The organism is Pararhizobium sp. DWP1-1-3 (genome assembly GCF_049896125.1).
GTDB lineage: Bacteria > Pseudomonadota > Alphaproteobacteria > Rhizobiales > Rhizobiaceae > Pararhizobium.
The window spans coordinates 1-115343 of record NZ_JAFCTR010000010.1 but is presented as its reverse complement, the minus strand read 5'-3'; the positions used below and the strand labels follow the sequence as shown (position 1 = coordinate 115343).

The window sequence follows — 115343 nt, the reverse complement described above, 5'->3', positions numbered from 1 at the left end:
CCGAACTTTTGATCGACAATCATGTCCGTGTCGTCAGCGTCAACGTTTCGCCCATTCAACTCAAGACGCCGGGTTTCGCCACATCTGTCGCGGCGATCCTTGGAGATACCGGCGTTGCCGGCGGCAGGCTTGCCTTTGAGATCACCGAAGGTCTCGAAATGGAGATGAACTCCGACATCCTGCGCTGCATCAGTGATTTGAAGATGCTGGGAATCCGTATCTGGCTTGACGATTTCGGAACTGGTTTTGCCGGTCTTTCCTGGCTTCGTCTCATTGATTTCGACACCGTCAAGATCGACCGCTCGTTTCTGCACGACAGCAGCACCCCGAGGGGTAAAGCCATGCTGCAGGATATTATCGGCCTGGTCCGCAATCGCGGTCACAAAATTCTGGTTGAGGGCGTCGAGACGGACGAGCAGTTGGAGCTCATGCGTGAATTTCGCATCGATCAGGTCCAAGGCTTTCACGTCGGCCGGCCGGCTCCTCCAGAGGATTTTCGTTCCCCTCCCCCGATCGACGATCAAGCCCCGCGTTTGCGCAGACCAGCATAGACAAAACGTTGCGGCCACCAGTTCGCCAAGAGGCCTGCCCTACCCGGCTTTCCGGGCTCCAAGGGCATTTGCGCGCATCAGCGCCATCAACATCGGCCCCAGCGAGAACTCGCCCTTTTCGGCTTTGCGGGTCAGATCCCGAAGGTAACCGCCGGCGGAATTGATCTGCCCACCCCGCTCCAGAATGCATGCCATCACCGCGGCGGCATTTTCAGGCCCGAGAATTTCGCAAGCCTGCTGATAAGCGCTCGGGCTGACGCCGAGCATCGATCGAACCACCACAGCGGCGCCCATCAGATCGCGCCAGCTGGAAACGCCGCCGCCCGGCCCATACATGATGATTTCCGGGCATGCCGACAGCACCATGTTCAGCGGGAACGCCTTCATCGGTTGCCGTCTCGCTTTGGGCTCGCTCACGGAATTTCCCCCCTGCTGTTTTTCTTTTGCAGGTTCAGATTCAGATGTAGAGTCGGATTTTGAATTCTGTATATGCCGCTCGTTTTGTAAGGCATTGCCGCTTAGTTTTTGTCTATTAATCTGTATTTCCAGCTGCTTGGTAACTTCTTCCCGCAATGCTTCGATCTCGCCCAGTGCTACGGTGAGCTCCAACGCTCCCGGCTTGCGTGGCAGTGCCCCCATCAGGGCGCTATAATGCACGTGAGTGGTCATCCAGTCGCCGGGGATGCCCTCGTCCAGAGCGGTCTCGATCAGTTTCGATACGTCACGGCTGCAGATGGTCAATCGCTCTCGCAGCCGCTGGATATGCAGCCGCTCGGCAATGACCTCGTCTGCCAGACGCTCAATGTCGTGTGCGCGGGCCAAAAGTGGCGCCAGGGAAAAGCCGAATGCTTCGTCGATCGTTCCTGCCCTGTCACGGCGCGCGTAACGCTTGCCGTTGGCACTGTCCTTGCGTGACAGAAGGCCAGCCTCGACAAGGCCCGACAAATGCCTGCGCAGCGTTTGCTCGGCCATCCCATGGGCACGCAGTGAAAGCTGCGCATTGGACGGAAACACGACCAGGCCGTTATCCGTTGACAGCTCATTTTTCGGGTAAAAGCTCAAAAGAGCATTCATGACGGCCAACGCGCGGTCCGTCACACCTAGGCGCGGCCTTGCCTCACACAAAGCGCGATAGAGTTTCCACTTGTCGACCGACTTTTCCGGCTCGATTTCCTGAGCCAAAACTTGATTTGCCACCATGGCAAGCGTCATAGGCCGCCGCCCAAAGGGCGTCGTCACACTTTCAATCTGCATTTTCTTCACCTTGTAACAGGCAAAAGAAATCTGCTCACCAAAACGATGCCAAAGACTCTTGACTATGATTCGTGAAAATGTGATTCTCTAGCTGCTAAACTTCAGAGAAGGGCTTCCACGACGGAAACGTTTGGGGGGCCTTTTTCTTTTGCGGTTCAGTCTCCTGTTCCTGTTGTCTCTTTCGATCGCACGAAATCTTCGTAGAGAGCGGATAGCTGACTTTCGACATAAGCGCCGAATTCGGGCTCAACTGTTTTGTCGAAGGCGAGCTTCAATGTGTCGCCCGTCTCGGATATTCTCACGGCCTTTCGCTGAGCGCCGCCATTCCAGAATGCACTTCGCGCCTTGTCCCTGCTCTCCCGTAGCCGGTCGTAGACTGCCTGGAAGCGGGCATCTGATGTCAGGCTGCCAAAGCCAGGCATCAGAATGGCCTCGAGAGCTTTTGATTTCCGGCTATCGTCTTCAATCAGATCAGCAAGCTCGGCCCAGCGCGTTCGGCCAAAGCCGGGGGCAGCGCCGATCGCTTCGATCAGTTCAGACGGAAGACGGTTCACCAGGGCGATCATGCGCGAAAGAGCAGCCTTATCGACGCCCAATGCCGACATGATGATATCGCGGCTAAAATTCCGCTCTTCCAGGCGTGATGCGAAGAAGGACCGCTCGATAAAGGTCAGGTCGGTGCGCGCATTGTTTTCCTGCCCCTGGCTGACGACAAGCTGTTCGTCCGTCAGATCGCGGATAACGGCGCGAATGGGGCCGCCAATTTTTTTTATGGCGGCCAGACGGCGGTGCCCGTAAGCAACCTGAAAGCGCCCTTCCCTCTCGGGATGCGGACGAACAAGAATAGGGACTTGTTGGCCGTGTTCGCGAATCTGCGATACGAGCAGTTCCTGATCCTCAGAGCTTACTCCGAGCCGATCGACGACAAACGAACTGTCCACCGCTGCGGTATCGAGCTCGACAATCGCCTGCCCCTGCGCAAGTTGCTTTTCCAAGGCATCGACGCGCTGTGCTTTTTCGTGAACACCGCCGAGCGACTGGGATATCGCGCCAACGGGACTGGCACGTTTCAGCGGCTTTTCAAAACCGGCGAGCGGGCGCGAATTCGCAAACGGCGGTTCATTCTCCACCTGCGGGCTCATATCGGATTCAATCAAACTGAAAACGTTCTTACGGGCCATGAACTACTTCCTTCCCCATGTCCGCTTGATGAGATCCTCTATCTCCGTATTCACGGCAGTGAGCGATTCAAGCGCACGATCATAGGTGCCTCTGGTGAATTGGTTTCTGTCCACCTCATAAAGTGTTTGCTTGGTGAGCCCAGCATCCGAAATAGCCGTTGACTTGACCATCGAATTTTCCAGGACACGGTTTCCAAAAATGGAGCGCATGAAGCCTGACATCTGCGATTGCGGCCCGTCATTTGGCTCGTACCGCGTCACGAGATACCGCATCCAGTCGTAGTCCATCGAACCACCGGCTTCTTCGACAACCGACAAGAGATCACCGGTCATATGCAGGAACTGGCTCATCGACATGACATCCAGCATCTGGGGGTGCACCGTGATAAGGACGGCCGTCGCCGCGCAAAGTGCCGAAAGCGTCAGGAAACCCAATTGCGGCGGGCAGTCGATCACCACGATGTCGTAGGCGCTTTCGATCTCCGCCAGGCATTCTCCGATGCGGGCAAAGAACATCGAATCCGTTTTATGCCTGCCCGCAAGAGCCTTGGGCGTTTCGTGCTCGAACTCCATCAACTCCAGGTTTCCCGGAATGATATGGAGATTGGGCGTATAGGTGGCGCGAACGATGTCGGTGACATCCCGCTTGGCAGCATCGTAACGGATAGCGCCGTAGAGCGTCTCATTCTCTCCGACGTCAAATTCAGGTTGATGACCAAACAGCGCGGACAGTGATGCCTGCGGATCAAGGTCAATCGCCAGAACCCGATAGCCGCGCAGAGCAAGGAATTGTGCAAGATGTGCCGATGTTGTGGTTTTGCCTGAACCGCCTTTGAAGTTCATCACGGAGATGACCTGAAGCTTTTCACCGTCGCGGCGATGGCGGACATATTTGCGAGGCCCCTTCCCCCCTTCATCAAGAAGGTGGCGAAGATTTTCGATATCCTGAACCGAATACTGGCGGCGACCGTTTGCCAGCGGTTCGGGTCCATGCCCATCGGCGACGATCTGCCTGAGATAGCCCTGATGGATACCGATGAAATCGGCGGCTTCCGCAGGCGTGAATTGACGAATGCTCTTTTGAGCCGTGGGGGGAAAGGTCCGCTGCTGGTGCGCCTGCAACTGACGCGACAATTCCTCCGCATCAGACGAGATCAGAGAGCGCAGGCTCTCACCATTCTTATTGCCTGCGATGTTCAACATATTGGCCCCGACTCAATCCGCGCTTATTTTTTAATTAGCGCATAAAATGCGCTGATCTCATTAGGCCCGATTCTATCCGGCGTGGCAAAGTCTTTTTCGTTAACAAAAGATTAACCGAAAGCACGGCGACTCGGGGCATTTTTGTTGTACATGTACAACTCGCCATCGCGCGATAGGCCGCAAGGCCGTTCCGGAGGTTTCCCACGAAATATAATATGGCCCGCATTCCTCCCTTTTTGCCACCTGCCATTCTGCAATTCGGGATCGCCTTGAGTTTGAACTTTGTTTTGGATGACCGTAAGACACGGCTTAGCGCATCCCTGCTGGCTTCTGATTGAAGCGATAGGCAGAGAATTCATTGAGTAGGTCACGACGACTTGGCGCGGAAAAATGCAAAACAAACCGCGTTGTACACGTACAACTTTTGCACGGGGCGAAAGAGCCCCGCTCCTGATTGCCATGTAAGTTGCAGTGGGGACCGCACCGAGCGCCTGCCTCCACTTGAGCGCTGACAAATGAAGGGGATTCGCCGCGCTTGACGGCCGGCCATTTGCAATCGGCATCGCAACTGCGCCCGGCCCTGATTGTAAGGATTAGGCTTGTCGTTGGCATGGCTCCCAATTCATCTACAGCCGTTACGGCCGACGGTGGTATCCGTGCTCGCATGGCGGCGTCCGTTCGCTCCCGTTGCATAGCGACGCCTCGCAACGACAATTTCGGGCAATGGAGGGCGCGATGATCCCGCTCCTTATCGGTCTGCAGTCAAGCAACGAGCCATATTTTTGCGCGCTGAGCCTGCCAACAATTGCGTAAGACTGGCGCTCTGGCAGAGAAAGCTCATGAGAGACTTTGGATGTGGGAGTAGGCGGCTACCGCTTGGGGCGCATCATCCACAGCTCACAGGTCCCTGCTCCACCGCCAGTTCGCGAGACGAGAAACAACGGTCACCGCTGTCTCATTGCAGTGAGAAGATTCCAAAACCATGTTTGCAAGGACATCCACCTCATCGGAGTTGATGCTTCAATCCTCCAGTGGCGCAGAATCGCTCAGAGGCCGGCAGCCTTCGTCAGATTGACTCTGAATCTGTCACGGCGGCGTTGATACTTGCGCGTCATCTCCGCCGACGTATGGCCGAGTTGCTTTTGCACGTAACGCTCGTCTACCTCCGCCGAAGAGGCGAGGCCGGCGCGCAACGAGTGGCCGGAGAATTTTAGCGCCCGCTCGCCCTCGGTGAGATCCCCGCGCACGCCGGCAGCAAGTGCTGCCCGTTTGACCAGGCGGGCGACTTCCTGATCGTTCAGACGGTCGGCGCCCACGGCTTTGCCTTGACCCGTCACTCGCCGGAACAATGGGCCGTGCGCGATCCGGGCCAGCCTCAGCCATGTATCGAGCGCAGCGACAGGGCAGGTGGCGTCCGACGAACCACGGCCGATCTCAACCTCGCGCCAGCCGGTTTTTCCCCGCAGGGTGACGATCAGGCCCTTGTCCAATAACTCGATCCACCCCCGACCATCCTCCGTCTGGTCCTTCTTGACATCCAGCCCTACAATCTCGGAGCGGCGAAGCCCGCCGGCAAAACCGATCAGCAGCATCGCCCGGTCACGCAACCCGCGTAGCGTTCCGCGGTCGAGCGTCTCAAGCATGGCTATGATGTCTTCCGGCATAACCGCTTCTTTCTGCACCGGCGGCCGGGCGTGACTGTTGCGGATGCCTGCCATAACCGTCGCAATGTGCCGGTCCCTGCGATCAAGCGGCTGACCGCGCTGTGCGTAATTCCAGGTGAGGGAGGAAAGACGGCGTTCGATCGTCGAAACGGAGTTAGGCTTTCTGTCTGCACCAACGGCACCGGACGCGCAGGCGGTGACGTATAGCCCGACAATCTGCGGCTCAGGTGGGAGGGTGGAAAGAGATTGGCGCCGGCACCAGGCAGCAAAATGCTTCCAGTCGCTCGCATAGGCACGCCGCGTATTGGCGGAGCTGGCGGCCTCGACATAACCGCGGGCACGATCGGCAAGACCATCGAGGTGGGCAGGAAGAGTGGTGGACCGGTCGACAGAGGCCGCGTCAGAGACCGCGGGAAGAGGGACAGGAGAACCAGCCTCAGGAGGGATAGTTTGGCTTTTGTCACCCGTCATATCAGCACCTTCAACACCTTCAACACCTTCAACACCATCAAGCGAGATCCCACGGATTGATGACAGCTATGCCGACGCCGGTAAAGTCAGCGCTGTTGCGCGTAACGACAATGAGGTCATGGACAATCGCAGTGGCTGCGATCAGCCCGTCCATATCACCGCCGGGGCAAAGAGCAGCAAGCCGTCCCCATTCCACGGCCACCTTATCCGTGACCGGGAGTATCTGCCCGGCGTGGTCATGCCGGAGCTTACGCAACCATTCGGCAAGATCGGTCGCGGCTCTTCGATCCGTCGTCTGCTTTTGTGCAATCCCGCGCGTGATTTCCCCAAGTGTGACGACGCTCAGATAGATGGCGGCAGGGTCCTGCGCGCGCAGCCAGGTGACCGCTTCCGCTACGCCGCGTGTTGCTTCGCATACAAGGCTGGTATCGACGAGATACATCAGGATGCCAAACCACGGCTGGGCGACCGTTCGCGGGCCGAAATATAATCGGCAAACAAATCATCGCACGGCGGCGCGGCAAGAAGATCGTCGACGAGCGTCGGCCGGCCGGCCTTAAGGGCATCATATTCTTTCGCCGACAGCACGATTGCAGTCCGCTTGCCCCGCAAAGTCACAACCTGCGGGCCCTCAAACTCGGCTTTCTGAATAACCTTTGAAAACTTGTTCTTCGCATCTTGTAGCTGCCATTCCATATTCCGCTCCAATCTAGCCTGTCTAGCTATTTATACCGCGTCAAGGTCTTGGACAAGGCCCGTTTAGGATGACGGCAGCCACGTACCGTGGGCAACCGTAAGGGGGAGGGGCGGAGCATGTTTACGATATGGCAACTCTTGGCTGGTGATACTACATCAGGCTAACAGTAGATTTATACGCAGCAGCGGAAGCGGCAAGACGAAATAAGCGATAATGCAACATTATCGGTCGTTTTTAGACAGTGGCACGCGGTGCTTTTTCACGGCTATTTAGTCATAAAAGCGCACGCAAGAATATTCGTCGTAGCTATAGATTACCACCTGTAGCTCAGCCTCCCTCGCGCGCACCACCACGGACGGCACGCTAGTCCGTCCGCCGCCGGGCCTCCAGGTCACGAGCCAGCTTCTCATCCAGCACGCCTGATGCGTCGGTGATCATTGTTGGCGAAAAGTGCCTGCGGAATTTTTCCAAAACCGAAAATGCCGGCGTATAGAGCGGCCCGAGCGGCTGGCTCGTCGTTACATAGGTGAGGCTCGCCTCTCCCGCCGCTTCTTTTTCCAGCCGCCGCCGGTGGATAATCGAGGGGACGGCAAGACGCAGGCTGTTGGCGAGCAGATGTGCCATCTGCCGGCTCGAAAGCGAGCGGCGATAGTTCATGTAGAAGCCGAGGCAGTGATAGAAGATACGCGAGCGATGGCCATCGAGCCGCGCCAATTGCCGCGCGAAGACAGCGGCATCATCGACGCCGTCGAGCGGCTTGGTCATCAGCGTAAAGCCATCCATGTCACGCAGCTTGGCCGATGGCAGGAAACGGCTGTCTGCAAGGCTTTCGTGAAACAACGGAGTGCCCAGCAGCGGGATTGCAAGGCTGAGGAAGGCGGGCAGCGGGATTGTCCGCTCGCCGGTGATGAAGTCGAGTTCGGCACGCATCGCCTCAAGGGTCTGTGTCGATGGATCGAACATCAGCCCGTATTGGAACGCGATGCCGGCCTTCAAACTGTTGCGGATCGCGTCAAGCTGCGGCACGACGAGATTCTGCTTCTTCTGATATCGCTTCAGCTGGGCTTCGCTGAGCGACTCGACGCCGCTGAAAATGCCGAGGCATCCGGCTTCCCGAACAAGCTCCAGATTGCGCGGATCCTTGAAGAAATCGCCGGTGACGAGGGCAATCCAGCCGAGAAACAGGCCCTGCCGCCAGAGCGACCGGACAAGCTCCAGCTTGGCGAGGAAGACGTCCCGGCTGTTGCCGTAGAAATTGTTGTCGATGAAAAGGATGTATTTGTTGGGACGAGCGCCGCGTATCTGGGCCTCGATATAGGAGAGATCATAGGTGTGGTAGTGCCGCCTCTCGCCGGTCAGCGCGCAGAAGCTGCATTTGAAATTGCAGTAGCGGCTGGTTTCGACATAATTGACCGGGCCTCCCCAGTTGACCAGATCGAGCCGCGGCAACAGCATCTCCGAAGCCGCAGACTCCCCGAACACGGCGCGGGCAACATCCTGCATCTGCTCCACGTCGCCATCGCAGACATAGTCGAAACATTCAGCGCTTGAGACCGGCAGATTGCGCGCCGCAGGGCCGCCCACCACCACGACGCAACCTGGAGATTTGGTACGGACATAGGCCGTCAGATGGCGCATGCGATCGAAGGCGGCGGTGACGCCGGTCAGCACCAGCATGTCCTGTTCGCAGAAGGCGGCCTCGTCGATCAGCGGCCCGCTTTGGAATTCGCTGTAGATCCGGACGTCGACCCTCTCCCTGTTGAAGGCTCCCGCCAGGAACACATGCCCCATGCCCTGCGGAATGAAATCGGGGCGGCCACGCGGGTTTCGGGTTTCGTCGAAATGGGCAAGAACGATCAGAACGCGCGGACGCCGAAGCCCATTCATTGCCAGCCTCGCTGGCGCAAGGTCGGTGCCGCCGGCGGCGGTGCGCGAAAATCCACGCCGCCATTGTCGATGCGAATGACATCACCCCACGGCGCTGCTGTGCCGGCGAGCAGCTCTTCGAACTGGCGCCGGTGTGCGGCATCTGCGGGTCCGGCGGGATGCTGTAGGGCAGCCGCCGCCATGGCCGGTGCTGCAAGCCGTACCGCCTCGTCAAAGGCTTCGCTGGCCGCCCGTTCGGCGCGGCGGGTCTGACCCAGCCGGCCCCGCAGCGTCGCCTCGGCCAGAAGCGCCGCCGGACGGCCGACCGGATAGACGCGGGCAAAGCGCCAAAGTTTGGCAAGGACCGAGCTGGCCGCCATCAGCTTGTCGTCGCCCTGCTCGATCGCCACATCGAACAGCCGCACCAAAGCCGGCAGAGTGCGCGTCTTCATCGCCGGATTGAGATCGGCGCACCATTGCATGCCTCTGTCGAACCAGGATCTTGCCGCCTCTCTCGCGTCGTGGCCGTGCGCCTGCTCGGCAAGGAAGGAGGCACCCTCGACGCAATGCACGAGTTCAAGGCCACCGGCCCGGTCCGTGATGATCAGGCCAAGCTCGTCGAGCATCGGGGCCATCGCCTCCCGATCGCCAAGCGCTGCATGCCCGCGGATGCCGCCAAGCAGGCCACATCCGAGAACCTGGATATCGCCTCGCCGACGGCCCTCGTCGCAGATGCGCGTGACCAGCAGCTCCCAGGGGGCGATGCCGTTGAAGGCCGGGGTCAGCAGCCATGGACCGCAGATTGTCTCCAGGCCGACGGCGAGTTCGCACCAGCGGCGCAGATCACCCACCGCCGCGGCATGCCCGAGGCCCGCCTCGAATTCATCCTTCGCTTCATTCCAGCTGCCAATGCTCGTCTGGTAGAGCCCCGCAAGCAGATGAACCCGTACCCGCGTCCCCGGACGATCGACGCGATCGGACAAGGCACTGGCGATCCGGCTGTAATGGGCGGCCTGCCGGCGGAGCGGAATGACCCCGCAGATCGCTCCGAGGCTGGCATAGTTGACCGCCATTGTAGGCGAGACCAGGGTATTGCGCTCGGCAAGGTTGGTTGCCCGCAGCGTCGCGTGCACCAGCCGCAGCTTCTCGCTGGTGAAATAATAGATCCGGGTCAGATCCTCGTGGGCTTTGGCCGCCAGAAGGAAGGGATCGGATTGCGATTGCGCGATCTCCCTTTTCAGCACCCATGTCGCATCCCTGTGCCGCAACCGCCGCCATACCTGTTCGCCGACGTCGAGGACCAGATGCAGCGCCAGGCTGGCAAACGATCCCGGCAACGGAACCCCCGAAAGGCGAAGGCCTTCCTCATAGGCTTGGCGCGCCGGAACCGCCCTGCCAAGATTGAGGCTGGCTTCGCCGAGCAGAAAGCAGGCCGCCGCCCGTCTCGCCGGGTTGATCTCGATCGCCAGCTCCTTCGCCGTGCGGAAGAAGCGGTTGATCAGCTCCACGACGACCTCGTTGTCGAATTGCCGCAGCCGCAACTCGGCGACGCGATCGAGATAGTTGAACGACAGCGCCGCCTCTTCAGCCCGCTCCCAATGACTGAGAATGAGAGGCAGGTTCTCAGCATTGTCGGGCTGCCGGCTCTCCTCCATCGTCCGGGCGATCGCCCGGTGCGCCTCGCGGCGCTGTTCAGCCAGCATACTGTCGTAGATCGCCTTGCGAATGATGGCGTGGCTGAAGACAAAATGATCCGGCCGATCCGCCGCCGGCTTGATAAGATGCGCGTTCTGCAGCCGGGAAAGGCACTCGCCAATGTTCGGATCCGTCTGCTGGATCGGCGGCAGCGCGGCAAGATCAGCGGCAGCGAAGGTCGACCCCAACGCGCTGGCCAGTTTCAGCAGCACCTGTTGATCCGGGGGCAGCCTGTCGGTCCGGCTGAGAACCGTGACCTTGGCGATGCTGAGCAATGCGCTTTCGCTCGGCCGGTTGCCGCTGATCGGCGTTGCCGCTGCGGAACCGCCGCTCATGGCGCCACGCTCGCTGATCATCCGGCAGATTTCGCCGATCAGGAAGGGGTTGCCCGCCGATTGAGCATAGACCATTTCATCGAAGCCGCCGGAAGGTGAATCGGACCGCATGAATGAGCGTACGAGATCCGTCGTGTCCTCGAAACCAAGCGGCATCAGATCAAGCGATTGCAATGCGAATTCCTGCAATCCCGCCCACCGCTGGAGATCCCCTGCCGTCTCGGCATTGCGCGTGGAGACGATGATAGGGATGGGCACCGCTCCGGAAATCAGCCGCCCCAGCAAGAGGCCGGACACTTCATCCAGCCAATGAACATCCTCGAGCACGATCAGGCCGACCGGCTGCGTCATACCGGTCAAGAGCTTGTACAGCAGTTTGCGCAGGTTGTGCGACCTCCCGTCACCGGACATCGCCTGCATCTCCGCCGTTTCCGGCAGCGTCAGATCCATGGCATCGTTGAGAAGCGGCGCCAGGGGTGCCAGGTCCGGGCGGCTATCGAAGAAGCGATGAACTTTTTCGGTGGCTTCGAGGCCACGTAGATCGCCCAACCCGATCAGCTCTCGAATGATCGCCCGCCAGGCGAAATAGGGCGCTGCGCGCTCGATATCGTCGGCGCCGCCGACCAGAACCCGCAACCCCCGGTCCCGGCACCGTTCGACGAATGTCCGCAGCAAAGCCGATTTTCCGATACCCGGATCGCCGCGGATGACGAGAACGCCTGCCTTTTCGCTGCCGCTCTCATCGACGTAACGCGTCAGGACATCGAGCTCAGACACCCGGTTTACCAGCGCCGGAGCGCCGGCGCTGACTACGCCCCCTTGCGCGGAAAGTGGCACGAAGGCGGCGACACCGCCGCGAACGCCCGGCACGGACAGCGACCAGGGACCCGCGAACGTCACATGGCCCGCCGTTTCATGGGCCGTTGCACTGTCGACGAGGATGCGCCCAGCCGCAACGCTTGCCAGCCGCGCCGCCGTGTTCGCTGCTTCGCCCACCACCGTGTAGTCGGAGCGATGCGCAGCGCCCAGCGCGCCGCAGAAGGTTTCTCCGGTGGCAATCCCGACCGAAAGGCCATGGCCCGCGCCGTCAAGCTCGCTCGAAAACCGCAGTGCCGCAAGAACGGCACGTCGGGCATTGTCGGTATGGGTTCCACCGGGAAGTCCGAAAACCGCAACGACCTCGAGCCCACTTGAATGCAGCAGAGTGTGCAGGACTTCGCCACCCGCATTGGTGACGATGGAGATCGAGAGGGCGACAAGTTCATTCAGCCGGTCGAGATCGGTATCCAGTTCGTGGCCGGGGATATGGGCAAACATCGCGGTGACGGAGCGCAGATCCGCAAGCCATTCCGACAGCGGCGAGAGCAAGCGGTCGCGCAGCGCTTTCGGCAGATAGATGCCAAGGTTTTTGGAGACGGCAGGCACTTTGACCTTGCGGCTTTCAACCATGGGATAAGGCTCGATCCCTTCGAAACGTATGGTTCCCTCTCGCCCAGGCTGCCCCGTTGCGCGCCGGATGACCAGCCGCCACGCATCGCTCGATAGGAGGATCTCTCCTGCATCGCTCAGTTGGCCGCAATGATCGACCTGGGAAAAACAGTCGCCGCTGACGACCAGCCAGCGTTGACTTGCGCTTGGCATCAGATGAAGCAGCGCGATATCGCCTGCCCCAACTGCCGTGCGTAGCTGGATGGCGCCTTCCGGCATGGTGGGGACTTCGAACCGCTCGCGGATGCGCACCGCGCAATCGCAGCTGCGCCACGTCGCCTGCGCGATCTCGTCTGCCGAAAGCGCCCGCCAGCCGGCCAGCAGACTATCGCCTCCGAAATTGAAGACTGTACCACCGGATGCCTCGATATGGTTGACCAACTGGCTCATGAAGCCGTTCAGAAGCTGACTGATCCGTTCGGCCCCCTTGGCACGATCACCTTCGGACAGTTTGGCAGTCAATTTGGTAGAACCTGAGATGTCTACGAGAAGTAATGATCCGAGAAATTCTTCGCGTATGGGGCAGGCAATTTCCGTCGCTGCCAAAGAGGACCATTGAACCAAGGCCCCCGGCAGATAACGTTGGATTTCGTACTTGCCGGCACTGATAACCACGCAGACAATCCCCTTATATTTTACAGTAACATGCCTGCGATCCGACCGGAAGCTGCATCGATTGCGCCGTCTGCTCATGAGCACCACAAGTAAAAACCGGTTCCCTTCAATTCGTCTGCGGGTTATTGTTGAGCCGTTGCAGGCAAAGGGAGCGGCAACGACAGGGGCAGATATGGACAGCGATTGGACCGGCACCACCGCCGCTATCGCCCGCCGGGATGTCTTGCGGCTCGGCGCCTGGGGCGCAATGTTGGGCATTCTTTCCGGGTGTGACATCACGCTTCCCAAACCCGGCGCCTGTCAACTCAGCCACCCGATCATCGATGTCCATTGTCACTTCTTCAATGCCGCCGACGTCCCGGTCGAGGGGCTCGTCCGTTACGTGGCGCTGAGGGAGACCAAGCCGGAGTTTACGCTGGCTCGCAGCGACGAGGAATATAAGCGCCGCCTTGACGCTTTCGTGGTTTTCATGGTCGTGGCACTCGGTGACCTGGCGCCGACGGCCAGGAGCGAGCTTGCCATTCTGGAAAAGCGGGCGACGCGGCCATCGGGTGAGACCATCAAGCGCCGCCGGGAGGAGCAGTTGCGAAAGGCATTCGAGACGCTGGCCGAACTCTCGCGCGGAGACCGGTCAGCCAACGAATTTTCGCTGCGCACGGTAACCGGCGCTCCTGATTATCAGGGGCTTTTGGACGAGTTTGCCGCCGATGCCGACCTGCCCGCAACCTTTCAGCGCAATGCCCGATCGATGACGCAGGTCGATACCAATGCTCTGGCGGCCGCTGCGCGCAGCCAGGGCAAGTTCAGCACCTATTTTTCGTTCGTCAGTCTCATGCAGGAATACCGGGAGGAACTGGCCCGCAATTATATTCGCATATTCGCGTCCAAATGCCAGATGTCACTGATCACGCCGAGCATTCTGGATTTCGAAAAATCGATCGGCGGCAAGGTTTCGTCGCAGCGCGAACAGGTCGATGTCATGGAAGAAGTCCAGCGCGTGATCACCAAATCGACCGGCATTCACATGCACAGCTTTGTCGGCTTCGATCCGCACCGCGAGGCGGAACAGCCGGACTCCGCCATGCGCAATGTCAGATATGCCATCCTGGAAAAAGGCTTCATCGGCGTCAAACTCTATCCGCCCATGGGCTTCAAGGCCTGGGGAAACGGCGGAAAGGTCGATGCGGCACTGGCGCGGCTCTACAATTGGTGCCGGAACAACGACGTTCCGATCATGGCGCATGCCGAAAACAGCATTGGAGCAGCCTGCGGCTATGGCAACCTTGCCAGCCCGAAATACTGGAAGCGGCTTCTTGATACCAACAAATACAACGACCTGCGTATCAACCTCGCTCATTTCGGTGCCTTCGACGAGGTCCTGCGGCCGGGACATCCGACGGGCGTCATGGTCTCCTGCAACGACGACAAGTTCGACGGCGCGCCCAGCTGGGAGGAGATCATCGGCGAAACGTTCGATCACGGACGACGCCCGCACTTGTTTGCCGACCTGAGCTATCTCAGCGAACTCGTCAGTAGTGACGACACCAAGCTTCAGGGAGATATTCGCAGCCTGTTGAGCGATTGGCTCGCAAAATACGATCCCAACGCCACCCAACTGATGTTCGGCACGGACTGGTCGATGATGGCGCTGGAAAAGAATTATAACAGCTATGTCAGCAAGATCACCGGCGAGTTGACCCTGGCAAATGTCAGCGCGCAGCACCAGCAGAATATTCTCTGGAGAAATGCCTCCCGCTATCTCGGCCTTGGCCGCCCCGGAAAAACCCGCAAACGGCTTTTCGAGTATTGCCACAAACACGATATGGATACGGACTGGCTTGCAAATTTCGACTTGGCCTGACACACCGCAAACCGGGTTCCAGCCAGTGCGCCAACCGGTTTTTACACCGCCGTAAAATCGTCAGCCGAAATCGGCGTTCCGCAGCCAGCATTGGCAAATCAACAGGACGCTGCGCCTGGACTTGAGGAAATGCGCCGAGCTCGATCTGATGGTGAAGGTGCACACCGGCGACGGTCCGGATTCGATCCCGACGGAGTTCTATCCGATCAACCGCGAGTGACCCGGAAAGGAGCGAGCGTTTCAAATGGCCGTCCTTTTCAACTGAGCCTACGTTTCCGTGCTTCTTCTTCAAGGAGGGCTGCTGCATCAAGCGCTAGCGGTCGCCTTTGCGGCGGAGATAGTCCAGATGGATCGGAAATTGGAATCGGTCAGGCGTGACGGCATCAGAACACCGGTCGTGTTCATTTCGTCCTGGCTCACCTCTCCATCTCCGTCATGATCCATCCGCTCGCTATAATAGACCGCCGGTTGCCCTGTATCGTCTAGCGCCATACCGGGTTTCAGAATCTCGTTGAATTTTTTAAACTCGTCGGCATTCAGCTTGCCGTCGCCGTCCTTGTCAAACTTTGCAAAGGCGTTGTTCAAAATTGTCCCGGGCGGGTTGGAATTATCAATCGACGTCACGATCGCAGTCCCTCAGGTGTGTGTTGTTGCGGTGCCCCGCTCGCTGCCTGCCGCCCCGAAGGTCGGGCACGGGTTTCAGAGAACAAAGCCGCCATCGATGGTCAGGCTTGTACCTGTCATATAACCAGCTTCTGCACTCGTCAGGTATGCAGCGAGAGCTGCGATCTCCGTGGGCTGTCCCACACGCCTCAAGGGGATCATATCCTTCAACGCCGACACCATATCGGCCGTCATGTCGGTTTCCGTGGGGCCGGGCTGGATATTGTTGACGGTGATGCGCCGCGGCGCGAGATCGAGCGCGATCCCCTTGGTCATCGCGGCGACCGCAGCCTTGGTCATGGCATAAACTGTACCGGCTGCAGATCCGGTTCTCGCTGCGGTGTTGCTTCCGATTGTGATAATACGACCACCATCCTTCATCTGCCGGCTAGCTGACTGGATTGCCAGGTAGACACCACGCACGTTAATGCCAAGCGACAGATCAAGGTCTTCAACCGGGAAATCGGTAATCGACCCCATCTTGAGAACACCAGCATTGACGACGGCCACATCGAGGGTGCCGTATGTCGAGACGGTCATCTCGACAGCGGCGCGGATGTCGACCGGATCGGCACTGTTCGCCCGGATTGCGATCGCAGACCCCCCGTGGCTTGAATGTTGGCCACGACATCTGCGGCCCTATCCGGGCGCGAAACATAGGTCAAGGCCACCTGAAAACCATCGGCTGCCAAGCGTTGCGCAATCGCGGCGCCAATGCCCCGCGAACCTCCGAACACCAGGGCTGCTCGGCTGTGATCTTTCCTATCCATTGTGGTCTCCATCAGGGAATGAGCAGAAGTTTGCCTGTAGTCCGGCGGCTTTCCATATCGTCATGAGCCTTGGCGGCTTCGCTGAGGGGGTAGGTGCCGCCGATGTTGACCTTCAAATCGCCACTCTCAATCCAGTCGAACAGTTGTTGGCTGTGGGCGCACAGCAGCTCGGTCGTATGGATGTGATCGAAGAAGGTGGCGTAGCCAATCTTGATGCTTTTCGGCAGGCTCATGATGTCAAGCGGTCCCGGTCCGCCAAGTACTGGCCCGAACCAGCAAAACGTACCGGAGCGACGAAGAGACTTGAGTGAGCCGTCGAAGGTTGTAGGGCCTGAGCCGTCATAAACGACATTCACGCCTATCTCGTCGGTCAGTCGGAGAACCTCGTCTGCAAAATTCCCGTCGCGATCGACAATGACGTGGTCCGCACCGGCTTCACGCGCGATCGCGATCTTTGCTTCGGAAGAGACACGGCCGATGACCGTGCCACCGCGTAGTTTGATGATCTGCGTGAGAAGCAGGCCAACACCGCCGGCAGCGGCATGGACAAGCGCTATATCGCCCGGTTGTACGGGGTAGAAATCGGTCGCAAAATGACTGGCAGTGAGGCCCTGCATCATTACCGCCGCAGCCGTCCGGTCATCGATGCCGTCGGGTATTTTCACAAGTGCGTCCGCGCGCACTGACACCTGTTCGGCATAGCTGCCGGGTTCATAAACCCAGGCGACGCGATCGCCAGGCGCGATTGTGTCGACGCCCTCGCCGACAGCGATCACGCGGCCTGCCCCTTCCACGCCGAGGACCTTTGGGTTTGGTATCGTCGTCCACGCCATACCCTGTCTCACGCCGATATCCATGAAATTTACACCTGCGGCAGCGGGCTCCACGATTACTCGTCCTGGTGTAACTGAGGGCACATTACGATCGACCACTGCCAATTGGGTTGAAGATCCAATTCCGTTCATGACGACTGCCTTCATGATCATTCCTTTCTTGACTGCTTATTCCAGAATTGAGCAAAAATTTTTGCGGTCAGGTTAAAGCGCGAAGCGCCATCATACCCAGTGATTTGAGATGGGGACGATCGGCGCCGCCCCGCCCCGCAATGCGGATCGCTGCGACATTTGCAAAGAGGAAGTCTGCTGCGTCTGCGACTGACAGAGAGTGATCGATATCACCGGCGGCTTGCGCTTCCGCGATCCGCGAAATCGCTGCCTGCTTCAGCCGGCGGTCGGCGACCTGTTGCAATGCTGAGAGTTCCGGACGGCTCTGACCGAACTCGCAGATTGATCCGATACCAAGGCAACTCTGCTCAGCGGTCTCGACGACGCGGTCCAGCATGGCTCGAATGCCATCCATCGCGTCTTCTCGACTCCTTAGGGCTGCTAGATGCGCGTTCGTCTCTGAAGCGGCGTAGTGCTCGACCGCCGAGCGATAAAGCTGCCATTTATCTCCGAACGTATCGTAGAGGCTTTGGCGACCAATCTTCATAGCGTCAACGAGCATTGCCGTCGAGGTGCCCTCAAAGCCATGTTCACGAAAAACACCGATTGCGGCATCAACGGCTGCTTCTTTGTCAAACTCTTTTGTTCTTGCCATAAGGCCGATATATGAATTCTAGACTGAACAGTCAAGATTGGAGCAGGAAAATTCAAATCTGTACAAAATCCGCTCGCTAAGTATAAATAAACGTTCTATCGCAAGCGGTTGGGAGAGTGATGCCTTCATCAATGACGTGTCGCTCGTTCACATCCTTTCAAGGCGAGAGACGCGCACATAGGCTGCGTTGCTGAATTGCGATGAGATCCAACTTGTGGCACTACTCCGCCACGCCGCGTAGTGCACGGATGATTTCCTCAGCGAACATCGTGGCGGCGAGGCCGTGGTTGCGCTTTTCACGCTGTACGAGCGAGAGGACGTTCTTGCCGATCGTTCGGTCCCGAATCTGCACGTAGGTCAGGACGCCATTGCGTTGTTCTTCCGCGACATCGAACCTGCTGAGAAATGCTATGCCATCACTGGCTGATGCCAGGGACTTCATCGCCTCGATCGAATTCGCTAGGAAGGCCGGCTCTACCGAGATGCCCGCCTCGGCAAAAGCATTGGCGACAATACCATGGATCAGCATCGGCTTGTCAGCAAAGATTAACGGGTATGGCTGGCAGGCAGACAATGGAATGGACTCCTGTCCTGCGAGTGGATGCTCTGGTGATACCACCGCGCCAAGCCGCGTGTCCATTTTCCAAAGTGTTTCCAGTTGCGGGACAGACGGAAGATTGAAAGCGAGGCCGAGATCTGCCTTTCCGTCCAGTAGGGTCTGCACGATATCGTGCACGAACATCACCCGGATCGTGATTTTAAGTCTCGGGTGACGCGTGGCGAAATGCGCTGCAGTCTTCGGCACGATGCCGCCGGCCAGCCCGCCCATCGTGGCGATAATGATCTCCGCTTTGGAGGGTCTTCATGTCGCGGATGTCGGCCTCTACCTGACTGAATTCCTTGATTGTACGGCGGACATGGGCAACAAGAATTTCCCCAGCCGGTGTCAATCGCAGTCCACGCGGCAGGCGCTCAAATAAGGGTTCGCCGATCGCCTCCTCCAATTGAAGGATGTGCTTGTTGATTGCAGACGGTGCTACATTAAGCCGCTCACCTGCTGCCCGGATCGAACCGCAGCGTGCGACTTCGTCGATGTAGCGCAGGACCCGTGAATGCAGCATGGGTGATTTCCACCGTTCTCAAAAAGCGTACGAACTGCGCGGAAAATACTGCTTTTCGGAAGCAGTGCAATCCTTTCTTATCCTCCACGGAACCTGCGGAACATGCCTGGCGCTTGCTAGGAATGCCGCTGGATAGAGTGGAGGAAAGACTTGAACACATTGGAAGCTGCACATTACGACAAGGTGCGTGCGATATTCGATATCCTTGAAGGTCGAGGCGAGGCGGACCTTCTTCTAAAGAACCTGAACATTCTCGATGTTCATGGAGAGACCGTCTATCACGGCTCAATCCTTGTCTATGACAAGCGCATCATCGCGCTCAATCCTGACGAGGACATACTGAAGGTCAAGGAAGTCTTCGACGGTCAGGGTCTATACGCGATACCAGGTTTGATCGACGCCCATATCCACTTTGAATCCCAGCTGGCGCATCCAACGGCTCTTGCAGAAGCCATGGTGCCCTGTGGAACGACGACCATATTTGCCGAGTGCCTGGACCTCCTGAGTGCGGCTGGCGAGGAGGGTGCGAAGGCGGCCGAAAAATTATTTCAGGACTATGATCAGCTTCCTTATCGGCTCTACGCCTTCGCGCCAGGCAAGAAGACATCCGCTGCAGTCACCAAGGCGGTTCTGGACATGGAGCCCGTCATTGGGCTCGGCGAGTTTGAGCACTTCACCTACAGCTCCGGCAGCGACGACGACTTCCGTAAGGCGTCCTGGGTGCGCGCCAAGGGCGGCTTCATGAACGGCCATTGGGGTGTTACTGCACTCTCGGACATGATGCTGAACTACCTGCCGGCCATTGGTGTTTCCAACAATCACGATGTCTGGAACGAAAATGATATCGAAAAAAGCATCCGTTACGGTTTCCCGACCCATATCAAATTCGGGGTCGGCTCGAGCGAGGTGATCAAGGTGCTTCTGAGCGCTATTGTCGACCGCAAATGGCCGACCGATAACTTCATGCTCTGCACCGACAACATCTCCATCGAGCGCCTGCTGACCATGGGTCACATGGATTGGATCATCTCTCTTTGCGTCGAGATGGGCATCAACCCTATCCATGCGATCAAGATGGCGACGTATAACACGGCGCGGTCCTTCCATATGGAAGACCAGCTCGGCTCGCTCACCCCGGGCCGTTTCGCCGATATCGTTCTGACGGACAGCCTTTCGAAGATCAATCCGCTCTATGTGTTCAAGGATGGCGAGTTGGTCGCGAAAGACCGCATGCTCCTGAAGAATGCCGAGATCAATTATTCCGGCATGTGCAAGCAGGGTGTACTGGGGCTCAATGACCTGACCCCGGAGCAACTGGACCTCGCGCCGCTGGAGATCTCCGCAGATGGCACACAAGCAAAGGTTCTCCTCTTCGACGTCTACGGCCGCGGTCACGCCAGGTTTTACCAGGAGGTCTGGGTATCGCTGAAGGACGGAAAGGTCGTGGCAGAGCTGGACGGTGTGAAACTCAGCCGTATGTCGGTCGTCCAACGCTATGCCGACGGCAAGCGCCATGTGGTCAACGGCCTGTTCAAGGGGGTGCATGTCGATCGCGGTGCGGTCGCCACCTTCTGGCCGGCGCCGAAGCCTTACTTCGTTGTTGTCGGCCAAGACAGCGCGGAAATGTGCCATTGCCTTGAGCGGGTGGACAGTTTCGCTGGTGCTTGCGTCGTTACGGAAAACAAGACGGACAAGGCGGTCTTGCCACTCGACATCTATGGCGTCATGGCAAACATGAACGTATCCGAGCTGACATCCTTGACCGCCGCTATCGATGCCGCGCTTGAGGCACTCGGCAATCACAACAAGGGAGAGCCGGTCGTAAACAAGCTGCTCAGCCTGTTCATCTCGCTGCATCGGTTCCGTTTCATGGTCTGATGGCGGCGGGAACGATATCGCCGGCAGGTGCGGGGAGCACCTGCCGGAAGAGGAGCAAGTCTTGAATTAAAACAGCCGGCTTATGCCGGTGAAATGATTGCAGGAAAACTTGCATAAAAATGAGGGGGGACAATGAATGGCACATAATGCGGCAGAGGCCGAAATCGTCGATACGGGCAGTCTGGTCCGGCGATGGATCATGTACGTGATCGGTATTTACATCCTGACCTTCGGTGTCAGTCTGGCGATCCGCGCCGGTATCGGCATATCACCCCAGAGTAGTATGACGCGGACGATGACCCTGGTTTATGCGCCGCTGAGTCAGGGCACCTACAATTTTATCCTTGAACTGATCATGCTTTTCCTGACCTATCTGGTCTTGCCCAAGGATTTCAAGCTCAAGAACTTCGCATCGCTGATCCCGGCATTCGTCCTGGCGGCTTGCCTTGATCTGAACTTGAAGCTCACCGAGTTCATCCAGCTCGACGTCTACCATTGGAAAGTTCTGCTCCTTGTCGTCGGCGACGCAGCACTCGCCTTCGGCCTGTTCCTCATGATCCGTGCCAATCTTGTGCTGATGCCGATCGACATGTTCGTCAACACGATCTTCAAGCGAACCGGTTGGAAATGGGGCAACATCAAAACCGGATTCGACTGCACGCTGCTGGTCACGTCGGCCTTGATTGGCTTGGCTTTCCTCGGCGAGATCAAGTTCATCCGTGAGGGCACGATCCTCAATGCGATCCTGGTCGGCCAATACATCAGGCTCTATTTCTTCCTGTTCAAGAAAATCAAGGCACGGAAAGTGATGCCGAGAACGGAAGGCCTGGAATTCCCGGTCAAGTAGGGGCCTGGACCAAAGAGCAAAGAGGGCCGGCGAGTTTCGCCGGTCCTCTTATTGGCTGGCGAAAATGATGTAGTAGACAGTGGCGACCGGACCAACAAGAGAATCCATCAGGGCTCAGGGATCGATTCACACCGACATCCGGTGCTGAATAGAGGCGCGTTAACTTCGTCCGTCAACTTCGTTGGCGGACTCGCATGCGCCACACCTATCGGCAACGCGTCGATCATCTAAGCGCGGTGGGATACAGCGACAGCTATCTATATCGTATCAAGGCGATAGGTGTGTTCGGCCAAGCCCGCGATCTACCTCGCTGGGGCTATCAGCTCTGGCAGATATCGCGTCAACTTGGAATAATGTGATACGCTTGACTGACAATGTCCGTTAACTGCCAAGCGAACGCCCGAGAAGCGCGCGTGGCATTACAAGACGCTACGCGGCTCTCGCAAATGCGATGATCGCACTCCGGCGAATATGCGGAGCCGAACAGAGCGCGGGCATCGCAATGCTATAGCAGAGGAGTGTTTTCGATAGACAACCAAACGCAATCACCATTGGAGGACGAGAGCCGACAACTTGAGGATAGCGTATCAGTCGCCATTGTCCTTTTGGCCGCCGGTGAGGCTAGCCGCATGGGCAAAGGGAAAGCGCATAAGCTTCTCGCGGAATTTGACTGCGTTCCGCTCGTTCGCCGTGCCGCGTTGGCTGCGCTAGGCGCTGATGCAGTCACGGTCGTTGTTGTCACTGGACATCGCCGCGCCGAGATCGAATCTGCACTCTCCGGCCTTGCCGTGATATCAGTCGAAAATTATAATTACGCATCGGGCATGGCAAGCTCGCTGATCGTTGGCTTCGAAGCCGCAAGCGTGAACACTCCGCAAGGCGTACTCGTCATGCTAGCCGACATGCCGTGGGTAACGACTGCGGACCTTGACGCGCTGATTGCCGCATTTCGGTCCTCATTGGGTCAGGCGGTGGTGCGCGCTGTTTCAAACGGCAAAGGTGGAAATCCGGTCATCCTGCCACGTTCGTTAGCCGATGCGGTGTTACGCCTTGTTGGCGATGTCGGCGCGCGGCACATCGTTGAGATGTCGGGACTGCCTGTGATCGAAGTCGATATCGGAGACGCAGCACATATGGATGTTGATACCCCTCAAGATGTGATCGAGGCTGGCGGTGTCTTACGGGCATAAAGACCCTTGCCTACGGTGAAAATGCGGAGCTCTTGAGACCAAGGTGTAGGATTCTCAGCAGTCAAAATTTGTAGTGACTGCCCCATACAGGACAACTCGGCGATTTTGATTGGCCCGACTGCCATCACGGCAACTCGGTCCGCTTTAAGCCAACCTGCGATACAAGCTCTCAATCGCGAAAAGAAAACGCGGCGCTGTCGGCAGCCCATGCCACAAACGCCACCTTCAGTCGTTCTGCTGCGGGCGAGAGGCTGTGATGGCGCCGCTGCAGTAGCGAAACGTCGCGCATAACGAGGGGATCGACGAGGTCGATGGTCTTTACCTGTACCGCCGATGCCAGCTGGCTTGAGTTTTCCGGTAGGACAGCGACGCCCATACCGGCGGAAATCATGCTGATGGCGGTGGTCGAGAACCGAACTTCGTATTTCGGCCGGAAATTCGGTACGACGCGGATGAGATTGTGCTCGACAAGGTTGCGCAGGGGGTTCGTGGCGGCAAGAACGATTAGGTTCTCGTCCTTCAGCTCTGCCCAGCTTACTGACCGTCGCTTGGCAAACCGGTGATCTTCCCGGCAGATGAGCATCAGCTTGTCTCGCAGCAGCGGGGTCGCGGCGATTTCCGGATCGTCCTCCGACAGGGTGCCCACGGCGATATCGACCTCGTTTCGCTTGAGTGCCGGGGTGATCGCCTCTTCGGGCATGTCGCGGATGTTCACGGATATTTCGGGATACATGCGCAGGAACCGCGCGATAATGGGCGGCACAATCGTAGCGGCAAGGACGATCGCAGCGGCGATGGTCACCTGGCCCCGCTTGAGTGAGGCGTTGTCTCTGATGTCGCCGACTGCCAGTTCGAGATCCTTCAAAATCTTGCGGGCCTGCGGCAGAAATTCCTGCCCGACGTGCGTCAGGCACACCATTCTCGTATGGCGGTCGAAAAGACGCGCACCGATCTCTGCTTCCAGATCCCGGATCAGGATGCTGACCGCCGACTGCGTCAGATGCAGGCCGTTGGCTGCAAGGTTGAATTGACCGAGCTCGGCCACTGCGATGAAGGCCCGCAGTTGCCGCAGGGTAATATTCATGGATGCGCCATCCCTCCGTCGAACACGTCGCCTGCGTGCCCACCAACAAATGCTGCCGCAGGCGCTCCTGTCTAGCCCGCAAGAGCGGGTTGTTCGAAATGGTCCACTATCTTTCCCGCCATAAGCAGCCCCAGTTCGTCGAGGCGGCTGCGGTCGGGCGGCAATTCGCCGAGGATCTCTCCGTGGAACATTACGAGAATCCGGTCGCAAAGCGCGAAGAGCTCTTCCAATTCCGTCGAGATCAGCAGGATGGCGCGGCCGCTGTCGCGCTGCTTCAGCATCTCCTCCATGACGAATTCCATAGCGCCAATGTCGATGCCGCGCGCGAGTTGGTTCACGAGGATGAAATCGGGGTTGCGCGCCAGTTCGCGGGCGACCACCAGCTTCTGCTGGTTGCCGCCGGAAAGGTCGCCAATCCGCTGGTTCTCGTCGCGGGATTTGACGCGGAAACGCTTGATGAGGTCGCGGGTGTGTTCGCCGATCGCACCCCGGATGAGCATGCCGCGGGCGGCAAAGGGCGGTTGGTTGTAGCGCTGGAGAATGGTGTTTTCGCTGAGTGAAAGCGACATGACGATGCCGTGCTTGTGGCGGTCTTCCGGAATGTGGGAAAAACCGCTGGCATTGATGCGGGAGGGCTCCAGCCCGGTGATGTCTTTGCCGTTCAACATGACGCTGCCGGCATCGACCGGCAACAGGCCGGAGAGCGCCAGCGACAGTTCTGTCTGACCGTTGCCGGAAACGCCGGCGATTCCGACGATCTCGCCGGCGTACACATCGAGACTGACGCCGCGCACGGCGGTAAGCCCAGTCTCGCTGCGGCAGGTGAGGTTCTCCACTGACAGCACGAGTTTGCCGGGGGCGGCGGGGCGGCGGGGAAGCTCCATGCCGACGTCTCGCCCGACCATCATACGCGCAAGCGCCCGCGCATCCGTCTCGGCGACGTTGACGGTGTGCACAACGCGCCCGTCACGCATGACGCTGATACGGTTGCTGACGCGCATCACCTCGTCGAGCTTGTGCGAGATGAAGACGACCGTCTTTCCGTCCTTGACGAGATCGCCCATCAGCGCGAGCAGCCGGTCCGTTTCCTGGGGCGTAAGCACGGCTGTCGGTTCGTCGAGGATCAGGAGGTCGATGCCGTGAAATAGGACCTTAAGGATTTCGACGCGCTGTTGCTCGCCGACTGACAGCTCCTTTACAAGCGAGCCCGGACTTACGTCCAGCGCATAGCGGTCGCTGAGTTCGCGGATCTTCGCATGGACCTTGTCCATGTCGTTGATGACCTTGAGGGCCGATCCCTGGCCGAGGATATAGTTCTCCGCGACGGTGAGGTTGGGCACGAGCATGAAGTGCTGGTGCACCATGCCGATGCGCTGGCGGATCGCCTCGCGCGGGCTGTTGAAGCGCACGGACTGGCCTTTATACACGATCTCGCCCTCATCGGGCCGCACCATTCCGCAGATCATGCTCATCAGCACGCTCTTGCCGGCGCCGTTCTCGCCGAGCAGCGCGTGGATCTCGCCCTCCTCGATTTCCAGCGACACGCCGTCGCTGGCGATGATCGAGCCGAAGCGCTTGCGGATATTGTCTATGCGCAGGAAGGGTTTGGGGGACATTTTCATCACCTCATGTCGTAGGGTTGGCCGAGCTTGCTCGGCGCTGCGCCCTTGCCACGGACCACGACGAGCGTGACGATCGTCATGATGTAGGGAAGCGCCTGCAGGACCTGGTAGGGCACGACGATGGACGCCTGGGCCTGGAGCATGAGCTGCAGGGCATAGAAGAGACCGAAGAGCAGCGAGACGAAGAAGGCCCCGACCGGCGACCAGCGGGCAAAGACAACCACGGCAAGCGCAATGAAGCCGCGCCCGGAGGTGATGCCCTCGACGAACTGGTTGGAATGGCCGAGCGTCAGGAACGCGCCGCCGAGCCCCGCAAGCCCGGTTCCGACCATTACAGCGGCGTAGCGGTAGCCGGCGACGTTTCGGCCGGCTACGTCGACGGCCTTGGGATGCTCGCCGACAGCGCGCAGAGTAAGGCCGAAGGAAGTGCGGTAGAGGATGAGCGTCGCGAGGATCGCGACGAGGACCGTCGAGTAGACGACAAGGTTCTGGCGGAAGAAGGCTTCGCCGAGGAAGGGGAGGTCGCTGAGCCAGGGGATGTGGATGGGCTGTGCGATCTCGATGCCCCTGCCGGTAGAGACATAGTAGGTGCGGAACAGGAAAGCCGTCAGGCCCATGCCGAGCAGGTTGAGTGCCGCGCCCACCACGATCTGGTCCGCCTTGATGGTGATCGTGAAGAAGGCGAAGACCAGCCCGAACAACATGCCGCCGCCGATGCCTGCGAGAAGCCCGAGCAGGATGCTGCCGGTTGCAAAGGCTATCGCGAAACCGCAGAACGCGCCGACGAGCATCGTTCCTTCCAGCCCGATGTTGAGCACGCCGGCGCGTTCGGAAAAGACCTCGCCGATCGAGGCGAAGATCAGCGGCGTGGCAAGCCTCCAAGCAGCGCCAAACAGCGTCGCCAAGAATGTGAGAAACATCATGTCGTCCATTGAACAGGCCTTTCAGGAATCTCGCATAAGTTTTTGTTGTCCCGCAAAGCCTCTGTCTGCATTGCGGAAGTTTCCATTCTTTCAAGCCACGATCCTGATGACGTCGCGGAACTTGGCGAAGGCGACGACCGACAGGATGACCATGCCCTGGATGACGAGCACGAGGACCTGCGGCACCTGCGAGGTGATCTGGAGGACTTCCGAACCCGACCGGAGCGTCGCGAAGAGCCCGCCCGAGATGATCGCCGCCAGAGGATTGTTGTTGGCAAGGAGTGCGACGGCGATGCCTTCGAAACCGTAGCCCGGCGAGATGTTCTGGTAGAGCCGGTGCGTGACGCCCGCCACTTCGAAGGCGCCGGCCAACCCCGCCAGCGCACCGCTGATACAGATGGCGATCATCACGTTGCGGCGCACGTCCATGCCGGCATAGCGCGCCGCATGCGGGTTGAGGCCGACGACGCGGAGCGCAAAACCCCGGCTGCTTCGTTGCAGGAAGATGTAGAGTGCCACCGCTAGAACCACGGCGACGAGGATGCCGATATGCAGCCGCATGTCCGAGACGATCCGCGGCGTCCAGGCCTCGCGCACCAGCCGTGCCGATTGCGGATAGGCAGCACTCGCGTCCTTCATCGGTCCGGTGACGAGGTAGCTCGTCAGAATGATGGCGATGTAGTTGAGCATGATCGTCGTGACGATCTCGCTTGCTTGGAAGCGCACCTTGAGATAGCCGGCAATGCCGGCCCAGGCAGCACCCGCCAGCGCACCCGCAAGCATCACCAGCGGCGCGTGCACCCAGACGGAAAGCCCGTCGATGCTGGTGCCGACGAAGGTGGCAGCGATTGCGCCGACGTAAAGCTGTCCCTCGGCGCCGATGTTCCAGATGCTGCACCTAAAGGCGACGCAAAGCCCCGCACCAATAAGAATGAGGGGCGTCGCCTTCAGGAGAATTTCGGCGACCGAGCGCGCGTCCTGGAAGGAGCCGAAGATCATGACGGTGACCACATCGGCGCCGTTGAAGCCGTTCAGCCACAACAGGGCTGCTCCGAACGCGAGGGCCATCAGGACCGCCGCGATCGGGGTCACGGCGCTGATTGCGGCTTGTGATAGCATCCTGTAGATGACGTGGGTTGCTTGAGGAGACATGTGCTCCCGCGCTTCCTGGTTTACATGTTCCATGATAGGTCCGGAAGTTGGTGTGGCGGCGATGCTTCGCTGCGACCGGACGGGGCCGGTCGCAGCGAAAGCCTGTCACGGCGAGTCGGTTTTGATCTCGCCGGCTGCGATCTTGGCGCTGATCGCGGTGACCTCCGCGCGGATGTCTTCCGGCACTGACACCGGCCCGTCATCGCGGAAGGTGAAGGAAATGACCTTCGGATCCTTCAGGCCGAAGACGACGTTCGTCGTCGGCGGGTTGCCGTCGCGGATCGAGCGCACGATTTCCATCACGCCCTGCGCATAATCGGCGACGTAGAGGCCGAGAATGTTGTTCGGGGCAACCGGTGTGAAGTCGCTGAAGATCGAGAAGCTGCGCACGTCCGGACCGGATTCGGCGATCGCCTGATAGCCGCCGACGGTCGCGCCCGAGGCATTCGGAACGACGAAATCCGCCCCTTGAGCGATCATGCTGAGCGCCGCTTCCTTGGTGGCTGTCGTATCGGTGAAATTGCCGATGTAGGCTTCGCTGATCTGGAAGTCGGGATTGATGCTCCTGGCTCCGTTCTTGAAGCCGGAGAATGCCTGTTGGATAGGCGGGATTTCCATGCCGCCGACGAGGCCTGCCTTCTTACCCATTTTCGCGGCGATGACACCCATCAGATAGAAGGGCTGGCTGGTATCGGTATTGAGCCCAATCACATTGCCTTCGTGGATGCTGCTTGACGAGATGAGGAAGTAGGTGTCCGGATAATCGAGCGCGACTTCGAGCGCGGCATCCTGGAATTCGAAGCCGTGGCCGAGGATGACTTTGTAGCCCTGGCTGGCATAATCGCGGAACGCCTTTTCGAACGAGGCAGGGTTCTGCTGAAGCTCGACATAGCTGATCTTGGCGCCGAGCTGGCCTTCCACCCCTTTCAGCGCATTGTAAGCGATCCGGTTCCATCCCTCTTCCGAAACACTGCCCGGCACCAGAAGGCCCATCTTGAAGTCTTCGGCCAGCGCGGAACTTGGCCAGATCATGCCGGCCAACGTCAGTCCAAGAGTGGACGCAAGCAGCAAACGCCGTGAAATTGCGGTCTTCTTCATTTCATTCCTCCCATTAGATTGCAGTCTCAATCCCCCCGGAGCCGCTGTTCCCTTATGCGTTCTCCTTCAGGTGGATATTTCCCGTGGCGCTTTGCGAGACAAGGCGTCCCTTCGAAAAGACAAAGGCACGATCCGGCCCGCCGGCAACCAGCGTGTTTGTGTCGATGCAGTTGGTGACGACGAAGTCGGCGCGCGCACCGGCGCGAAGTCCATAGTCCTTGCCGAGCCCCATCAAGCGGGCTGGCGCCGTAGTGATCATGCGGTGGGCGGCGGCAAGCTCGTCGCCGCGCAAGTGCCCGGCAAGCAGCGTCCAGCGGGCAATCTCGAGCATGTCGCCGGAGCCAGTCGGCACGAACGGGTCCTGGATATTGTCCGAGGCCGTCGCGATTGTGACGCCGGCCCGGTGCAGTTCGGCGACGCGCGTCAGGCCGCGCGGCGGCAGCATCTCGTAGTCGCGGCCCTGCAGGTAAAGGTTTGCGGCCGGAAGTGTGACGACGCCGACGTCAAGCGCAAGGATGCGCTCGACGATGCGCTGGAAATCCTGGCGGGGCAGGGCGCTTAGCACGGAAACATGGCTGAAGACGGTGCGCCCCTGCATGCCGAAACGCTCGACCCTGTCGAGGGCGGCATCCAGAAGCTGGACACCGGCATTGAGGTGTTCGTCGAGATGGAGGTCTACCGGCTTGCCGGCCTTGACTGCGGCGGAGAACAGGATGTCGAGATAGCGCGGCGGGTCTTCGGAAACGGCGGGCGTTCCGCCTACGGCATCGGCAAGCGCCACCGCGCCATCGATATTGCGGTCCAGCCAGTCAAAGTCCTGCCCCGGATGCGGCGTCATAAACGCGACGAGCTGAAGGGTCATACGATCCTGCGAGCTGCCCCGTATACCTGCCAGCGTCTCGATGCCGTAAAAGGCAGCGTCCTTGTCGACGTTGATATGGCTGCGAATGGCGGTCGTGCCGCGGGAAAGACATCGCTCGATGGTACGCGTGGCGCGCTTGTATATATCGTCCGGTCCTGCGGTGCGGGCATATTTGGCAAAGGCCTCGCGCGCGCCCTGAAGGGTTCCGGACGGATTGGGTGTGAAACGCAGAACCCCGGTCTTGTCCAGGTGCTGGTGTGCATCGACGAAGCCCGGAGAAACCAGCATACCGCTGATATCGACGCAGTCGCCGCTGGAGGCACGGTCGATGAGCGGTTCAACGGCGATGATGCGCCCGTCGGCCCCGATGACGATATCACCGATCGATTGCGTCCCGTCGTCATGGATGACGGTTCCGCCCGTGAGTGCAAAGGACCGACCGGCGGTCAGGTTTACGAGTGACGCAGTTGGATTGTCCCTTACCATTCGTCCCCACCTTCTTCTTGTAGTCAGCGCAAAGTAAACACGCGCCTTTAATTAAAACAAATTCATTATTTCAATGCTTTAATGAATTATTCGTAATAATCGCGAATCAAGCAAGCGCCGTCTTTCCATGCCGCCGGAGGGGCCGGCGGGTGAAAGGTTACAGCCGTTCAGTGCCGGTATTGCGGTTCTTGCGCGTCGAGTTGCCGGCGAACTGCGGCGAGATGGGCGCGGGCTGAACCCGCGTCGCCCTCACGCATCTGGCGGTAGGCAGCCTCCGCGATGGCCGGATCGACGGGGGAAACCGTGCGGCCGGTGGACATGGCAAGCACCTGCACTTCCGCCGCCCGCTCGAGATAATAGAGATCGTCCCAGGCCTCGGCGATCGATGGTGCAAGCACCAGCACGCCGTGGTGCTTCATGAACAGGATATCCGCATCGCCGACAGTCCGCGCGATGCGCGCTCCTTCGCGGTGATCAAGCGCCAAGCCGTTGTAGTTTTCGTCCACGGCGGTGCGGCCATAGAATTTCAGTGCTGTCTGTCCGGCCCAGATCAGCGGCGGGCCATCCGTCATGGAGAGCGCGGTCGCATAGGGCATGTGGGTATGGAAGGCCACCTTAGCGCGCGGCAGGCGCCGGTGGATTTCAGCGTGGATGTAGACGGCGGTTGCTTCCGGCTCGCCCGCGCCGTCGATGACGCTGCCGTTAAAATCGCAAACGAGGAGTTTTGAGGCTGTCAGCTCGCGGAAGGCATAACCGTAGGGGTTAACGATAAACAGATCGTCGTATCCCGGCACGACTGCCGAAAAGTGGTTGCAGATGCCTTCCTCGAAACCATTGCGCGCCGCCATGCGGAAGCAGGCGGCGAGGTCTTCCTTCGCGGTGCGAATGGCATCGCCGGAGAGGTCGGGGCGGTTGGTCCGGGCGGCTTCGAAGGGATTTTCGGCGCGGGCTTTCAGGGCATGAGCCATGGGTGCTCCTTGTCTGGTTTGGCTGGGAGCGGCGGCTGACCTGGCAGTGCCGGTGCCGCGCGCAGCAAGAGCCATAAAGCTCGCTGCGCCCTGCCTGCCCGCGCACCGCGCAGTCCAGCAGCGTCATCAGATAGCGCCGAATTTTTTGCGCGGTCAATGCACGGATTTGAGGAGGAAGTCGCGGAAGCGCCGTGCGGCGGGCGAGAGCGATCGCGCCCGCTTCTGGATCAGGCTGACCTCGCGCTGGATATGCGGTTCGGTCGGCGTGCGCACTACCAGTCCCATCGATGTCGCCAGCCGAGTGACCGCCGAAGTCATGATGGCAACACCGAGACCACCTTCGACCATGCCGATAATGGTCAGCGGCAGCGCCACCTCCTGCATCGTCTTGTCGAGCGGCAGGACAATGCCGTTGCGTGCCAGCTCGCTTTCAAGCCGCTCGCGGATAGGGTTGCCGCGTTGCGGCCCGATCAGCTTGCGGTCGGAGAGGTCGTTCCAGCGGAGCTTTGGAAGTTTGACCAAAGGGTCTTCAGGGTGCAGCACCACCAGAAATTCGTCAGTCATCAAACGGGTGCCAACAAGATCGTTGTCCTCCTCCGGCACAGTTCCCAGGCCAAGGTCCACGGACCCATTGACGACGTGCTCCAGCACGACCTTCTCGGCAACGTCATGAAGCGCGACGGTAATTTCCGGATAGAGCTTGCTGAATGCATGGACCAGTTGCGGCAGCAGCAGGGCGGCCTGCACCGTGCCCGCCGCAATCGAGACCTTGCCGCGGCGCAGTGCCGTCAGCTCTAGCGAGCTTTCAACCATGCCCTCGATATCGGCCACGGCGCGCGCTGCAACCGGCAGGATATCTGTACCCGCCTCGGTGAGGCGCAGCAAGCGCGTATGCCGGTCAAAGAGGCGGAGGTTAAGATTGGTTTCGAGTTGCCGCACGAGCGTGCTCACCGCCGATTGCGATGAGCCGAGTTTGTCGGCAGCCAATGTGAATTGCCCCAGATTGGCCACGGTGACGAAGGCCCGAAGTTGCTTCAGCGTGATGTCCATGTCGCCCTATTCATTCAGTTATTAGATGAATAAATATAATTATGCTGATTGTTTACTGATTTGGCCAGCCGCATGATCCTCCTCGTACGGCGTGCGGTGACAAACATGAGGCCAAGAAGCCCCCCACCGCGCCGGAACGCTATTCGCTGGGAGGAAAGCGGATGTCCAATCCTGATACGACGGATTCCGTCGAAAAGATTTATCCCGTTCCGAGCCTTCTGGCTCTGGGCCTGCAGCACGTTCTCGTCATGTATGCCGGCGCGGTTGCCGTGCCGCTCATCATCGGCAGTGCCTTGCATCTGCCGAAAGAACAGATTGCCATGCTCGTCAGCGCGGACCTGTTCTGTTGTGGTCTCGTGACCATCATCCAGGCGGTCGGCATCGGCAATGTCGGAATTCGCCTGCCGATCATGATGGGAATTGCCTTCACCGCAGTTCCGTCGATCATCGCGACGGGCACCAACCCGGAACTCGGAATGCCCGGCATCATCGGCGCCGTCATAGGGTCCGGCATCTTCACGCTGTTCGCCGCACCCTTTTTCGGCCGATGGGTGCGGTTCTTTCCGCCCATCGTCACCGGCACCGTCATGCTGATCATCGGGCTGTCGCTGATGCGCGTCGGCGTGAACTGGGCGGCCGGCGGCCAGCCAATGATCAGGGGGCCGGAGGGTATGATCCCCAACCCGGCTTACGGCGCGCCCTTCGCGCTCGCCGTGGCTTCGATCGTGCTCGTCGCGATCCTGCTTTTGACACGGTTTCTCAAGGGCTTTCTCTCCAATCTTGCCGTGCTGCTCGGTATCGGCGTCGGTTTTGCAATCGCGATTGCGGCGGGCAAGGTCAGCTTCAACGGCGTGGGCGATGCCGATTGGGTGCAGATCATACAACCGCTTGCCTTTGGATGGCCGATCTTTGAGTTCTGGTCGATCTTCTCGCTCTGTGCCGTCATGACTGTGATGATGGTCGAATCGACCGGGCAGATTCTTGCCGTCGGCGACATGGCAGGCCGCAAGATTTCCCAGGCGGATCTCGCACGGGGCCTGCGAACGGACGGCGTCGGCAATATCATTGGCGGCATTCTGAACACGTTCACCTACACGACCTATGCCCAGAATGTCGGTCTTCTACAGATCACCGGCGTCATGAGCCGCTGGGTGGTGGCGACGGGCGGCGCCATCCTGATCTTGCTCGGCTTGCTGCCGAAGGTCGCCTTCATCAGTGCGTCCATCCCGAGCTACGTGGTGGGCGGTGCGGCGATCGTGATGTTCGGCATGGTCTCGGCCACCGGCGTCAAGATCCTCGCCAAGGTGGATTTCACCAACAACCGGCGCAATCTCTATATCGTCGCCGTCAGTGTCGGCCTCGCCATGGTGCCGGTCGTCGCGGACAAGATCTTCGATCAACTGCCGCAGGCAATGGAGAAGTTCTTGCACAGCGGCGTGCTCGTCGGCACCTTTGCCGCAGCGCTCCTCAACATCCTCTTTAACGGAATCCCCGCGAAAGAGCCTGATGAGACCGAGCTCAAGAATGGAGCTCCGGCGGCCGACCTGGTCTGAAGAACACCAAAATAGTCCGGCGGCGCGGAGCCGTGGGAACCCCGAAGCAAAGGAAATCTCATGAGACGCTTTGAATACCATCGGGCGGAAACGCTGGAGCATGCCTCCCGTCTTCTTACCGAACTCGGCGACGACAGCTTTCTGTTTGCCGGCGGAACGGACCTGCTGGTCGAGATTAGGGAGCGGCTGCGCCGTGTGCGCAATGTCATCGACATCAAACCCATCCCCGGCCTTTCCGATATTACCTATGACGAAACGCGCGGCCTCACGTTTGGCGCGCTGGTAACCGTCGGCCGACTCGAGCGCCTGCCGCTGGTTTGCCAGCGCTATCCAAACCTGCGCGCGGCCTTCGCCTCGCTCGGTTCCATCCAGGTGCGCAACCGCGCCACCGTCGTCGGCAATATCTGTCGTGCATCGCCCTCGGCCGATTCGACCCCCCCGCTGATCGCCGACGGCGCCTTCGTGCACATCTACAGCCGCACGAACATGCGGGTGGTTCCGCTTGCCGAATTTTTCACAGGCCCGGGCAAGAGCGTGCTCGCCAAGGGCGAGATCGTCACCGGCATCACCGTGCCGCCGGCGCAGGATAATAGCGGCAAGGCCTATCTGAAACATGGTCGCCGCAAGGCAATGGAACTGTCCACCGTCGGGGTTGCCGTCAGCCTCACCATGGAGGACGGCCTCTGCAACGATATCCGCATCGCGCTTGGCGCGGTGGGCGCGACCGTGCTGCGTGCCCCCGAGGCAGAGGCGATGCTGCGCGGCACTTCCCTCGATGCGGCAACGGTCAAGAACGCCGCGAACAAGGCAATGGAGGAGTGCACGCCGATCAGCAACGTGCGCGCCAGCGCCGATTATCGCCGTGACATGGTGGGCGTGCTGACCGGCCGCGCCATCAAACAGGCACTGGAGGCTTTCGCATGAAACGGATCGTCGAACTCACCATCAATGGCGAGGCGCGAGACATGGCGGTGGATACCTGCTGTTCGCTGCTCGACGCACTGCGCGACGATGTCGGTCTCACCGGCACCAAGAAGGGCTGCGACGTCGGTGACTGCGGGGCCTGCACCGTGCTGGTCGATGGCGAGCCGATCAATGCTTGCCTGATGCTCGCTGTCGAAGCCGAAGGCCGCTCCGTTGAGACCGTCGAAGGGCTCCAGCCTAGCGTCGATACGCTGCATCCGTTGCAGGATGCCTTCATGCGGCACGGCGCCTCGCAATGCGGCTTCTGCACGCCGGGCATCCTGATGATGGCCAAGAAGCTGCTCGCCGACAATCCGCGTCCCACCGACGAAGACATCCGTTTCGGCCTAAGCGGTAATATCTGCCGCTGCACCGGCTACACCAAGATTTTCGACGCTATCAAATCCGCCGCGCGCGAGATGGAGGCTGCAACATCATGAATATTACGATCCCTATCGAGAAACGCGATTTCAAGATCGTCGGCAAGAGCGTTCGCCGTGACGACGTGCTGGAAAAGGTGACGGGCGAGGCCGAGTATACCGGCGACGTCAAGCTGCCCGGCATGCTGTACGGCAAGACTAAGCGCGCGACCGTCGCCCACGCGCGCATCAAGAGCATCGATGTCAGCAAGGCGCTCGCCTGTCCCGGCGTCAAGGCCGTGCTGACGCATGAAAACGTGCCGCGCGTCCTGCATTACGGCTCGCCGCATCCGCGCTCGGCCTCCTGCACCAAGGATCAGTATATCCTTGACGACAAGGTGCGATTCTGGGGCGAGGGCGTTGCCGTCGTTGCTGCCATCAGCGAGGAGATTGCCGACGAGGCGCTCGACCTGATCGAAGTCGAATACGAGCCCTTGCCGGCCGTTTTCGAGCCGGAAGACGCGGCCCGGCCGGGCGCCCCGCTGATCCACGAAGTAGGGCCGGGCGGCAACCTGGTGCTCGATCCGGTACGCATCAATCGCGGTAACGTCGAGGCCGGTTTTGCCGAGGCGGACTTCGTAATCGAAGGCACGTTTTCCGGCGGACGGCCGCATCCGGCCTATATGGAGCCAAATGTCTGCATCGCGGACTGGGACGGCTCCAACAAGCTGACCTTTTGGACCTCCACGCAGTCCTCCTTCATGGTACGTGGCATCCTCGCTGAAGTGCTCGGCCTGCCGCTCACCAAGGTGCGCGTGCTCGTCGACCACATGGGCGGCGGTTTTGGTGCCAAGCAGGACTGCTTCCAGCACGAATTCCTGTGCGCCCTACTCGCGAAAGAGACGCGCCGTCCGGTGAAGATGGAATTCACCCGGCACGAGACCTTCGTTGCCGGCCGCGCGCGCCACCCCTGCAAGATCTGGCTGAAACAGGGTTTCAAGAACGACGGCACGCTCGTCGCCCGTGACATGAAGCTGGTCTACGACTCGGGTGCCTACGGCTCGCACGGCCCGGGCGTGACGATCGTCGGCACCACTGCCGCCACGTCACTATACCGCTGCAAGAATGTGCGGCTGGAAGGGCGCTGCATCTACACCAACACGCCGATCAACGGCGCTTTCCGTGGCTATGGCGTGGTGCAGAGTTATTATGCGCTCGATATCCAGATGGACGAGGCCGCCGAACGGCTGGGCATGGACCCAGCGGAGCTTAAGCTGAAGAACGTCGTGCGGGAAGGCGACATCGCGCCGTCGGGCCACCCGATCCTCGGTCATGGGCTGGAAATCTGCCTCCAGCACGGCATTGACGTGCTCGACTGGAAGACGCTGCGCAGCCGCGACCGCACGCCGGATCCCAAACAGCCGCACATTCGCATCGGCTGGGGCATTGGTTGCGAAATGCACGGCTCGTCGGCCTATCCCGGCATCAGGGAACAGGGCAACGCCACGGTGAAGGTCAACGAGGACGGCACGGTGACGCTGCTCACCGGGGCCGCCGGCCTCGGCACGGGCGCGCATACCGCGCTGGCGCAGATCGTCGCGGAAGAACTCGGCGTGCGCTTCGAGGATGTCGGTACCATCCATGGCGATACGGATGTGGTGCCGTGGGATATCGGCGCCTTTGCCAGCCACACGACCTATCTCGTCGGAACCGCTGCGAAGATGGCCGCCGGCAAGGTCCGCGACGCCGTTCTGGAGCGGGCGGCGATGAAGCTGCTGGTCTCGCCAGCCGAGATCGATCTCAGCGAGGGCAAGGTCTTCCTGAAATCCGACCCCGCCCGCTTCATGACCGTGGCAGAAGCGATGGGTCCCTCTCGCGGTATCCCCGCCGCCAACATCGTGGCGAACGGCACCTACGAGCCGACGAAATCCTATTCCTTCGCCGCGCATTTCGCCGAGGTGCATATCGATACGGAAACCGGCATCGTCGAGGTCAAGCGTGTCATACCGGTGCACGATGTTGGCCGGGTCATCCATCCGATCGCGGCGCAAGGTCAGATCGAAGGCGGCATCCAGCAGGGCATCGGCCACACACTGACTGAGGACTACATCATCGACAAGAAGACCGGCCGTTCGCTGAATGCGGGCCTCGTCGACTACAAGATGCCGCTTTCGATGGACATGCCGGACATCGAGACGATCATCCTCGAAGCAGCACCTGATCCGGGCGGCCCCTGGGGCGCGAAGGGGGTCGGCGAAGACCCGATCATCGCCATCGGCCCGGCCATCGCTAACGCCATCCACGACGCTATCGGTGTTCGGTTCCACCACTATCCAATCACACCGGAAGACATCCTGAAAGCCTTGAGGGAGAAGAAGGCATGAACATGCATATCGAACCTGCGACCCAGAAACTCCCGATCACGATCCTGACCGGGTTCTTAGGCTCGGGAAAGACGACGCTGCTCAACTACATCCTCACCGAACGCCACGGCCACCGCATCGCGGTGATCGAGAACGAGTTCGGCGAGGTGGACGTCGACAGCGACCTGGTGCTCGCCTCGGACGAGGAAATCTTCCAGATGCAGAACGGTTGCATCTGCTGCTTCGTCGACGTGCGCAACGACCTTATCGACGTGATGAAGAAGCTCTTGAGCCACAAGGACAAGTTCGACCACATCATCGTCGAGACTTCCGGCCTTGCGGACCCGACCCCCGTCGCCACCGCCTTCTTCGTCGATCGCAGTGTCGCCGATGAGGTGGAGTTGGATGCCGTCGTGACGCTCGTGGATGCAAAACACATCGACCAGCACCTATACGACCCGGTGCTGGATGGCAGCGACAACCAGGCGGTCAACCAGATCGTTGCGGCCGACCGCATCATCGTCAACAAGATCGACCTTGCCGACGACGAGGCGCTCGGCTCGCTGGAGAGATCGCTGCGCAAGCTCAACCAGACGGCGCCGATCCTGCGCTCCAGCTACGGCGTCGTCGACCTTTCCAACATCCTCGGTGTTAACGGCTTCCGGCCGTCCTACGTGCGGGAGCGCGCGGAAATCCTCGATATCGACATGGACGACGACCACGACGCGCACGGCCACCACCACGACTGCCACGACGGGGCCTGCGACCACCAGGACCATGACCATGTGCACCATCCTGACCACGGCCACGTTGACGGTAAAGGCCACGCGCATACAGCCGCCCTGCGCCCGCACAGCCATGACGCGACGGTAAAATCCCATTCCTTCGTCTATCCGCACTCCTTCGACGGTGAGAAGCTCGCCACCTTCCTGAAAGACTATCTCGGCGAGCGGGGCGACGACATCTTTCGCACCAAGGGCATCGTTTCGGTCGCAAATGACGACCGCTTCTTCGTGCTCCAGGCGGTGCACAAGCTGGTCGATTTCCGCCCGGACCACAACTGGGGTGAGGACGCACGGAAGTCGAAATTCGTCTTCATCGGCCGCAATCTCGACCGTGACGGCATAGACCGAAACTTGCGGGCATGCCTGGCGGCCTAGCGGCGCTTCTCCTGCGGCGCACCGCCTGCGCAAGTCCCTCGGTCCGGAACCGCCCGCGCACCTTCCCGCGCGGGCGGCCGCTCTTGTTTTCTCAATAATAGTATTTAAAAACATATACTTAACTAACATTTCCGGTTGACACCCCGACGGAGATATGGTTCCTTTGACACTGAGTAGAAGCACCGACAATTGCTCATCGTCTGTTGGAAGATGAGGCCGTGATGTCGATGCTTACTGCGAAAGGAAATACTTGTTGGTCGCGACTGCTCCGCAGCCGCCACGCCAGCGTTCCTTCCCCGTCATCGACATTCCCTGAGATCGCGAATTTATCGTCGGCTTCGGCCGGTATGGCTTTCCTTGCGCGGCCCCGCATCGACCGGACCCTCTACGACAGGAGAAAATGAATGATAATTGACCTAAGCTGCTACCCCACCGACCTGGTGGACCTGGCTTGGCGCCACGACGGGCCGCCGTTCACCGGCGACAAGCTCTTGAAGATGATGGACGGCCCGTACTACGTGAACGGCAAGCCGCGCCGTATCGACAAGGCGTTCATCCAGCCGCCGCAGGGCAACACCATCTACACCCACGAAGTCATGGACCTGGAAGGCAAGGCCGCCATCCGCCAGTACATGGCCTATACGGAAAAGATGGTAACTGAGCATCCGGACCGTTTCCTCGGCTGCTTCGTCTACAACCCGCGCTACGGCACGCAGAACGGCGCCGAAGAGATCGAACGCTACGTCAAGGAATTCGATTTCAAGATGGTGCAGCTGCAGGCGAACATGCACGCCTACCGCCCCGACCGCGCACTCGATTGGCTGCGCCCGGCCCTGAAGAAATGCGCCGAGCTCGGCCTAATGGTGAAGGTGCACACCGGCGACGGTCCGTATTCGATCCCGACGGAGTTCTATCCGATCATCCGCGAGTTCCCGGAAGTGAACTTCATCCTGGCGCATTTCGGCGTGCAGACCGGCGGCGTCTACGTGTTCGAGCCGATGCAGATGGCGCTCGACACGCCGAGCGTCTACGTCGAATCCGGATGGTGCCTGCAGTCGCGCATCGTCGAGTTCGCCAAGGTCCTGCCCAAGCACAAGATCCTCTTCGGCTCGGATACGCCGCCGAACGAGCCGGGCATGTGGATCAACCTGCTGGAGGTCCTCTGCCACGAGCCGCCGCAAGGCCTCAACCTCGATGAGGATACGCTCGAGGACTACCTGGGCAACAACACCGCTCGCATGATCGGCCTCGAGCCGACCAAACCACCGGCGACCGTCGCGGAAGCCGAAGCGTATCTGCGCCAGCACGGCGTCGCGCTCGCCGCGTAAAATTGAACGGAGTGAACTATGATCATCGATACCCACCTTCACCCGACCAACCTCGTGGACGAGGCCTGGCGTCATACGGGTTCGCCCTTCACCGGCGAGCGCATGCTAAAGCTGATGGACGGCCCCTATATGATCAACGGCAAGCCGCGCCGGATCGACATGGGCTTCATCCAGCCGCCGCCGGGCAATACCGGCTACCGCGACGGCAATCGCAGGGGCCGCGACGGCATTCGCGACTACATGGCCTATTGCGCCGAGCTTTGCCAGACGTACCCGGACCGCTTCATCGGCAACTTCAACTACAACCCGCGCTGGGGGCCTGAAAATGGTGCTGCCGAGCTGGAATTCCACGTCAAGGAATACGGCTTCAAGATGCTGAAGCTGCATGCCAACATGCACGGCTACCGTCCCGACCGCGCGCTCGACTGGCTGCGTCCGGCGATGAAGAAGTGCGCCGAACTCGGCGTGGTGGTGCTCATCCACACCGGTGACGGTCCCTATACGATCCCGACGATGTTCTACCCGATCATCCGCGAATTCCCGATGGTCAACTTCATCATTGGTCATTTCGGCGTCCAGACGGGCGGCAACTATTCATTCGAGTCGTTCTGGATGGCGATGGACACTCCGAACGTCTACTGCGAGTCCGGCTGGTGCTTCCAGTCGCGCATCGTGGAGTTCGCCCAGCAGCTGCCGAAGAACAAGATCGTCTTCGGCACGGACAGCCCGCCGAACGATCCGGGCATGTGGCTGCGCGAACTGGAAGTGCTCTGCAAGGATCCGCCGCACGGCATCAACCTCTCCGAGGACGATCTGGAAGGCTATCTGGGCAACAACATCGCCAAGCTCGTCGGCATCGACCCGTCGCCGCCGCCGCGCGACGTGAAAGACGCCCAGTCGCGCCTGAAAGACAGTTACGCCGGAGTCGATCGCGCCACCGGCAGGCATCTGGAGTTCGCCTGATTCGAAGACGGCGGCGCCCATTTGGGGGCGCCGCCTCCCATCCGCAGCATTGAGGCCGAGACATGACCCAGTATCACAAGCAAGACGTCCGCCGTTTTTTGGCCGATTACCGGGCGGAACACCCCGAGGATGTCATCACCATCGACCGGCCGGTCTCGGACGATCAGGACGCAACAGCGCTGATCTGGAATCTGGCTGACAGGGGGCAGCATCCGATGCTGCACCTCACCGATGTCAGCGGTATAGGCAGTCAGGTGATCTGCAATATCTTTGCTTCGCGCGATCGCATCGCCCGTCTTCTGGGCTCGACCGCCGAAACCCTGCATGAGGCCTACCAGGCGCGCTCCAACCGGCCATTCACGCCGGAACTGCTGGAAAGTGGACCGATCACCGAGGAAATCATCTCCGGCGACGCGGTCGATCTCCACGCGCTGCCGATGCTGAAGCATTTCGACACCGACCGGGCAAAATACATCACCAGCGGCATTATCATCGGCGAGCATCCGGAAACCGGCGCCGGCAATCTGAGCTATCACCGCGCGATGATCCACTCGAAGAATTCGCTAGCGACCTCGCTGCATTCGCGTGGCCATCTCTGGCGCCTGATGAACATGTCGAAGGAGAAGGGCGAGCGGATGCCCGTCGCCATGGTCATCGGCGGCCATCCGCTCTTCATGATCGCCGCCTCCGCCCGCCTTGCCTTCGGCGAGGACGAGCGCGACGTCGCAGGCGGCCTGATGGGTGAACCGCTTCAGGTCGTCCGCACGCCAAAGTACGGCATCCGCGTTCCCGCCCACGCGGAGATCGTGCTGGAGGGCGTGCTGGACCCTCAAGCCCATGTGGAGGAGGGGCCATTCGGCGAGTTCACCGGCTATTCCTCGGATCGCTCGACCAACAACCTCTTCACCGTCGAAACCGTGATGCGCCGTCGCGATGCATTCCTCGTCAGTGTGGCGGGCGGCAATTCGGCGGAGCACCTCAATCTCGGCCGCGTACCCCGAGAAGCCGAAGTGGTGGAGAAGCTGAAGGCCCGCTTCCCCTCGATCACTGCCGTGCACTACCCGTCCTCGGGTACCCATTTCCACGCCTATATCGCAATGAACCAGTCGCGCGAGGGTGAAGCGCGCCAGGTCATGCTCGGCCTCCTCGGCTGGGATCAGTATTTGAAAACTGTCGTGGTGGTGGATGCGGATGTCGACATTACCCGCGACAGCGAGGTGCTCTGGGCGCTCGCCACCCATTTCCAGCCGCACAAGGATGTCGTCATCATCGAGGGCCTGCCGGGCAATGCGCTCGACCCATCGGCGAGCGGCATCGGCACGACGTCACGTATGGGCCTCGATGCCACGCGCGGGCCGAACTTCCACGGCGTTCGCGCCCGCATCAGCGACGAGGCTTCCGCCCGTGCTGCGGCGCTCCTCAAAAGCGTGGGATAGGCGATGACGACGCGGCCAAGACGCATGATCGTCGGCATTTCAGGCGCGTCCGGCGTGGTCTACGGCAAGCGCATTCTCGAAGTGTTGCGCGACCTCCAAATCGAAACGCACCTGATCATGTCGAGCGCCGCCTGCATCACGCTCGCGGCCGAGGCGGATTTTACCAAGCAGGATCTCGAAGCACTGGCGACGACTACCCATTCCAACAGGGATATCGGCGCGATCTGTTCTTCGGGCTCCTACAAGACGCTCGGCATGATCGTCGCCCCCTGTTCGGTGAAGACGCTGGCCGAGATCGCCACCGGCACGACGAATAACCTGCTCTCCCGCGCGGGCGACGTGGTGCTGAAGGAGCGCCGGCGGCTCGTGCTGATGCTTCGCGAGACGCCGCTCCATCTCGGCCATATCCGCAATATGGCGCAGGTCACCGAAATGGGCGGCATCATCTATCCGCCCGTCCCGGCCTTCTATGCGAAACCCCAAAGCCTCGCCGACATGGTCGACCACACGGTCGGCCGTGTACTCGACCTCTACGATCTCGACACCGGCATCGTACGCCGCTGGCAGGGAACGCAAGGAGCGATGAATTAGCATGATCGCACTAAACGCCCCCGACCTGGAAGCAATTGCGCAAGGACCGCGCGCCGCCTTTTTGTCCGACGATGCGAGCGAGATTCTGCACTTTGCCCTGCAATCCCTCGACGGAGGCTACGGTGCCGCGCTCGTCACTCTCGTCGAAATTCGTGGCGGTGCCGCCCGCGCCATCGGCGCGCAGATGGCGGTGCGGGAAGATGGCCTCTATTGCGGCTTCGTCTCCGGCGGCTGCACCGAAGCGGCGGTGGCGGCCGAGGCCGTCATCGCCCTTCAACAAGGCATGGACCGAAATCTCCGGCTCGGCGAAGGTTCGCCCTTCTTCGACATCGTGCTGCCTTGCGGAGGTGGTATCACGCTCGCCATCCATATCATCCGCGCCGCTACGGTGCTGCGCGACGTGCTCGCGGCTTTGCAACGGCGTATGCCCGTTCGCTTGCGCTATCATGCCGGCGCGCAGAAGCTCGCCTTCACGCCGGGCGAGGGGGCGAGCGGCTGGGAAGGGGACTGTTTCGTAAGTGCCTTCCATCCAAAGCCGCGGCTTTTCATCGGCGGCACCCCGATGGAGACCGGGGCCGTGGCGCGCGTTGCGGCCGCATCCGGCTATGAGGTAATCGTGGTCGAGCGTCGCCGCCCGATTTCCCCCGATCAGCTGGACCCGGATACGGCGGTCGCAATCTTGTACCATGACATCGACAAGGAACTACCATTTCTCGTCTGTGCGCTCGCGTCACCGGCCTTTTACATCGGCGCGCTCGGCAGCCGCCGTACCCATGAGAAACGCTGCGCAGCGCTGAGACAACTCGGCTACGGCGAGCCCGAGCTGGCCCGGATCAAGGCTCCGATCGGAATTTTCGACAAGGCAAAGGATTCGAACTCGCTTGCTCTTTCTATCGTTGCCGATGTCGCTCGATCGAGGTTGCAGCACCATTAAAAATGACTGTGTTGAGATGCTACTCTGATCGTAAAGCCGAGTGTCGGTGGCGTCATCCAGAACCAAGGCGTCACGCGAAATCGAACCCGAATTGTGTAAGATGTCGGCGTTAGATAATCGTGTACTGGTGGTTAATCTCGCACGTTTGGCCATCGACGACGGGTGGCGGCCCCGTTAGTAGCCCCGATCGCCAAGCAAGCCATGTTCGACGTGGCCCAGCTTTCACGCCGCCGGTGCATTCACGTCGTTTTACGTGGTCACACGATCATGAAGTCGTGTCGACCCGAAGCCAATTCCAATGGCATAGCATCGGATACCGGACGTATCGGACTGACCGGCCGAGCGCCGCCGAAATCAGACACGATGAGCTTTCACACTCTATGCACCGAACTGACCGAGAGAGGCGCCATCCACCGACGGTTCGAACTGGCTTAAGGCGCGCGACGCCACTATCGGTTTTCTCCAATTTGACTGTCCGCGGGTTCTCAGATCGCCGATCGGAGAATGGGTACGTTGCCTGCGGCTGAGGCGTTCCTAAATGACTCAAGAAGTCGAGTGATCCTTCACGAGCTTGGCGCTGACAAGGACCTCGCGCGGTGCCTGTTTGCGCCAGACTTTCTGGAAGCTTTCTACGACGTTGTCGCCGGTTACGGCAAGGCCCGGAAGCGCAACCCATTCCGGTGTCTGTTTTCCAAGAAGAGCCAGCACACAGGTCTGAGCAACAGTGACGCCCTGCAGATAGGGCTGCTGAGCACCAATGCCGCAGATCATGCCATCCGAGGCGAGGTTGATGGCGGCTTCGCGGCCGAGGTCGACTGTCGTCACCGGGAGGTAGAGGCCTGCCCGTTCCAGTGCCTTGACCACTTCCATGGCAGGGGTATCCCAGACCACGAACAGGCCGGCGAGGTCGTCATGCTCCGCAATTAGCGTCAAAGCGTCTGCGCCGGCGGTTTGAATACTATCGAATTTGCGCACGACAAGCCGGATATCCGGACGGTTCGTCAGCATCCATTTGTTGAACGCGATTTCGCGTTCGTTGGTGGCGAAGAATTCAGCGTGATAGGACAGTACGCCCACGGCAGCGCCATCCGCCAGCCGTTTTGCCAGAAACGCGGCTGCGATCGTGCCGAGGCCAAAATTGTCGGCCGAAACCAGCGCGACGTAATCGGAGCCAGGAAGAAGCCCTGTTGGGACGTTGTCGAGGAGAAGCAGCTTGACACCTCCCTGCGACACGCGCCGGTGCGCACCGGCGACAGTGGAGTTGGCAACCGGGATGGCAATGATCGCGTCCGGCTTTTCGCCGCGCAGCCGGTCGAGTGCGGCAACCTGAGCTTCCGGCGCGAAACCGCAATCAACAACCTCGATAACGGCCGTTTCGCAGTCGCCAAACGTTGCCATGATGCCGGCGATCTGTTGTTTTGCCCAATCACTGGCCAAGGTGTGCAAGACGATAGCCACACGAAATCGCCCCGCACGGGCAGCGGTGATGTCATCGGCAAGCAATGCTACGCGCTCGGGAGGTGCTGCGCGTTCGCCGTGTGGCCCCAATCCGGATATCGTCATCGCATGGATCTCGTTGTTGATGGGAAGCCGGTGACACGCATCAAGGCGCAAGCGTTTCTAAGTTTTGCAAGGCGTCAATGCTGGCCCGTCGTGCGGCACAGGACTTGCGCACCCCGACGAACACGGGGTGGGCGAGCGGCGTGCCGTGCACGAGCCACTCCTTCAGGCATCTCGGCTCGAACAGGCTTTCCACTACCACCATGGCCGCGCCGACAAGGCCCGCGGAACCTCCCATCTGCGATTTCGCGATGATCAGGTCGCGCGTCACCAGTGGATGGCTTTCACCATAAACCGTTTCACGAATGGCGGCGAGAAGGAGATCGTTCGTCTGGGCCATGGTGCCGGACAGAATGATCAGGTCCGGATTGAGCATGTTGGCGAGCATCGCGACCGAATGGCCGATCATGCGTCCGCTGAGCCCAAGAATTTCCATGGAAGTCGGATCGCCGGATTGTGCTGCTTGGCTGACTTCGATCGCGCCGATATCGCCACCCCGGCGCAGCGTGTCGGCGAGCAATGGGCTTTTCCCAGATTGCGCGGCCGCCAGTCCCTCGCGTGCGATCATCTCGCTGCCGGCAAGGGCATCGAGCGTCGAGGCGCGGTCACCGGCCTGTACCGGCATCTGACCGATCAGACCGGAAGCGCCCTGCGCTCCGCGATAGAGCCGCCCGTCGAAGATCAACCCGGCCCCGATCCGTTTTCCAACCTTGATGAACAACATGTTGCGCGCCGTTTGACCGGCACCCGCAAAGCGCTCGCCCATGGTCATGGTCTCGATGCTGGAACGCAACCAGACCGGCGCGCCAAACCGATCGACAAGGGTTTCCACGAAGGGAAAACCTTCCCACGCTGGCAGGAAGGATGGCGTCTGTTCCATGAAGGGCATCTCGTCGCCCTCGGTGACGGGGCCGGGGACAGAAACCGCAATTCCCCATACCGGCATATCCGTCGCGTGTTTGGCGATCAGCCAGTCGAACAGTGACAGGACGCGTTGCGAGGTCGATCCGGCATCCGCGCCAAGATCGATGGCCTCGTGGTGCTCGGTGAAAAGCCGGCCGGATAGATCGGCGATGCCGACCCCCAAGGAAGACTGGTCGAGCGTCGCGACGAGAATGCAACCGAGATCCGTCCTGAACCGGACGAGGCGCGGCGCCCGTCCGCCGCTGGCAATGCCGAGTTCGCTTTCGACGATGAGGCCGATCTCGGAAAGGGTTGCCAAGCGGTCCGCCACCACGGCGCGTCCAAGCTCGCTTTCCCGTTCCAGTTCTTGTCGCGTCGTCGCCTTGCCCGACCGAATAAAGTTGAGGATCGCGCCAAGACTCGCTGCGGCCGAGTCCCGCGTCGTCGGTCGGCCTTTTCCACGTATTGGAGATGTCGAGGCGATGGGCATGTTGCCATATTCCCTTCGGCGTTTCGCGTTAAGGCTCCGTCGGCCAGCGCCGCCAGCCTCTTTTCATGGGATAAATCGATTGGATGAGCGGGGCAAGTGCAAACTTATGTCGGAAATATGCAGAAGTTGGCCTACTTATGCATAAATAATGTTGACTTCAAAATTAAACACTCATAACTTCATTCTTGGAGAGCGGCGGCGACGCAAAAAGCGTCGGCAGGGCGGGAGCCCATCAAGCCGCAGCGGAGGAGTTTTAAATGTCGGATTGGAAGCTGGCGTATCACGCCAATTGCTGGGGTATGCTTGGCGGAAATGCGCAGGGCGTAACCTCGGTCACGGAGCTCAGCTATCGCACGTTCGGCGACATGGACCGCGCCTTCGCCGATATTGCTGCGGCAGGATACGAAGGCGTCGAACTCTTTGACGGCAATTTGCTCGACTACAGTGCCGTCGATCTTCGCAATGTCCTGGCCAGTAGCGGTTTGACGCTCGTTGCGGCCTATGCCGGCGGCAATTTCATTTTCGACGATATCCTGTCGGAAGAACTCGCACGGGTCGCCCGCGCTGCCGACCGTGCCGCCGAACTCGGCGCGCCGCATCTGGTTGTGGGCGGTGGGGCCAAACGTTTCGACGGCATCCGAGACGAGGACTATGTGAAACTCGGCGCGGCCCTGGACAAGGTCAAGACGATCGCCGAGGGCCGGGGCTTGCGCGCCCACTATCATCCGCATCTGTCGACAATCGTCGAAGGGCCCGACACGGTGGACAGGATATTCGGCCTGACATCGATCGATTTCTGCCCGGACACAGCGCATCTGGCTGCGGCCGGTGGCGATCCGGCGAAGCTCATCCGCGATCATGCGTCGCGCATTTCCTATGTCCATCTGAAGGGATTCCAGAAAGAACCCTTCGCTTTCACGCCGCTCGATCGCGGCGATGTGCCGACCGGACCCATCCTCGCTGCGCTTCGCGAGACGGGGTTCAAAGGCTGGGTCTGCACCGAACTCGATGCCTGGTCCGATCCCGCCGAAGGCGCGCGCATCAGCATGGACTATCTGAAACAGGCCTGACGACCAGCAATTTTCGAGGCAATGATGCCCCGACTTCTTGGGAGGAGAAGAACCATGATAACCAGACGAACCCTGCTTGCAACCAGCGCGGCTTTTGCGTTGACCCTGTCCATTGCCGCACCGGCCTTCGCCGATCCGGATGCAGCTCTTGCAAAGCTGCAGGAAACCGTTCTGTCCAAGGGACCGAATGGCGAAGAACCTGCCGCCGCGTCCTCGGTCACATTGACGAATGAGGAACTGAGCAAGATCAAAGGCATGAACGCCACCGCAGCCATCGTCATGCACTATGGCGGCAACGACTGGAGCCAGGCACAGATCAACGGACTGCAGACGCAGTTCGCGGCCATGGGCATCAAGGTGATCGCCGTCACCGACGCCGGCTTCAAGCCGGAAAAACAGGTTGCCGACCTTGAAACCATCATGGCGCAGAAGCCGAGCATCATCGTGTCGATCCCGACCGATCCCGTTGCAACTGCTGTTGCCTACAAGGCGGCTGCGGACGCCGGGGTGAAGCTGGTGTTCATGGACAATGTTCCGGCAGGCTTCACCGCCGGCAAGGAATACGTCTCCTCGGTTTCGGCGGACAATTACGGCAATGGCGTCGCCTCTGCCCATCTGATGGCCAAGGCGCTCAGTGGCAAGGGTGAGATCGGCCTCGTCTTCCACGCGGCGGACTTCTTCGTCACCAAGCAGCGCTACGAGGCTTTCAAGGCGACGATCGCATCGGATTATCCCGACATCAAGATCGTCGCTGAACAGGGCATCGGCGGTCCGGACTTTTCCGGTGATGCCGACAAGGCGGCCAGCGCCATGCTGACCTCCAACCCCAATCTGAACGGCATCTGGGCTGTCTGGGATGTTCCGGCCGAAGGCGTTATTTCAGCGGCCCGCACCGCCGGCCGCGACGACCTCGTCATCACCACCATCGATCTCGGCGAGAACGTCGCGATCTCCATGGCGCAGGGCGGTTTCATCAAAGGCCTTGGCGCACAGCGTCCCTATTCGCAGGGTGTGACCGAGGCGGTGTTGGCGGGGTACGGCCTTCTTGGCAAAGAGGCGCCGGCTTTCGTGGCGCTCCCGGCTCTTCCTGTCACCAAGGAGACCTTGGTCGAAGGATGGAAGGCCGTCTACAACACCGCGCCCACCGCCAACGTGAAAACCAGTCTCGGACAGTAAGCCTGTCCCACGAGCGTTCTTCCGGGTGGCGGTTGCGCCACCCACCCTTGAAGGCCGGATAGCCTTTCAAATCAGACCGGGCCAGGGCCCGCCCCTTCATTGACGGAGAAAGACGATGACCAAAGTGATGAACGTCGCCATGATCGGTGGCGGCTTCATGGGCAAGGCGCATGCCATGGCCTATGCTTCCATGCCGATGTTCTTCTGGCCGGCACCCGCCATTCCGCACCGCAAGGTCGTGGTCGACGTGACGGACGCGATGGCGGAGACCGCCCGCGACCGCTACGGATTCGACGAAGCTTCGAGCGACTGGCGCGCAGTCGTCGCGCGTGCAGATATCGATGTCATCGATATCTGCACGCCGAACAATGTCCACGCGGAGATCGCCATCGCGGCGGCGGAGGCCGGCAAGCACATCATCTGCGAAAAGCCGCTTGCCCGCACGGTCGAGGAAGCCCGCGCCATGGCTGCTGCCGTCAAGAAGGCCGGCATCATCCATATGGTTGCCTTCAACTATCGCCGCACGCCGGCGGTGGCGCTCGCCAAGAAATACATCGAAGAAGGCCGTATCGGCAAAATTCTCAATTTTCGCGGCACCTATCTGCAGGATTGGTCCGCCGATCCGGACGGTCCGTTATCCTGGCGCTTCCAGAAGAAGATCGCCGGTTCCGGCACGGTCGGCGACATCGCCACCCATGTGGTCGATCTCGCGCATTATCTGGTCGGGCCGATCGAGACTGTCAATGCGATCACCACCACCTACAACAAGACGCGGCCTTTGCAGCAGGGCGGCGTCGACAAGCTGGGCGCGTCGGAAAAGGCCTCCGGCGACGTCGAGCGCGGCGAGGTGGATGTGGATGATGAAGTCATCAGCATGCTGCGTTTCGAAAACGGCGCCATCGGCAGCCTCGAGGCGACACGCAACGCCTATGGCCGCAACAATTTCATCACGCTGGAAATCCACGGCACCAAAGGCTCGATCCACTTCAACTACGAGCGCCGCGACGAACTGCAGGTGATGTTTGCCGACGATCCGGCCGACAGCCGCGGTTTTCGCACGGTCTATACCGGTCCGGCGCACCCGTATGGTCACGGCCTCTGGCCGATCCCGGCCCTTGGCATCGGCTATTCCGAGACCAAGATTGTCGAGTGCTTCGATTTCTTCACGGCCATCAAGACCGGAAAGCAGCCATCGCCGAATTTCGACGACGGTCTGTTGACGGAACTGGTCGCGGATGCCCTCATCCGCTCGGGAGAAACCGGAGCGTGGGAGCGCGTGGGCAGATGAACACTGAGACCGCAGCCGTCAGCATGCCCTTAACTGCAAGCGTGCCATTGGCCGTCAGCATGAGAGGGATTTCCAAATCCTTTGGCGGCGTGCGGGCTTTGAACGACGTCAGTCTCGACATCCGGCAGGGCGAAGTTCACGCCCTGCTGGGTGGCAACGGGGCGGGAAAATCGACGATCCTCAAAGTTCTGAACGGCGTTCATAAGCCCGATTCCGGTACGATCACGGTCTGCGGCAAACTGCTGGAGGACGTGACGCCGGAGGCGGCGCGGGCGGCCGGCATCGCCATGAACTTTCAGGAATTGAGCCTGATCCCGACGCTGACCGTAGCGCAGAACGTCTTTCTTACCCGCGAAACCAAAGGGGGCTTGGGTCTGATCGACGACCGGACGGCGGAGCGGCGCGCGGCCGAACTGTTTTCGATGCTGGAGGTCGAAGTCAATCCTAAAGCGCTGGTCGGCGATCTCGGAGCCGGACAGAAGCAATTGACCGAAATCGTCAAGGCGATCTCGCAGGATGCGCGCGTCCTCGTTCTGGATGAACCCTCGACGGCGCTGGCGGTGAGCGATGTCGATCGATTGTTCAATTTCCTGCGCAAGCTGAAGGCGAAGGGCGTCGCCATCATCTACGTCTCGCACCGGATGGACGAAATCGCCCGCATCAGCGATCGGGCGACCATCCTGCGCGACGGGGCCCATGTCATCACGGCGCCTTTGTCCGACCTGCCGATCGATACGATGATCGAGCATATCGTCGGCAGGCGTTCCAAGGGGCTTTCCGATGTGGCGCGCGGCGATGCCGTCAAGGGCGAGGTCCTGCTGGAACTGCGCAATGTTTCGGGCAAGTGCAAGCCGCAAAACATATCCTTTGCGGTCCATCGTGGCGAAGTCGTCGGCCTTGCCGGCCTGCTTGGCTCCGGCCGATCTGCCCTTGCACGGGTGATCGCCGGCATCGAGCCGTTAAAATCCGGCGAGATCCTGATCAACGGCAAGCTTGTGGCGGTCCACAAACCCGGCGATGCGATCGCAGCCGGTGTGGCGCTTGTGCCGGAGGCGCGGGCAACACAAGGCATCATTCCCGCCCATTCCGTGGCATCCAATATGACGCTTGCGGTTCTCGACAGCATTTCGGCAAAGGGTTTTGTCGATGCGGAAAGGGCCAGGTCCGTTACGGACGGAATGATCAAGAGATTGTCGGTAAAGACCGCGAGCCGCGACCATGCGGTCTCGACGCTCTCGGGCGGAAACCAACAGAAGGTGGTCATCGGTAAATGGCTCGCGACCGATCCGGATATCCTGGTGCTCGACGAGCCGACCGCCGGCATCGACATCGGTTCGAAATCCGAAATCATTAAGCTGGTGCGCGATCTGGCTGCGGCCGGAAAGGCGATCGTCTTCATTTCCTCGGAACTCAGTGAATTGCTGACGGCCTGCGATCGCATCGTCGTCATGTCGGAAGGCCGCATGTTTGCCGATATCCCGCGTGACCGGCTCGATGATCCGGCTATCGATGCACACGACACGGCCCACCGTCTTCAGGCGGCCGAGCAACGCCTGCAGATTGAAATTCAGGACGCCTTGAAGTCAGGGGAGAAGGTTTGACATGACGACCGCAAATCCAACGCTCGCTGAGAGCTTCAAGGCCAACTGGCGGCAATACATCATCTATATCGGCTTTGCGGTGATCTTCGCCCTGACTTTGGCCGACAAGGGCTTTCTCAACCCCAACAACCTGCTCAACATCGTGCGCCAGACGGCCATGATCGCCGTCATGGCCATTGCCATGACCTTCGTGCTGTCCGCCGGCGAGATCGATCTATCGGTTGGCGCGGTCGCAGGGCTCGCAACGGTTACAGTTGCCATGGCGATTGCGGTGGCGGGGCCGGTGGCCGGTGTGTTCGCAGGCCTCGCAACGGGCATTGCTGTCGGCATGTTCAACGGCTGGCTGACGACGCGCGTCGGCATACCGTCGTTTCTGACAACGCTGGCGATGATGGGCATCGCCAAGGGGCTTGCGATGTGGATTTCCAACACGGCGGCCGTCCCTATCCTCAGCCCCGCTTATTCCTGGCTGTTTGGCGGTGGATCACTGTTCAAGATTCCGGTATTGTTGTTCTGGATGGTCGTCTTCGGCGCCATCGGCCACGTCGTTCTGCGCCGCACCAGCTTCGGCCGCCGCGTTCTGGCAACCGGCGGCGGAGAAACTGCGGCGCGCTATTCCGGCATTGACACAAAGGCAATCAAATTCCGCGTGCTCGTGATTTCCTCGACCGCAGCGGCTTTCGCCGGCATGCTCTATGCGGGACGGCTTCAGTCAGGCCGGTTCCAGCTGGGCGAAGGCGACGAACTCTCGGTCATCGCGGCAGCCGTTCTTGGCGGAACCAGTCTTTTTGGCGGCAAGGGCACCATCATCGGGACCATTGTCGGCGCCCTGATGATCGGCATGATCAACAACGGCCTGATCCTGATGGGATTGGAATTCTCCCAGCAGCTCATCGCGCGCGGCGGCATCATCATCCTCGCCGTCGCCTTGTCGCAGAAGCGGAGCTAAGTTATGTCCCGTGTCACGATTATTGGCACAATCACCGCAAAGCCGGAAACGCGCGAGGAACTGCAAAATCTCCTCGCGGCCCAGGTGGCGCCGACACGCGCTGAGCCCGGTTGCATCAACTACGACTTCCACGTAGATGCGGGCGATCCGTGTGTCTTCGTGTTTTACGAGAACTGGCGCAGCCAAGCCGACCTCGATGCGCACATGAAGATGCCCCATCTGCTGCCGCTTGTAAGCGAGATCCACAGGCTCTTGCCCAGCCCCTTTGAAATCCGCCATCTGACGATGTTGAGCACGATCATATATGCGCACTAACGGGCGAGACCCAGGACCGGAAGATCCGTCAGCCGCTATTTGTGGCCAGACGCTTTTCCAGTGGGCTATGTTTTATTCTCAATGCTGACATCTACAGGTCAGTGGTTCGAACTGGTTCAAGGCGTGAAATGCGGGAGAGTCCCCCACAGCATCGCGAGCTTGGCCGCTTGTCTAAACCGCCCTACCGATCGTCTCCAGTAACAGGGTGCCTGTGGAACTGGCCGAAAGACCGAGGTCACGCACGCTGCTCATATGGTTGACACCAGTGATTGATCTCTTTGACACCGCTTGACCCTGCATCTCCAGCATCATCACAAAATCGTTTGCCTGCTTGTGAAACGGAGAAGTTTCTTCTGCACCAACCGCGACGGTCACGCGGCAGTCACGGTCAAAAGACTGCGACATCGGCGAAAAAGCCAAGACCTCCTCATCCGTGATGCCGATTTCGGCAGCCAAGAACGACCTTTGAAGCGGCTTGAGATCGTAGAGTCCGCCCAGCAGAAGGGCCGCAGCGATACCTGACCGCTCTTGATGTTCATTGAACAGAAATGTCGCAAGGTGTGCTCCTGCCGAATGCCCGCTCACTGTCAGACGCGACGGGTCGCCGCCGTACGTATCGATATTGCCGGTCACCCATCGCTTCGCTCTGCGCACTTGATCAACTAAAACATACATTCGGACACTTGGCATCAGGGCATAATCGACGATCACGGCGATAGCCCCGGCTTTCGTCACAGTGTTGGCAACGTAGGAATAGTCTCGTTTCGAGAACATTCTCCAATAGCCGCCATGAATGAAGATATGCACGGGCAGATTTTCCCGCGAGCCTTCCGGGAAAAAGATGTCGACGGTCTCGGATGGACCGTCGCCATAGGGAACGTCAGCTGCCATGGATAGGCGGTCGCGAGTCCTGGCGCTTGATGCGACGATCTCCTCGACGATCGCGTCGAAGTCCGCGACGTGCGCGCGAATGCGGAACGGGTCGTTTTCCAAAGTTTCCGCTCCTCGCGTTTCTAAAAGCTCGTAGCGATATATTTTGCTTCCATGAATTCGGCAATGCCGTGGTGCTGCCCGCCTTCGCGTCCGAGGCCGCTCTGCTTGACCCCTCCGAAGGGCGCTGCGGGGTCCGAGACCAGTCCTCTGTTCAAAGCGATCATCCCTGCTTCCAGGGCAGAGGCGACACGCATTCCGCGACCTACGTCACGCGTATACACGTAAGCCGCTAGACCATATTCTGTGTCATTGGCGCGGCTGACAGCTTCTTCCTCGCTCTCGAAACGATAGAGGGGTGCGACCGGGCCAAAGATTTCCTCGTGCGCCATCTCGGAGGTGGTTGGAACATCGACCAGAACAGTAGGCGGGTAGAAAAACCCGGGTCCTTCCGGTGCTTTTCCTCCGCACAGAACACGCGCACCTTTCGTTTTTGAATCTTCAACCAAGCGGCCAATCTTTTCGACGGCCCTGCGGGTAATCATCGGCCCGCACTCGGTGGCTCCGTCAATGCCCGCGCCGACCTTCAAGGCGGCCATGCGTTTCGACAGGCCTTCGGCAAAAGCGTCGTATATTCCCGTCTGGACATAAAAACGGTTGGCGGCGGTGCAGGCCTCTCCGGCGTTGCGCATCTTGGCAATCATCGCGCCATCCAGCGATGCTTCCAGGTCCGCGTCGTCAAACACGACAAAGGGCGCGTTGCCTCCGAGCTCCATCGAACATGAGATCACGTGTTTCGCCGCTTCAGCCAGCAGCTGGCGACCAACACCTGTCGATCCGGTGAATGATAGTTTCCTGACACGGGGATCCGACAGTATTTCGGCGGTGACAGGACCTGGCGTGCTGGTGGTGATCACATTGACGACGCCCGATGGGACGCCCGCCTCTTCATAGATTGCAGCGAGCGCGTAAGCCGTCAGCGGCGTTTCACTGGCAGGCTTGAGAATAACCGTGCATCCCGCAGCCAGAGCCGGCGCAATTTTCCGGGTTGCCATCGCTGCAGGGAAATTCCAGGGAGTGATGAGGAGGCATATGCCTATCGGCTGGTAGTCCACGATGATGCGGTTAGTCCCGGCGGGCGCGATCCCGAACTCTCCGGTGATGCGAACGGCTTCTTCCGCGTTCCATCGGAAGAATTCGGCAGCATAGGCGACCTCGCCACGCGCGTCGCTCAGGGCCTTGCCGTTTTCCATAGAGATCAAGGTCGCGAGCATCTCAGAGCGTTCGACCATCAGTTCAAAACAACGGCGCAGGATTTCGGAACGTTTGCGGGGAGAGGTTGCACGCCAGGAAGGCGCTGCGGCCGCAGCGGCTCCAACGGCGATGCGGGCGTCCTCGACGGTCGCATCCTGTACTGATGCAAGACGGTCTCCGGTCGAGGGATCCACAACGTCGATCGTCTGGCCACCGTGCGACGGATTCCAACGTCCGTCAATAAAAAGCCCTCTAGAGGCTGCGTCGATGTCCGGCACCTGATTGGCGAGCGGAGATGTCTTTTGTGCGATGGTCATTTCGTTCCTCGATATTAGATTGCGGAAGCAGCGAAGTCGCCGTCATAAGCGGCTCTCACAAGACGCTTCATTGCGTCGAGGTCAAACGGCCTGGGATTGTTCTTGATCAGTCGATCGATGCCGAAGGCCTGCTCGGCGGTCCAGTCGAGCTTGTCGATCGGGAGACCGAGATCGGCGAGCGTGGGGGTGATTCCTATGGCCGCGAACAGCCTGCGGATTTCCTCGATCGCCGCTGTCGCCATTTGATCTGGGTTCTGGCTCGGTCCACCGAGCCCCAGCGCATATCCAATCTCCGCCATCTCGCTGATGGACGACGCCTTGTTGTAATTCATCACGTACGGCATCATGGTTGCCACGCCGAGACCGTGCGCTGTGTGGGTAAGCGCGCCGGCTGGATACTGGATGGCGTGGGCTGCGGCTGTCCCGGCTGTCCCAAAGGCGCAGCCTGCGGCCAATGCCCCCATCATTACGTCAGCTCTTGCGTCCTCGTCGCTCCCATCCTTGCAAGCCTTCTCCAGGCTGCGTCCGAGTAGTTTGATGGCCAGCAGCGCAAAATGGTCCGTGAGAGCACTCTTTCCAATGAACACATGGTCCTGCGGCAAGGCATGGTCGGTGCCCCTTCGTGCCGCGGTGAATGCTTCGATGGCGTGGGTAAGGGCATCTGCACCCGCCACTGCCGTCAAGCCGGGCGGGCAGGTCATCGTCAGGTCGGGATCGCAGATCGCTGTCGTCGCGATCAGGTACGGGCTGGAAATGCCTACTTTAAGCGTGCGTTCGGAATCAGAGATGACGGCAACTGGCGTCACTTCGGAGCCAGTGCCAGCCGTGGTGGGAACTGCGATAATTGGAAGGATTGGCCCCGGAACTTTGAATTCGCCGTAGTAATCCTGGAGGCGTCCGGCGTGGCTAAGCAGCAGCGCAGCGCATTTCGCCATATCCAGGCAACTACCCCCTCCAATGCCAATCACCATGTCAGGACCGAACGCGCGGGCATCAGCGACGCAGACAGCGACTGTCTCCCGTGGGACGTCCGGTAGCACTTTGTCGTAGATCAGAACGGCAATAGACACGGCTTCCAATTCCCCGACAATTTCCGCAAAAATCGGTGTCGCCGCGAAACGCTCATCGGTGCAGATCAGGGCTCTTTTCCCGAGCCTGGCAGCGATCTTCGGCAGTGCATGACGCTGTCCCTTGCCGAAAAGGATTTCTTGTGGAAGTCGGATGGCGGCAAAAAGGGTCATCTTGCATGTCCTTTGGATAGCGATCTTGTGGATTGAGAAAGGGCTTTGAGGTCCTGCCAAAGGTTTGGCGCGATTTCGAAGCCATGAATAAGAGCTTGGGCGCGCCTGTCCGCTGCACCATCTCCGGGTATGGCAACCGGTATGTTTGCATCTGACGGGGGCGAGGCTCGGACAAGGTCCAGATAGGCGGTGAGGCGATGAATCAGTTCGGGCTGGATGCCGATATCGATTGCGATAAAGACATCTCCCTTGTTGCAAATCGTGTCCGCATCGAGCGTGCCTCTTACGTCCGGTGCCAAGGCTGAGCCCGCCAGCGCGGCGACGAGGAGTTCAAGCGCCATGCCGAGAGCATATCCTTTGGCGTCGCCGAACGGAGCGATCGCTCCCTTTGTGGCTCGAACTGCGTCGGTCGTTGGCTGGCCTGTTTCATCTCGCGCCCAGCCGAGGGGGATCGACAAGCCGTTCGCCGCGTGATGGTGGATTTTCCCCATGGACACGACGCCCGTGGCAAGATCGACCACCATCGGCCTGTTCGCAGTCGGGACAGCAATCGCCAAAGGATTGGTTCCAAGAACAGCCCGTGTACCGCCGAAGGGATGAACCAATGCTTCGCTTGATGAGAGGGCGATGCCAACCTGGCCGCGGGTCGCTAGCCACTCGACATAATACGCAAGCATTCCCAAATGGTTCGAGTTGCGGATACCGCATATGGCGACGCCCGAGCTTTCCGCCCGCTCGCTCAACTGTTTCAGCGCTGACACAGCCACGACGGGGCCGAGTCCTTTAAGGCCATCGACCTCCAAATAAGACGGAGAGCGCCAGATCGCTTTTCCTTCAGTTTGAGGGTCAATAAGGCCCCCTTCAATCCGCGTCAGGATTCGAGGTAACCGTTGAAGGCCGTGCGACGGATGACCTTTGAGCTCGGCATCAACGAGCACGTGCGCCTGCAGCGAAGCGTGGGCAGATGGGGAGTCGCGTTGCTCCAGAAGGGTGGAAGCCAACTGTACCGCATCCTCTTGTAACACCCTCATGAAGTCTCCAATATAAAATCGTATAGGATATGGGATTGCATATAGGGCACCATCGTGTTAGCTGTCGATCATGTCAAGAGGCAAGATATGCAGAACAGAAATTCCACGAACCTGACCAACGCGCCCGACCACAGCGGCTTTATCCAGCGCAGCAACAGCTTGGCTGAAAGTGTGTACGAGGCGATTTTCGCTCAGCTCATGGCGCTTAAGATCTCGCCCGGGGGCCGCATATCTGTCGATAATATGGTGCGGGAACTGAACGTCTCGCAGACCCCTATCCGGGAGGCGCTCGGCAGGCTCGAGGGTGAAGGGCTGGTCGTCAAGACACATTTAATCGGTTACAGCGCCGCCCCACAAATTACCCGTCGCAGGTTCGACGAATTGTACGAACTGCGCCTGTTGCTTGAGCCGGATGGTGCTGCCAAGGCAGCTGCCGGAATGGATGAGGCGAAGCTTGCTTCACTTCAGGAGGCGGGTGGTGTGATGGGTCGCAAGGAAGGGACCGACGAGCGTATCCGCTATTCGACGTTCGCCCGGCAGGACGCGGTTTTCCACGACAGGATAATGGAGTTCGCAGGAAACGAGTTGATCCGCGAGACGCTCAATCACCAGCACACGCATTTTCACATCTTTCGCTTGATGTTCCATTCACGGGTCACCGAGGAAGCCCTGGACGAGCATGAAGCTTTGTTGGCGGCGTTTACTGCCGGGGATGCGAACGCCGCTGAGAAAGCAATGCGGCTGCACTTAGAGCACTCGCGTGACCGTCTTCTTCCGGCGTTCGAATGAGGGGGCTTCCATGTCGGTTGGTTTGAGTCTCCACCGGGAGAAATGCGACGTGTCGAACCGCGGTAGTGAGGAGCGTCAGCCTGTCCTTCGGGCGGACGGGATGTCAAAGGACTATGGTCCGGTCACTGTGCTGTCCGACGTGTCGCTTGATGTTCTTCCCGGCGAAATTCATGCCATCATTGGAGAGAACGGCGCGGGCAAATCGACTTTCATGCGGCTCCTTTCAGGCTACGCCGAGCCGACAGCCGGAACACTCACGATGGCAGGACGAGAAGTCAGCTTCTCGAAGCCTGAACATGCGCACCAAGCTGGGATCGTCCTGGTCCACCAGGAAATCTTGCTGGCAGATGGCTTGACGGTTGCGGAGAACTTGTTTCTCGGGAGAGAGTTGATGCGCAATGGAATGGTCGATGACCGGACGATGCGCCGACTTGCAACTGAAAAGCTCTCCCAGTTGGGCTGTCACATTAAGCCGAATGCACTGGTTCGGGAAATTTCGCTCGCTGATCGCCAACTCGTACAGATCGCTCGCGCACTTCTTGACGATTACAAGCTGGTTATTTTCGACGAGCCGACCGCAGTCCTTACGGGGGACGAAGTCGAGCGGCTTCTGACAATCATCCAGCAGCTCAAAGAACAGGGCGCGGCGGTTCTCTATATCAGCCATCGTCTCGACGAGGTTCAGCGCCTCGCCGACAAGGTCAGTGTCCTGCGCGATGGCAGGCTCGTGGGAACGTATCCGGGCAGTGGCCTCAGCCAAATGGACATGGCTCGCCTTATGGTCGGCCGGGATCTTGCGGCTCTCTACCCTCAGAAGCGTGTTGATGTTTCCGGGGAGCCGTCGTTGGAGGTGCGGGGCCTGATCGTCCCCGGCTATGCCAAGGATATATCCTTCACCGCACGGAAGGGCGAAATCCTCGGGTTCGCGGGTATGATCGGTGCAGGTCGAACCGAGGTGTTCGAAGGCATCATGGGGCTACGTGCATCCAGCGGGTCGGTCACGCTCGACGGCAGGTCGATAGACATCCGCTCGCCTCGGGCGGCCATGGACGCGGGCATCGGCTACCTCACAGAGGATCGAAAAGGCAAGGGGTTGCTGCTCCACGAGCGGCTTGGGCCCAATTTGACGCTGTCCGCGCTGTCGCGGTTTCACCCTGGTCTGATGATGCGCAGGGCTCGCGAGCAGACAGCGCTTATTGACGCCGTCGACGAATACGACATTCGGCTGAAAACGCTGGGCGTCAGGGCAGGCCAGCTTTCAGGTGGTAACCAGCAGAAACTGCTGCTGGCTAAAGTTCTCATGACAAACCCGTCCGTGGTCGTCATCGACGAGCCGACACGTGGCATCGATATCGCCAACAAAGCGCAAATCTACGCCTTCATCCATCGATTGGTTGGCGAGGGCAGGACGTGCATCGTCATCTCATCGGAAATGCAGGAGCTGATCGGCATCTGCGATCGAATTCTTGTGATGCGGGAGGGGCGGATCACAGGCGAGGTAACCGGAGCCCGGATGACGGAACATGAGATTGCGCTCCTGGCGACCAGCAATGTGACGACATCCGACGAGCAGGGAGGAACGACATGAGTGCGATTGTAGGATCGACGCCGCTTCGACAGGAACGGGAATGGGACATCGGTTGGGCAGACGTGGGGCCATTCCTGGCTTTGCTGGCACTGCTGGTGATCGGCTTCCTCATCAATCCGGATTTTTTGTCAGCCACCAATCTTGGAAACGTCATTACCCGAAGTGCCTTCATCGCCATCATAGCCGTTGGCGCAACATTTGTGATCTCGTCGGGGGGGCTGGATTTGTCCGTTGGGTCGATGGCTGCCTTCATCACGGGCATTACCATCCTCTTCATGAACAGCATGGCACCAGAGTGGGGTCTCGCGGCAATTCCAGCAGGGATGGTCGTGGCGATCGTCATCGGCACTGCCTGTGGTCTGATGAATGGTCTCATCGTGACCGTCGGCAAGATCGAGCCGTTCATTGCGACGCTAGGGACGATGGGCATCTTCCGAGCCTTGATCACCTATATGTCTGACGGCGGAACGATCCCGATCGATCGCAGCCTGCGTGAGGCCTATCGCCCTGTCTATTTCGGCACGGTCGGCGGAATATCGATCCCGATCCTGATCTCGATTGCGGTCGCCGCAGTCGCCTCCTTCGCTCTCTACAAGATGAAGTATGGAAGAAAGTGTGCGGCTGTGGGGGCGAACGAGGACGTCGCCCGCTACTCCGGCATCTCGATCATTAAAACGCGCACGATTGCCTACGCGATACAGGGAGCCTGCGTTGCGATTGCTGCCATTTGCTACGTGCCACGTCTTGGTGCGGCGACGCCGACAACCGGGGTCCTGTGGGAACTCCAGGTCATAACCGCGGTCGTCATTGGCGGTACGGCACTGCGGGGAGGCAAGGGACACGTTTGGGGCACGGTCGCAGGGGCCGTCATTCTCGAACTCATCGCCAACCTGATGGTTCTGTCCGATCTCGTCTCGGAATACCTGGTCGCCGGGGTTCAGGGTGTCATCATCATTATCGCGATGCTTATTCAAAGGTTTTCGAAATAATCCGTGTCAGGACCGCATGGGTGCTTAATTTTGGGTCCAATTCTGGGAGGAATATAATGTTTAAGACGAAATTGATTGCGGCTGCGGCCGTTGGGACATTACTAATTGCCAATCAAGCGCTGGCCGCCGACAAGAAAGTCGTCGCGGTGTCGATTCCGGCAGCCGACCATGGTTGGACGGCCGGTGTCGTCTACCACGCACAGGCTGCCGCCAAGGAAATCAATGCCGCTTTTCCAGGCGTCGAGGTCATCGTCAAAACTTCGCCATCAGCAACGGCGCAAGTGAGTGCTTTGGAAGACTTGTCAGCTGGACGCGAGCTCGATGCCCTGGTCATTCTGCCGTATTCCTCGGAAGAACTGACGACCCCGGTCAAGGCCGTCAAGGACGCCGGAACGTTCATAACCGTCGTCGACCGCGGTTTGAGCGACGCCACAATCCAAGATCTATATCTTGCGGGCGATAATATCGCAGTCGGCCGGAACACCGCGAAGTACATGATCGACAAACTCGGCGGCAAGGGCAATCTCGTCGTTCTGCGCGGCATCCCGACCGTCATCGACGACGAGCGCATCAAAGGCTTCAATGATGCCATCCAAGGGACTGAACTGAAGGTCCTCGACATCCAGTATGCAAACTGGAACAGCGATGAGGCTTTCAAGCTGATGCAGGACTATCTTGCGAAGTATCCGCAGATCGACGCGGTATGGGCCAACGATGATGACATGCTGCTCGGCGTGCTTGAAGCCGTCAAGGAATCCGGCCGCAAGGACATCAAGCTCGCTCTCGGCGGCAATGGCATGAAAGACATCGTCAAAAAGGTCATCGATGGAGATGCGATGACCCCGGTGGAGACACCATATCCGCCTGCAATGATCAAGACGGCAATCTACATGACTGTCGCCAACCTTATTGGCCAAGCGCCAGTGCGCGGTACCGTCAAGCTCGACGCCCCGCTGATCACCCAGGAGAACGCCAAGGAATACTATTTCCCCGATTCTCCTTTCTAACCACTTACCCAAACCGGGGCGGCCCATGCCGCCCCACTGCATGCAGCAAGAGGAGCAGATCATGCCAGGCAAGAAAATACTGATGCTAACCGGTGAGTTCACAGAGGAATACGAGATTTTCGTCTTCCAGCAGGCGATGGAAGCGATCGGACATACGGTGCATGTCATCTGCCCGGACAAGAATGCGGGCGATCTCATCAAGACATCGCTCCACGATTTCGAGGGCGATCAGACCTACACCGAAAAACTCGGCCACTTCTTCACCATCAACAAGACGTTTTCGGAAGCTGAGAAACAGCTTGACCAGTACCATGCGGTTTATGCAGCTGGCGGTCGCGGGCCGGAATACATCCGTACGGACAAGCGTGTGCAGGCCATCGTCCGGCACTTCCACGAGACGCAGAAGCCGATCTTCACGATCTGCCACGGCGTCCAGATCCTGATCGCCGTTGATGGCGTCGTGCGTGGCAAGAAGGTGGCGGCGCTCGGAGCTTGCGAGCCTGAGGTCACTTTGGCTGGCGGTACATATATTGATCTCTCACCGACTGAGGCCTATGTCGATGGCACAATGGTGTCGGCAAAAGGTTGGACTGCATTGGCCGCATTTATCAGGGAATGCCTAAAAGTGCTTGGAACTGAAATTCGCCACAGCGAAGATGTCGCTAAGGCCGCCTAACGCCCTTAACCACACGATGCTGGATAATGAAAAATGGCCGCCTCCGAGCGGCCATTTGATATAATCATTAGCCTAACACCGTGCCAATTGCTCAGTGGTTATGGCGCGGAAGCTTTTCAGCAAGTTTACGAAATTCCGGGGCGCCTTCGATGACGGCGCCATCGGACAGTTGCGTCACGGTGCGGCGGTACAGCATCTGCCATGGTGTGGCATCCGCCGGAACGGCGGGAATGCCCTCTGCCTTGCGCCGTTCGACTTCTTCCGGCTCGACCAGCATGTCGCAACGGCCGTTGTTGAAATCAATGCGGATAATGTCGCCGCTTCGCACATAGGCAAGGCCGCCGCCTGCCGCACTCTCAGGAGAAGCGTTGAGGATCGACGGGCTGTCAGCCGTGCCAGACTGGCGGCCGTCGCCGATCGTTGGCAGACTAAGAATACCCTTTTTGATCAAATGATCCGGTGGCTGCATATTGACCACTTCGGCCGAGCCAGGCCAGCCGAGCGGGCCGGCGCCGCGGATCACCAGGATCGTGCGCTCGTCGATATCCAATACCGGATCGTTGATCCGCTTATGATAATCCTCGGAGCCATCGAACACCACCGCCTTGCCGTCAAACACGCCTTCCTTACCAGGCTCGCTCAGGTAACGTTCGCGAAAGCCGGCTGACACAACGCTCATCTTCATGATGGCGAAGTCGAACAGGTTGCCCTTCAGCACGAGGAAACCGGCGCGCTCTTTCAGCGGCGTATGGAAAGGCAGGATGACTTCGCGGTCAGTTGCCTCCCGGCCTTCCAGATTTTCCGCCATGGTCTTGCCGGTCACCGTCGGACAGCCGCCTTCGAGCTTACCGGCTTGCAGCAGCTCCCACATGATGGCCGGGACGCCACCGGCTCGGTGGAACCGCTCACCAAGGTATGCGCCGGCCGGTTGCACATTGGCCAGCAACGGAATGTCAAAGCCATGTGTCTGCCAGTCGTGGGTGTGCAATTCGACGCCGGCATGCTTGGCCATGGCGGCCAGATGCGGCTGCGCGTTGGTCGAGCCGCCAATCGCGGAATTCACCCGGATCGCGTTGAGGAACGCCTCGCGCGTCAGGATATCCGATGGCCTGATATTTTGCAGCACCAGTTCAACGGCTCGCCGCCCGGTGCGATAGGCCATCTGGCCGCGCTCGCGATAGGCGGCAGGAATGGCGGCGCAACCGGTGAGCGACATGCCGAGCGCTTCTGCCATGGCATTCATGGTCGAGGCTGTACCCATGGTGTTGCAATGACCGATCGACGGCGCAGAATCGAGCGCAGACTGCAGGAATTCCTCCCGCGTGATTTCCCCTGTCGCATATTTGCGCCGCGCCCGCCAGATGACCGTGCCGGACCCGACCAGATCGCCATCGTGCCAGCCGTCGAGCATCGGACCGCCGGAAAAGACGATCGCCGGAATATCGACGGTCGAGGCTGCCATCAGTGCCGAAGGCGTTGTCTTGTCGCAACCGGTGGTTAAGACCACGCCGTCGAGCGGATAACCGTAGAGGATTTCGACCAGGCCGAGATAGGCAAGGTTGCGGTCGAGCGCCGCTGTCGGCCGCTTGCAGTTCTCAAATAACGGATGGGTCGGAAACTCGATCGGGATGCCCCCGGCATCACGGATGCCATCGCGGACGCGCTTGGCAAGCTCGATATGGTGGCGGTTGCAAGGATTGATGTCGCTGCCGGACTGGGCAATCCCGATGATCGGCTTGCCGAAGCGCAGCTCTTCCGGCGTCGTGCCGTAGTTCATGAAGCGCTCGAGATAGAGCGCCGTCATATCGAGATGATCGGGATTGTCGAACCAGTCCTGCGAACGCAGACGGCGCGCGCCCTTGCTATCCTCGGCCATTATTTCTCCTCCCCGCCTGATGCAGCGTTCATCGCTTCGAGATGCAGCAGCAAGGCGCTGTGGTCCATGTCGCCGCCGCCCCCTGCCACAAAGGCCGAAAACTCAATCCGTATCTGCTCGGTCAAGGGTAGGTCCAGCGAAAACAGATCGATCATCTCCTTGACAGCGTTGAGGTCTTTCAGCTGCAGCTTCGATGGGCCGCCGGGCGTGAAATCGCGTTTTACCATGCGCGCGCCATGAAGTTCGAGAATCCGGCTCTCGGCAAAGCCGCCGCGGATGGCGTCCCGGAACTTTTCCCGAGAAGCGCCGCCGGCCTCGACCAGCAGCATCGCTTCGGCAACAGCACCGATGGTGATGGCAACGATCTGCTGGTTGGCCAGTTTGCACATCTGCCCGGCACCGGGCGGCCCGACATGGGTCACGCGTCCAAGGGCTACAAACACCTCGACAAGTCCATCGATCGCTGCCGCGTCGCCACCAGCCATGATGGCAAGCGTTCCGGACTGCGCGCCGACGACGCCGCCGGAGACCGGTGCATCGACATGCGCAATGCCAAGCACCATGAGGCGGGCGGCGTGATCCCTGGCGACCGGCGGTGAAATCGAGCTGCAATCGACAACGATGGCGTCCTCGGCCAGAGCTTCGGCCACGCCACCGTCAAATAGCACTGCCTCGACGGCCTTGCCATCGCTGAGCATGGTGAAGGCAATATCGCAGCCTTTGGCCGCCACAGCTGCCGTTTCGGCCACCACCGCACCGTCGGTAACGAGAGCCTGCGCCTTGGTGACGTCCCGGTTCCAGACCGTAACCTGATGACCGGCGGCGAGCAGCCGTCGTGCCATGGGCGCACCCATCAGTCCTGTTCCGAGAAAGGCGATCCTGCGGGGGCGCTTCCGATCCGAACCTCTTGCGTTCAAAGCTTTCCTCCCAGCTCGTCTTCGATATGGACGCGGATGATCTCATCAAAGGAGGTTTCGGCGATAAAGCCAAGCGCTTTCGCACGGGTCGCCTCGAAGCCCGGGGCCCAGCCGGCGACCATCTTAATGATCATCTCGTCCGGCTCCCGGCGGATCAGCGCGACCGCCCGATCGCCAGCCACGCGGCGCAGCGCCTCGATCTGTTCGCCCACCGTGGCACTGAGGCCTGGCATGGAGAGAGCCCTACGCGGGCCTACTGTCTCCAGATCGATAGTCGCGCCATGGATGAGGAAGCCCACCGCCGAGCGTGGTGAGGTGTGCCAGTGACGAACGTCTTCGGAAACGGGGAGAACGGCTTGCCTGCCGACCAACGGTTCGCGCAGGATATTGGAGAAGAAGCCGGACGCGGCCTTGTTCGGCTTGCCGGGACGAATGCAGATCGTCGGCAGGCGGATGGCAATGCCGTCGAAGATGCTGCGGCGGCTGTAGTCGGACAAAAGCAGTTCGCAGATCGCCTTCTGGGTGCCATAGCTGGTCAGTGGCGTCGTGTGATAATCGTCCGGGATCGGATAGGGCAATGGCGCACCGACGACGGCGATCGAGGAGGTGAAGACGACACGCGGCCTGTAGCCGTCGACGCCATTTGCAAGGCGGATGGCGTCGAACAGATAGCGCGTGCCATCGAGATTGATCCGATAACCCTTCTCGAAATCAAGCTCCGCTTCCCCAGAGACGATGGCCGCCAGATGAAAGATCACATCCGGCCGGGCCGCGATGAGCGACCCCGCTTCGCCCGGTGCCGATAGGTCGGCCTCCTTGGTGTTGACCTTACCGGTAAAACCGTCGGGAGCCTGCGGGGTTACGACGTCCACCAAGGTTAATTCGCTGATCGGCATGCCGCCAAGCTCGCCGTCTGCAGAAAGCTTGGCCGCGAGTTTGCGGCCAACCATTCCGGCCGCACCGATGATCAGGATATGCATCAGTCTCTCCTCCCTGGATTCGACCGCCCTAAATTGCTTAGAAGCACCTCAATGAAGGCGGACAAAATTTCTATTGTAAGGTTGTCTGATAACCTTATATGGTCAAGTTGAAAATAGAATATTTGGCACGCCGACGAAAAAATCTCCGCCCCTTAAAAAGGGGTAGGCGGTGTCGAAGCGGCATTCTGGGAAAAGGTAAGACATGAGGGCGGATGTCATGTGCACATCAGCGGCTCTGCAGGCATCCCTGCGCGCGGCATTGACGAACGATATGGTGATGACGGATAGCGCGGAGATGCTTCGCTTCTGTCGGGACTGGCACGGCGATGTGACCAGCAGCGCCGTCGCGGTACTGCGCCCGCGCTCAACCGAGGATGTTGCCGCTGCTGTTCGTGCCTGTCGTGCGCTCGGTCTTTCGATCGTTCCTCAGGGTGGAAATACCGGATTGGTGCTGGGCAGCATTCCGGATCGGCCCGAAAGCCAGGTGGTTTTAAGCCTCGAGCGCATGAACGCCATCCGTAATATCGACGCCGACGACTTTTCGGCGGTGATCGAAGCCGGCTGCATCCTGTCGGAGCTAAAGGACCGGATCGCCGAAAAGGACATGTATTTCCCGCTGGCGCTCGGCGCCCAGGGCTCCTGCCACATTGGTGGCAATGTTTCGACCAATGCCGGCGGAATTAACGTGCTGCGCTATGGAATGACGCGCGAACTGGTGCTGGGCCTGGAAGTGGTGTTGCCCGACGGCACGATCTTCAACGGCCTGTCGACCCTGCGCAAGGACAATCGCGGCATCGATCTGAAGCAACTCTTCATCGGCGCTGAAGGAACGCTTGGCATCATCACTGCCGTGTCCATCAAGCTGATGCCTTTCCCGGATCAGGTGGCAACTGCTCTGCTTGGGCTGAACTCTCTCGATGATGCCATCAAGCTCTATCGACGCGCCCGGCGCGATTGCTGCGACCTGATGTCGGCCTTCGAATTCATGCCGCCGCTGGCCTTTGTCCTGGCAAGGGAAGCGATCCCGGATCTTTCAATGCCGATTGCCGGCGATTATCCAGCCTATGTGCTGATGGAGATTTCCGGATCCGGTCTCGTCGATATCGCGGATCTGATGGAGCGCTTCCTCGGCGGCGTCATGGAAGACGGCCTTGTGGTCGACGGCGTGATCGCCGCCTCGCAAGCTCAAGCGCGTAACCTCTGGCTTTTCCGTGAGGGCATGAACGAAGGTCAGGCCAAGCGTGGCCCGCATATGCGCACCGACATTTCCGTGCCGCTCTACCTCCTTGCCGATTTCGTGCGCGACGCAGAGCAGGCTGTGTCGGAGGCGCTTCCCGACTGCATCAGCGTGTCCTACGGCCATGTTGGCGACGGCAATGTGCATCTGAATGTCCTGCCGCCATGCAACAGTTCGCCGGACGAGGCAGCAGCCAAGATCTACAAGGCCAAGACGGTCGTGAACCAGGTCCTGGACGGGTACAACGGCAGCATCAGCGCCGAGCACGGCATCGGCCGCCTGAAGCGTGCCGATTTCGAAGAACGGCTGGATCCGTCGCGGCGCGCAGTACTAACTGCCCTGAAGCAGGCCATCGATCCATCCATGGTGATGAACCCAGGCTGCCAATTGAATTTCCCCGGCATATCGTAGAATAGTCTGGCATTATCAGGGGGCGGAAAAGAGCATGACGGCGGACTTCAGCCAGATCAGACGGAACGAGCATCTGCCGGCGCGCATCGCCGGGCATATAGGCAAGGAAATCGCCGAAGGTCGGATTACGGCCGGCGAGAAGCTGCCGACGGAGCACATTCTAGCCAAAACCTTCGGCGTTAGCCGCTCCGTGGTGCGCGAGGCGATCGCTCAATTACGCAATGAGGGTCTTGTCGAGACCCGCCAAGGCGTCGGCGCTTTTGTCACGGAGACTCTGGGGCGGGGCGCCATTCGGATCGAGCAGACCGATCTCCGCGACCGCGGGAGCTTTCGCAGCCTTTTCCAGCTCCGCATGCCGCTGGAGATCGAGGCAGCCGGTCTTGCCGCCATCCATCATGACGATGCTGATTTAAAAAAGCTGGACGACTCGCTGGTCCAGATGACGGGGGCTGAAAAATGGACCGATCAGGGGATTGTTGCCGATCTCGTCTTTCACCGGGCCTTGGCGACCGCGACCCATAATGAGTATTACCCGTTGTTCATCGGCTTCATCGCCGAGCGCATCAGCCTTGCCATAAATGCAGCGCGCGCCGCCGCCCTCCTTGAGGAAATCGTCGAGATCACGATTGCCGAACACGTTGCCATCCGTGACGCGGTGGCGACGCGCGACCCCTTGAAAGCCCGCGCCGCGATGCGCAACCACATCATGGGTGCCGCGGGCAGGCTGGACTTGACGCTCGAAATATTCTGACGCCGGCTGATCGGCCGTGACGGCCACTTGTAGGTTTTTCGCGGCTTTCCAACTTGGGCTCTGGACAGGCGGATTAAGACACACTAAAAAAGCAGTTGGAGCGTTGTCAGACATCCTGACAATAAGGCAAGTTATGCTGGAGGGCATACTCGCCGGATAGGTGGGAGGGTTATTTTTGAATTCCCAACGTGTATTGCGCGCAGAGTCTATTTTGCCGGATGACGCCGCCGACGCTTTTCTGGTCGGACGCGTCTGGTCGAAGGTAAACGCTGGCCCATGCCCGGTGATGATCTCGGGTGGTCGCGTGGTGGACCTGACGAGCCTTGCAGCCACCATGTCGGCCCTTCTCGAAATGGAAAACCTCGTTGATGTCCTGCGCGCTGCATCCGGTCTGACAGATCTCGGTACCCTCGACAGCTTCCTGTCCGGGGAAAAGGGAACGGTTCTTGCCCCGGTCGACTTGCAGGCTGTTAAGGCCGCTGGCGTAACTTTTGCCGACAGCATGCTGGAACGTGTCATCGAGGAGCAGGCCAAGGGCGATCCTTTGCGGGCCCAGGCGATCCGCGCAAAGCTTGCGCCTGTTCTCGGCGACAGTCTTCGCGGTCTGGTTGCGGGCTCAGAACAGGGATCCAAGGTCAAGTCACTGCTTGAGGATATGGATGTCTGGTCGCAGTATCTGGAGGTCGGCATCGGTCCGGACGCTGAAATCTTTACAAAGGCCCAGCCGATGTCCTCGGTTGGGTGTGGGGCGCTTGTTGGCATTCACCCGATCTCGCAATGGAACAATCCAGAGCCGGAAGTGGTGCTGGTGCTGCGCTCCGATGGCCTGATTGTCGGGGCGAGCCTGGGCAACGACGTGAACCTGCGGGACGTCGAGGGACGCTCGGCACTGCTGCTCGGCAAAGCGAAAGATAACAATGCCTCCTGCTCGATCGGCCCGTTCATTCGCCTGTTTGACGACAGTTTCACGATGGACGACCTGAGCCGCGTCAGGGTCAAGCTCGTGGTCCACGGCGAGGATGGTTTCGAGATGACGGGTGAAAGCCCGATGGAGGCCATCAGCCGCTCACCGGAAAACCTTGCCTCACAGCTTAGGAACCGAAATCACCAGTATCCGGATGGCGCAGTCCTGTTCCTTGGAACGATGTTCGCTCCCGTGAAGGATCGGCGCGGGACCGGGCAGGGGTTTACCCATGAAATCGGCGACCGTGTGGAAATTTCGACAGCTCGGCTTGGCCGCCTGGTAAACTGGGTGGAACGCAGCGACGTCTGTCCGGAATGGACATTTGGCGTTGGAGCCCTCATCCGCAACCTGGCCGATCGCGGTCTTTTGGATAAGGCATAAGTCATGCAGAAGGCGACCGATCTATTTTTCCGTTTTCTTGAATTGCTGCTCATCCTGCTTCTTTCGGGCATGGCGATCATGGTCTTCGTCAATGTGATCATGCGCTACGGTTTCAATTCGGGCATCAACGTTTCCGAGGAATTGTCGCGCTATTTCTTCGTCTGGCTGACATTCATCGGTGCAGTCGTCGCGTTTCGTGAGCACAGTCATCTCGGCATCGAGACTTTGGTGATGTTTCTGTCGCGCCGCGGCCGGATCATCTGCATGTCTCTGTCAAATCTGGTGATCATCCTATGCTCGGCCATCTTCTTCTGGGGAACGTGGAAGCAGTTTCCGATCAATGCCAGTATGGCAGCTCCGGTGACGGGCATGTCGATGATCTGGGTCTATGGCGTCGGCCTGTTCACAGGTGCCGGCATGGCGATCATCGCGATCGAGCGACTGTTTCGGTTGCTGAGCGGACGCGTGACAGATGAGGAGATCGCGGCATTCGCAGGTGAAAATCTGACCATCGAACAACTGGCGGAGCGTACCTGATGACCCTTCTCGTCTTTATCGGGTCATTGCTTGGGGCCATGGCGATCGGCGTGCCCGTCGCCTTCGCGCTGATGTTCTGCGGCGTCATTCTCATGTGGTTCATGGGCATGTTCAACACGCAGATCATCGCGCAGAACATGATCGCCGGGGCTGATACCTTCACGCTTCTGGCCATTCCCTTCTTTATCCTGGCCGGCGAGTTGATGAACTCCGGCGGCCTGTCGCGTCGCATCATCGAGTTCGCGATTGCCTGCGTTGGCCACATTCGCGGCGGTCTGGGCCTTGTCGCCATTCTGGCGGCGATTATCATGGCCAGCATTTCCGGCTCGGCCGCAGCCGATACCGCCGCGCTTGCAGCCATTCTGCTCCCCATGATGGCCAAAGCCGGCTACAATGTGCCTCGATCGGCGGGACTGATCGCCGCCGGCGGCATCATTGCGCCGGTCATCCCGCCTTCGATGGCCTTCATCGTCTTCGGTGTTGCCGCAAACGTTTCCATCACCCAGCTGTTCATGGCCGGCATCGTGCCGGGCATCATGATGGGCCTGGCTCTGGTGATCGCCTGGCTGATCGTCGTGCGCAAGGACAAGGTGGAGCCGCTGCCCAAGGCGCCGGTGTCGGCGCGGCTGACAGCCACCGGCCGGGCGCTGTGGGCACTCGGCATGCCGGTCATCATCCTCGGCGGCATCAAGGCCGGCATCATGACGCCAACCGAGGCTGCGGTAATCGCAGCCGCCTATGCGATGTTCGTCGGCATGGTCATCTACCGCGAGCTTAAGCCGAGGGACCTGCCGCGCGTCATCCTGCAGGCGGCCAAGACGACATCGGTCATCATGTTCCTGGTTTGCGCAGCACTCGTCTCGGCATGGCTGATTACCGCCGCCAATATCCCGGCAGAAATCGCCGGTTACATCGAGCCACTGATCGACCGCCCGATGCTGTTGATGTTTGTGATCATGATCCTGGTTCTGGTGGTCGGAACGGCGCTCGACCTCACGCCGACCATCCTGATCCTGACGCCCGTCCTGATGCCGATCATCAAGCAGGCGGGCATCGACCCGGTCTATTTCGGCGTCATGTTCATCATGAACAATTGCATCGGGCTGATCACGCCGCCCGTCGGTGTCGTGTTGAACGTCGTCAGCGGCGTCGGTCGGGTTCCGCTTGGCAAGGTGACGATCGGGGTCTGGCCGTTCCTTCTGGCGCAAACGATCGTTCTCTTTCTCTTGGTTCTGTTTCCGGACCTCGTTCTCGTGCCTGCCCGGTGGCTGCATTAGCCGCCAGCAACCCACAGTCTCACTCAACCATCCAGGGAGGATATTATGAGAAAACTGCTTCTAGCCACCACCGCGATTGCATTCGGCCTGTCGGCCGCGGCCCCGGCCTTTGCCGAGTTTAACGACCGCAACATTCGCATTTCGAACGGCATCAACGCCGACCACCCGGTCGGCAACGGTATCAAGGCCATGCAGGCTTGCCTGGATGAAAAGTCCGGTGGAAAGCTCAAGATTACCGCTTTCTGGGGCGGTGCGCTTGGCGGTGACTTGCAGGCAACCCAGGCCCTGCGCTCGGGCGTGCAGGAAGGCGTCGTCACCTCGTCCTCCCCGCTTGTCGGCATCATTCCGGCGCTGGGCGTCTTCGACCTGCCCTTTCTGTTCGCCACGCCGCAGGAAGCCTATAAGGTCCTTGACGGCAAGTTCGGCGATATGATGAACGAGAAGCTGGAAGCCGCCGGCCTCGTCAATCTCGCCTATTGGGAAAACGGCTTCCGCAACCTGTCGAACTCCGTTCGTCCGGTTACCAAGTGGGAAGACTTCGAGGGGATGAAGGTTCGCGTCATGCAGAACAATATCTTCCTCGACACGTTCCAGAACCTTGGCGCAAACGCCACGCCGATGGCATTTGGCGAAGTGTTTTCGGCTTTGGAGACCAATGCGATCGACGCCCAGGAAAACCCCTATGTGACGATCGACACCTCAAAGTTCTTCGAGGTGCAGAAGTACATCACCGAGACGAACCACGCCTATACGCCGTTCCTGTTGCTGTTCTCGAAAGCGATCTTCGACACCTATACACCGGAAGAGCAGACGGCGCTGCGGGAGTGCGCGGTCGTTGGCCGTGACGAGGAGCGAAAGGTCATCCAGGAACTGAACAAGACGTCCCTTGATAAAATCAAGGCCGCCGGCCTGGAAGTGAATGTTCTGTCTGCTGAAGAGCAGGCCCGTATTCGCGAAAAGTCGATGATCGTTTATGAAAAGCACAAGGCCGAAATCGGCGCCGATGTTGTCGACGCGATCCTTGCGGAGCTTGCAGCAGCGCGCAAGTAATCCTTGACTGCCTTAAGAAACTTGAAGGGGACCGTGCATCAATGCCCGGTCCCCTTTTCATGAGCGCGTGTATCGCTGAGTGGTTGTGACCATCATTCCGGAACAGCAGGCAAAACCGTCTCACGCTTCTTCAATTGCCGCTCCCGGAAGAAGATGAAAAGTCCGGAGGCGACGATAAGCGCCGCGCCTGTCAGCATGCTCAGCCGCGGTACATCGCCGAAGAAAATCCAGCCGAACACCACCGCCCAGAGCAGCAGCGTATATTGCAGCGGCGCCACCGTTGCCGCATCCGAAATCTTCAGGGCACGGTTGACCAGCATATGGGCGGCCATGGCAACAATACCGAGCAGGCCGAGCAGCGACAGATCGACACCAGACGAAATCGGCGCCCAGTCGAACGGCGCGAAGGCGAGACCGGCAAGGGCAGCGCCGGCGACCTGAAAGAACACCAGCGTCTTGTCCGGCGTGTTGCGCAGACCGCGACCCGACAGCAGCATGAAGGCGAAGGCCATGCTGCCGACGATCGAGATCAGGGCCGGCAGGGTGAAGATCGCCCTCGACGGTTCGAGCGTGATGATAACGCCAACAAAACCGGCGGCAATGGCGCACCAGCGCCGCCAGCCGACTGTCTCCCCCAGCAAAAGGGGGGACGCTGCCGCAACATAAATCGGTGCTGCCAGCCAGTAGGTCATGACATCGGCCAGCGGCAAATACATCACCGCATAGTAGAAGCAGAAAACCTCCAGGGTGGAAAACACCACACGGGCGAACTGCATCCATGGCTGCTCAGCGGAGGTGATGGATTTGAGCCTGGCCAGCCAGAGGAACGGTGCCAGAATGACGAGCGCCGCCAAACTGCGGATCAGGATAACCTGTCCGAGCCCGTAGCTCGCCACCAGCCATTTCCCCATCGCATCGTTAAGGGCGAACATCACCATGCCCAGAAGCATGATCAGCGGACCGGCAAGTGGCGAAATTGCCATCCCGGCACGGGTTTCCAGAGTAGTCACACAAAACCTCCCAATCTTCTTTTTTAGGCGTAGGACGCTTTACAAGCTGGTCGCATCCGAAAGACGACGGCTCACCGTAAAGGCGCGATCCAGGTCCGGGTTGAGGTCCATGCCGAGGCCGGCGCCGGGGGGAACGGTGATCATCCCGTTTTTCACCTCCGGCAACGCCGTCACCAGATCCCGATACCAGGTGCGGTAGAATGCGCGCACGCTTTCCTGGACCAGCGCGTTTGGCGCGTTGAGAGACAGATGGGTGGATGCGCACAGGACGACGGGTCCGGTACAGTCGTGGGGTGCGACCGGCAGGTGCCAGGCCTCGGCCATCGCGGCGATCTTGCGTGCCTCCGAGAGCCCGCCGCACCAGGAAATGTCAAGCATGATCACCCCGGCCGCGCCGGTTTCCAGAAGATCGCGGAACGCCCAGCGCGAGCCAAGCGTCTCCGACGCCGAAATCGGTGCGGGCGACACGGCTGCATAGCGTGCAAGGCTAGACAGGCTGTCCATCTTGATCGGGTCTTCGTGCCAGAACGTTTTGTACGTCGTCAATTCCTTGGCGATCTGCATGGCCGGCAACAATTGCCACATGGAGTGAAACTCGACCATGATATCCATCCTGTCGCCGACGGCGGTGCGGATCTTCTCAAAAGGCTCAAGCGCCTTTTTCAGGTTCGGCATCGAGATATATTGCCCGCGGGTCTTTTCTGCCGCCGCATCGAAGGGCCAGATCTTCATCGCCGTGATGCCCTCTTCAAGCAGCGATTGGGCAAGTTCGTCGGCATTGTGGAGGAAGCCGTTGAGGTCGTCGTAGTCCTTGCCGTCCGAAAGGCCGTAATTGGAGGTCGTCTGTCCGGTGGCTTTCTTGATATATTCGCTCCCGGCACAGGTATTGTAGGTGCGGATCTCCTGACGGGTAAACCCGCCCAGCAACTGTGCGATCGGCATACCCGTCGCCTTGCCGAAAATATCCCAGAGCGCGATGTCGAAGGCGGAATTGCCACGCACTTCGGCCCCTGATGATCGAAAACCGAGATAACCGACGAGGTCGGCGGCCAGCAGGTCGATCTGCAGCGGATCGCGGCCGATCACCCGTGGCGCAATATACTCATGCACGTAGGCCTCGACCGTCTGTGCGCCGAAGAAGGTTTCTCCGAGACCGGTTACGCCTTCGTCGGTATGAACCAGCAACCAAAGCAGATTGGCACGCTCCGCAACGCGCACGGTTTCAAGGCCGGTGATTTTCATAGGTGGTCTCCCGTCCGTCTCAAACAAGGCCTGCTGTGAGCAGTGCCTTGATGCTTTGATCGAAATGCCGGTTCATCAACACGGCAGCGGCCTGCGGATTGCCGTCAACGATCGCCAGCGCGAGATTCTCGTGCAGCGCATTCATCGCCCGGCGCTCATCATCATCGGCACGGCTCTTCCAGCCGATCGGCCATGTCTGCCGGGTCACGCCCTGGAAGGCCCCAATGATCAAGGCGAAGACCGGGTTGCGGGAGGCGCGTGCGATGGCTGCGTGAAGGGAGATATCATGCTCCATGACCGCCATGGGATCGCCGATGGCTTGTCCCATCGCCTGGGCGTGATCAAGGATCAACTGCGCTTCTGCCTTTGTGCGCCGGAGTGCGGCAAGCGTCGCCGTGCGTGCCTCGATCGTGCGCCGCACATCGTAGATGTGCAGGATATCGATCTGGTCGGTAACCACGCCATGTTCGATCATCATCGCCATTGAGGCATCGTCAAGTGGGGCAATCGTCGGTCTTTTGCCAACGCCAAGATCGACAAGACGCAAGGCGGCCAGCGAGCGCAGTGCTTCGCGGATGACTGTCCTTGAAACCTGAAACTGTTCAGATAGTGCCGCCTCCGCCGGCAAATGATCGCCGGGTTTAAGCTCCTTGTCGCGTATCAGGCGCGTTATCGATGCAATTGCTCCGGCGACAAAATCGTCGGCGACGAGCGGAACAGGGGTTTTGCCCATAAGTAGTCCTCTATCTTCTGGAAAAGCTATAGTACAGCTTTCCAGAAAAATGAAGGGCTACGCGTGGTTTTTGCGTTGTCGTGCATTGGAAACCGTAGGGCGGCTGCCTGCATCGTCCGTCCGTCACCGGGGCCAGGTGGCTCCGGTTGTCGTCAGATAAATGGCGTAGAGCGACTGCGTGGCCGTGATAAACAGGCGGTTGCGGCGTGGGCCGCCAAATGGGAGATTGGCGACCGTCGCTCCTGTGTCTGCTGCAGCCAGCGACGACGATATCAATATCGGGCGCGATCAAGTCGTGCTCCTCCCCAAAGGCCGCAAAAACGCCACGGCTGTGTCCGCCTCTATGTCTCCGGCATGTGCCGCGCGACAGGCCATCAAGGCAAGCGTACGGCTGGATCATCAGGGGACGCCGGCTGATCGTTGAGAAGCTCGTAGGCGTGCGTCACCGTGCGGACGTCCGTCGGGGTTCCGAGGCCGGTAAGATGGTACCGGGTGTTTCAAACATATCGGGTTTCATGTTGCATTCCATTCACAAGCCCGATGGTTGAAAAGGAAAAACGGCCCGCTGGATTCCAGCGCCCCTTAGTCGGAGGGAGCCCTCAGGATGACTTTTGCGCTTCGATCTACGGTGCGCTCTTCTTACTCGCAAGCGATGCGTTCGTCTGAATTTCGATCTTGCGTGGTTTCATCGCCTCGGGGAGTTCTTGAACCAGATCGATCGACAACAGGCCATTCGTCAGTTCTGCGCCGGCGACCCTTACGTGGTCTGCCAGCTCGACGCGGTGTTCGAAGGGCGACCGGCTATACCACGATGCAGGTAGGTCAAAGCCAACGCTCGAGCGGAAGAGTGGTGCATAGTCATAAGATGTTGCGATGGCCATATCCTCCTTGAAGCAACATGGCACTAGCTCGACAGCGCGATCGCCGACGTCAAAACTTCCGGCCGGCTGAGATCACAGGCATTCTGGCAGACGCGGCCAGCGCCGAGGGCGCCGCGAGCATCGCGAAGGCCGAACCGTCGATCGATATCCTCGTCAACAATCTCGGCATCTACGAGAGCAAGGCCTTCAGCGACATCACCGACGCCGACTGGAGCCATATGTTCAACGTCAATGTCATGAGTGGCGTGCGTCTGTCACGCACCTATCTTCCGGGCATGGTGGAGCGGAAGCTTGCTCTTCGACAGGTTTCCTAATGGGCACACTACCTCGCGCATTTGTTGAATGGGCGATCGTATATGGATACTTATGGGGCCATCACAGTCAGCCGATCGGACTCGTCGCCGGCCATTCGGTCTCTGCATTGGCAACGACCCGGTTCCGCCCCTGACTCTTGGCAAAGTACAGTGCGTGATCTGCTTGGCTCTGGAGGCGTTCAGCGGAAATGCGTCCACACTGTATAGTCATCGCCACGCCGATGCTGACCGTTACAACTGGCATTACGCGCGACAGAGGGTTGGGGAGTGACGCGGCCTCGACCCGTTTACGGATGGTTTCAGCTACCGCAAAAGCAGCATGTTTGTCAGCACCCGGGAGCAGGACCAAAAACTCTTCGCCTCCATAGCGGGCCACCTGATCATGATCATCTCTGAGGCTGCTCTGAATTATTCCGGCAACCTTCACCAGGCTGCGGTCGCCCTCCGCGTGCCCAAGGCTGTCATTCAGGCACTTGAAATCGTCAATGTCGCACATCAAAATTGCAGCGCCCCCTGAATTTTCTGCTGCTTTCCAACATTTTTTAAGCCGCTCCATCATCGAGCGTCTGTTAGCGACCCCCGTCAACGGATCCGTTCGCGCAAGCAGTTCGAGCCGGGCATTAGCATCAGAAAGATCGGCGAGGCGACTGCGGTCGCGCAACTCCAGCAGGAATGTTTTGTGCGCGAAAATCGTTGCTGTTCGGCGCGCCACCAAGGTTGCACCAATGCCGCTCGCGAAGAACAGGGTTCCTGCCACTGCACTTCCGGGCTGGATGTCCGGGTTTCCGAGCTGAAACACGAGGTAAAGACCGACAGCATACGCGCCGATCACCATAGCCCAGCGGAGCGGAATCGGAAAAATGACGATAGCGGTCACAGCGACGAAAAGCATGATCGTCAAATGCCGCTCGTAAAACTCACCACCCGTAGCAATCCCCACCAAAGCAACGGACAACAGAATAAAGAAAACGCCAACTAGCAGGACTGTTGCCTGCAGCCGCACAGCCCTTCGCTCGCGAAAAAAAATCGCGACCGTTACGGCGGCGGGTGGGAGGATCGCGGCCGGCAGAAGCATCGACACGACAATCTCGGCAGGTAGCAAGAATGCGTTGAGACATAGCGTGAGGACGTCGAGAACAATAACCCAGATCATCCATGCCCTTATGATCTTAGACGTCTGAGGCCAGGAGCGCTCTTGGAAAAAACGCGAGAGCTCGCTGTTTAGATGGATGTCTCGGGTTCGGCCGCCAAGTTGGCGCGCCACCTCGTCTCCGATGACCGCAGTGGGCCGTTCGAGAGCGTCGTACGGCGGTGCGCCCTTGGGTTCTCCAGAAGCTCTGATCGGTTGCTCTTCCATCTCACCGATTTAGGACATCAGCCAATGGAAACAACCGTGGGCGGAAGCCAACGTTTAACACGGTTTGCTAAATCTAAACGAAAAATCGGATGCACTGGGCAAACGGAAAATCCCATGACAAAGTCAAGTATCGCCGCCCTGTACTCCCCACTCGTCCTCATTGCGCTCATCCTGTCGCCCCCGCACCCCCTCTAGAAGCCAAGGCTGTTGATTTCCACTGAGAACTGACCGGTATTTCCACCGAGATTTGACCCGCCTTTTAGATATGTTTCGGGTCTGGTGTAGAGGTCAAGTTCCTGTTTTTCTCCTTCGTGTTTTTCGGTTCATGAGCTGAGCTATTCTTGAAGCGGAAGCTGTCGTTTCCGGTTTCGAGGATGTGGCAGTGGTGGGTCAGGCGGTCGAGCAGCGCCGTGGTCATCTTGGCATCGCCAAAGACGCTGGCCCATTCGCTGAAGCTCAGGTTGGTGGTGATGACGACACTGGTACGTTCGTAGAGCCTGCTCAGGAGATGGAAGAGCAACGCGCCACCTGACGCACTGAACGGCAGGTAGCCCAGCTCGTCGAGGATGACGAGATCGGAATGGACAAGCCGATTGGCGATCTGCCCTGAGCGACCTTGCGTCTTCTCCTGTTCAAGCGCGTTGACCAGCTCGACTGTTGAGAAGAACCGGACGCGTTTGTGATGATGCTCGATTGCCTGGATACCGAGAGCGGTGGCAATGTGGGTTTTGCCTGTGCCGGGGCCGCCGACCAGGACAATGTTGTTGGCATCATCGAGGAAGTCGCAGCGATGGAGCTGGCGCACGAGCGCCTCGTTGATCTCGCTGCTCGAGAAGTCGAAGCCGTTGAGATCGCGATAGGCCGGGAAGCGAGCGATCTTGAGCTGATAGGCGGTTGATCTGACCTCCCGCTCTGCCGTTTCCGCTTTGAGCAGTTGCGACAGAATAGGAATGGCAGCCTCAAAAGCTGGTGGTCCCTGTTCGGTGAGCTCACCGATTGCCTGAGCCATGCCGTGCATCTTCAGTTGGCGCAGCATGATAACGATCGCGCCGCTGGCTGGGTTATGACGCATGGCGGACCTCCGCAGTCTTCCTCAGGGAGTCGTAGCGTTCGACATTGGCCTTGGGCTCGTTGGTAAGTGTAAGAGCTTGCGGCGCGTCGATCGTCGGTGGTGTCGAGGATTTGCCATCGACGAGGCGATGCAACAGGTTCAGCACATGGGTTTTGGTCGGAACTCCGGACGTCAAAGCCATATCGACTGCCGATAGCACTGCCTGTTCGTCGTGCTGGAGAACAAGCGCCAGAATATCGACCATCTCTCGATCGCCACCCGGCTTTTTGAGCAGGTGCTGCTGCAGCGTTCTGAAGGCTTCGGGAAGATCGACGAACTGCGCACCATTGCGAAGAGCGCCAGGTTTGCGCTGCACGACCGCGAGATAGTGCCGCCAATCGTAAATCGTCTGCCCAGGTCCGTCATGCGACCGGCTGATGATGCGAAGATGCTCGCATATGATCAGACCCTCCGCTGCAACAACGATACGGTCTGGATAAACCCGAATGCTGACGGGTCGGTTGGCAAAGGATGCCGGAACGCTGTAGCGATTGCGATCGAAGTGAACCAGGCAGGTTGGGGACACCCGTTTGGTATGCTCGACAAAACCATCGAAGACACGCGCCGTTGGCATCAGAGTTTTTGTTTCCTCGGCCAGGAGGTCAGCGATAGTGCCACGCATCTTTCCATGCGGGGTCTGCTGCCAAACCTCCTTGCATCGAAGCTCCAGCCAGTCGTTCAGGGCTTCCAACGATGGAAAGCGCGGTGTCGGTTGAAAGAACCGATGGCGCGAATCCTGAACATTCTTCTCGACCTGGCCTTTCTCCCAGCCAGACGCCGGATTGCAGAACTCCGGCTCATAGAGGTAGTGGCTGGCCATTGCCATGAAGCGGATGTTAACGTCGCGCTCCTTGCCGCGTCCAATCTTATCGATTGCCGTGCGCATGTTGTCGTAGATGCCGCGCCGTGGCACCCCGCCGAAGACACGGAACGCGTGGTTATGGGCATCGAACAGCATCTCGTGCGTCTGCAGAAGATACGCCCGGACGATGAACGCCCTGGAATAGCTAAGCTTTGTATGGGCCACCTGCAGTTTGGTGCGCTCATTGCCGATGATTGCCCAGTCTTCCGACCAGTCGAACTGGAAGGCCTCACCCGGATCAAAGGCCAGCGGAACGAACGTCCCACGCCCCGTGGTCTGTAGCTCCCTTTGCAGATCAGCTTTCCATTCCCGAGCAAAAGCAGCAACCCGACCATACGATCCCTCGTAGCCAAGGCTCATCAGATCGGCATGTAATTGCTTCAGGTTGCGCCGCTGCTTCCGGTTCTTTTTGGCTTCCGTCCGCAGCCACGCTGACAGCCGGTCGGCAAAAGGATCAAGCTTGCTCGGCCGCTCCGGCACCTTGAAAGATGGTTCCACGCCATCAAGACGGAGATATTTGCGGATAGTGTTCCGGGATAGGCCGGTTCTGCGGCCAATCTCCCGGATCGATATGTGGTCTCGAAAATGCCAGCGTCGGATCACGCTCAGTAACGCCATGTCGATCACTCCGTAGCCCCCGCTGAAAACACGCAGGGCAAGGTTCAAACATGGGTCAATTCTCGATGGAAATATCCTGTGCTACCGGGTCAGTTCTCAGTGGAAATCAACAGCTTAAGAAAACGCTAGATGCGATGTCAGAGGTAAATTTTCGAAGTCAGCGCGTAACCTCATTTTTGCATTCTTTTTAAACCGTCTCGTCGTTCCGCTTTAAACCACCTAATCGCTTCGATGTCGACGGTGCCGTCGCTTGCGATCTCGTCTTAGATATACGGTGACACACAGGAGCGGATTTCACCGCTGAAGGAGCGATAGGTATTGTTGTTGGGATTGTACGAGTGATATCGAGCAAAACACCATTCAGTGTGGTTCTCCCCCGTGACCGATTTCTTCGACATTAGATGAAATCTGCACCACATCCGAGGTCGTCGAGTTGCGCTCCGCAGCCGCAAAGGGCGGCTCACACTGCCGGCGGGCGCCACCGTACGGCTGGTATGTGTTGTCCGACGCGCGATACGATCTATATCGCTCGGCGCACCATGCGGTGACTGCCGTTCCTGATCCAACGTATGGCGCTTCGCCGACTATCTCGTTCTGACCGATGCCGTGGGGTTGGGCATCCTGCCTCAAGGCAAGACCCGTGCCGGTTACAATTTCTTGGGGTGCTGGGTCCATCCTGTCGGTCTCTGGCTGTTGAACGACAAGAGCGGGGAGGCGTTCGAAGCTCTGCTTGCTGCGATCGATAGACACGGGCCGGGAGGTCCACAGAGACGTAATATCAATGTTGCCAAGTTTTTTCGGTTCGGGGGCGGGCCCAAAATTGGGGATTGCCATGACACTCCCAGCAATGAATGTGAGAGAGAGCGTGACGCCCAGGACGGGCAGGATGGGGTAGGTCATCGTTGGCTCCAGCTTTTACAGACCTAGACCGCCCAAACTCCACGGCGGGAATCTGGACCGGTTTCTCAGGGGGCTTTAGCGGGAATTCCGGACCAGAACCGTTCGCCCCTAGGGGTATGATTTTTTTCATCGGCGAAACGCGCCTTGGAGCTAGGAGTTCCAATCGCGAGAGCTGATGTGTGTTCCCTGGACCATTGCCTTGGAAGACTAGGACTTTAGTTAGTCTCGGTCCTGCCATGGCCATCGGGAGGTCGCCCGGCGTCTTCGCGTTGCTCAGCCGCTCCGCCCCCGCCGTCAGGATGACTATGCGCATAGCCCCGGAGGCGAATGCGTGACCATCTGACGCCATTGGGTGGGTGCGGCTGCCATTCAACTGCGGCTCTCATTCCGAGTAGGAAAGCGTTTCTGCGAGCCGCTGCAATGCCGGCGGTAGTGAACCGGCGTCGGTAATGTGCGCCTTAAGCCCGCTTTTGTCAGAATGGCCGTCTTGATACCAGTGGATCAATCCGACTGCCACGTCCTGAGCCGCCTTGTCATTGATGTCTACCGAATTTTCCACGCACCATGCCTCCAGAAAGGTCTGCAAGAGAGCTAGGTCTTCAGGCGCAAGGAACTGGCTGGACGTCACAGTGGAGTGCATGGTGAACCCTTTCCGTCTTGGACAGGAAATCATTTTTGATCGATTGCGATGCAGGGTCCGGCAGCGCATGATTGATCCAATATAGTTTAAAGCTTGGGCTAAGCTTGGAAACGGTATCATCGCTAGCGATAAGAGTTCTTCTCAATACCTACTGCAATCCAGATTAGATGGCCTCAGGAAGGAGTGCATCATGGATGTAGTTCCAATCGTACTACATCGCCATCACTTGCAGCGGCATTTACCGCGCGATCTATATCAAGGCGAACTGTCACGTCGTCGGTCTTGCCGCCGAACGCGAACGGTTCTCGATGTTCATCGCAATCGACAGGCGAGGCGTCGTTGCTTCGCGCATCCTGCCTTTCTTAGAGAAAACACCGAAGCTGATCGGCTTCATGGCGTGCTGATAGTTGCGCTGCGTCATTCGTGAGAAACGCCGCATGTTCATGTCGTCGATCAGTTGGGGCATCAAGACCTGAATGGGACATTGTCAGGATCTTCGTTGCAGAAGCCCGTTAAGGTCTGCTCACATCCAACGACGTTCAATGCATCGCGACCACCGGTTGTGCCTGGAGTATGGAAGATCCGACTGCGTGGCGGGTCGACATCATTGATATTGCCCGCTCGCTGGTCAGGCCGTCAAAGCAGGTGGCAACTGATGTCATGCGTCCTCGTTAGGCGGGATGTGGAATGCAACTCCGGGTGCAGTCGGTCCCGATTTCCGCCGTGCGGCGGCGCGATGCTAAATCTCCTGCGGCTGCCCCAGGACCGAAGTTGCATGCGCGAATTCCCGAACCGTGGCTTTGCCACCGCTATGCTCGGTTCTCCGATATGCTCATTGTGAGTTAAGGTCGGTCACGAGGCGTGAGGCATTCAAGGACTTTGGTTGGGCGAGGTCTCATAAATCCGAAGAGTTCGGATTCCTGCGCGCCATCCCTGACTTTGCGCATGCCCTCCCAGGGCGTCCGGACGCCTGCAAAAAACATCAGCGGTCGGTCTTCATTGCCGGCAAACCAGGCTGTCGTCACAAGCCGGCTTCGATTTTCCTAGCTGGATCCGGTTCAGCAAAGAATGCGAACCGAATGACGCCTTTGCTGGTAGGGCCTAGCCATCGGCGCCAATGTGGAGAGCTTAAATTGCGGAGACTAGTGACGCCGGGATGGTAGTTTTTCACATAAGCCGGCGGCGACTGCATTCCCCAAGGCGCCTCATCGTCACACGTCGACATACAACGTGCCGATTATGTCTGCCGGCAATCGCCACGTTTGAAAATTGGTCTGATACCGGGTTAAGCTAACGGGTCTCGCTGATCCTCAGCCATCAGGCGGCTAATCTCAGTTTGCAGGTCAAAGGGCTGTTCAGCTTCAATCCCCGTGGCCTTCTGTGTTTGTCGCGGTGTCTCGGGCGCGTGAGGAGATATCCCCGCACGACGAGCGGCCGATCGTTCGCTGACCAAGGCGCGGTAACGCATTGCAACTTCCGGCATCGTCAGGTGCCCGCAAATCCACTCTTCGATCCAAGCGTGAAACCTATGGTCCTGCTCAATGACATGTCCTGCTTGGTGCGCACGTTGAAGTGCGTTTTCCGCAGCGCGTCGTCTGACTTCTGCTGACATCTATCCCTCGCAATGATGTTCGTTCGGAAGATATAAGCGTCGCCGTCCGAATTTCATTACCCTCTACCAGCAGGGCTATTTGATGATGCGCGCGGTAGTTCGCTTTTGCCTACGTCGCGGGCCGGACACAGGCAAAACAAATGTCGCGACCGCCATTGGCGACCGTGATGGCTGTCGAGCATCACCGTTGAAAGGTCCGCAGATGTCGGGCATGTGGCGCAACTCGGCGCACGAGTTGATTATTGGAGTCAAGCGTGGACGCGGGAGGGTCGGTCGCGATCTATGCGTCGGTCCACCTGTTGCGCAAGGTGAGGCGTGCCATTGATTTTTCTGTCCGGTTTTGTCCCGCACGTGGAGTTCGATTTCGATCTCCTCTAGATCATCCCTGTCGACCGCCGTTATAGCTTACGTAGCAACACGCCATACAAATAAGCACTGGCCCCGACACGACTTGGGCTACCGACATGGCGTCGGTATCGCAAGTCGTTAATGGTGTCGGAGACGGGCTGGCACGACGGTCATCCCGTCCATCATCGAAGGCTAACGGACTTCAAAAGGGAGCCTGGATCCGGCATGTGCTCAATCACGTGGAGGTGACGAGGTTCCACAGTGCGTTCGTCGAGGGTGTGTGCTGGTGCCCAATCGTCGACTGCCCGCCGTGGCGCTGGAACGCTAACTTAATAACGAGGAGAAAAGAAACGTTAACCGTGTCCATTCCCTCAGACTTAACCCGGATCGCCTACGTTTCCGCCCAGTGAAAAGGCAGATGGCGCATGTTTAAGCAGTCACAATGGTTCTTGAAATGGGTACTTCCGGCAAGCGTGTCGGCCTTGGTCGGAGCGATCCTTCTCGGCACCCTTTACTGGGCTGCCGCCAGAACTGACCAGGTTGCCGCGGAGCGGCAGAAGGATCTCGTCGCCCTGATCGTTTCAAAAATTCAGTCTTCGGTCGCTCATGATCAAGAGAGCGCCACCGTGTGGGACGACGCGGTCACAAAGGCGAAGGAGCGTGATCACGATTGGCTTGACGTAAACCTTGGCCAATGGATGAACACCTACTTCGGCCATGATGCCGCGGTCGTGCTTTCGGCAGATGGGCTGCCGATCTACCGGTTTATCGCAAAGTCAACCGGTTCGGCATCACCAGAGGAACTCCACCTGGCCTATAGTCCGCTAGCCAAACGGCTGCGTGAACGGCTTGTCGCTGGAGACCAGGAAGGCATGTCGGACAGGGTCCTCTCAATCGGCGAGAGTGATCTGACCTATGTTGGAGAACGACCCGCGGTGGTCAGTATCAAACCTATTACGTCTGACACGGGCGAGATCGAGCAGCAGGCGGGCGAGGAGAACCTGCATGTCGCGGTACGGTTTCTGGATCGAGACTTCCCAACCGAAATAGGTTACGAATACCAGTTCGCGGAGATGCAGTTCACGACTGCGATGCCCCCCGACAAGCGCCACTCGCAAATCGCTCTCACCTCGAAATCCGGTCAGGTGATGGGGTATTTTAATTGGCATCCTTTTGAGCCGGGAACGAGCGTGTTGCACGCGACGCTTCCTGTCGTCGGCCTTTCCGTCGTTGGGATATTCATTGCCGCCAGCCTTGCTGGCCGTGCAATCTGGAGACGCTCGGTCAAGCTCAATTCTAATCGCCAGGAGCTTAAACATCTGGCGCTGCGTGACCCGTTGACGGGCTTGGCAAACAGGGCACACTTCAAAAGTGAGCTGGTGGCACGTCTGCAACAAGTACTGCCTCATTGCTGCAGCGTGCTCTATATTGATCTAGACCGGTTCAAGGCGGTCAACGATACCTATGGACATCCAACAGGTGACAGACTGCTTTCTCTCGCTGCAGAACGAATGAGGGAAATTCTCCCCGACGCTCTAATTGGGCGGATCGGGGGCGACGAGTTCACAGCCTTGCTCGAGAGGATCGAAGCCGACGAAGTCGTTACGATCGCACAGAGGATCGTGGTATGCCTGCGTGAGCCGTTTGAGATCGGAGGGGTATATGTTTCGATTGGAGCGAGCGTCGGTGTAGCGATTGCGTCAGGTACGAACGCCGATGCCGATGAACTGACAAGGCAGGCTGACATTGCGCTTTATCATGCGAAGGCCGCAGGGCGGAATGCGTATGCCGTGTTTGGCGATCATATGGACGAACTTCTCCGCACCCGCCGAAAACTGGAGCGTGACCTTCGCGCGGCGTTGGCAGCGGGGACGCAGATTGAGGTTGTTTACCAGCCGGTTTACTTCGCCGACAGCTCGGGACCATGCTCAGTCGAGGCACTGGCGCGGTGGCAACACCCAGAGTTAGGACCTGTTGGTCCCGATGTGTTCATTCCGCTCGCAGAAGAAATAGGCGTCATCCACAAGATTGGCTCCTTCGTTCTCGAAGACGCGTGTAGCCTGATAGCCGAGTTGCCTTCCATAAGTGTCGCCGTGAATGCCTCCGCCGCGGAACTTGCTTCTCCCGGCTACCCACTTCGCGTTCTTTCCACGCTGGCCAAGTGGGCGGTCGAACCCTCTCGACTGGAAATCGAGATCACGGAAAGCCTGGCTATCAGTGCGGAAGAGGAAACCGAGCGTAACATCCTTATGCTTCGAACGGCGGGCGTGAGGTTCGCAATCGACGACTTCGGCACCGGATATTCTTCATTCTCACGGGTGCAGAATGTCACCGTGGATAGGCTCAAGATCGACAAGTCGTTCATCGGAAGTATTCGAGAGGGCCAAAACGGCGCTGTTGTTGAAGCAATCATCAACATGGCACGGGCGCAAGGGCTACAGACAACGGCCGAAGGGGTCGAAACCAACGAGCAGAGAGATGCTTTGAAGTCGCTGGGATGTGACAACATCCAGGGGTTCCTGATGTCTCGCCCGATAGCGCGAGGTGAGGTCATGGCACTTCTGCATGCAGGCCATAAGAGCGAGAACGGTTAATGCGCTGACTGGTCTCAGCATCATCGAACGCGGTTTTGAAACCGGCCAGCATGGCCCAGCAACTGCTTGTACTGGCTGTGCCCTGATCCGGCCACGAGCATCTTCGAGAACATCTTCGCTTCTTGAACGTAATACGCGGACCGACGTCGATCCGATTTCGGCGACGCTCTCGCTCAGCCTGTACACGTCGGCTCGGAGGGCAGCCAGCTCTTCATCCGGTGACACAGTTGATGCGTTATCCGTTTTCGGCGAGGAATTTGCGTAAAAGTGGCAATTCCAGCCCTATGTCGAGCGTGACATCCATCAGTACAATTGTCTGGATGTCTGCAATGTCGGTGGCCTGACAGAAACCATGAAGGTCGCAGGCTGGAGCGAGACGCACTATGTCGACATAATGCCGCACAATCCGCTCGGTCCATCTGCACCGCAGCGACGACCCACTTTTCCGCCGCAGTGCCTAACTTCTCCTGGCTCGAAACCCGTGCAACGCCTGCGGAGACGCATCTCGGTTTCGATAATTCCGAGTTCTTCCCAGTTCAGCCGATGCTCGAAGGTGCGTATTATCCCGTTTCGGATGCGCCCGGCCTGGGGATCGAGGTCAATGAGGAACCGATTGCCCGCCAGAGCTTCGAATTCTGGGAGGCTCCACATTTAAGACGGCGCGATGGGTCGGTCACCAATTGGTGAAACCATGCCGTATTAAAACGCCAGGACGTTTTCGGAATGCGATTCCACAATCGCGGTTTCGCCCTACGACACGTTCATCAGTTCAATGCCACTGATTTTGCGCTACAGTTGCCTTTAGGGTCGCCGGTTCATTCCCATCAGGGCGAGTATATTCCTGCCGATGCCTCGACATGGGCAGCCAACGACCGCGCAAAACTAAGTGCCTCCTTGCGGTCTTTTGTAGTCACTAAACAATCGACCCGCACCAATTCAATTGTGATCCAAGGAGAATACGCAGTCTGCAAACGTCACCCCGGCCGTGTCATCAACGGAAACCGTCTCTGCGTGCTAGCGGTGCGAACTCATTCCCGTGGTGGAAGGGCTGCGTGTTCTGCTAGTTCCATCCGGTAGTATGGTTCATTGGTGAACATTAGAGATTTCTTAACTATAGTCAGCCAGTTTACTTACCAGATAGATGTCTGGTTGCGGGGGTGCACACAAGCGTGCGCCAATAGGTCTTCGAAAGATCCTTTCGTTAGCGCCGCAACGCCGGCGTAATGAACAACCCACCGCAAACTTCGAGCTTGCGAAAGGGAAGGCAAGCTTATGTCCTATGACTGGAAAGGAGAACGCACTCGGCGAACGCTCGTGATCAAACGGCTCGTGGTCGGAGGCATCACGGTCCTTCTTTTCATAATTGCACTCGCCCCACTCCTCAGCCAAAGCTCGTAGCAGCGGCGGTCGCTGGGTGTGATTCGTAGCATGCCGAAACTGATCCTATTGATCCTTGATGGATCCTCGGCGCGCAGTTTGCCTGTTAAGCGCCCGCCGCGGTGGACCCACCGCAAAATCTCGTTATTGTCTGCGCAGCCGCATTGAGAGACACAACTATTTTTGGCCCTCCTTGAAGGCGCCATCCGCTGCGCGCGAGATGAATTTCGAGCCGTATATTGCTTTCAGCAGCTCATCCGTGATGCAAGATCACTGACTGCATACACGGTAAGCTTGCCTTCCGCGGAGGCATCGGATCGGCACCTAATGAAACTGAGGAATGTTCCGTATGTCCGTCCAAAGCTAGGTGGAGGACCGCAAGTTTGCGGCGCAAAGTCTAGGGATTAAGTCTTGTCGTGATTTAGCGATATAATCATTAGGTAACAGCCGTCTGACGGTACGGTCTGGCGAAAATCCGGTCGCAATTTGGAATGCTATTGAAAAATTGGCCTGACTTGAAAAGCGGCACGTCGCAGCGACCGTTGACAAAGGCACGCCTGAGTAAGCGAGCAGGCGTTTGGCGAGGTCAATCCGTCGCTCCGCAACGTACGCATGGGGGACCGTCGTCGATACATGAAAAGCTCGTGCAAAATGATAGAGGCTGTATCTTGCGTCCATCGCCAGTTCTTCGACGCTGCTGTCACTCTCGAGGTTTTCACTCAAGATCGTGCTTCTGAAGGCTACCGTTCCTTGAATCCACATTATCCCAACTTAGCAAACAACGGGCCAGCTTTTTTTGATGCAAGGCGGGTAAAAGATCCAAATACTGCGATTCATAGGTCACTTTTTTAGAGGCATTAGGCTGCGCTCGGAGTAGCGTTCGATCGCGCCGCATAAAAAATGTTAGTCTCGTCCCCGCATTTGCGCCCTGCAATGGAGCCTCCATCTCGGGGTGTTCACGCTTACCCCGGGGTCTCAACCGTTATATTGGAGCGCCATCATAACAATCGGATCACTGTCTGAGACGCTTGACGATATTTTGCGAGAACAGGACCCCGTCGTGACTGTCATCGTCCCTCGGTATGCTTCACTTCAGATTCCAACAACGTTCGTGCTATTTCTGCTGCTTCGGAAATATGGGCGCGACAGGCGGCGTCGGCGGCGTCAGGATCGTTTCGTTCGATCGCATTGAAGATCTCTCGCATGCGCGCAGGACCCGATACGGTGCGGTTTGTCGTGCCAAGCGTCATCACACGCAGACGGGAAATCCGGCTGTTCAAGCGCTTGACGATATCCCATGCGATTTCGTGGCCACCCGATAGAAAAATTGTCTCGTAGAATTGCGTGGTCGCGTCAAGGATCGTCAAAGGATCGTTCTTGCGGGAGTTGCGGTCGAGATCCTTGAGGACCGTTTTGAGTTTTTCCTTGGTGGCAGACGTGGCGTTGCGGGCGCAGTCGGCGACGGCGGTTGTCTCCAGCGCAATGCGGACATCATAGATCTGCCGGGCCTGATGCCAATCAATGAGAGCGACAATGGGTCCCTGTTTCGGCGCCGTTTCGATAAGACCTTCGGTTTCGAGATGGCGCAGCACTTCCCGGATGACCGAGCGCGATACGCCGAGCTGATCGCACAACGTGCGCTCGACCAGGCGCTGGCCTGGGCTGAAAAGCCCGGCGATGATGGCGTTGCGCAACCTCTCAAGTGCCATTTCCCGCAGGGTGACCGGCGGCGTGTCGATCCGCAACGATTCGAGGTTTGGGGCAGGGGCGGCGGCTTGGGCAAACAGGTTCTGGCTCATGCTTTCCTTCATAGCCGCTGAAATGATTCCAAACAAGACTTGACACGTCGTCTTATGGTATACCATCATACGACATATTGACGCTATGAAGGAAAACGGCTTTGACCATCGAAATTCGCAAGACGCTCCTACAGGTGGAAACCGTGCTGATCGAGGGCGGCAAGGCTGCCGCCACGCCGCTTAAGCTCTATGCCGCCATTGCCGTGGTGAAGAACCCGTGGGCTGGCAAGGGGTTTGTGGATGACCTGAAGCCGGAGATCCACGCGGCGGCGCCGGTGCTCGGCGAGCTCCTGACGCGGATGATCATCGACGCCGTCGGTTCCGGCGAAGACGTCGAAGCCTACGGCAAGGCCGCAGTCGTCGGGCTTGATGGCGAACTCGAACATGCATCCGCGCTCATCCATACATTGCGCTTCGGAAATCATTACCGCAGCGCCGTCGGCGCGAAATCCTATCTCGCCTTCTGCAACACGCGCGGCCCAGCCAATGCGCCGGTAATGATCCCGCTGATGGACAAGAACGATGAAGGCCGCCGCTCTCACTATCTCACCATCCAGACGTCTGTCGGTGATGCGCCGGCAGCAAATGAAATTCTCGTGGCCCTTGGCGCGTCGGTCGGTGGCCGTCCGCATCATCGTATCGGCGATCGCTACCAGGATCTGAAGGATCTTGGCAACGACGCCGCCAATCCGGCAGCTGTCTGATATGGACACGGCCCGGCGATCCCACACGAAAAACGGCACGGCCTACCTGGAGCAGGGCTCCGGCGAGCCCCTGGTGCTGATCCATGGGGTTGGCATGCGGCTTGAAGCCTGGGCGCCGCAGATGGCTACGCTCAGCAGATCGCGCCGGGTGATTGCTGTTGACATGCCGGGCCATGGCGAAAGCCGGGCCTTGCCGGAAGGGTCAGGACTCCAAGCGTTCGTTGACTGGCTTGGTCTTTTCCTCGACGACCTCAAGCTTGTTCGTGCCAATGTCGCAGGACATTCGATGGGCGCTCTTATTGCCGGCGGCGCTGCGGTGACATTTGGAAACAGGATCTCTCGTGTCGCGCTTTTGAACGCGGTTTTTCGCCGGGATCCGGCGGCGCGCACCGCAGTCATGGAAAGAGCCGGCAAAATCCACGATGGAGAGGTTGATATCGATGGGCCATTGCTGCGCTGGTTCGGCGCAGACGTTCAAGGGAGCGAGGTCTACCAGTTAACCCGCCGCTGGCTGTCTTTGGTTGATCGCGCCGCCTATGCCACGGCCTATGCAGCCTTTGCCGGTGGAGATGCCACCTATGCGGATGGCTGGCAAAAGGTGCGTTGCCCGGCGCTGTTTCTGACTGGCGCAGACGACCCCAATTCCACGCCGGAGATGGCGCATGCGATGGCGGATTCAGCGCCTAATGGTTACGCTGTGCTGATTGCGGGCCACAGGCATATGGTCAATCTGACCGCACCCGATGAGGTCAACACGATCCTCGCGAACTGGCTGGCGAAACCGGAGGAAACACGATGAGCGAGACGAGTTTCGATGCACGCGCGCTGCGTGACGCGTTCGGCGCTTTTCCAACTGGCGTGACGGTGGTGACCACGCACGACGCATCCGGCCTTCCGGTCGGCTTTACCGCCAATTCTTTTACATCCGTTTCTCTCGATCCGCCGCTGCTGCTTGTCTGTCTGGCAAAGACGTCGCGGAATTTCGAGACGATGACGAAAGCGGGAAAATTCGCCGTGAACATCCTGTCTGAAACCCAGAAGGAAGTTTCCAACACGTTTGCACGTCCTGTTGAAGATCGCTTTGCTGCCGTTGAATGGAAGCCTGGACCAGAGGGATCGCCGATTTTTGCCGATGTCGCGGCCTGGTTTGATTGTTACACGGAGCAGGTTCTGGACGCGGGCGATCACGTCATCATGACCGGCCGAGTCGGGGCCTTCGAAAACAGCGGTAAAAACGGTCTTGGCTACGCACGCGGCAGTTATTTCACGCCCGCATTGGCCGGTAAGGCCGTCTCTGCAGCAGCGGAGGGTGAAGCACAGCTGAGCGCGGTGATCGAACGCGACGGCGATCTTCTTTTCCTGGGCAGCGACACACTTAGCCTTCCGGCCTGCGCGATGGAAAGCGGTGAGCCCGTCCAGACATTGCGCGCCCATCTTGAGCGGCTGACGGGATTGAGCATTTCGATCGGATTTCTTTATTCCGTCTACGAAAGCCGCACCGACAACCGTCAGCACATTGTCTATCGTGCGAACGCAAGCGCCGGGGAGCCCGCTGCCGGCCGGTTCCTGGCGCCTGCCGCCGCGCTGCAGGAGAAATTCGACAGTGCCGCGACAGCCGACATCGTCCGGCGGTTTGATCTCGAAAACTCGATCGGGAATTTCGGTGTTTATTTCGGCAATGAGATAGCCGGCAAAGTTCACCCGGTTTCAAGGAAGGCCTGAGCGCGATGAAATTTTCTCTCTTCGTTCATATGGAACGGCTTGACGCTGAGCAGGATCACAAAACCCTCTATGAGGAATTCGTGGCGCTTTGCGAGATCGCTGACAAGGGCGGCATGCATGCGATCTGGACGGGCGAGCATCACGGGATGGATTTCACCATCGCGCCCAACCCTTTCATCACGATCGCCGATCTGGCGCGCCGCACCAACAAGGTCAGGCTCGGCACGGGCACAGTGATCGCGCCGTTCTGGCACCCGATCAAGCTCGCCGGCGAAGCGGCGATGACCGATCTCATCTGCGATGGCCGGCTGGATATCGGCATCGCGCGTGGCGCTTACTCTTTCGAATACGAGCGCCTGCTGCCGGGACTCGACGCCTGGGGTGCCGGTCAGCGGATGCGCGAACTCATTCCTGCCGTCAAGAAGCTGTGGGAGGGTGACTATGCCCATGATGGCGAGTTCTATCAGTTTCCGTCCACCACATCAGCGCCGAAGCCGGTTCAGCAACACCCGCCGATCTGGGTCGCGGCGCGTGATCCGAATTCGCACGAATTCGCGGTTGCCAACGGCTGCAACGTGCAGGTGACGCCACTCTGGCAGGGAGATGATGAAGTCGAGACGCTGATGGCGCGCTTCAACGAAGCTTGCGGTAAGAACGCTGCCGTCGAACGGCCGAAGATCATGCTGCTGCGGCACACCTATGTTGGCTCTGACGAGACAGATATCGCGCAGGCCGCTCAGGAAATGAGTGTCTATTACAATTATTTCTTTGCCTGGTTCAAGAATGAGAAGCCGATCCATCAGGGCCTGATCGAGCGTATTTCGGCCGAGGACATCGCCGCAAATGCCATGCTTTCGTGCGACGTCATGCGGCGCAACAATGTGGTCGGCAATGCCGATGATGTCATTGCAAGGCTGAAGGCCTATGAGGCCATGGGCTATGATGAATATTCCTTCTGGATCGACACGGGCATGAGCTTCGAGCGCAAGAAGGCATCGCTGGAACGGTTCATCGCCGATGTCATGCCGGCATTTGCGGAGTAGGATGATGCAGCAGTTCCAATGCTACATTGATGGACGGTTCGGCAATGGCGAGGCGCGCTTTGAAAGCATCGATCCGGCAACGGGCGCTGCCTGGGCGGAGATGCCCGAAAGCAGGCAGGCCGATGTCGATCAGGCCGTCGAAGCAGCGCATCAGGCTCTCTATGGCGGCGGACGCTGGGCGCGCATGACGGCGACACAGCGCGGCAAGCTCCTCTATCGGCTTGCCGATCTGATTGCCGCGAGCGTGCCGAGACTGGCGGAACTCGAAACCCGCGACACTGGAAAGATCATACGCGAAACCTCCTCGCAGATCGCATATGTCGCCGACTATTACCGCTATTATGCCGGGCTTGCCGACAAGATCGAAGGTTCCTCGCTGCCGATCGACAAGGCCGACATGGATGTCTGGCTGCGGCGAGAACCGGTAGGGGTTGTGGCGGCCATCGTCCCTTGGAACAGCCAGCTGTTTCTGGCTGCGGTGAAGATCGGTCCGGCCCTTGCGGCGGGATGCACGATCGTCGTCAAGGCATCCGAAGATGGCCCGGCGCCGCTGCTGGAATTTGCCCGGCTCGTGGACGAAGCAGGATTCCCTCCCGGTGTCGTCAACGTGATCACCGGTTTTGGCGCCACCTGCGGCGCGACGCTGACAGCCCATCCGAAAGTCGCCCATATCGCCTTTACCGGTGGCGCCGAGACTGCGCGCCATATCGTGCGTAGTTCGGCGGAGAACCTTGCATCGACATCCCTGGAATTGGGCGGCAAGTCTCCGCTGCTGGTTTTCGCTGATGCCGATCTGGAAAGTGCTGCAAACGCGCAGGTCGCGGGTATTTTCGCGGCAACCGGTCAAAGCTGCGTTGCGGCTTCCCGGCTGATCGTCGAGCGCACTGTCAAGGACAGGTTTCTCGACATCTTGAAGACGAAAGCGGAAGCCATCCGCATCGGCTCGCCGCTGTCGATGGAGACCGAGGTCGGCCCGCTTGCCACCGGGCGGCAGCGCCGCCACATTGAAACTCTGGTCGCAGCTTCGCTGGACAGCGGAGCCAAGCTCGTTACAGGCGGATCGGCCCCTGAAGGTGACGGCTATTTCTACCTGCCGACCATTCTCGATTGCGACGGAACGCGCTCGCCGTCCCTGGAACAGGAATTCTTTGGTCCGGTCCTCTCTGTCATGTCCTTCGAGACGGAAGCCGAGGCTGTCGAACTTGCTAACAGTACGCCCTACGGATTGGCGTCCGGCATTTTCACGCAAAATCTGACGCGGGCGCATCGGCTAATGAAGTCGATCCGTGCCGGCATCGTCTGGGTTAACACCTATCGCGCGGTATCGCCGATCGCCCCGTTCGGCGGTTCTGGTCTTTCCGGCGATGGACGCGAAGGCGGAATGGCGGCAGCACTCGGCTATACCCGCACCAAGACCATATGGTTGCGCACCTCCGATGATCCGATCCCCGACCCCTTTGTGATGCGGTGATGGCCATGGTCTATGAGATGCGAACCTACCGGCTGAAGAATGGAGCCATCCCCGCCTATCTCAAGGTAGTGGAGGACGAGGGTATCGCCATCCAGAAGCGTCACCTGGGCGACCTCGTCGGCTATTTCTTCTCGGAAATCGGTGTGATCAACGAGATCGTTCACATCTGGGGCTTCTCCAGCCTTGATGACCGGGAAACCCGCCGCGCTGCGCTGATGGCGGATCCGGCCTGGCAGGCATTCTTGCCGAAAATCCGCGACCTGATCGAAGTAGCTGAAAACAAGATTCTAAAGCCTGCAGCCTTTTCACCGGTGGGAGGAACACGGCCGATCTGACTTCCGGCGGAGAGCCACGGGCTCGATCTACACGAATTTCGGGATTTGCCACCTTCCAGGAGAACCCCGGACGGACAGCTGGCGGCTGTCCTGAAGCCAAGAAAAACGATCCAAACAAACGGAGCAAGGGAACATGAAAAACAGACTGACTATCGCGGCGATCGCTGCAACACTCAGCCTATCCACGCAGGTGCGGGCCGAAGACATGGTCTTCACCAGTTGGGGTGGCACGACACAGGACGTGCAGAAGGCCGCCTGGGCAGATAAGTTCACGGAAAAATCAGGCGTCACCGTTCTGCAGGACGGTCCCACGGACTACGGCAAGATCAAAGCCATGGTCGAGGCGGCCGGCGTGACTTGGGATGTCGTCGATGTCGAGGGCGACTATGCCGTCCAGGCCGGCAAGGCCGGGCTGTTGGAAAAACTCGATTTTGCTGTCATCGATAAAAGCAAACTCGATCCGCGCTTCGTCACCGATTATTCGGTCGGCAGCTTCTATTATTCCTTCGTCATCGGCTGCAACAAGGACGCCGTTTCGGCTTGCCCGAAAAGCTGGGCCGATTTGTTCGATACAGTGAAATTCCCCGGCAAGCGAGCCTTCTACAAGTGGTCGGCACCAGGCGTCGTCGAGGCAGCACTTCTGGCTGATGGCGTGGCACCCGACAAGCTCTATCCGCTCGACCTCGACCGGGCCTTCAAGAAGCTCGACACGATCAAGGCCGATATCATCTGGTGGACTGGCGGCGCGCAGTCCCAACAGCTTTTGGCATCCGCCGAGTCACCCTTTGGCTCGTTCTGGAACGGCCGCCTGACGGCGCTGGCGGCAACCGGTGTGACCGTTGAAACCTCCTGGGACCAGAATATCACGGCGGCCGACGCCCTCGTGGTTCCCAAAGGCGCAAAGAACAAGGATGCGGCGATGAAATTCATCGCGCTGGCGACCTCTGCGGAAGCACAAGCAGACATGGCGAAAGGCACCGGCTATGCGCCCGTCAATCTGGATTCGCCCAAGCTGATGGATCCGGTGGTCGCCAAGACCCTGCCGGACCAGCAGACGGCAGGACAGGTCAATGCCGATATGAGCTACTGGGCCGAGAACCGCGATGCGATCGGCGAGCGCTGGTACGCCTGGCAGGCAAAATAACATCGTCGCGGGTACGGCACCGTCGTGCCCGCATTTCTCAACGGAACGGCGGAAGGGTTTTCGGCATGGCCTTGCTGACTGCGCAAGACAATCCACCATTGGCGGCAAAGCCACGGGGTCTGCGGCCCATGAACTTTGCAGTGACCCTGCCGGCGCTGTTGTTGCTGGTGGTCTTTTTCATTCTACCGGTGCTGTCGCTGTTGCTGCGCAGCGTGCTTGAGCCGGAACCGGGGCTCGGCAACTACGCGGCACTGCTCGGCTCCACGACCTATCTGAAGATCTTCCTCAACACCTTCGTCGTGTCGGCGCTGGTCACGGCGGTGACGCTGGCGATCGGTTTTCCCGTCGCCTGGGCGCTGGCCATCATGCCGTCCCGGCTGTCGTCGATCGTATTTGCAATCCTGCTTCTGTCGATGTGGACCAATCTGTTGACACGGACCTATGCGTGGATGGTGCTGTTGCAGCGCACCGGCGTGATCAACAAGGCCCTGATGGGAATGGGGTTGATCAGCGAACCGTTGCCGCTGGTCAACAACCTGACAGGCGTGACGATCGGCATGACCTATATCATGCTGCCTTTCATCATCCTGCCGCTCTACGGCGTCATCCGCAAGATCGACCCCGCTATCCTCCAGGCCGCAGCCCTGTGCGGCGCGACGCGCTGGCAGGCCCTGACCCGCATTCTCATTCCGCTCGCCACGCCCGGCATGGTGTCCGGCGCCTTGATGGTTTTCGTGATGTCGCTCGGCTATTTCGTCACGCCGTCGCTTCTCGGCGGCACGGCCAACATGATGCTCGCCGAGCTGATCGCGCAGTTCGTGCAGTCGTTGGTCAATTGGGGCATGGGCGGCGCGGCGGCGCTGGTTCTCCTGGTGGTGACGCTGACGCTCTACGCCGTCCAGCTCCGGCTGTTCGGCACGGCCCGGATGGAGGGTCGCTGAGATGCTGTTGAATTTCGATCGTCTCGGCGGCTGGAAATGGGTGCTTCTCGGCATCACGGCCCTGACGTCTGCCTTTCTCATCCTGCCGATCTTCTTCATCGCGGCCCTGTCGTTCGGCTCGTCGCAATGGCTGATCTTTCCGCCGCCCGGCTGGACGCTGAAATGGTATGCGATGTTCTTTGCCGATCCGCGCTGGCTGGAGGCCGCCGGCACCAGCTTCTACATCGCAGTTATCGTCACCGTACTGTCGGTCCTGATCGGCCTTGTCGCCTCCTTCGGGCTGGTGCGCGGCCGCTTCATCGGCAAGGAGGGACTTCGCGCGCTGTTTTTGACGCCGATGATCCTGCCGGTCGTGGTTCTGGCCGTAGCGCTCTACGCCTTCTTCCTGCGTGTCGGGCTGAACGGCACTGTGACCGGCTTCGTCATCGCACATCTGGTCGTGGCCTTGCCATTTTCGATCCTGTCGATCACCAATGCCCTGGAAGGGTTCGACAAATCGATTGAGGATGCGGCGGTATTGTGCGGCGCCTCTCCGCTGGAGGCCAAGATCCGCGTCACCTTGCCATCGATCAGCCACGGGCTTTTTTCGGCCGCAGTCTTCTCGTTTCTGACCTCCTGGGACGAGGTGGTCCTGGCCATATTTATGGCTAGCCCGACGCTGCAGACGCTGCCGGTCAAGATCTGGGCGACGCTGCGCCAGGACCTGACGCCGGTTATCGCTGCTGCCTCCACCCTTCTCATCGTCGTCACCATCGCCCTGATGCTGCTGGTCGCATTGCTGCGCAAAGGACTGAAATCATGAGCCAACCCTTCCTGCAGATCCAGGCCTTGCGAAAGGACTATGGCATCGTCACCGCCGTTCAGGAGGTCAATCTGACTGTCGAGCGCGGCGAGTTCATGACATTCCTTGGGCCGTCTGGATCTGGCAAGAGCACGACGCTCTACATTCTCGCCGGTTTTGAAAACCCGACGGCCGGCGATATCCTGCTGGACGGCCAAAGCCTAATCTCGACGCCCTCGCACAAGCGCAACATCGGCATGGTCTTCCAGCGCTATACGCTGTTTCCGCATCTGTCCGTCGGTGAAAACATCGCCTTTCCGCTAAAGGTCCGCAGGCTTGGCAAGGCCGAGATCGATGCCAAGGTCGCCCGGATGTTGAAGCTCGTGCGGCTGGAAGGTTTCGAGGATCGTAGGCCCGCCCAGATGTCCGGCGGCCAGCAGCAGCGCGTTGCGCTCGCCCGGGCACTGGCCTATGACCCGCCGGTACTGTTGATGGATGAACCGCTATCGGCACTGGACAAGAAATTGCGCGAGGAAATCCAACACGAAATCCGCCGCATCCACCAGGAAACCGAAGTCACCATCCTCTATGTAACGCACGACCAGGAAGAGGCGTTGCGCCTGTCCGATCGTATCGCGGTGTTTTCCAAGGGCGTCATCGACCAGATCGGAACGGGTCCGGAGCTATACGCAAACCCCGCCACCCGCTTTGTCGCCGAGTTTGTTGGGGACAGCGATTTCGTCGATTGCCGGATCGTTGCCGCGCAAGGCGGCCGCGCCGATATCGCTGTCGGCTCCAGTGCGATCCGTGGCGTACCACTGCATGGGCCCGGCGCTGCCGGCGGCATTGCCGCGCTGATGCTACGACCGGAGCGGCTCTCGCTGACACGCGGGCGCTGCGCAGAAGGCGGCGCCAATCTCGTAGCCACCGTTACCGACATCACCTTTCTCGGCAGCAATGTCCATGTCGCCGCCGCTGCTGAGACAGGCGAAGCGCTGTCCGTCCGCCTGCCTTTCGGCCACGAGGCCGCATCCCGGATCAGCCGAGGCGACGCCATTACCCTCGGCTTCGATCCCGCCAGCGCGCATGTTTTCAGCGCGTCGGCGCCTGCGTCGATAGCGAAGGCCGCATCGGGTCATTAATGTGCGCCAAATTTACTCGCACGCAAGTTAGCTGTATCTACAACGATGCAGTGAATAACCTTTATGTCGTAAACGACCAAACATGCAATGTCCGCGGCCTTCGGTCATAGGTGGCAGTGAGTTTCATGGACCAATTACCATGGCCGCCATGGTTCGGTGGTCTCGACACTGCTTTCGCTTTGTCGTTCCAGTGGGCCAGGTCATCATCGCAAATTTGGCGATACAATAAGCATGAGGTATTTGGTTCGAGGAGAAGGCTCGCGCTGCCGTAATCCATTGCGGGCATTGATGGCATCGGTATACGTGCGCGCCTCTTTGTACATTTCGGGACTTTGAGCGGTCAGAGTGAAAAACGATGACTGAACCGGTCAGAACTTCAAATCGATCCAAGTCCCTCACCTCACTTCTATCCGCTAAGAGGTACGAGACTCCCCCAGAGTACTTGTTCGGCCAAGCGCACGCCCACTCCGCCCGTCGCCGACGGCCCCTCATCTAAGAAAACGATGCCGCGTTCCTCGTAGACACGCTTTATAGCTTCGACACAGGCTGGGGACCGCGACAATGGACCAGAGATTTCCCCAACCGCAATTTCTAATTTCGAAAGGTGAGGGGGATTTCAGGATCGGCATGTGTGTTGCCGGAAACATGGAGGATCCGACGGCCTCACGGGACGATATTGTCGACATCGCGCGCTCGCTGGCCAGGCCGCGCAAGCAGGCTGCGGCGCTCTCTCGTCAAACCGTTTCTGGCTACGCGCCGCCTTCAACCCATAAGCGACAACGAGGCGCGCCGTTCGACGAACGTACCAAGCAGGGCTTGATCGACGATCCCCTTTGCCCTTGCATGACGCGCACTCTGATTGAGGCTGCTCTCATCGTCCATGAAGCCGCGCGACATCTTCACGCGACCTGAATTTTAATCAGGATTCAGAAGCACAATCGAGGGTGGGATCAGTGCGATCCAGAAACCGTGACATCACATCGTTCCCCGTCTCCAGCTCGCTCCCCACCATTACAGCCGCGGCGATAGCGATGAGCGAAGAGGTTGGATTGTGCGTCGATGCCCCGGCCCTGATGTTCATGACAAGCGTCGGGCACAGAAAAAGCGCGAGCCGAATGACACGGCGCCAATCTTCCGGAAGCAAGCCCCGTGCATCCAACTCGCTCAAAAGAGGACGCCACACATTGTCGGCCTTCACGTCCAGCAATTTGGCTCGCACCGCGCTTAAATCCCAATCCGTTTCCAGAAAAAGCGTGCCAGCCTCGTAGCGGGCAAACCCCGAAAATCGCTTTTCAGCGTCGGCAGGATCATAGAGCCACAGCGGATGTGCGAAAACATTATGGAAGGTCGTCTTCACCTCGGCCAGAAGCGTCGGCACATTCTGCCCGGCAAAGGCCGGATCGAAGTAGGAAAGGTGCGCCCGGCCGTCTGTCTCTGTGTACCAAACATTCGCATTGTGCGCATCGCCGTGTGCGACTACGCCGCCAGCATCGGCGAGCCGGTCGGGTCTCAAGCGAACACTCGCAAGCTCGAAGAGTTCGCCAAAGCTGTGACGATATCGCCGCCCATTAATGACAATTCGCGCCCTGGAGAAAGTCTCCCAGTCGAGGTCGACCCCCGGAAGAAGAAAGCGCTGGTCCACGTAGAAACTCTTGTAACGCCCGCCTGGAATGGCGCCGGAGTGCGGATCGGTGAGCCTGTCGTAGAACAGCCTATGAATCGGCTCGGCCGCAACCTCCTGCGGCGTCACATCGTGCAGGCTTTCGAGGTAAACGGAAAGCACCCGGGCAGAAAGAGCCTTCTCTGCAGCTACGGCCTTCGATTCCGCCACCGGATCTGGTTGGAGGTCCAACGCGCGCAGCACATCGGAAAAGCGCGGATCGCTGCGCCGGCGGTAAATGAGTATCTGTTCTCCGGGTAGGACCGACATGTAGAGTGGTTGATCAACCGGAAGCCCGGCGCGTGCAAGGATGTCGGCGCGATAATATTCGCCGGACATTGCCTCTTCTCCGTCTTCCTGATGAAACTTGAAGAAAAACGACTGGCCGTCGGCGTCGAAAAAGCCGTTTAGGGAATTCAAGCTGTACTGATCGCGATTGATGCGGATCTCTTCCGCCTTCAGCGAAAAAAGATCCAGAAGCAGGCTGGCCAGAAGTACTGTCGCCGCCGGCTCATCGATTCGCGCCATCCGGCGAATGTCAGCTGTCCTGCTGTTGCTTTCGGTCATCTTCATCTTCCAGTCTTTGATGTTATTTCAGCGATGACGGTGCATAGCGGCTGCCAAGGGAATAGCGGTTGCCGGCATAGGTGAGCCGGTTGACCGTCGCGACTTTTGTACCCGACCAAGTCCGGCGGTGAAGAAGCAGGCAGGGGGCTCCCTCTTCAACCTTTAGCATCCGTGCGGTTTCGGCATCCGCCCCGATGGCGGAAATAACGTGTTCCACTTCGGTCATTGGCGTCGAGCGCTGCAGATAGTCGTAGGTGGTCATAACAGCGAAGTCCTGCTGCTCGTAGTCCGGCACGAGTTCCGAGTTGACAAAGCGCTCTTCGACCTGGACAGGAATGCCGTTGTCAAAATGGACGACGATCGAATGGGCAACACGAATCTGCCTGCCGGCCTCGAAGGCTGCCAAGAGTTCGATTTCCGGCCTTATCGCTTCGAGCAGAATGACCTCTGCGCGATGCTCTCCCCCACGTCCGCTGATTTCGCTGGCAATATTGGCGACCTCGATCAGGGTCGATTGCGGCTTGGGTGGGGCAACGAATGTACCCACCCCTTGGATGCGCAGGAGATAACCTTCGGACGTGAGCTCCCGCAACGCCCTGTGAACCGTCATGCGGGATACACCGAGCGTTGCCACCAGATCGTGCTCGGACGGTAGCCTGCGGTTCTTGTCCCATTCACCGCTGCCGATATGCGCAAGGACATAATCCTTGACCTTCTCGTAGAGGGGGCTTGCATTATCGGTCAGGGACTTCATCGCAACCGGCTTTCCATCGGACGCTTGGGTCATGGGCGGTACCCGAGCCGAACGATCGTTTTGAGACCTGTGACATTGCCGGCAAGAAGCCGTTCATAGGCCTGCGGCACGGCATCGATTGTGATTTCCCGGTCTATCAATTTGACAAGAGCAGGCGCCAGTCCGGGCAACAAGGCGACAGCTTCCGGCAACTCGTCGGTAAAGGCGTGGCAGCCGATGAGCGCGATTTCGCGCTCGACGAGCGTGTTCGGGTCGAGCTCGACGCGACCGTGCGTGATGCCGACCAGTGACAGCGAACCACCGCCACCGAGAAGCACGATAGCCCGCATCAGGACATCGATATGGCCCGTCGCGTCGAGCGCGTAACGCAGTACCCGTCCGCAAAGCACATCGCCGAGAGATTCCGTGTCGAGAGTGACACTTAGCGCACCGGTCGCCCGCGCAACCAGTCCTGCGCGATCCGCGTTGCGGTCGCAGACAAGGACCGGACCATCGTGAAGGCGCGACAGGAGAAGCGCTGCAAGGCCCCCGATCGGGCCGCAGCCGATAACGAGAACCGGTTCGCCTGCCGGGACCGCCTGCCGGTGCACCGCATGCAGGGCAACAGCCAGCGGCTCGGCCATGGCAGCAATGGCGGGATCAAGCGCCGGATCGTATCTGACGAGCAGCCGCTCCGGTAATGCCGTCTGCTCTGCAAAGCCACCGTCGCAGATTTCTCCGACGAAGCCGAGGTGGTCGCAGATGTTGTGCCGGCCGTTTTGGCAGGCAGGACATTCGCCGCACCAGAACCGGGAGTCGGCAACGACCGTATCGCCGACCGTAAACGTGCGAACGCCCGCCCCGACCTCCGTGACCACGCCGGCGAACTCATGCCCTGCCACCGAAGGCGACCGCGTGATCCACTGTCCGGTGCGAAAATTATGAATATCGGAGCCGCAGATGCCAGCGGCGGTAACAGCGACGCGGACCCAGCCGGGGGCAAGCGGGCCGGGGATGTCGATGTCCTCGACCCGGATATCGCCTGCTGTGTAGAGTCGTGCCGCCCTCATCGTCACAGGTAGTCCTTGCGAACATCGGAGACCGCGTGCTCGTGCGAGGAGAAGCCCTCGTAACGGGCAAGGGTACGGGCATGTCGTGCAAATTCCGGATAAGCCGACGCCGTGACGTAACCGATCGACGAGCGTTTAACGAAATCTGTCACGGACAGCGGTCCGTAGGTGCGTGCCCAGCGGCTTGTCGGAAGCACGGCGTTGGGGCCAAGACCGAAATTGCCGATCGAAACCGGCGTATGCGGACCCATCAGGATTTCCGCTGCTTCCGTGATGTGGCCAAGATGAGCGAAGGGATCCGTCGACAGGATTTCGAGATGTTCCGGCGCATAGTCGTTGACGAAGCGATAGCTTTCTTCAAGCGAGGAGGTGAGCACGATGCCGCCACAGCGGCCGGTGAGCACCGCTTTCGAGAAAGCCACGCGTTGTTCGGTCATGCGAGCCCAGTGATCGGGCAGGGCGGCGAGAGCCTCGTCGGCCACGCGACGGCTATGGGTGACGAGATAGGCGGATGAATCCGGACCGTGCTCGGCTTCGACCAGAAGGTCGAGCGCCGCAAGGCCGCCCTTCACCGTATCGTCGGCAAAGATGACGGCCTCGGACGGGCCGGCAGGCAGGCCGGGATCGATGACGCCGGACAGAAGGCGTTTGGCCGCCACCACGAATGGGCTTCCCGGACCAACGATCTTCAGCGCCGGCTTGATGGTCTGCGTGCCATAGGCGACAGCCGCCACGGCCTGCGCGCCGCCAACCTTGTAGACGTTGGACACACCGGCGAGACGCGCTGCGACCAGTGTCGCGGCATCCACGGATCCATCCGGCGCTGGCGGCGTGACGATGGCAATCTCCGGCACGCCGGCGACGACGGCAGGCACCGCCGTCATCATGGTAACCGAGGGAAACGCGCCCTTACCGCGGGGAACGTAGAGCGCAACGGAGCGGATCGGGGTGAAGCGGTCGCCGGCATAGGCTCCGGGGCGCATCTCCTTCAGCCACATCGGTTCTGGTTTCTGCACTTCGTGGAATCGCCGGATATTGTCGATGCCGAACCGGATGGCTGCGATGACTTCATCCTCTACCAGATCGAAGGCGGCGTCGAATTCGGCTTCCGTCGCCTTAAGCCGGCTCTCGTCCAGATCCGCCTTGTCCAGTTCACGCGCAAATCGCACCAGGGCGGCGTCCCCTTCGACGCGAACCGCCTCGATGATCGGCTTCACCGTTTCCATGAAACTGGAGAGGTCGGTCTCTGACCGGCGCAAGAGTGCTGCGCGGCTCGGCGCGTCAAATGCGGAGAGATCGTGAAAGGAGACGTCTGACATGGCTGTTTTCCCGTTTCGCCGGTGCATCGCGCCGGCTTCTGCGTCATTTGGATTTTAGGAAGATTTCAAGACCGACGAGGCGATCGAGAAGAACGATCGCCAGCGCCGCGCATGCGATGAAGACGACCGAGATAGCCGCCAGGTCCGGCGTGATGATGGAGCGGATGGAATTATAGATCTGGACTGGCAGCGTCACGATGCGTGCATCCGTCAAAAGCAGGCTCACCAGAAATTCATTCAGCGCCAGAATGAACATCAGCAGCGACCCGCTGATGACACCGGGCATGACGGCGGGCAGGGTCACGTGCAGGAAGGTAGAGAGCGGTGGGGCGCCGCAACTGGCGGCGGCGAGCTCGAGATCCGGATCAAGGCTGGAGGCGCTTGCGGTCACGGCCCAGATCATGAACGGCAGGTTGATGACGCAGCAAGCCAGCCCGACCGGCCAGAGCTGGCCCAGCAGCCTCGCTTCGCCGAAGATCAGCATCAGCCCGATGCCAGAACCGATAAGCGGGATGGTGAATGGCAGCAACAGATAGATCTGAACCGATTTTTCAAAGCGGATCGCGTATTTTGCAAGCACGATACCGGCCAACGTCCCCACCGGGATAGCGACGATCGTGCAGATTGCCGACACATAGAGTGAACGCAGGAACGCATCCCACAGATCGCGCGAGGTGGCGATCTTCTCGTACCATTTGAAGGAGAATCCCTCCGGCGGAAAGGTGATAATATTTCCGGACGTGAAGGAAGCACCGAGGATCACGATCGTCGGCGCCGACAGAAGAACAAGCACCGCGACGACGAAAATCCAAAGAATGATGGTTTTGCTCAAGGGGGCGGTCATCGGCGCGCCCTCCCCATGGCCAGGGTGCCGGCACCGAACAGGGTGAAGACTAGACCCACCAGCATGGAGCCGGCGGCGACGAGCAACAGGGCCAGCGTCGAGCCCAGCCCCTGATCCGATGTGCGAAAGAACTGGTCGTAGATGGCGTTGGCGATGAAATCCTGGCTGCCGCCGCCGAGGATGGCGGGCATGGCGAAATCGGTGAGCGACAATGTCATGACCACAAGCCCGGCACCGACAAGTCCAGGCCTTGCAAGCGGTAACACGATGTGGCGGAAGGTGCGCGCCCAGTCGGCGCCAAGGGAGCCGGCGGCAGCTTCCAGCTCTTCTGGGATGGCGGTCAGCGCCGGTGCCAGCATAAGAACGGCGAAGGGCAGCATGTACTGGACAAGGCCGAAGAGCACGGCCCAGTAATTATAAAGGAGGCGGATCGGGGCGATGCCGACAAGGCCGAGCGCCTCGTTGACCATACCCTGGTTGCCAAGAATGATCAGCCAGCCATAGGCTCGGACAACCTGGCCGATGAAGAAGGGCAGGAAGAGCGCGATCAGCAATAGCTTGCGGATGATCGGCGAGGATGTGCGCACCATCACATAGGCATAGGGAAAGGCGAGAGTGAGGGTAACGACCGTGACGATCAGCGATCCCGCCAGGCTGCGCCAGGCGACGACTGCAAACAGGCTTTCGGTGAAGGCGCGTTGATAATTAGCAAGGGTGTAGGCTTCCGACATCAGAAAGGTGCTCGTATCCAATGTCCGCAGGCTGACATCGCCGATCTGCCAGAGACCGAGCACGAGGAGGCCGACGAGCAGAAGGGCGGGGGCGAGCATCAGCCACGGGATTGCTCGCCCGAAACGCGCTGGCCAGACAAAGGCCGCGAAGGCTTCCAGTACATCCATGATGCGCCAGGTCAGGGGGTAGGCCGATTTCGCCACTCGCATGTCAGTCCTTGTTTGGTGACGGTATGTGCACCGGAGCACCCCTCATTTGGCCTGTCGGCAACCTGTGTCGTTGCCTCTAGCGCGGAGACGGGCCAGGGTGAGGGGTATCGGAACGCTCAACCCTGCATGATGGCCTTGAACTTCGAGAACCACTCGCTCTCGTTTTCCACCTGCACCTTGGAGGAGATACGGATCAGGTGTTTGAATGCTTCTTCTGTGGTGGGATAGGAGGGATCGTCAACGAGGTCGGCCGGCGGCTTGACGCCCGGCACCACACCCGGCAGTCCCAGGCCGTCAAGCCAAATCTGCTGGGCTTCGACAGTCAGCGAGTGGTTGATATATTCCTTCGCCCAGTAAAGTTCGTTGGCCGGCAGACCTTTGGGTATCCAGAGACCGTCGGTATCGAACTTGGCGCCTTCCTCCGGCACGACCCACTTGATGTCGATGCCGTTTTTCTTTGCCTCGCGCGCGTTGGTCGAAATCGTGCAGGCGGCGTCGATTTCGCCCTTCTGGAACCACGTTGTGAAGTCCGGATCTTCGCCAAGCAGCGGCTGCTGCTCCTTCATCTTGGCGACGAAGTCCCAGGCTGGCTGCATGTTGGCCGGAATGTCCTCGATCTTGCCGCCGCCGGCGACCTGTGCGGGGAAATGGAAGCCGATGCCGTCATTGTAGAGCGCGATGCGGCCCTTGTACTTGGGATCGAGCAGGTCCTTCCAGGACTTCGGCGCACCGTTCGGAAAGGCCTCCGGGCGGTAAGCAAGCACATAGACATAACCGTAGGTGTTGACGATTGGATAGCCGTCGAGACCCACCGGCTTTGCAAGATCGGTCGTATTCTTCAGGTTGGAAAGATCCGACAGATCCTCGGTTACTCCGCGCAGCGCCGATTTCGTGGCGTTGGTGGTCGTGTCCCAGTTGATGTGGATCGGTGGCACACGGCCTTGGGCTACGGCCGCCCAGACCTTCGGCTGGATTTCGTTATCCTCGGTCAGATCGTGGCGGATGGCGATGCCCGTCTTGGCGGTGAAACTATCGGAAACACCGGCTTTCAGGGCATCGACCCAACTGCCGCCCCAGGCGCGAACGATCAGCTCCTTCGGTTTTTCCGGCTCTTGCGCAAACGCGCTGGATAGGCCCAGTGAGGACAGACCGGCCGCGCCGCCGATGGTTGCGGCGCCCTGAAGGAACCGGCGTCGGGGGAGCATCAAGGATGTCAGTTTACCTTCGCGCATTTTCTTCTCCTCTGGTTGACCGGTTTGTCCGGCCTACGGTTTGAATTCTAGAACATCGCCCGCGGTCCAGCCGAGATAAACGGCAGAACCCGGTTCCAGTTGGCTATGTGCGGACGGATCATGATCGAAAACCCGCAGCAGCGTATCGCCGAGCGATGCGACCCGGACCTCGTAGACGACCCTCTCGCCTTCGAAGATTGCATCCGCCACGATCCCCTCGACAATCGTGTCGGCGCCGACCAGGCCGTTGCGGGTCGGCGCGATGCGTATTTTCTCCGCGCGGATTGCCCGGCGTTCGCCGTCCGGTGCATCGAGGAAATTCGTCACGCCGATGAAATTCGCAACGAAGGCGTTCGATGGGCTTCGATAGGTTTCCGAGGGCCGCGCCTTCTGCTGAATCTCCCCGCCGTCCATGACGATGATCTCATCGGATACGACGAGGGCCTCCCGCTGGTCGTGCGTCACGTTGATCGTGGTCACGCCGAGCTCACGCTGGATGCGGCGAAACTCGAGTTGCATTTCCTCACGCAATTTCCGGTCGAGGGCTGCGAGCGGTTCATCGAGCAAAAGCAGGTCCGGCTCGAACACCAGCGCGCGGGCAATCGCCACACGCTGCTGCTGGCCACCCGACAGCTCGTGCACCCGGCGGGTGCCGTAGCCGCCAAGACGCACCATGTCCAGATAGCGCTCGACCCGGGCGGGAATGGCACGCGCATCACTGCGCCGCATTTTCAGTGGAAAGGCGACATTCTCGGCGGCAGTCATATGGGGAAACAAAGCGAGCTTTTGGAACACCATACCGATTGAACGTTTATGGGGCGGAACTGCGCTGACAGCAGCGCCATTGATGAAGATTTCGCCGCTGGTTGGACGCTGGAAGCCTGCGATTAATCGCAGCAGTGTGGTCTTGCCGGATCCTGAGGGGCCGAGAATCGTGAGGAACTTGCCAGTTTCCAGATCGAACGACGCCGACCGAACTGCATGCAGACCATCATAGACCATGTTCACGGACTTAACGGATACGGCTACTGTAGGCCCTTCTAGCTTAGGCTTAATCGCCGATCCTTGGAGTGATGCCGGCATCATGCTTTCCCTGCGCGGCGATCCTGCCGCATTAACAATGTTAGATTGAGGCAAGGTAGCCTCCATCGATCGGTATGCAGTGTCCCGTGACATAGCGGGAGGCGTCACTCGCAAGGAAGACGACGGCGCCTGCCACGTCGTTCATGTCGCCGAAGCGCCGCTGCGGGATCTTTTCCAGCATCGCTTCTTGCCACGCTGCGTCCTGATAAAAAACATCGGTCATCGCAGTGCGGAAGTAGCCAGGTGCGATGGCGTTGACGCGAATCCCCTGTTGCGCCCATTCGGCGGCCAGAGCATGCGTCATACCCATCAGGCCGGATTTGGAGGAGCCGTAGGGAACCGCAGTTGGAACGCCAACATAGGAAGTCAGCGAGCAGAGATTGACGATTGCGCCGCCTGTGCCGAGCGCCACCATGTTGCGCGCTGCGGCCTGCGCGCAAAAGAACGCCCCCTTCAGATTGGTCGACACAATCCGCTCCCACAACGCCTCATCGACATCGAGAGCCGGCCGGATTTCTTCATAACCGGCATTATTGACGAGAATATCCAGTCCGCCCAACGCGCGCGCTGCGGCGTCGATGACAGACGCGCAGGAATCAACATCGCGGACGTCGTGTGCATAGGCGAAGGAGCGCTTGCCCGTTTTGCCAATGCGCGTTTTGGTCTCTTCTAGACCATTGACGTCACGCGCAGTGACCGCGACGTCCGCGCCGGCGGATGCGAGCGCGTGGGCTATTGCCTGCCCCAGACCGCGGCTTGCCCCCGTTACAAGTGCCTTTCGCCCCGTCAGATCGAAGAGTTCCGCTACATTCATCGGGCTCGCCATAGGTCTGATTGCTTCCCTGTCCGTCATAGCACCATCTTTTTTAAAGGTTGTCTATACATATATGTACAAATAATAAGCTCTGCGGTTGGGTGAGCAAAAATCAGTCAATTTTGAATCGACGAAAGGATCGTAATCCCAGCGCAGACAAATTTGGAGCAACCACACCTGAGAAGTGCCATTCTTCCGTCTCGGATCGCTGCGGCAGAAAAAGCGCTCAGTGGCATTTTTTGCGATCGCCAAATAGTCTCCTCCAATCAGTGCGCCCCTACCAAGAGAAGGTAAGCGCGGTATCGGTCGAACTGAAGGCTGCAAATCAAATGCTTTCGGACCTGCTTCGTCGCAACTCCGACCATTCCGGCCCGAGTCTGCGTATCTCTTCTGCAACGATATAGTGAACCTGTTTTTCGGCAAAAACAGAGCAACTGCGAAAGTGTACCTAAGTACGATTGTGGCTGCGGTAATCGTTTAAAGAAGCCACTTCGATAACCAAGGCCAAATATCCGACCCTGTCACGGTTGATCGAGCCAAAGTGGGGAGGAACTGCCGTTTTCAGCGGTTCGTCCATATGAATACAGATGGCGGAGAGGGGGATTTAAACCCACGATACCCCTGCGGGTATGCCGCATTTCGAGTGCGGTGCCCATTATCAGGTTTGGTGGCGCACTAATAATACGCTTTGAAAGCCGCGGCGTAGCCTTTTCTAGCTATTACAAAGGATTAAGCGAGGCGGCGGCCCTCTTTTTTCGACGGATCAGCGCTTCGCTTAAATGCCAGAGCTTTTACGGCCGCTTCTTAGAGGTTCTATTGCAATAGTACCGGCGGGCAGGGGGGCGAATAGATCCGAAATTTCGCAAGACAATGCGACCGAAATTTTTTCAAGCGTCTTAACCGTGGGATTTTTGCTGCCGCGCTCCAGATGTCCGACGTAAGAGCGCTCGACCCCTGCCATCAGCGCCAGGTCGTCTTGTGATATTCCCTTGGCCACTCTCAAGCGCCGGATATTCAATGCTATCACTTGCTGTGCGTTCATCGACGCAGCACAGCACTTGAAAATTTTGGAAACCACGTAATATAGAACTATGAAAGACCGCAGCGCTCGGGTATGCTTGACGGGCAGGGCGAAGCATCGTCATGTAAGGGAGACGGCTTCGCATGGAACTGCGCCAACTCACCTACTTCGTCGCGGTCGCCGAGGAATTGCATTTCGGCAGGGCGGCGGCTCGGGTGCATATTGCCCAGCCGGCTCTGTCGACGCAGATCCAGGCGCTGGAGCGCGAGTTGGGCGTGCAGCTGTTTGTCCGATCCACCCGGCGCGTCGAGCTGACGGTTGCGGGCGAGACCTTCTATAACCGCTGCGTGCGGATCCTGAGCGATATCGACATGAGAGCGCAGGCGACACGTTCGGCCGCCGGCAAGACCGTGCGCAAGATCCGGATCGGTACGATCTATCCAGCGACCATCGGCGTGCTGCCGGCCTTCCTGTCGAAGATCGCTAAAAAATATCCCGACATCCAGCTGCAGATCCAGAGCGGCTCAACCAGCGACATCATCCGTGGTCTGGAATCTGGCCAGATCAACCTCGGCTTCATCCGGCCGGTGGAGAATATTGGCAGCCTGCGGTTCTTCTCAATGGCGAATGACGAGTATCTTTTGGCCGTCGCCAGGGACAGCCGGCTTGCTGCAATGGCCGAGATCAGCATCGAGGACCTGCGGGATCAGAAGATCATCTCATTTTCACGCCAAAACCTCTCCTATACCGAACGCTATTTCGCGGAGATGTTTGCCGAGCATGATCTAGCCCGCAACATCGCGTATAGTTGCGACGACACGTTTGCGTTGATCTCGCTGGTATCGGCCGGTCTTGGAATTGGCTTTGCACCGCAATGGACGAGAGATTTCCCCAACCGTAATTTCGAGCTTCGAAAGGTGAGGGGAGTGGATTTCAGGATCGGCATGGGAGTTGCCTGGAATATGGAGGATCCAACCGCCTCGCGGGACGATATCATCGATATTGCCCGCTCGCTGGTCAGGCATCAAAGACACCCTTCAGGTGAGCTCTCTCGATACGGTTCGAGCAACAGTGCAGGCGCCAAAGCGTCCAGCGATCATTAACAACAACTTAGACATGGGAGAATTTGGTGGCGCGCAATAAACGTTCCAGGAACCTCCAGCAAACGGACCTTCACACCCCCGGCCAAGGCGATCAATCTGATGAGTTAATGATTACCCAGGCACACGCCCTCTATGGAAGTGGAGCACCCACCGCGGTCGCCTACTGTGCGTTGGTGGCCTGATTCGAGGATATGGAGGGCGAGTTTCGCCGCTTCGCCGGGATGTTTCGCAGGCTCAGGAACTAGTCGCTCCACGCAGGGTTTTCTCTTGGCTCCCTGCCGGACCTTTTGACCGCCGGCGCCTGGATTGTACAGCAGGTTGCCAGCCATCGTCCGACCCATACATATGTGATCTGAGAAACGGTAGATACAGGGAGTGGCTTCAGCGGTTGGCTTTGCGTTCAATGAATGAGCCAGTTTGTCATCTGCTCAATCCCAACCCTTTCGAGCGTGACAGCTCCTGTTTGAGGGTATGGTCTCGAGAGAGTTCGGCCATCCGGGTGCGCTCGACGATGCGCGCAACATTGATGATTTTGTCAGCCTGCTTCATCAGCTCGGCATTGCGGCTGAGCTCTGGTGCAAAGTTGCGTGGATCGGAGTGTCCGAACCGCTGGCGCAAGGCATCATTGACGATCTTTGCCTCATCCAGCGCCTGCTTGCCATCCGCTGTTGATCGCAGGTGATCGATCCAGCGATTGCGCTGCGTGAACGCGACAGTATCGATCTGGGAAAGAAGCTGGGCGCTCTGGCGTGTCAGACCCGGCACCTCGACCGTATCGCGCTTTTCTCTGACCCACGTCTCGGCGCTGCGTTCTTCCTCCAGGCGCCGATGCCATGTGCCTGCCGATGCCGCGACATGTGCAGCCACCGATTGCGCAAACCGGTGTGCCTCCTTGCGGTCTTTGTTGTCACCGAACAGTCCGGTCTTGCCGCGCAGATCTCCAAACTGCTGGGGTCGCTCGACAAGCGCTTTGCCGAGTGCCCTGCCGTCGCCGTTCTGTTCGATGATCGCGATGCGCAGCCGGTCTGTGACCTCGCCGGGATTGGTAAAAACAAGCTTGGCAACGGACTGTACCGATTGCCACTGGCTGTCGAACGTCGGCATGGCTTTCGCGCGGGCAACGTCCTCGATGCTGCGAGCATAATCCCTGACGGCAGGCACAAGCGGTGCCGGCTTCTCCAGCGCCGACCGCTGACCATCCCGGCTATCTTCGGCGGCGGCGCGATCAGAGCCAATCCGGGCGCCAGCACCGCCGTGCTCGCCCCATACCTGGCCCCGAATATCGCCTGCTGGATCCCCAGCATCGACGCGATAATCCTGCCTTTGGTTTACGTTACGCCCGAGAGCGATCTCACTCGACACGGCAACCCGGGCGGCAATACCGCGCCGGGCGGCAAAGTCGCTGGTGTAGTCGAGCGTCGTTTCTTTCGTGCCGTCCCGGCTAAGGCGTTGGCCAAGACGTTGAACGGCAAGCTCGTCACCCATTCTGACCAGCCATGAATGACGCTCGGCTGTTTGACCACCCGGCAGCCGCACGGTTTGCGATCCATTGTGCTCAAGGCCGATCCGGTCTCCGGCTTTCGCTCCGCTCGCCGCCAACGCCCGCTCGAGATCCACACCCCAGGTCGTCTGCTTTTTGCCTGCATCTGTCTCCAGCGTTACAAAATAGCTGTCGCGGTTTTGTGGATCCTGTCCATACGGGGCCTTGCCATGTTCGACCAGGCGGCCAGCCTTGCGATCGGCGAACTCGTGACCATCGACGTAAAGCCGCACACTGTCGCGATGCCGCGTCATGGCAACGTAAGCCAAATGCCGGTCCATGGTTTCTGAGGCGAGCACGAAGCTTTTGTCGACGGTTGCGCCCTGGGTCTTGTGGATCGTCGTCGCATAGCCGTGGTCAAAGGTCTGATAACTCTTCACGGGTATGGAGACGGCGCGGTCATTCTCCGGACCGGATAAAGCACCACTGTCAGGCCGAACGTGTATTGCTTCCGGTTCGACGGTCTGCACCGTTCCAAGCATGCCGTTCCTGACACCAAGGTCGCGGTTGTTTTCCAAAAATACGATCCGGTCTCCCGCTGCAAATGATCGCTTGCCGTCATTCGTCTCGAACGTCAGTTCACGGCCGAGGCGGCCGGGTTCTTCTCCGCGGTGGCCATCGCCTCCAGGTCCTACACTTTCTCCCCGCGCCAGCGCGCCCTTGTCTTGCATGGCGCGCCGGATCCCGGCATTGAGGGCACGAACATCAGCGCGACGGTGAGCCATCGCAATACGCGTTCCATCCGGCCGCTGCTCCCGATCAGCGATGTAGTCATTGACGATAGCAGCCTGCGCGTCCTCCCGGCTATCGCTGATCAAGATATTACCGTTCCGCTGATAAGCGGCCAACCCTTCGATGGTCTTGTGGGTGGCAAAGGCAACGGATGCGTCGCGCTGCCAGTCCACTTTTTGTCTGCGAATATCGGATAGTTCGGCATAGCCGATACGCTCCGTAATGGCGCGAAACGGAGCACCAGCTCCGATCGCCTGCAACTGCTCGTGATCACCGACAAGCACGATCTTGCCACCGGCCGTTTCCACCGCGCCAACGAACCGGGAGAGCTGCCGGCTCCCAACCATCCCGGCCTCATCGATCACAAAGACATCATTGCGGCAAAGTTCACCTCGACCAGCCTGCCAACCATATTCCCAAGAGGCCAGCGTGCGGCTTTCGATACCCGACGACTGCTCCAGGCCCTCGGCCGCCTTGCCGGAAAAGGCAGCGCCATGAACCTGATAACCCTGCGCCTCCCAGGCCTGCCTTGCGGCGGCAAGCATGGTGCTCTTGCCAGCACCGGCAAAGCCAACCACAGCTGCGATCCGCTCCGGCCCGGTGA

Annotated in this window: 97 protein-coding genes and 6 pseudogenes (1 of these 103 running past the window's edge); 47 read left to right on the top strand and 56 right to left on the bottom strand. The window is 59.3% G+C overall.

The genetic code is table 11. The annotated features are described in order from the left end of the window. Positions 1–551: the 3' end of a putative bifunctional diguanylate cyclase/phosphodiesterase gene (locus tag ACP7BS_RS19870; RefSeq protein ID WP_426239496.1), read on the top strand. 1447 nt of this gene lie to the left of the window's left edge; the window shows 551 of its 1998 coding nt (coding positions 1448–1998); its start codon lies off the left edge, out of view; its stop codon occupies positions 549–551. 39 nt (positions 552–590) lie between these two features. Here ACP7BS_RS19870 and repC read toward each other — a convergent pair whose 3' ends face one another. The 8 genes from repC to ACP7BS_RS19830 all read right to left on the bottom strand — a co-directional run bounded on the left by repC (position 591) and on the right by ACP7BS_RS19830 (position 12867). Beyond that, a complete protein-coding gene (repC, locus tag ACP7BS_RS19865; RefSeq protein WP_426239495.1) occupies positions 591–1805 on the bottom strand; it encodes a plasmid replication protein RepC in 1215 nt (404 codons plus the stop codon). 155 nt (positions 1806–1960) lie between these two features. Further along, positions 1961–2986, bottom strand: coding sequence for a plasmid partitioning protein RepB (gene repB, locus ACP7BS_RS19860; protein ID WP_426239494.1), 1026 nt, complete (start codon positions 2984–2986; stop codon positions 1961–1963). Positions 2987–2989: 3 nt separating this feature from the next. Further along, positions 2990–4189 (bottom strand): plasmid partitioning protein RepA, encoded by a 1200-nt coding sequence (gene repA, locus ACP7BS_RS19855; RefSeq protein WP_426232412.1) that lies wholly within the window; start codon positions 4187–4189, stop codon positions 2990–2992. A gap of 1046 nt (positions 4190–5235) precedes the next feature. Next, a complete protein-coding gene (locus tag ACP7BS_RS19850; RefSeq protein ID WP_426232411.1) occupies positions 5236–6324 on the bottom strand; it encodes a site-specific integrase in 1089 nt (362 codons plus the stop codon). A 37-nt stretch (positions 6325–6361) separates the two neighbouring features. Continuing rightward, positions 6362–6766, bottom strand: a complete 405-nt coding sequence (locus ACP7BS_RS19845) for a type II toxin-antitoxin system VapC family toxin (RefSeq protein ID WP_426232410.1) — start codon at positions 6764–6766, stop codon at positions 6362–6364. Further along, on the bottom strand, positions 6766–7020 hold the full coding sequence (locus ACP7BS_RS19840) for a type II toxin-antitoxin system Phd/YefM family antitoxin (RefSeq protein ID WP_426239493.1): 255 nt from the start codon (positions 7018–7020) through the stop codon (positions 6766–6768). Before ACP7BS_RS19840 ends, ACP7BS_RS19845 begins: the two co-directional genes overlap by 1 nt. A 364-nt stretch (positions 7021–7384) precedes the next feature. Further along, on the bottom strand, positions 7385–8908 hold the full coding sequence (locus tag ACP7BS_RS19835; RefSeq protein WP_426239492.1) for a B12-binding domain-containing radical SAM protein: 1524 nt from the start codon (positions 8906–8908) through the stop codon (positions 7385–7387). Continuing rightward, the gene (locus ACP7BS_RS19830) at positions 8905–12867 is read right to left on the bottom strand and encodes an AAA family ATPase (RefSeq protein WP_426239491.1); all 3963 of its coding nucleotides are present in this window, start codon (positions 12865–12867) and stop codon (positions 8905–8907) included. The genes ACP7BS_RS19835 and ACP7BS_RS19830 overlap by 4 nt, the downstream gene beginning before the upstream one ends. Before the next feature lie 325 nt (positions 12868–13192). On the opposite strand from ACP7BS_RS19830, the gene ACP7BS_RS19825 reads away from it, so the two are divergent. Beyond that, positions 13193–14881: an amidohydrolase family protein gene (locus ACP7BS_RS19825; protein WP_426239490.1), complete on the top strand. Its 1689-nt coding sequence runs from the start codon at positions 13193–13195 to the stop codon at positions 14879–14881. Positions 14882–15187: 306 nt separating this feature from the next. On the opposite strand, the gene ACP7BS_RS19820 is transcribed toward ACP7BS_RS19825, so the two are convergent. The 6 genes and pseudogenes from ACP7BS_RS19820 to ACP7BS_RS19795 all read right to left on the bottom strand — a co-directional run bounded on the left by ACP7BS_RS19820 (position 15188) and on the right by ACP7BS_RS19795 (position 19034). After that, positions 15188–15466, bottom strand: coding sequence for an EF-hand domain-containing protein (locus tag ACP7BS_RS19820; RefSeq protein WP_426239489.1), 279 nt, complete (start codon positions 15464–15466; stop codon positions 15188–15190). A gap of 114 nt (positions 15467–15580) precedes the next feature. Beyond that, positions 15581–16314 (bottom strand): annotated as a pseudogene (locus ACP7BS_RS19815) (SDR family oxidoreductase). Between the two features lie 11 nt (positions 16315–16325). Further along, on the bottom strand, positions 16326–17294 hold the full coding sequence (locus ACP7BS_RS19810) for a quinone oxidoreductase family protein (RefSeq protein WP_426239488.1): 969 nt from the start codon (positions 17292–17294) through the stop codon (positions 16326–16328). A gap of 52 nt (positions 17295–17346) precedes the next feature. Next, complete coding sequence (locus ACP7BS_RS19805) at positions 17347–17913, bottom strand: TetR/AcrR family transcriptional regulator (protein ID WP_426239487.1); 567 nt, start codon at positions 17911–17913, stop codon at positions 17347–17349. Positions 17914–18133: 220 nt separating this feature from the next. After that, positions 18134–18742, bottom strand: coding sequence for a LysR substrate-binding domain-containing protein (locus ACP7BS_RS19800; protein WP_426239486.1), 609 nt, complete (start codon positions 18740–18742; stop codon positions 18134–18136). Further along, positions 18672–19034: a LysR family transcriptional regulator gene (locus tag ACP7BS_RS19795; RefSeq protein WP_426239485.1), complete on the bottom strand. Its 363-nt coding sequence runs from the start codon at positions 19032–19034 to the stop codon at positions 18672–18674. The genes ACP7BS_RS19800 and ACP7BS_RS19795 overlap by 71 nt, the downstream gene beginning before the upstream one ends. 150 nt (positions 19035–19184) lie before the next feature. Here ACP7BS_RS19795 and ACP7BS_RS19790 point away from each other — a divergent pair, with 150 nt between their 5' ends. The 3 genes from ACP7BS_RS19790 (at position 19185) to ACP7BS_RS19780 (ending at position 22949) form a co-directional block, all read left to right on the top strand. Next, entirely contained in the window at positions 19185–20912 is a 1728-nt protein-coding gene (locus ACP7BS_RS19790; protein ID WP_426239484.1) for an amidohydrolase family protein, read from the top strand. Between the two features lie 136 nt (positions 20913–21048). Next, positions 21049–21759: a YczE/YyaS/YitT family protein gene (locus ACP7BS_RS19785; RefSeq protein WP_426239483.1), complete on the top strand. Its 711-nt coding sequence runs from the start codon at positions 21049–21051 to the stop codon at positions 21757–21759. 596 nt (positions 21760–22355) lie between these two features. Next, complete coding sequence (locus tag ACP7BS_RS19780) at positions 22356–22949, top strand: nucleotidyltransferase family protein (RefSeq protein ID WP_426239563.1); 594 nt, start codon at positions 22356–22358, stop codon at positions 22947–22949. A gap of 169 nt (positions 22950–23118) precedes the next feature. Here the strand turns inward: ACP7BS_RS19780 and ACP7BS_RS19775 are convergent, their stop codons facing one another. The 8 genes from ACP7BS_RS19775 to ACP7BS_RS19740 all read right to left on the bottom strand — a co-directional run bounded on the left by ACP7BS_RS19775 (position 23119) and on the right by ACP7BS_RS19740 (position 32194). Next, the gene (locus tag ACP7BS_RS19775) at positions 23119–24033 is read right to left on the bottom strand and encodes a LysR family transcriptional regulator (RefSeq protein ID WP_426239482.1); all 915 of its coding nucleotides are present in this window, start codon (positions 24031–24033) and stop codon (positions 23119–23121) included. Between the two features lie 71 nt (positions 24034–24104). Then, positions 24105–25649 (bottom strand): ABC transporter ATP-binding protein, encoded by a 1545-nt coding sequence (locus ACP7BS_RS19770; protein ID WP_426239481.1) that lies wholly within the window; start codon positions 25647–25649, stop codon positions 24105–24107. Between the two features lie 5 nt (positions 25650–25654). After that, positions 25655–26587, bottom strand: coding sequence for an ABC transporter permease (locus tag ACP7BS_RS19765; protein ID WP_426239479.1), 933 nt, complete (start codon positions 26585–26587; stop codon positions 25655–25657). Between the two features lie 81 nt (positions 26588–26668). Beyond that, positions 26669–27730, bottom strand: coding sequence for an ABC transporter permease (locus ACP7BS_RS19760; protein ID WP_426239478.1), 1062 nt, complete (start codon positions 27728–27730; stop codon positions 26669–26671). A 105-nt stretch (positions 27731–27835) separates the two neighbouring features. After that, the gene (locus ACP7BS_RS19755; RefSeq protein ID WP_426239477.1) at positions 27836–28828 is read right to left on the bottom strand and encodes a BMP family protein; all 993 of its coding nucleotides are present in this window, start codon (positions 28826–28828) and stop codon (positions 27836–27838) included. A gap of 52 nt (positions 28829–28880) precedes the next feature. Further along, the gene (locus ACP7BS_RS19750; RefSeq protein WP_426239476.1) at positions 28881–30176 is read right to left on the bottom strand and encodes an amidohydrolase family protein; all 1296 of its coding nucleotides are present in this window, start codon (positions 30174–30176) and stop codon (positions 28881–28883) included. A gap of 167 nt (positions 30177–30343) precedes the next feature. After that, positions 30344–31144, bottom strand: a complete 801-nt coding sequence (locus ACP7BS_RS19745) for an aldolase (RefSeq protein ID WP_426239475.1) — start codon at positions 31142–31144, stop codon at positions 30344–30346. 153 nt (positions 31145–31297) lie between these two features. Continuing rightward, entirely contained in the window at positions 31298–32194 is an 897-nt protein-coding gene (locus ACP7BS_RS19740; RefSeq protein WP_426239474.1) for a LysR family transcriptional regulator, read from the bottom strand. A gap of 161 nt (positions 32195–32355) precedes the next feature. Between ACP7BS_RS19740 and ACP7BS_RS19735 the strand changes: the two genes are divergently transcribed. The 10 genes from ACP7BS_RS19735 (at position 32356) to ACP7BS_RS19690 (ending at position 43844) form a co-directional block, all read left to right on the top strand. Continuing rightward, entirely contained in the window at positions 32356–33747 is a 1392-nt protein-coding gene (locus ACP7BS_RS19735; protein ID WP_426239473.1) for a nucleobase:cation symporter-2 family protein, read from the top strand. 60 nt (positions 33748–33807) lie between these two features. Further along, positions 33808–34671 carry an FAD binding domain-containing protein gene (locus tag ACP7BS_RS19730; RefSeq protein WP_426239472.1) on the top strand — a complete coding sequence of 288 codons (864 nt, stop codon included), beginning with the start codon at positions 33808–33810 and terminating at the stop codon, positions 34669–34671. Beyond that, positions 34668–35150, top strand: a complete 483-nt coding sequence (locus tag ACP7BS_RS19725; protein ID WP_426239471.1) for a (2Fe-2S)-binding protein — start codon at positions 34668–34670, stop codon at positions 35148–35150. The genes ACP7BS_RS19730 and ACP7BS_RS19725 overlap by 4 nt, the downstream gene beginning before the upstream one ends. After that, a complete protein-coding gene (locus ACP7BS_RS19720) occupies positions 35147–37453 on the top strand; it encodes a xanthine dehydrogenase family protein molybdopterin-binding subunit (protein WP_426239470.1) in 2307 nt (768 codons plus the stop codon). The genes ACP7BS_RS19725 and ACP7BS_RS19720 overlap by 4 nt, the downstream gene beginning before the upstream one ends. Beyond that, positions 37450–38592 (top strand): CobW family GTP-binding protein, encoded by a 1143-nt coding sequence (locus ACP7BS_RS19715; protein WP_426239469.1) that lies wholly within the window; start codon positions 37450–37452, stop codon positions 38590–38592. The genes ACP7BS_RS19720 and ACP7BS_RS19715 overlap by 4 nt, the downstream gene beginning before the upstream one ends. Positions 38593–38996: 404 nt before the next feature. Further along, positions 38997–39920 (top strand): amidohydrolase family protein, encoded by a 924-nt coding sequence (locus tag ACP7BS_RS19710; RefSeq protein ID WP_426239468.1) that lies wholly within the window; start codon positions 38997–38999, stop codon positions 39918–39920. A gap of 18 nt (positions 39921–39938) precedes the next feature. Beyond that, on the top strand, positions 39939–40883 hold the full coding sequence (locus tag ACP7BS_RS19705) for an amidohydrolase family protein (RefSeq protein ID WP_426239467.1): 945 nt from the start codon (positions 39939–39941) through the stop codon (positions 40881–40883). A 62-nt stretch (positions 40884–40945) separates the two neighbouring features. Then, entirely contained in the window at positions 40946–42319 is a 1374-nt protein-coding gene (locus ACP7BS_RS19700; RefSeq protein ID WP_426239466.1) for a UbiD family decarboxylase, read from the top strand. A 3-nt stretch (positions 42320–42322) separates the two neighbouring features. Then, positions 42323–42910, top strand: a complete 588-nt coding sequence (locus tag ACP7BS_RS19695) for a UbiX family flavin prenyltransferase (RefSeq protein ID WP_426239465.1) — start codon at positions 42323–42325, stop codon at positions 42908–42910. A 1-nt stretch (position 42911) separates the two neighbouring features. Beyond that, positions 42912–43844, top strand: a complete 933-nt coding sequence (locus ACP7BS_RS19690; protein ID WP_426239464.1) for an XdhC family protein — start codon at positions 42912–42914, stop codon at positions 43842–43844. A gap of 543 nt (positions 43845–44387) precedes the next feature. Here the strand turns inward: ACP7BS_RS19690 and ACP7BS_RS19685 are convergent. Together ACP7BS_RS19685 and ACP7BS_RS19680 are read right to left on the bottom strand one after the other, a co-directional pair. Next, a complete protein-coding gene (locus ACP7BS_RS19685; protein WP_426239463.1) occupies positions 44388–45407 on the bottom strand; it encodes a substrate-binding domain-containing protein in 1020 nt (339 codons plus the stop codon). A gap of 40 nt (positions 45408–45447) precedes the next feature. Beyond that, positions 45448–46797, bottom strand: a complete 1350-nt coding sequence (locus ACP7BS_RS19680) for an ROK family protein (protein ID WP_426239462.1) — start codon at positions 46795–46797, stop codon at positions 45448–45450. 257 nt (positions 46798–47054) lie between these two features. On the opposite strand from ACP7BS_RS19680, the gene ACP7BS_RS19675 reads away from it, so the two are divergent. The 6 genes from ACP7BS_RS19675 (at position 47055) to ACP7BS_RS19650 (ending at position 53196) form a co-directional block, all read left to right on the top strand. Then, the gene (locus ACP7BS_RS19675; protein WP_426239461.1) at positions 47055–47867 is read left to right on the top strand and encodes a sugar phosphate isomerase/epimerase family protein; all 813 of its coding nucleotides are present in this window, start codon (positions 47055–47057) and stop codon (positions 47865–47867) included. A gap of 54 nt (positions 47868–47921) precedes the next feature. Next, positions 47922–49043: a substrate-binding domain-containing protein gene (locus ACP7BS_RS19670; protein ID WP_426239460.1), complete on the top strand. Its 1122-nt coding sequence runs from the start codon at positions 47922–47924 to the stop codon at positions 49041–49043. A 115-nt stretch (positions 49044–49158) separates the two neighbouring features. Next, positions 49159–50331 (top strand): Gfo/Idh/MocA family protein, encoded by a 1173-nt coding sequence (locus ACP7BS_RS19665; protein ID WP_426239459.1) that lies wholly within the window; start codon positions 49159–49161, stop codon positions 50329–50331. Then, positions 50328–51932 carry a sugar ABC transporter ATP-binding protein gene (locus tag ACP7BS_RS19660; RefSeq protein ID WP_426239458.1) on the top strand — a complete coding sequence of 535 codons (1605 nt, stop codon included), beginning with the start codon at positions 50328–50330 and terminating at the stop codon, positions 51930–51932. Before ACP7BS_RS19665 ends, ACP7BS_RS19660 begins: the two co-directional genes overlap by 4 nt. Position 51933: 1 nt before the next feature. Continuing rightward, a complete protein-coding gene (locus ACP7BS_RS19655) occupies positions 51934–52881 on the top strand; it encodes an ABC transporter permease (protein ID WP_426239457.1) in 948 nt (315 codons plus the stop codon). A 3-nt stretch (positions 52882–52884) separates the two neighbouring features. Next, positions 52885–53196 carry a putative quinol monooxygenase gene (locus ACP7BS_RS19650; RefSeq protein WP_426239456.1) on the top strand — a complete coding sequence of 104 codons (312 nt, stop codon included), beginning with the start codon at positions 52885–52887 and terminating at the stop codon, positions 53194–53196. 171 nt (positions 53197–53367) lie between these two features. On the opposite strand, the gene ACP7BS_RS19645 is transcribed toward ACP7BS_RS19650, so the two are convergent. From ACP7BS_RS19645 to ACP7BS_RS19630, 4 genes are read right to left on the bottom strand one after another with little or no spacing between them, the layout of a single operon-like run. Further along, positions 53368–54189: an alpha/beta hydrolase gene (locus tag ACP7BS_RS19645; RefSeq protein WP_426232997.1), complete on the bottom strand. Its 822-nt coding sequence runs from the start codon at positions 54187–54189 to the stop codon at positions 53368–53370. Between the two features lie 20 nt (positions 54190–54209). Beyond that, complete coding sequence (locus tag ACP7BS_RS19640) at positions 54210–55697, bottom strand: NAD-dependent succinate-semialdehyde dehydrogenase (RefSeq protein WP_426239455.1); 1488 nt, start codon at positions 55695–55697, stop codon at positions 54210–54212. Positions 55698–55711: 14 nt separating this feature from the next. Beyond that, positions 55712–56938, bottom strand: coding sequence for an iron-containing alcohol dehydrogenase (locus ACP7BS_RS19635; RefSeq protein ID WP_426232993.1), 1227 nt, complete (start codon positions 56936–56938; stop codon positions 55712–55714). Further along, positions 56935–57969, bottom strand: coding sequence for an Ldh family oxidoreductase (locus ACP7BS_RS19630; RefSeq protein ID WP_426239454.1), 1035 nt, complete (start codon positions 57967–57969; stop codon positions 56935–56937). Before ACP7BS_RS19630 ends, ACP7BS_RS19635 begins: the two co-directional genes overlap by 4 nt. 87 nt (positions 57970–58056) lie before the next feature. On the opposite strand from ACP7BS_RS19630, the gene ACP7BS_RS19625 reads away from it, so the two are divergent. From ACP7BS_RS19625 to ACP7BS_RS19605, 5 genes are all read left to right on the top strand, one after another. Next, positions 58057–58758, top strand: coding sequence for a GntR family transcriptional regulator (locus ACP7BS_RS19625; protein WP_060640043.1), 702 nt, complete (start codon positions 58057–58059; stop codon positions 58756–58758). 100 nt (positions 58759–58858) lie between these two features. After that, on the top strand, positions 58859–60346 hold the full coding sequence (locus ACP7BS_RS19620) for a sugar ABC transporter ATP-binding protein (protein ID WP_426232987.1): 1488 nt from the start codon (positions 58859–58861) through the stop codon (positions 60344–60346). Then, complete coding sequence (locus ACP7BS_RS19615) at positions 60343–61335, top strand: ABC transporter permease (RefSeq protein ID WP_426232986.1); 993 nt, start codon at positions 60343–60345, stop codon at positions 61333–61335. Before ACP7BS_RS19620 ends, ACP7BS_RS19615 begins: the two co-directional genes overlap by 4 nt. Before the next feature lie 56 nt (positions 61336–61391). Then, positions 61392–62342 carry a substrate-binding domain-containing protein gene (locus ACP7BS_RS19610; RefSeq protein ID WP_426232984.1) on the top strand — a complete coding sequence of 317 codons (951 nt, stop codon included), beginning with the start codon at positions 61392–61394 and terminating at the stop codon, positions 62340–62342. Positions 62343–62403: 61 nt separating this feature from the next. Beyond that, a complete protein-coding gene (locus ACP7BS_RS19605) occupies positions 62404–63018 on the top strand; it encodes a DJ-1/PfpI family protein (RefSeq protein ID WP_426232982.1) in 615 nt (204 codons plus the stop codon). Between the two features lie 91 nt (positions 63019–63109). Here the strand turns inward: ACP7BS_RS19605 and ACP7BS_RS19600 are convergent, their stop codons facing one another. From ACP7BS_RS19600 to denD, 3 genes are read right to left on the bottom strand one after another with little or no spacing between them, the layout of a single operon-like run. Next, positions 63110–64894, bottom strand: coding sequence for an IlvD/Edd family dehydratase (locus ACP7BS_RS19600; RefSeq protein WP_426232980.1), 1785 nt, complete (start codon positions 64892–64894; stop codon positions 63110–63112). Continuing rightward, positions 64894–65811, bottom strand: coding sequence for an NAD(P)-dependent oxidoreductase (locus tag ACP7BS_RS19595; protein WP_426239453.1), 918 nt, complete (start codon positions 65809–65811; stop codon positions 64894–64896). Before ACP7BS_RS19595 ends, ACP7BS_RS19600 begins: the two co-directional genes overlap by 1 nt. Beyond that, positions 65808–66791, bottom strand: coding sequence for a D-erythronate dehydrogenase (gene denD / locus ACP7BS_RS19590; RefSeq protein ID WP_426239452.1), 984 nt, complete (start codon positions 66789–66791; stop codon positions 65808–65810). The genes ACP7BS_RS19595 and denD overlap by 4 nt, the downstream gene beginning before the upstream one ends. Before the next feature lie 271 nt (positions 66792–67062). Here denD and ACP7BS_RS19585 point away from each other — a divergent pair, with 271 nt between their 5' ends. The 6 genes from ACP7BS_RS19585 to ACP7BS_RS19560 all read left to right on the top strand — a co-directional run bounded on the left by ACP7BS_RS19585 (position 67063) and on the right by ACP7BS_RS19560 (position 73399). After that, positions 67063–68439 (top strand): FAD-binding oxidoreductase, encoded by a 1377-nt coding sequence (locus tag ACP7BS_RS19585; protein ID WP_426239562.1) that lies wholly within the window; start codon positions 67063–67065, stop codon positions 68437–68439. 34 nt (positions 68440–68473) lie between these two features. Next, a complete protein-coding gene (locus tag ACP7BS_RS19580) occupies positions 68474–69190 on the top strand; it encodes a FadR/GntR family transcriptional regulator (RefSeq protein WP_426239451.1) in 717 nt (238 codons plus the stop codon). Between the two features lie 160 nt (positions 69191–69350). Next, entirely contained in the window at positions 69351–70535 is a 1185-nt protein-coding gene (locus tag ACP7BS_RS19575; RefSeq protein WP_426239450.1) for a fumarylacetoacetate hydrolase family protein, read from the top strand. Positions 70536–70538: 3 nt separating this feature from the next. Next, complete coding sequence (locus ACP7BS_RS19570; RefSeq protein WP_426239449.1) at positions 70539–71072, top strand: TRAP transporter small permease; 534 nt, start codon at positions 70539–70541, stop codon at positions 71070–71072. Beyond that, positions 71072–72349, top strand: a complete 1278-nt coding sequence (locus ACP7BS_RS19565; RefSeq protein ID WP_426232968.1) for a TRAP transporter large permease — start codon at positions 71072–71074, stop codon at positions 72347–72349. The genes ACP7BS_RS19570 and ACP7BS_RS19565 overlap by 1 nt, the downstream gene beginning before the upstream one ends. A 45-nt stretch (positions 72350–72394) precedes the next feature. Beyond that, positions 72395–73399: a TRAP transporter substrate-binding protein gene (locus tag ACP7BS_RS19560; RefSeq protein ID WP_426232966.1), complete on the top strand. Its 1005-nt coding sequence runs from the start codon at positions 72395–72397 to the stop codon at positions 73397–73399. A 92-nt stretch (positions 73400–73491) separates the two neighbouring features. Here ACP7BS_RS19560 and ACP7BS_RS19555 read toward each other — a convergent pair whose 3' ends face one another. The 5 genes and pseudogenes from ACP7BS_RS19555 to ACP7BS_RS19535 all read right to left on the bottom strand — a co-directional run. Further along, positions 73492–74382: a DMT family transporter gene (locus tag ACP7BS_RS19555; RefSeq protein ID WP_426239561.1), complete on the bottom strand. Its 891-nt coding sequence runs from the start codon at positions 74380–74382 to the stop codon at positions 73492–73494. Between the two features lie 66 nt (positions 74383–74448). After that, positions 74449–75651 (bottom strand): mandelate racemase/muconate lactonizing enzyme family protein, encoded by a 1203-nt coding sequence (locus ACP7BS_RS19550; protein WP_426239448.1) that lies wholly within the window; start codon positions 75649–75651, stop codon positions 74449–74451. Between the two features lie 19 nt (positions 75652–75670). Next, positions 75671–76384, bottom strand: coding sequence for a FadR/GntR family transcriptional regulator (locus tag ACP7BS_RS19545; protein WP_426239447.1), 714 nt, complete (start codon positions 76382–76384; stop codon positions 75671–75673). 123 nt (positions 76385–76507) lie between these two features. Further along, positions 76508–76621 (bottom strand): annotated as a pseudogene (locus tag ACP7BS_RS19540) (SMP-30/gluconolactonase/LRE family protein); the annotation flags it as partial. A gap of 386 nt (positions 76622–77007) precedes the next feature. Continuing rightward, a pseudogene (locus ACP7BS_RS19535) lies at positions 77008–77207 on the bottom strand (Hsp20 family protein); the annotation flags it as partial. Between the two features lie 85 nt (positions 77208–77292). Here ACP7BS_RS19535 and ACP7BS_RS19530 point away from each other — a divergent pair. Further along, positions 77293–77552 (top strand): annotated as a pseudogene (locus ACP7BS_RS19530) (SDR family NAD(P)-dependent oxidoreductase); the annotation flags it as partial. A gap of 94 nt (positions 77553–77646) precedes the next feature. On the opposite strand, the gene ACP7BS_RS19525 reads toward ACP7BS_RS19530, so the two are convergent. From ACP7BS_RS19525 to ACP7BS_RS19495, 7 genes are all read right to left on the bottom strand, one after another. Beyond that, positions 77647–78936, bottom strand: a complete 1290-nt coding sequence (locus tag ACP7BS_RS19525; protein WP_426239446.1) for a GGDEF domain-containing protein — start codon at positions 78934–78936, stop codon at positions 77647–77649. 259 nt (positions 78937–79195) lie between these two features. After that, the gene (gene istB, locus ACP7BS_RS19520) at positions 79196–80008 is read right to left on the bottom strand and encodes an IS21-like element helper ATPase IstB (RefSeq protein ID WP_426239445.1); all 813 of its coding nucleotides are present in this window, start codon (positions 80006–80008) and stop codon (positions 79196–79198) included. Further along, positions 79998–81527 (bottom strand): IS21 family transposase, encoded by a 1530-nt coding sequence (gene istA / locus ACP7BS_RS19515; RefSeq protein ID WP_426239560.1) that lies wholly within the window; start codon positions 81525–81527, stop codon positions 79998–80000. Before istA ends, istB begins: the two co-directional genes overlap by 11 nt. Positions 81528–81790: 263 nt before the next feature. After that, positions 81791–81925 carry a BA14K family protein gene (locus ACP7BS_RS19510; protein ID WP_426239444.1) on the bottom strand — a complete coding sequence of 45 codons (135 nt, stop codon included), beginning with the start codon at positions 81923–81925 and terminating at the stop codon, positions 81791–81793. Continuing rightward, positions 81888–82427: a BA14K family protein gene (locus ACP7BS_RS19505; RefSeq protein WP_426239443.1), complete on the bottom strand. Its 540-nt coding sequence runs from the start codon at positions 82425–82427 to the stop codon at positions 81888–81890. Before ACP7BS_RS19505 ends, ACP7BS_RS19510 begins: the two co-directional genes overlap by 38 nt. A 382-nt stretch (positions 82428–82809) precedes the next feature. Further along, on the bottom strand, positions 82810–83067 hold the full coding sequence (locus tag ACP7BS_RS19500) for a hypothetical protein (RefSeq protein ID WP_426239442.1): 258 nt from the start codon (positions 83065–83067) through the stop codon (positions 82810–82812). 268 nt (positions 83068–83335) lie between these two features. Next, on the bottom strand, positions 83336–83533 hold the full coding sequence (locus ACP7BS_RS19495) for a hypothetical protein (RefSeq protein WP_426239441.1): 198 nt from the start codon (positions 83531–83533) through the stop codon (positions 83336–83338). A gap of 1919 nt (positions 83534–85452) precedes the next feature. On the opposite strand from ACP7BS_RS19495, the gene ACP7BS_RS19490 reads away from it, so the two are divergent. Together ACP7BS_RS19490 and ACP7BS_RS19485 are read left to right on the top strand one after the other, a co-directional pair. Next, positions 85453–87621, top strand: coding sequence for a putative bifunctional diguanylate cyclase/phosphodiesterase (locus ACP7BS_RS19490; RefSeq protein WP_426239440.1), 2169 nt, complete (start codon positions 85453–85455; stop codon positions 87619–87621). Positions 87622–87868: 247 nt separating this feature from the next. Further along, positions 87869–88308 (top strand): annotated as a pseudogene (locus tag ACP7BS_RS19485) (enolase C-terminal domain-like protein); the annotation flags it as partial. Between the two features lie 1053 nt (positions 88309–89361). On the opposite strand, the gene ACP7BS_RS19480 reads toward ACP7BS_RS19485, so the two are convergent. Together ACP7BS_RS19480 and ACP7BS_RS19475 are read right to left on the bottom strand one after the other, a co-directional pair. Continuing rightward, positions 89362–89676 (bottom strand): helix-turn-helix domain-containing protein, encoded by a 315-nt coding sequence (locus ACP7BS_RS19480; protein WP_426239559.1) that lies wholly within the window; start codon positions 89674–89676, stop codon positions 89362–89364. A 389-nt stretch (positions 89677–90065) separates the two neighbouring features. Continuing rightward, entirely contained in the window at positions 90066–90797 is a 732-nt protein-coding gene (locus ACP7BS_RS19475; protein WP_426239439.1) for a GntR family transcriptional regulator, read from the bottom strand. 101 nt (positions 90798–90898) lie between these two features. Between ACP7BS_RS19475 and ACP7BS_RS19470 the strand changes: the two genes are divergently transcribed. The 11 genes and pseudogenes from ACP7BS_RS19470 to ACP7BS_RS19420 all read left to right on the top strand — a co-directional run. Continuing rightward, positions 90899–91501 carry an amino acid synthesis family protein gene (locus ACP7BS_RS19470; protein WP_426239438.1) on the top strand — a complete coding sequence of 201 codons (603 nt, stop codon included), beginning with the start codon at positions 90899–90901 and terminating at the stop codon, positions 91499–91501. Position 91502: 1 nt separating this feature from the next. Then, positions 91503–92300 (top strand): alpha/beta fold hydrolase, encoded by a 798-nt coding sequence (locus tag ACP7BS_RS19465; protein WP_426239558.1) that lies wholly within the window; start codon positions 91503–91505, stop codon positions 92298–92300. Continuing rightward, positions 92297–93223, top strand: coding sequence for a flavin reductase family protein (locus tag ACP7BS_RS19460; RefSeq protein ID WP_426239437.1), 927 nt, complete (start codon positions 92297–92299; stop codon positions 93221–93223). Before ACP7BS_RS19465 ends, ACP7BS_RS19460 begins: the two co-directional genes overlap by 4 nt. Before the next feature lie 5 nt (positions 93224–93228). Continuing rightward, positions 93229–94266, top strand: coding sequence for an LLM class flavin-dependent oxidoreductase (locus ACP7BS_RS19455; RefSeq protein WP_426239436.1), 1038 nt, complete (start codon positions 93229–93231; stop codon positions 94264–94266). 4 nt (positions 94267–94270) lie between these two features. Further along, positions 94271–95737 (top strand): aldehyde dehydrogenase, encoded by a 1467-nt coding sequence (locus ACP7BS_RS19450; protein ID WP_426239435.1) that lies wholly within the window; start codon positions 94271–94273, stop codon positions 95735–95737. 5 nt (positions 95738–95742) lie between these two features. Then, entirely contained in the window at positions 95743–96072 is a 330-nt protein-coding gene (locus tag ACP7BS_RS19445) for an NIPSNAP family protein (RefSeq protein ID WP_426239434.1), read from the top strand. A 133-nt stretch (positions 96073–96205) separates the two neighbouring features. Further along, entirely contained in the window at positions 96206–97216 is a 1011-nt protein-coding gene (locus ACP7BS_RS19440) for an ABC transporter substrate-binding protein (RefSeq protein WP_426239433.1), read from the top strand. A 128-nt stretch (positions 97217–97344) separates the two neighbouring features. Further along, the gene (locus ACP7BS_RS19435; protein ID WP_426239432.1) at positions 97345–98157 is read left to right on the top strand and encodes an ABC transporter permease; all 813 of its coding nucleotides are present in this window, start codon (positions 97345–97347) and stop codon (positions 98155–98157) included. A 1-nt stretch (position 98158) separates the two neighbouring features. After that, a complete protein-coding gene (locus ACP7BS_RS19430; protein WP_421870290.1) occupies positions 98159–98959 on the top strand; it encodes an ABC transporter permease in 801 nt (266 codons plus the stop codon). Next, positions 98956–100080, top strand: a complete 1125-nt coding sequence (locus ACP7BS_RS19425; protein WP_426239431.1) for an ABC transporter ATP-binding protein — start codon at positions 98956–98958, stop codon at positions 100078–100080. The genes ACP7BS_RS19430 and ACP7BS_RS19425 overlap by 4 nt, the downstream gene beginning before the upstream one ends. Positions 100081–100624: 544 nt before the next feature. Continuing rightward, positions 100625–100794, top strand: a pseudogene (locus tag ACP7BS_RS19420) (LysR family transcriptional regulator); the annotation flags it as partial. A 205-nt stretch (positions 100795–100999) separates the two neighbouring features. Here the strand turns inward: ACP7BS_RS19420 and ACP7BS_RS19415 are convergent. The 10 genes from ACP7BS_RS19415 to ACP7BS_RS19370 all read right to left on the bottom strand — a co-directional run bounded on the left by ACP7BS_RS19415 (position 101000) and on the right by ACP7BS_RS19370 (position 111385). After that, a complete protein-coding gene (locus ACP7BS_RS19415) occupies positions 101000–102307 on the bottom strand; it encodes a hypothetical protein (RefSeq protein ID WP_426239430.1) in 1308 nt (435 codons plus the stop codon). A gap of 22 nt (positions 102308–102329) precedes the next feature. Beyond that, on the bottom strand, positions 102330–103061 hold the full coding sequence (hutC, locus tag ACP7BS_RS19410) for a histidine utilization repressor (protein ID WP_426239557.1): 732 nt from the start codon (positions 103059–103061) through the stop codon (positions 102330–102332). A 29-nt stretch (positions 103062–103090) separates the two neighbouring features. Then, positions 103091–104110, bottom strand: a complete 1020-nt coding sequence (locus ACP7BS_RS19405; RefSeq protein WP_426239429.1) for a zinc-dependent alcohol dehydrogenase — start codon at positions 104108–104110, stop codon at positions 103091–103093. A 2-nt stretch (positions 104111–104112) separates the two neighbouring features. After that, positions 104113–105429: a histidinol dehydrogenase gene (gene hisD, locus ACP7BS_RS19400; protein ID WP_426239428.1), complete on the bottom strand. Its 1317-nt coding sequence runs from the start codon at positions 105427–105429 to the stop codon at positions 104113–104115. A 43-nt stretch (positions 105430–105472) separates the two neighbouring features. After that, complete coding sequence (locus tag ACP7BS_RS19395; protein WP_426239427.1) at positions 105473–106273, bottom strand: ABC transporter permease; 801 nt, start codon at positions 106271–106273, stop codon at positions 105473–105475. Then, positions 106270–107214: an ABC transporter permease gene (locus ACP7BS_RS19390; protein ID WP_426239426.1), complete on the bottom strand. Its 945-nt coding sequence runs from the start codon at positions 107212–107214 to the stop codon at positions 106270–106272. Before ACP7BS_RS19390 ends, ACP7BS_RS19395 begins: the two co-directional genes overlap by 4 nt. A 116-nt stretch (positions 107215–107330) precedes the next feature. Then, positions 107331–108446, bottom strand: coding sequence for an ABC transporter substrate-binding protein (locus tag ACP7BS_RS19385; RefSeq protein ID WP_426239425.1), 1116 nt, complete (start codon positions 108444–108446; stop codon positions 107331–107333). 33 nt (positions 108447–108479) lie between these two features. Further along, positions 108480–109529 carry an ABC transporter ATP-binding protein gene (locus tag ACP7BS_RS19380; protein ID WP_426239556.1) on the bottom strand — a complete coding sequence of 350 codons (1050 nt, stop codon included), beginning with the start codon at positions 109527–109529 and terminating at the stop codon, positions 108480–108482. Between the two features lie 40 nt (positions 109530–109569). Continuing rightward, positions 109570–110343 carry an SDR family NAD(P)-dependent oxidoreductase gene (locus tag ACP7BS_RS19375; RefSeq protein ID WP_426239424.1) on the bottom strand — a complete coding sequence of 258 codons (774 nt, stop codon included), beginning with the start codon at positions 110341–110343 and terminating at the stop codon, positions 109570–109572. A gap of 775 nt (positions 110344–111118) precedes the next feature. Continuing rightward, on the bottom strand, positions 111119–111385 hold the full coding sequence (locus tag ACP7BS_RS19370) for a helix-turn-helix domain-containing protein (RefSeq protein ID WP_426239423.1): 267 nt from the start codon (positions 111383–111385) through the stop codon (positions 111119–111121). Positions 111386–111507: 122 nt separating this feature from the next. On the opposite strand from ACP7BS_RS19370, the gene ACP7BS_RS19365 reads away from it, so the two are divergent. Further along, positions 111508–112467: a LysR family transcriptional regulator gene (locus ACP7BS_RS19365; RefSeq protein ID WP_426239422.1), complete on the top strand. Its 960-nt coding sequence runs from the start codon at positions 111508–111510 to the stop codon at positions 112465–112467. A gap of 420 nt (positions 112468–112887) precedes the next feature. Here the strand turns inward: ACP7BS_RS19365 and ACP7BS_RS19360 are convergent. After that, positions 112888–115343 (bottom strand): AAA family ATPase (locus ACP7BS_RS19360; RefSeq protein WP_426239421.1); only part of this gene is annotated, 2456 nt, incomplete at its 5' end.

Bases quoted from the DNA above. Each gene is read 5' to 3' on its own strand.
- repC (WP_426239495.1), bottom strand. From the start codon at position 1,805: ATGCAGATTGAAAGTGTGACGACGCCCTTTGGGCGGCGGCCTATGACG.
- repB (WP_426239494.1), bottom strand. From the start codon at position 2,986: ATGGCCCGTAAGAACGTTTTCAGTTTGATTGAATCCGATATGAGCCCG.
- repA (WP_426232412.1), bottom strand. From the start codon at position 4,189: ATGTTGAACATCGCAGGCAATAAGAATGGTGAGAGCCTGCGCTCTCTG.
- ACP7BS_RS19850 (WP_426232411.1), bottom strand. From the start codon at position 6,324: ATGACGGGTGACAAAAGCCAAACTATCCCTCCTGAGGCTGGTTCTCCT.
- ACP7BS_RS19845 (WP_426232410.1), bottom strand. From the start codon at position 6,766: ATGTATCTCGTCGATACCAGCCTTGTATGCGAAGCAACACGCGGCGTA.
- ACP7BS_RS19840 (WP_426239493.1), bottom strand. From the start codon at position 7,020: ATGGAATGGCAGCTACAAGATGCGAAGAACAAGTTTTCAAAGGTTATT.
- ACP7BS_RS19835 (WP_426239492.1), bottom strand. From the start codon at position 8,908: ATGAATGGGCTTCGGCGTCCGCGCGTTCTGATCGTTCTTGCCCATTTC.
- ACP7BS_RS19825 (WP_426239490.1), top strand. From the start codon at position 13,193: ATGGACAGCGATTGGACCGGCACCACCGCCGCTATCGCCCGCCGGGAT.
- ACP7BS_RS19810 (WP_426239488.1), bottom strand. From the start codon at position 17,294: ATGAAGGCAGTCGTCATGAACGGAATTGGATCTTCAACCCAATTGGCA.
- ACP7BS_RS19805 (WP_426239487.1), bottom strand. From the start codon at position 17,913: ATGGCAAGAACAAAAGAGTTTGACAAAGAAGCAGCCGTTGATGCCGCA.
- ACP7BS_RS19800 (WP_426239486.1), bottom strand. From the start codon at position 18,742: ATGGGCGGGCTGGCCGGCGGCATCGTGCCGAAGACTGCAGCGCATTTC.
- ACP7BS_RS19795 (WP_426239485.1), bottom strand. From the start codon at position 19,034: ATGCTGCATTCACGGGTCCTGCGCTACATCGACGAAGTCGCACGCTGC.
- ACP7BS_RS19785 (WP_426239483.1), top strand. From the start codon at position 21,049: ATGGCACATAATGCGGCAGAGGCCGAAATCGTCGATACGGGCAGTCTG.
- ACP7BS_RS19775 (WP_426239482.1), bottom strand. From the start codon at position 24,033: ATGAATATTACCCTGCGGCAACTGCGGGCCTTCATCGCAGTGGCCGAG.
- ACP7BS_RS19770 (WP_426239481.1), bottom strand. From the start codon at position 25,649: ATGTCCCCCAAACCCTTCCTGCGCATAGACAATATCCGCAAGCGCTTC.
- ACP7BS_RS19765 (WP_426239479.1), bottom strand. From the start codon at position 26,587: ATGGACGACATGATGTTTCTCACATTCTTGGCGACGCTGTTTGGCGCT.
- ACP7BS_RS19760 (WP_426239478.1), bottom strand. From the start codon at position 27,730: ATGTCTCCTCAAGCAACCCACGTCATCTACAGGATGCTATCACAAGCC.
- ACP7BS_RS19755 (WP_426239477.1), bottom strand. From the start codon at position 28,828: ATGAAGAAGACCGCAATTTCACGGCGTTTGCTGCTTGCGTCCACTCTT.
- ACP7BS_RS19750 (WP_426239476.1), bottom strand. From the start codon at position 30,176: ATGGTAAGGGACAATCCAACTGCGTCACTCGTAAACCTGACCGCCGGT.
- ACP7BS_RS19745 (WP_426239475.1), bottom strand. From the start codon at position 31,144: ATGGCTCATGCCCTGAAAGCCCGCGCCGAAAATCCCTTCGAAGCCGCC.
- ACP7BS_RS19740 (WP_426239474.1), bottom strand. From the start codon at position 32,194: ATGGACATCACGCTGAAGCAACTTCGGGCCTTCGTCACCGTGGCCAAT.
- ACP7BS_RS19735 (WP_426239473.1), top strand. From the start codon at position 32,356: ATGTCCAATCCTGATACGACGGATTCCGTCGAAAAGATTTATCCCGTT.
- ACP7BS_RS19730 (WP_426239472.1), top strand. From the start codon at position 33,808: ATGAGACGCTTTGAATACCATCGGGCGGAAACGCTGGAGCATGCCTCC.
- ACP7BS_RS19725 (WP_426239471.1), top strand. From the start codon at position 34,668: ATGAAACGGATCGTCGAACTCACCATCAATGGCGAGGCGCGAGACATG.
- ACP7BS_RS19720 (WP_426239470.1), top strand. From the start codon at position 35,147: ATGAATATTACGATCCCTATCGAGAAACGCGATTTCAAGATCGTCGGC.
- ACP7BS_RS19715 (WP_426239469.1), top strand. From the start codon at position 37,450: ATGAACATGCATATCGAACCTGCGACCCAGAAACTCCCGATCACGATC.
- ACP7BS_RS19710 (WP_426239468.1), top strand. From the start codon at position 38,997: ATGATAATTGACCTAAGCTGCTACCCCACCGACCTGGTGGACCTGGCT.
- ACP7BS_RS19705 (WP_426239467.1), top strand. From the start codon at position 39,939: ATGATCATCGATACCCACCTTCACCCGACCAACCTCGTGGACGAGGCC.
- ACP7BS_RS19700 (WP_426239466.1), top strand. From the start codon at position 40,946: ATGACCCAGTATCACAAGCAAGACGTCCGCCGTTTTTTGGCCGATTAC.
- ACP7BS_RS19695 (WP_426239465.1), top strand. From the start codon at position 42,323: ATGACGACGCGGCCAAGACGCATGATCGTCGGCATTTCAGGCGCGTCC.
- ACP7BS_RS19690 (WP_426239464.1), top strand. From the start codon at position 42,912: ATGATCGCACTAAACGCCCCCGACCTGGAAGCAATTGCGCAAGGACCG.
- ACP7BS_RS19685 (WP_426239463.1), bottom strand. From the start codon at position 45,407: ATGACGATATCCGGATTGGGGCCACACGGCGAACGCGCAGCACCTCCC.
- ACP7BS_RS19680 (WP_426239462.1), bottom strand. From the start codon at position 46,797: ATGCCCATCGCCTCGACATCTCCAATACGTGGAAAAGGCCGACCGACG.
- ACP7BS_RS19675 (WP_426239461.1), top strand. From the start codon at position 47,055: ATGTCGGATTGGAAGCTGGCGTATCACGCCAATTGCTGGGGTATGCTT.
- ACP7BS_RS19670 (WP_426239460.1), top strand. From the start codon at position 47,922: ATGATAACCAGACGAACCCTGCTTGCAACCAGCGCGGCTTTTGCGTTG.
- ACP7BS_RS19665 (WP_426239459.1), top strand. From the start codon at position 49,159: ATGACCAAAGTGATGAACGTCGCCATGATCGGTGGCGGCTTCATGGGC.
- ACP7BS_RS19660 (WP_426239458.1), top strand. From the start codon at position 50,328: ATGAACACTGAGACCGCAGCCGTCAGCATGCCCTTAACTGCAAGCGTG.
- ACP7BS_RS19655 (WP_426239457.1), top strand. From the start codon at position 51,934: ATGACGACCGCAAATCCAACGCTCGCTGAGAGCTTCAAGGCCAACTGG.
- ACP7BS_RS19650 (WP_426239456.1), top strand. From the start codon at position 52,885: ATGTCCCGTGTCACGATTATTGGCACAATCACCGCAAAGCCGGAAACG.
- ACP7BS_RS19640 (WP_426239455.1), bottom strand. From the start codon at position 55,697: ATGACCATCGCACAAAAGACATCTCCGCTCGCCAATCAGGTGCCGGAC.
- ACP7BS_RS19635 (WP_426232993.1), bottom strand. From the start codon at position 56,938: ATGACCCTTTTTGCCGCCATCCGACTTCCACAAGAAATCCTTTTCGGC.
- ACP7BS_RS19630 (WP_426239454.1), bottom strand. From the start codon at position 57,969: ATGAGGGTGTTACAAGAGGATGCGGTACAGTTGGCTTCCACCCTTCTG.
- ACP7BS_RS19625 (WP_060640043.1), top strand. From the start codon at position 58,057: ATGCAGAACAGAAATTCCACGAACCTGACCAACGCGCCCGACCACAGC.
- ACP7BS_RS19620 (WP_426232987.1), top strand. From the start codon at position 58,859: ATGTCAAAGGACTATGGTCCGGTCACTGTGCTGTCCGACGTGTCGCTT.
- ACP7BS_RS19615 (WP_426232986.1), top strand. From the start codon at position 60,343: ATGAGTGCGATTGTAGGATCGACGCCGCTTCGACAGGAACGGGAATGG.
- ACP7BS_RS19610 (WP_426232984.1), top strand. From the start codon at position 61,392: ATGTTTAAGACGAAATTGATTGCGGCTGCGGCCGTTGGGACATTACTA.
- ACP7BS_RS19605 (WP_426232982.1), top strand. From the start codon at position 62,404: ATGCCAGGCAAGAAAATACTGATGCTAACCGGTGAGTTCACAGAGGAA.
- ACP7BS_RS19600 (WP_426232980.1), bottom strand. From the start codon at position 64,894: ATGGCCGAGGATAGCAAGGGCGCGCGCCGTCTGCGTTCGCAGGACTGG.
- denD (WP_426239452.1), bottom strand. From the start codon at position 66,791: ATGCATATCCTGATCATCGGTGCGGCCGGAATGGTTGGCCGCAAACTC.
- ACP7BS_RS19585 (WP_426239562.1), top strand. From the start codon at position 67,063: ATGGTGATGACGGATAGCGCGGAGATGCTTCGCTTCTGTCGGGACTGG.
- ACP7BS_RS19580 (WP_426239451.1), top strand. From the start codon at position 68,474: ATGACGGCGGACTTCAGCCAGATCAGACGGAACGAGCATCTGCCGGCG.
- ACP7BS_RS19570 (WP_426239449.1), top strand. From the start codon at position 70,539: ATGCAGAAGGCGACCGATCTATTTTTCCGTTTTCTTGAATTGCTGCTC.
- ACP7BS_RS19565 (WP_426232968.1), top strand. From the start codon at position 71,072: ATGACCCTTCTCGTCTTTATCGGGTCATTGCTTGGGGCCATGGCGATC.
- ACP7BS_RS19560 (WP_426232966.1), top strand. From the start codon at position 72,395: ATGAGAAAACTGCTTCTAGCCACCACCGCGATTGCATTCGGCCTGTCG.
- ACP7BS_RS19555 (WP_426239561.1), bottom strand. From the start codon at position 74,382: ATGGCAATTTCGCCACTTGCCGGTCCGCTGATCATGCTTCTGGGCATG.
- ACP7BS_RS19550 (WP_426239448.1), bottom strand. From the start codon at position 75,651: ATGAAAATCACCGGCCTTGAAACCGTGCGCGTTGCGGAGCGTGCCAAT.
- ACP7BS_RS19545 (WP_426239447.1), bottom strand. From the start codon at position 76,384: ATGGGCAAAACCCCTGTTCCGCTCGTCGCCGACGATTTTGTCGCCGGA.
- ACP7BS_RS19525 (WP_426239446.1), bottom strand. From the start codon at position 78,936: ATGGAAGAGCAACCGATCAGAGCTTCTGGAGAACCCAAGGGCGCACCG.
- istB (WP_426239445.1), bottom strand. From the start codon at position 80,008: ATGCGTCATAACCCAGCCAGCGGCGCGATCGTTATCATGCTGCGCCAA.
- istA (WP_426239560.1), bottom strand. From the start codon at position 81,527: ATGGCGTTACTGAGCGTGATCCGACGCTGGCATTTTCGAGACCACATA.
- ACP7BS_RS19510 (WP_426239444.1), bottom strand. From the start codon at position 81,925: ATGTCGAAGAAATCGGTCACGGGGGAGAACCACACTGAATGGTGTTTT.
- ACP7BS_RS19505 (WP_426239443.1), bottom strand. From the start codon at position 82,427: ATGACCTACCCCATCCTGCCCGTCCTGGGCGTCACGCTCTCTCTCACA.
- ACP7BS_RS19500 (WP_426239442.1), bottom strand. From the start codon at position 83,067: ATGCACTCCACTGTGACGTCCAGCCAGTTCCTTGCGCCTGAAGACCTA.
- ACP7BS_RS19495 (WP_426239441.1), bottom strand. From the start codon at position 83,533: ATGCCCCAACTGATCGACGACATGAACATGCGGCGTTTCTCACGAATG.
- ACP7BS_RS19490 (WP_426239440.1), top strand. From the start codon at position 85,453: ATGTTTAAGCAGTCACAATGGTTCTTGAAATGGGTACTTCCGGCAAGC.
- ACP7BS_RS19480 (WP_426239559.1), bottom strand. From the start codon at position 89,676: ATGGACGCAAGATACAGCCTCTATCATTTTGCACGAGCTTTTCATGTA.
- ACP7BS_RS19475 (WP_426239439.1), bottom strand. From the start codon at position 90,797: ATGAGCCAGAACCTGTTTGCCCAAGCCGCCGCCCCTGCCCCAAACCTC.
- ACP7BS_RS19465 (WP_426239558.1), top strand. From the start codon at position 91,503: ATGGACACGGCCCGGCGATCCCACACGAAAAACGGCACGGCCTACCTG.
- ACP7BS_RS19460 (WP_426239437.1), top strand. From the start codon at position 92,297: ATGAGCGAGACGAGTTTCGATGCACGCGCGCTGCGTGACGCGTTCGGC.
- ACP7BS_RS19455 (WP_426239436.1), top strand. From the start codon at position 93,229: ATGAAATTTTCTCTCTTCGTTCATATGGAACGGCTTGACGCTGAGCAG.
- ACP7BS_RS19450 (WP_426239435.1), top strand. From the start codon at position 94,271: ATGCAGCAGTTCCAATGCTACATTGATGGACGGTTCGGCAATGGCGAG.
- ACP7BS_RS19445 (WP_426239434.1), top strand. From the start codon at position 95,743: ATGGTCTATGAGATGCGAACCTACCGGCTGAAGAATGGAGCCATCCCC.
- ACP7BS_RS19440 (WP_426239433.1), top strand. From the start codon at position 96,206: ATGAAAAACAGACTGACTATCGCGGCGATCGCTGCAACACTCAGCCTA.
- ACP7BS_RS19435 (WP_426239432.1), top strand. From the start codon at position 97,345: ATGAACTTTGCAGTGACCCTGCCGGCGCTGTTGTTGCTGGTGGTCTTT.
- ACP7BS_RS19430 (WP_421870290.1), top strand. From the start codon at position 98,159: ATGCTGTTGAATTTCGATCGTCTCGGCGGCTGGAAATGGGTGCTTCTC.
- ACP7BS_RS19425 (WP_426239431.1), top strand. From the start codon at position 98,956: ATGAGCCAACCCTTCCTGCAGATCCAGGCCTTGCGAAAGGACTATGGC.
- ACP7BS_RS19415 (WP_426239430.1), bottom strand. From the start codon at position 102,307: ATGACCGAAAGCAACAGCAGGACAGCTGACATTCGCCGGATGGCGCGA.
- hutC (WP_426239557.1), bottom strand. From the start codon at position 103,061: ATGAAGTCCCTGACCGATAATGCAAGCCCCCTCTACGAGAAGGTCAAG.
- ACP7BS_RS19405 (WP_426239429.1), bottom strand. From the start codon at position 104,110: ATGAGGGCGGCACGACTCTACACAGCAGGCGATATCCGGGTCGAGGAC.
- hisD (WP_426239428.1), bottom strand. From the start codon at position 105,429: ATGTCAGACGTCTCCTTTCACGATCTCTCCGCATTTGACGCGCCGAGC.
- ACP7BS_RS19395 (WP_426239427.1), bottom strand. From the start codon at position 106,273: ATGACCGCCCCCTTGAGCAAAACCATCATTCTTTGGATTTTCGTCGTC.
- ACP7BS_RS19390 (WP_426239426.1), bottom strand. From the start codon at position 107,214: ATGCGAGTGGCGAAATCGGCCTACCCCCTGACCTGGCGCATCATGGAT.
- ACP7BS_RS19385 (WP_426239425.1), bottom strand. From the start codon at position 108,446: ATGCGCGAAGGTAAACTGACATCCTTGATGCTCCCCCGACGCCGGTTC.
- ACP7BS_RS19380 (WP_426239556.1), bottom strand. From the start codon at position 109,529: ATGCCGGCATCACTCCAAGGATCGGCGATTAAGCCTAAGCTAGAAGGG.
- ACP7BS_RS19375 (WP_426239424.1), bottom strand. From the start codon at position 110,343: ATGAATGTAGCGGAACTCTTCGATCTGACGGGGCGAAAGGCACTTGTA.
- ACP7BS_RS19370 (WP_426239423.1), bottom strand. From the start codon at position 111,385: ATGAACGCACAGCAAGTGATAGCATTGAATATCCGGCGCTTGAGAGTG.
- ACP7BS_RS19365 (WP_426239422.1), top strand. From the start codon at position 111,508: ATGGAACTGCGCCAACTCACCTACTTCGTCGCGGTCGCCGAGGAATTG.